The 111,018-nt window shown below is 64.1% G+C and carries 104 protein-coding genes and 2 pseudogenes (1 of these 106 running past the window's edge); 55 read left to right on the top strand and 51 right to left on the bottom strand.

Going from position 1 to position 111,018, the window contains the following annotated elements:
- The 3 genes in view from ACXAEH_RS13370 to ACXAEH_RS13360 are tightly spaced (each overlapping or abutting the next) and all read right to left on the bottom strand, a layout consistent with a single transcriptional unit that may run on beyond the window.
- Positions 1–10: the start of a DUF4159 domain-containing protein gene (locus tag ACXAEH_RS13370; RefSeq protein WP_475033419.1), read on the bottom strand. Its footprint begins 2,774 nt before the window's first position; 10 of the gene's 2,784 nt are visible here — the first part of the coding sequence; the start codon lies at positions 8–10; its stop codon lies beyond the left edge, outside the window.
- Positions 7–900 carry a DUF58 domain-containing protein gene (locus ACXAEH_RS13365; RefSeq protein ID WP_475033417.1) on the bottom strand — a complete coding sequence of 298 codons (894 nt, stop codon included), beginning with the start codon at positions 898–900 and terminating at the stop codon, positions 7–9. The genes ACXAEH_RS13370 and ACXAEH_RS13365 overlap by 4 nt, the downstream gene beginning before the upstream one ends.
- Positions 897–1,904, bottom strand: a complete 1,008-nt coding sequence (locus ACXAEH_RS13360) for an AAA family ATPase (RefSeq protein WP_475033415.1) — start codon at positions 1,902–1,904, stop codon at positions 897–899. Before ACXAEH_RS13360 ends, ACXAEH_RS13365 begins: the two co-directional genes overlap by 4 nt.
- 64 nt (positions 1,905–1,968) lie before the next feature.
- Between ACXAEH_RS13360 and ACXAEH_RS13355 the strand changes: the two genes are divergently transcribed.
- Complete coding sequence (locus tag ACXAEH_RS13355; protein ID WP_475033413.1) at positions 1,969–2,553, top strand: DUF1285 domain-containing protein; 585 nt, start codon at positions 1,969–1,971, stop codon at positions 2,551–2,553.
- A 131-nt stretch (positions 2,554–2,684) separates the two neighbouring features.
- On the opposite strand, the gene ACXAEH_RS13350 is transcribed toward ACXAEH_RS13355, so the two are convergent.
- Positions 2,685–3,644 carry a DMT family transporter gene (locus ACXAEH_RS13350; protein WP_475033411.1) on the bottom strand — a complete coding sequence of 320 codons (960 nt, stop codon included), beginning with the start codon at positions 3,642–3,644 and terminating at the stop codon, positions 2,685–2,687.
- 173 nt (positions 3,645–3,817) lie between these two features.
- Between ACXAEH_RS13350 and ACXAEH_RS13345 the strand changes: the two genes are divergently transcribed.
- A complete protein-coding gene (locus tag ACXAEH_RS13345) occupies positions 3,818–4,570 on the top strand; it encodes a hydroxypyruvate isomerase family protein (RefSeq protein ID WP_475033410.1) in 753 nt (250 codons plus the stop codon).
- A 90-nt stretch (positions 4,571–4,660) separates the two neighbouring features.
- Positions 4,661–4,897: a DUF2798 domain-containing protein gene (locus ACXAEH_RS13340; RefSeq protein ID WP_475033408.1), complete on the top strand. Its 237-nt coding sequence runs from the start codon at positions 4,661–4,663 to the stop codon at positions 4,895–4,897.
- Positions 4,898–5,237: 340 nt separating this feature from the next.
- Here ACXAEH_RS13340 and polA read toward each other — a convergent pair whose 3' ends face one another.
- Positions 5,238–8,042, bottom strand: coding sequence for a DNA polymerase I (gene polA, locus ACXAEH_RS13335; protein ID WP_475033407.1), 2,805 nt, complete (start codon positions 8,040–8,042; stop codon positions 5,238–5,240).
- Between the two features lie 187 nt (positions 8,043–8,229).
- Here polA and ACXAEH_RS13330 point away from each other — a divergent pair, with 187 nt between their 5' ends.
- On the top strand, positions 8,230–8,595 hold the full coding sequence (locus ACXAEH_RS13330; RefSeq protein ID WP_475033405.1) for a hypothetical protein: 366 nt from the start codon (positions 8,230–8,232) through the stop codon (positions 8,593–8,595).
- Positions 8,596–8,615: 20 nt separating this feature from the next.
- Here the strand turns inward: ACXAEH_RS13330 and ACXAEH_RS13325 are convergent, their stop codons facing one another.
- The gene (locus ACXAEH_RS13325; protein WP_475033404.1) at positions 8,616–9,101 is read right to left on the bottom strand and encodes a flavodoxin family protein; all 486 of its coding nucleotides are present in this window, start codon (positions 9,099–9,101) and stop codon (positions 8,616–8,618) included.
- 132 nt (positions 9,102–9,233) lie between these two features.
- Positions 9,234–9,416: a zinc-finger domain-containing protein gene (locus ACXAEH_RS13320; protein WP_475033403.1), complete on the bottom strand. Its 183-nt coding sequence runs from the start codon at positions 9,414–9,416 to the stop codon at positions 9,234–9,236.
- 71 nt (positions 9,417–9,487) lie between these two features.
- Between ACXAEH_RS13320 and ACXAEH_RS13315 the strand changes: the two genes are divergently transcribed.
- Positions 9,488–10,417: an ABC transporter ATP-binding protein gene (locus ACXAEH_RS13315; protein WP_475033401.1), complete on the top strand. Its 930-nt coding sequence runs from the start codon at positions 9,488–9,490 to the stop codon at positions 10,415–10,417.
- 210 nt (positions 10,418–10,627) lie between these two features.
- On the opposite strand, the gene ACXAEH_RS13310 is transcribed toward ACXAEH_RS13315, so the two are convergent.
- The 6 genes from ACXAEH_RS13310 to dctP form a co-directional block, all read right to left on the bottom strand.
- Positions 10,628–11,041, bottom strand: coding sequence for a universal stress protein (locus tag ACXAEH_RS13310; protein WP_475033399.1), 414 nt, complete (start codon positions 11,039–11,041; stop codon positions 10,628–10,630).
- 70 nt (positions 11,042–11,111) lie between these two features.
- Positions 11,112–12,626 carry a malonate--CoA ligase gene (locus tag ACXAEH_RS13305; protein WP_475033397.1) on the bottom strand — a complete coding sequence of 505 codons (1,515 nt, stop codon included), beginning with the start codon at positions 12,624–12,626 and terminating at the stop codon, positions 11,112–11,114.
- 15 nt (positions 12,627–12,641) lie between these two features.
- Positions 12,642–13,886, bottom strand: a complete 1,245-nt coding sequence (locus ACXAEH_RS13300) for a malonyl-CoA decarboxylase (RefSeq protein ID WP_475033396.1) — start codon at positions 13,884–13,886, stop codon at positions 12,642–12,644.
- Positions 13,883–15,199, bottom strand: coding sequence for a TRAP transporter large permease (locus tag ACXAEH_RS13295; protein ID WP_475033395.1), 1,317 nt, complete (start codon positions 15,197–15,199; stop codon positions 13,883–13,885). Before ACXAEH_RS13295 ends, ACXAEH_RS13300 begins: the two co-directional genes overlap by 4 nt.
- 5 nt (positions 15,200–15,204) lie before the next feature.
- Positions 15,205–15,747, bottom strand: coding sequence for a TRAP transporter small permease (locus ACXAEH_RS13290; protein ID WP_475033393.1), 543 nt, complete (start codon positions 15,745–15,747; stop codon positions 15,205–15,207).
- Between the two features lie 79 nt (positions 15,748–15,826).
- The gene (gene dctP / locus ACXAEH_RS13285; protein ID WP_475033391.1) at positions 15,827–16,813 is read right to left on the bottom strand and encodes a TRAP transporter substrate-binding protein DctP; all 987 of its coding nucleotides are present in this window, start codon (positions 16,811–16,813) and stop codon (positions 15,827–15,829) included.
- A gap of 137 nt (positions 16,814–16,950) precedes the next feature.
- Between dctP and ACXAEH_RS13280 the strand changes: the two genes are divergently transcribed.
- The 4 genes and pseudogenes from ACXAEH_RS13280 (at position 16,951) to ACXAEH_RS13265 (ending at position 20,555) form a co-directional block, all read left to right on the top strand.
- A complete protein-coding gene (locus ACXAEH_RS13280) occupies positions 16,951–17,607 on the top strand; it encodes a GntR family transcriptional regulator (RefSeq protein ID WP_475033389.1) in 657 nt (218 codons plus the stop codon).
- A gap of 201 nt (positions 17,608–17,808) precedes the next feature.
- Positions 17,809–18,459, top strand: a pseudogene (locus tag ACXAEH_RS13275) (tyrosine-type recombinase/integrase).
- Positions 18,460–18,488: 29 nt separating this feature from the next.
- The gene (locus ACXAEH_RS13270) at positions 18,489–18,761 is read left to right on the top strand and encodes a hypothetical protein (RefSeq protein WP_475033387.1); all 273 of its coding nucleotides are present in this window, start codon (positions 18,489–18,491) and stop codon (positions 18,759–18,761) included.
- Between the two features lie 222 nt (positions 18,762–18,983).
- Positions 18,984–20,555, top strand: a complete 1,572-nt coding sequence (locus ACXAEH_RS13265; RefSeq protein WP_475033385.1) for a calcium-binding protein — start codon at positions 18,984–18,986, stop codon at positions 20,553–20,555.
- Positions 20,556–20,887: 332 nt separating this feature from the next.
- Here the strand turns inward: ACXAEH_RS13265 and ACXAEH_RS13260 are convergent, their stop codons facing one another.
- Positions 20,888–21,352 (bottom strand): DUF1203 domain-containing protein, encoded by a 465-nt coding sequence (locus tag ACXAEH_RS13260; protein ID WP_475033383.1) that lies wholly within the window; start codon positions 21,350–21,352, stop codon positions 20,888–20,890.
- 225 nt (positions 21,353–21,577) lie between these two features.
- Here ACXAEH_RS13260 and ACXAEH_RS13255 point away from each other — a divergent pair, with 225 nt between their 5' ends.
- The 7 genes from ACXAEH_RS13255 (at position 21,578) to ACXAEH_RS13225 (ending at position 31,890) form a co-directional block, all read left to right on the top strand.
- Positions 21,578–24,505, top strand: a complete 2,928-nt coding sequence (locus ACXAEH_RS13255) for an error-prone DNA polymerase (protein ID WP_475035575.1) — start codon at positions 21,578–21,580, stop codon at positions 24,503–24,505.
- A 282-nt stretch (positions 24,506–24,787) separates the two neighbouring features.
- Complete coding sequence (gene gpmI, locus ACXAEH_RS13250) at positions 24,788–26,305, top strand: 2,3-bisphosphoglycerate-independent phosphoglycerate mutase (RefSeq protein ID WP_475033381.1); 1,518 nt, start codon at positions 24,788–24,790, stop codon at positions 26,303–26,305.
- Positions 26,302–27,435, top strand: a complete 1,134-nt coding sequence (locus tag ACXAEH_RS13245) for a murein hydrolase activator EnvC family protein (protein WP_475033379.1) — start codon at positions 26,302–26,304, stop codon at positions 27,433–27,435. The genes gpmI and ACXAEH_RS13245 overlap by 4 nt, the downstream gene beginning before the upstream one ends.
- A gap of 7 nt (positions 27,436–27,442) precedes the next feature.
- Positions 27,443–28,774, top strand: a complete 1,332-nt coding sequence (locus ACXAEH_RS13240) for a S41 family peptidase (RefSeq protein ID WP_475033378.1) — start codon at positions 27,443–27,445, stop codon at positions 28,772–28,774.
- 587 nt (positions 28,775–29,361) lie between these two features.
- On the top strand, positions 29,362–30,003 hold the full coding sequence (locus ACXAEH_RS13235; RefSeq protein ID WP_475033376.1) for a LysE family translocator: 642 nt from the start codon (positions 29,362–29,364) through the stop codon (positions 30,001–30,003).
- Between the two features lie 82 nt (positions 30,004–30,085).
- Complete coding sequence (locus tag ACXAEH_RS13230; RefSeq protein ID WP_475033375.1) at positions 30,086–31,150, top strand: bifunctional transcriptional activator/DNA repair enzyme AdaA; 1,065 nt, start codon at positions 30,086–30,088, stop codon at positions 31,148–31,150.
- A complete protein-coding gene (locus ACXAEH_RS13225; RefSeq protein WP_475033374.1) occupies positions 31,147–31,890 on the top strand; it encodes an isocitrate lyase/PEP mutase family protein in 744 nt (247 codons plus the stop codon). The genes ACXAEH_RS13230 and ACXAEH_RS13225 overlap by 4 nt, the downstream gene beginning before the upstream one ends.
- Positions 31,891–31,908: 18 nt before the next feature.
- Here the strand turns inward: ACXAEH_RS13225 and ACXAEH_RS13220 are convergent, their stop codons facing one another.
- The 3 genes from ACXAEH_RS13220 to ACXAEH_RS13210 all read right to left on the bottom strand — a co-directional run bounded on the left by ACXAEH_RS13220 (position 31,909) and on the right by ACXAEH_RS13210 (position 34,006).
- A complete protein-coding gene (locus ACXAEH_RS13220; RefSeq protein ID WP_475033371.1) occupies positions 31,909–32,286 on the bottom strand; it encodes a hypothetical protein in 378 nt (125 codons plus the stop codon).
- Positions 32,287–32,327: 41 nt separating this feature from the next.
- Positions 32,328–33,089 carry a DUF6478 family protein gene (locus ACXAEH_RS13215; RefSeq protein ID WP_475033370.1) on the bottom strand — a complete coding sequence of 254 codons (762 nt, stop codon included), beginning with the start codon at positions 33,087–33,089 and terminating at the stop codon, positions 32,328–32,330.
- Positions 33,090–33,208: 119 nt separating this feature from the next.
- On the bottom strand, positions 33,209–34,006 hold the full coding sequence (locus tag ACXAEH_RS13210; protein WP_475033369.1) for a hypothetical protein: 798 nt from the start codon (positions 34,004–34,006) through the stop codon (positions 33,209–33,211).
- Positions 34,007–34,162: 156 nt separating this feature from the next.
- On the opposite strand from ACXAEH_RS13210, the gene ACXAEH_RS13205 reads away from it, so the two are divergent.
- From ACXAEH_RS13205 to ACXAEH_RS13195, 3 genes are all read left to right on the top strand, one after another.
- On the top strand, positions 34,163–35,053 hold the full coding sequence (locus tag ACXAEH_RS13205) for a lysostaphin resistance A-like protein (RefSeq protein ID WP_475033368.1): 891 nt from the start codon (positions 34,163–34,165) through the stop codon (positions 35,051–35,053).
- A gap of 63 nt (positions 35,054–35,116) precedes the next feature.
- The gene (gene accD, locus ACXAEH_RS13200) at positions 35,117–36,064 is read left to right on the top strand and encodes an acetyl-CoA carboxylase, carboxyltransferase subunit beta (RefSeq protein ID WP_475033366.1); all 948 of its coding nucleotides are present in this window, start codon (positions 35,117–35,119) and stop codon (positions 36,062–36,064) included.
- 116 nt (positions 36,065–36,180) lie between these two features.
- Positions 36,181–37,449 carry a bifunctional folylpolyglutamate synthase/dihydrofolate synthase gene (locus ACXAEH_RS13195; RefSeq protein ID WP_475033364.1) on the top strand — a complete coding sequence of 423 codons (1,269 nt, stop codon included), beginning with the start codon at positions 36,181–36,183 and terminating at the stop codon, positions 37,447–37,449.
- A 164-nt stretch (positions 37,450–37,613) separates the two neighbouring features.
- Here the strand turns inward: ACXAEH_RS13195 and ACXAEH_RS13190 are convergent, their stop codons facing one another.
- Together ACXAEH_RS13190 and zapE are read right to left on the bottom strand one after the other, a co-directional pair.
- On the bottom strand, positions 37,614–38,519 hold the full coding sequence (locus tag ACXAEH_RS13190) for a bestrophin family protein (RefSeq protein ID WP_475033363.1): 906 nt from the start codon (positions 38,517–38,519) through the stop codon (positions 37,614–37,616).
- Positions 38,516–39,589 (bottom strand): cell division protein ZapE, encoded by a 1,074-nt coding sequence (zapE, locus tag ACXAEH_RS13185; protein WP_475033362.1) that lies wholly within the window; start codon positions 39,587–39,589, stop codon positions 38,516–38,518. The genes ACXAEH_RS13190 and zapE overlap by 4 nt, the downstream gene beginning before the upstream one ends.
- A 145-nt stretch (positions 39,590–39,734) precedes the next feature.
- On the opposite strand from zapE, the gene ACXAEH_RS13180 reads away from it, so the two are divergent.
- Positions 39,735–40,694 carry a DUF6161 domain-containing protein gene (locus ACXAEH_RS13180; RefSeq protein WP_475033360.1) on the top strand — a complete coding sequence of 320 codons (960 nt, stop codon included), beginning with the start codon at positions 39,735–39,737 and terminating at the stop codon, positions 40,692–40,694.
- Positions 40,695–40,808: 114 nt separating this feature from the next.
- A complete protein-coding gene (locus ACXAEH_RS13175) occupies positions 40,809–42,050 on the top strand; it encodes an MFS transporter (RefSeq protein ID WP_475033359.1) in 1,242 nt (413 codons plus the stop codon).
- Positions 42,051–42,154: 104 nt separating this feature from the next.
- Here the strand turns inward: ACXAEH_RS13175 and ACXAEH_RS13170 are convergent, their stop codons facing one another.
- The 4 genes from ACXAEH_RS13170 to ACXAEH_RS13155 are packed head-to-tail and all read right to left on the bottom strand — an operon-like array spanning position 42,155 to position 45,660.
- Positions 42,155–43,090 (bottom strand): alpha/beta fold hydrolase, encoded by a 936-nt coding sequence (locus ACXAEH_RS13170; protein ID WP_475033357.1) that lies wholly within the window; start codon positions 43,088–43,090, stop codon positions 42,155–42,157.
- Positions 43,087–44,004, bottom strand: coding sequence for an ornithine cyclodeaminase family protein (locus tag ACXAEH_RS13165; RefSeq protein WP_475033356.1), 918 nt, complete (start codon positions 44,002–44,004; stop codon positions 43,087–43,089). Before ACXAEH_RS13165 ends, ACXAEH_RS13170 begins: the two co-directional genes overlap by 4 nt.
- Before the next feature lie 53 nt (positions 44,005–44,057).
- Positions 44,058–44,678 (bottom strand): HAD family hydrolase, encoded by a 621-nt coding sequence (locus ACXAEH_RS13160; RefSeq protein ID WP_475033354.1) that lies wholly within the window; start codon positions 44,676–44,678, stop codon positions 44,058–44,060.
- Positions 44,679–44,697: 19 nt separating this feature from the next.
- Complete coding sequence (locus ACXAEH_RS13155; protein ID WP_475033352.1) at positions 44,698–45,660, bottom strand: DMT family transporter; 963 nt, start codon at positions 45,658–45,660, stop codon at positions 44,698–44,700.
- Positions 45,661–46,076: 416 nt separating this feature from the next.
- Between ACXAEH_RS13155 and ACXAEH_RS13150 the strand changes: the two genes are divergently transcribed.
- The gene (locus ACXAEH_RS13150) at positions 46,077–46,415 is read left to right on the top strand and encodes an NIPSNAP family protein (protein ID WP_475033350.1); all 339 of its coding nucleotides are present in this window, start codon (positions 46,077–46,079) and stop codon (positions 46,413–46,415) included.
- 9 nt (positions 46,416–46,424) lie between these two features.
- Here ACXAEH_RS13150 and ACXAEH_RS13145 read toward each other — a convergent pair whose 3' ends face one another.
- From ACXAEH_RS13145 to mbfA, 5 genes are all read right to left on the bottom strand, one after another.
- Positions 46,425–46,883: a YaiI/YqxD family protein gene (locus ACXAEH_RS13145; RefSeq protein WP_475033348.1), complete on the bottom strand. Its 459-nt coding sequence runs from the start codon at positions 46,881–46,883 to the stop codon at positions 46,425–46,427.
- Positions 46,880–48,376 carry a Si-specific NAD(P)(+) transhydrogenase gene (gene sthA / locus ACXAEH_RS13140; protein ID WP_475033346.1) on the bottom strand — a complete coding sequence of 499 codons (1,497 nt, stop codon included), beginning with the start codon at positions 48,374–48,376 and terminating at the stop codon, positions 46,880–46,882. The genes ACXAEH_RS13145 and sthA overlap by 4 nt, the downstream gene beginning before the upstream one ends.
- Positions 48,377–48,394: 18 nt before the next feature.
- On the bottom strand, positions 48,395–49,228 hold the full coding sequence (gene fghA / locus ACXAEH_RS13135) for an S-formylglutathione hydrolase (RefSeq protein WP_475033344.1): 834 nt from the start codon (positions 49,226–49,228) through the stop codon (positions 48,395–48,397).
- Positions 49,229–49,526: 298 nt separating this feature from the next.
- Positions 49,527–50,450, bottom strand: a complete 924-nt coding sequence (locus ACXAEH_RS13130; protein WP_475033342.1) for an AEC family transporter — start codon at positions 50,448–50,450, stop codon at positions 49,527–49,529.
- A 348-nt stretch (positions 50,451–50,798) separates the two neighbouring features.
- Positions 50,799–51,773 (bottom strand): iron exporter MbfA, encoded by a 975-nt coding sequence (mbfA, locus tag ACXAEH_RS13125; RefSeq protein WP_475033341.1) that lies wholly within the window; start codon positions 51,771–51,773, stop codon positions 50,799–50,801.
- A 152-nt stretch (positions 51,774–51,925) separates the two neighbouring features.
- On the opposite strand from mbfA, the gene ACXAEH_RS13120 reads away from it, so the two are divergent.
- On the top strand, positions 51,926–52,543 hold the full coding sequence (locus ACXAEH_RS13120) for a TetR/AcrR family transcriptional regulator (protein ID WP_475033339.1): 618 nt from the start codon (positions 51,926–51,928) through the stop codon (positions 52,541–52,543).
- Positions 52,544–52,615: 72 nt separating this feature from the next.
- Here the strand turns inward: ACXAEH_RS13120 and ACXAEH_RS13115 are convergent, their stop codons facing one another.
- Complete coding sequence (locus ACXAEH_RS13115; protein ID WP_475033338.1) at positions 52,616–53,092, bottom strand: c-type cytochrome; 477 nt, start codon at positions 53,090–53,092, stop codon at positions 52,616–52,618.
- Between the two features lie 135 nt (positions 53,093–53,227).
- Here ACXAEH_RS13115 and ACXAEH_RS13110 point away from each other — a divergent pair, with 135 nt between their 5' ends.
- The 3 genes from ACXAEH_RS13110 (at position 53,228) to ACXAEH_RS13100 (ending at position 56,145) form a co-directional block, all read left to right on the top strand.
- Complete coding sequence (locus ACXAEH_RS13110) at positions 53,228–54,922, top strand: Y-family DNA polymerase (RefSeq protein WP_475033336.1); 1,695 nt, start codon at positions 53,228–53,230, stop codon at positions 54,920–54,922.
- 74 nt (positions 54,923–54,996) lie between these two features.
- On the top strand, positions 54,997–55,686 hold the full coding sequence (locus ACXAEH_RS13105; protein WP_475033335.1) for an ArsR/SmtB family transcription factor: 690 nt from the start codon (positions 54,997–54,999) through the stop codon (positions 55,684–55,686).
- Positions 55,687–55,800: 114 nt separating this feature from the next.
- Positions 55,801–56,145, top strand: a complete 345-nt coding sequence (locus ACXAEH_RS13100) for a DUF2794 domain-containing protein (RefSeq protein ID WP_039162322.1) — start codon at positions 55,801–55,803, stop codon at positions 56,143–56,145.
- A gap of 96 nt (positions 56,146–56,241) precedes the next feature.
- On the opposite strand, the gene ACXAEH_RS13095 is transcribed toward ACXAEH_RS13100, so the two are convergent.
- The 4 genes from ACXAEH_RS13095 to ACXAEH_RS13080 all read right to left on the bottom strand — a co-directional run bounded on the left by ACXAEH_RS13095 (position 56,242) and on the right by ACXAEH_RS13080 (position 60,428).
- A complete protein-coding gene (locus ACXAEH_RS13095; protein WP_475033334.1) occupies positions 56,242–57,066 on the bottom strand; it encodes a C40 family peptidase in 825 nt (274 codons plus the stop codon).
- A 5-nt stretch (positions 57,067–57,071) separates the two neighbouring features.
- Complete coding sequence (locus ACXAEH_RS13090; RefSeq protein WP_475033332.1) at positions 57,072–58,454, bottom strand: leucyl aminopeptidase family protein; 1,383 nt, start codon at positions 58,452–58,454, stop codon at positions 57,072–57,074.
- Between the two features lie 86 nt (positions 58,455–58,540).
- Complete coding sequence (locus ACXAEH_RS13085; protein ID WP_475035573.1) at positions 58,541–58,900, bottom strand: hypothetical protein; 360 nt, start codon at positions 58,898–58,900, stop codon at positions 58,541–58,543.
- Positions 58,901–59,264: 364 nt separating this feature from the next.
- Complete coding sequence (locus ACXAEH_RS13080; RefSeq protein WP_475033330.1) at positions 59,265–60,428, bottom strand: DUF3095 domain-containing protein; 1,164 nt, start codon at positions 60,426–60,428, stop codon at positions 59,265–59,267.
- A gap of 115 nt (positions 60,429–60,543) precedes the next feature.
- Here ACXAEH_RS13080 and ACXAEH_RS13075 point away from each other — a divergent pair, with 115 nt between their 5' ends.
- The 4 genes from ACXAEH_RS13075 to ACXAEH_RS13060 all read left to right on the top strand — a co-directional run bounded on the left by ACXAEH_RS13075 (position 60,544) and on the right by ACXAEH_RS13060 (position 65,028).
- On the top strand, positions 60,544–61,716 hold the full coding sequence (locus ACXAEH_RS13075; RefSeq protein ID WP_475033329.1) for an MFS transporter: 1,173 nt from the start codon (positions 60,544–60,546) through the stop codon (positions 61,714–61,716).
- An 82-nt stretch (positions 61,717–61,798) separates the two neighbouring features.
- The gene (locus ACXAEH_RS13070) at positions 61,799–62,821 is read left to right on the top strand and encodes an aspartate-semialdehyde dehydrogenase (protein WP_475033328.1); all 1,023 of its coding nucleotides are present in this window, start codon (positions 61,799–61,801) and stop codon (positions 62,819–62,821) included.
- A gap of 124 nt (positions 62,822–62,945) precedes the next feature.
- A complete protein-coding gene (locus tag ACXAEH_RS13065; RefSeq protein ID WP_475033326.1) occupies positions 62,946–63,269 on the top strand; it encodes a hypothetical protein in 324 nt (107 codons plus the stop codon).
- A 109-nt stretch (positions 63,270–63,378) separates the two neighbouring features.
- Positions 63,379–65,028, top strand: a complete 1,650-nt coding sequence (locus ACXAEH_RS13060; RefSeq protein ID WP_475033324.1) for a DUF4139 domain-containing protein — start codon at positions 63,379–63,381, stop codon at positions 65,026–65,028.
- 189 nt (positions 65,029–65,217) lie between these two features.
- Here ACXAEH_RS13060 and ACXAEH_RS13055 read toward each other — a convergent pair whose 3' ends face one another.
- The 7 genes from ACXAEH_RS13055 to ACXAEH_RS13025 form a co-directional block, all read right to left on the bottom strand.
- On the bottom strand, positions 65,218–65,988 hold the full coding sequence (locus ACXAEH_RS13055) for an aldolase/citrate lyase family protein (protein ID WP_475033322.1): 771 nt from the start codon (positions 65,986–65,988) through the stop codon (positions 65,218–65,220).
- A 15-nt stretch (positions 65,989–66,003) separates the two neighbouring features.
- Positions 66,004–66,804: a 2-oxo-hept-4-ene-1,7-dioate hydratase gene (hpaH, locus tag ACXAEH_RS13050; protein ID WP_475033320.1), complete on the bottom strand. Its 801-nt coding sequence runs from the start codon at positions 66,802–66,804 to the stop codon at positions 66,004–66,006.
- A complete protein-coding gene (locus ACXAEH_RS13045; RefSeq protein ID WP_475033318.1) occupies positions 66,801–67,655 on the bottom strand; it encodes a fumarylacetoacetate hydrolase family protein in 855 nt (284 codons plus the stop codon). The genes hpaH and ACXAEH_RS13045 overlap by 4 nt, the downstream gene beginning before the upstream one ends.
- Complete coding sequence (locus tag ACXAEH_RS13040; protein WP_475033317.1) at positions 67,652–69,064, bottom strand: pyridoxal phosphate-dependent decarboxylase family protein; 1,413 nt, start codon at positions 69,062–69,064, stop codon at positions 67,652–67,654. The genes ACXAEH_RS13045 and ACXAEH_RS13040 overlap by 4 nt, the downstream gene beginning before the upstream one ends.
- 108 nt (positions 69,065–69,172) lie before the next feature.
- The gene (hpaD, locus tag ACXAEH_RS13035) at positions 69,173–70,153 is read right to left on the bottom strand and encodes a 3,4-dihydroxyphenylacetate 2,3-dioxygenase (protein ID WP_475033315.1); all 981 of its coding nucleotides are present in this window, start codon (positions 70,151–70,153) and stop codon (positions 69,173–69,175) included.
- Positions 70,154–70,244: 91 nt separating this feature from the next.
- Positions 70,245–71,756 (bottom strand): 5-carboxymethyl-2-hydroxymuconate semialdehyde dehydrogenase, encoded by a 1,512-nt coding sequence (gene hpaE / locus ACXAEH_RS13030; RefSeq protein ID WP_475033314.1) that lies wholly within the window; start codon positions 71,754–71,756, stop codon positions 70,245–70,247.
- Positions 71,756–72,148 carry a 5-carboxymethyl-2-hydroxymuconate Delta-isomerase gene (locus ACXAEH_RS13025; RefSeq protein ID WP_475033312.1) on the bottom strand — a complete coding sequence of 131 codons (393 nt, stop codon included), beginning with the start codon at positions 72,146–72,148 and terminating at the stop codon, positions 71,756–71,758. The genes hpaE and ACXAEH_RS13025 overlap by 1 nt, the downstream gene beginning before the upstream one ends.
- A 114-nt stretch (positions 72,149–72,262) precedes the next feature.
- Between ACXAEH_RS13025 and hpaR the strand changes: the two genes are divergently transcribed.
- The 5 genes from hpaR to ACXAEH_RS13000 all read left to right on the top strand — a co-directional run bounded on the left by hpaR (position 72,263) and on the right by ACXAEH_RS13000 (position 78,139).
- Positions 72,263–72,703 (top strand): homoprotocatechuate degradation operon regulator HpaR, encoded by a 441-nt coding sequence (hpaR, locus tag ACXAEH_RS13020; RefSeq protein ID WP_475033311.1) that lies wholly within the window; start codon positions 72,263–72,265, stop codon positions 72,701–72,703.
- Positions 72,704–72,975: 272 nt separating this feature from the next.
- The gene (locus tag ACXAEH_RS13015; RefSeq protein WP_475033309.1) at positions 72,976–74,226 is read left to right on the top strand and encodes a sarcosine oxidase subunit beta family protein; all 1,251 of its coding nucleotides are present in this window, start codon (positions 72,976–72,978) and stop codon (positions 74,224–74,226) included.
- A gap of 16 nt (positions 74,227–74,242) precedes the next feature.
- The gene (locus tag ACXAEH_RS13010; protein WP_475033307.1) at positions 74,243–74,530 is read left to right on the top strand and encodes a sarcosine oxidase subunit delta; all 288 of its coding nucleotides are present in this window, start codon (positions 74,243–74,245) and stop codon (positions 74,528–74,530) included.
- A 23-nt stretch (positions 74,531–74,553) separates the two neighbouring features.
- Positions 74,554–77,565, top strand: a complete 3,012-nt coding sequence (locus ACXAEH_RS13005; protein ID WP_475035572.1) for a sarcosine oxidase subunit alpha family protein — start codon at positions 74,554–74,556, stop codon at positions 77,563–77,565.
- Positions 77,558–78,139: a sarcosine oxidase subunit gamma gene (locus ACXAEH_RS13000; RefSeq protein WP_475033305.1), complete on the top strand. Its 582-nt coding sequence runs from the start codon at positions 77,558–77,560 to the stop codon at positions 78,137–78,139. Before ACXAEH_RS13005 ends, ACXAEH_RS13000 begins: the two co-directional genes overlap by 8 nt.
- 202 nt (positions 78,140–78,341) lie before the next feature.
- On the opposite strand, the gene ACXAEH_RS12995 is transcribed toward ACXAEH_RS13000, so the two are convergent.
- A complete protein-coding gene (locus tag ACXAEH_RS12995; protein WP_475033303.1) occupies positions 78,342–79,346 on the bottom strand; it encodes a GlxA family transcriptional regulator in 1,005 nt (334 codons plus the stop codon).
- Between the two features lie 90 nt (positions 79,347–79,436).
- Positions 79,437–80,783, bottom strand: a complete 1,347-nt coding sequence (locus tag ACXAEH_RS12990; protein WP_475033301.1) for an NAD(P)-binding domain-containing protein — start codon at positions 80,781–80,783, stop codon at positions 79,437–79,439.
- A gap of 162 nt (positions 80,784–80,945) precedes the next feature.
- On the opposite strand from ACXAEH_RS12990, the gene ACXAEH_RS12985 reads away from it, so the two are divergent.
- Positions 80,946–82,247: an ABC transporter substrate-binding protein gene (locus ACXAEH_RS12985; protein WP_475033300.1), complete on the top strand. Its 1,302-nt coding sequence runs from the start codon at positions 80,946–80,948 to the stop codon at positions 82,245–82,247.
- Here the strand turns inward: ACXAEH_RS12985 and ACXAEH_RS12980 are convergent, their stop codons facing one another.
- Positions 82,248–82,973 (bottom strand): FadR/GntR family transcriptional regulator, encoded by a 726-nt coding sequence (locus ACXAEH_RS12980; RefSeq protein ID WP_475033298.1) that lies wholly within the window; start codon positions 82,971–82,973, stop codon positions 82,248–82,250.
- 480 nt (positions 82,974–83,453) lie between these two features.
- Between ACXAEH_RS12980 and ACXAEH_RS12975 the strand changes: the two genes are divergently transcribed.
- The 7 genes from ACXAEH_RS12975 (at position 83,454) to ACXAEH_RS12945 (ending at position 89,575) form a co-directional block, all read left to right on the top strand.
- On the top strand, positions 83,454–84,743 hold the full coding sequence (locus ACXAEH_RS12975) for an ABC transporter substrate-binding protein (protein ID WP_475033296.1): 1,290 nt from the start codon (positions 83,454–83,456) through the stop codon (positions 84,741–84,743).
- Positions 84,744–84,818: 75 nt separating this feature from the next.
- Positions 84,819–85,688, top strand: a complete 870-nt coding sequence (locus tag ACXAEH_RS12970) for a branched-chain amino acid ABC transporter permease (protein ID WP_475033294.1) — start codon at positions 84,819–84,821, stop codon at positions 85,686–85,688.
- Positions 85,681–86,661 (top strand): branched-chain amino acid ABC transporter permease, encoded by a 981-nt coding sequence (locus ACXAEH_RS12965; protein ID WP_475033293.1) that lies wholly within the window; start codon positions 85,681–85,683, stop codon positions 86,659–86,661. Before ACXAEH_RS12970 ends, ACXAEH_RS12965 begins: the two co-directional genes overlap by 8 nt.
- Positions 86,658–87,425: an ABC transporter ATP-binding protein gene (locus ACXAEH_RS12960; RefSeq protein WP_475033292.1), complete on the top strand. Its 768-nt coding sequence runs from the start codon at positions 86,658–86,660 to the stop codon at positions 87,423–87,425. Before ACXAEH_RS12965 ends, ACXAEH_RS12960 begins: the two co-directional genes overlap by 4 nt.
- Positions 87,415–88,122, top strand: coding sequence for an ABC transporter ATP-binding protein (locus ACXAEH_RS12955; RefSeq protein WP_475033291.1), 708 nt, complete (start codon positions 87,415–87,417; stop codon positions 88,120–88,122). Before ACXAEH_RS12960 ends, ACXAEH_RS12955 begins: the two co-directional genes overlap by 11 nt.
- Entirely contained in the window at positions 88,073–88,678 is a 606-nt protein-coding gene (locus tag ACXAEH_RS12950; protein WP_475033289.1) for a tetratricopeptide repeat protein, read from the top strand. Before ACXAEH_RS12955 ends, ACXAEH_RS12950 begins: the two co-directional genes overlap by 50 nt.
- A gap of 240 nt (positions 88,679–88,918) precedes the next feature.
- A complete protein-coding gene (locus ACXAEH_RS12945) occupies positions 88,919–89,575 on the top strand; it encodes a helix-turn-helix domain-containing protein (RefSeq protein WP_475033287.1) in 657 nt (218 codons plus the stop codon).
- A 310-nt stretch (positions 89,576–89,885) separates the two neighbouring features.
- On the opposite strand, the gene ACXAEH_RS12940 is transcribed toward ACXAEH_RS12945, so the two are convergent.
- From ACXAEH_RS12940 to ACXAEH_RS12925, 4 genes are all read right to left on the bottom strand, one after another.
- A complete protein-coding gene (locus ACXAEH_RS12940; RefSeq protein ID WP_475033286.1) occupies positions 89,886–90,929 on the bottom strand; it encodes a heme-dependent oxidative N-demethylase family protein in 1,044 nt (347 codons plus the stop codon).
- A gap of 11 nt (positions 90,930–90,940) precedes the next feature.
- Positions 90,941–91,906, bottom strand: coding sequence for a PDR/VanB family oxidoreductase (locus ACXAEH_RS12935; protein WP_475033284.1), 966 nt, complete (start codon positions 91,904–91,906; stop codon positions 90,941–90,943).
- Positions 91,903–92,514, bottom strand: coding sequence for a dimethylamine monooxygenase subunit DmmA family protein (locus tag ACXAEH_RS12930; protein ID WP_475033283.1), 612 nt, complete (start codon positions 92,512–92,514; stop codon positions 91,903–91,905). Before ACXAEH_RS12930 ends, ACXAEH_RS12935 begins: the two co-directional genes overlap by 4 nt.
- Positions 92,515–92,586: 72 nt before the next feature.
- A complete protein-coding gene (locus ACXAEH_RS12925) occupies positions 92,587–93,732 on the bottom strand; it encodes an aminomethyl transferase family protein (protein WP_475033282.1) in 1,146 nt (381 codons plus the stop codon).
- Positions 93,733–93,884: 152 nt separating this feature from the next.
- Between ACXAEH_RS12925 and ACXAEH_RS12920 the strand changes: the two genes are divergently transcribed.
- The 10 genes from ACXAEH_RS12920 (at position 93,885) to folD (ending at position 103,735) form a co-directional block, all read left to right on the top strand.
- Positions 93,885–94,088, top strand: a complete 204-nt coding sequence (locus ACXAEH_RS12920; RefSeq protein WP_475033280.1) for a hypothetical protein — start codon at positions 93,885–93,887, stop codon at positions 94,086–94,088.
- Positions 94,089–94,286: 198 nt separating this feature from the next.
- Positions 94,287–95,660, top strand: coding sequence for an ammonium transporter (locus ACXAEH_RS12915; RefSeq protein WP_475033278.1), 1,374 nt, complete (start codon positions 94,287–94,289; stop codon positions 95,658–95,660).
- A gap of 11 nt (positions 95,661–95,671) precedes the next feature.
- Positions 95,672–95,887, top strand: a complete 216-nt coding sequence (locus ACXAEH_RS12910; RefSeq protein WP_475033277.1) for a hypothetical protein — start codon at positions 95,672–95,674, stop codon at positions 95,885–95,887.
- A gap of 133 nt (positions 95,888–96,020) precedes the next feature.
- Positions 96,021–96,917 carry a class II glutamine amidotransferase gene (locus ACXAEH_RS12905; RefSeq protein ID WP_475033275.1) on the top strand — a complete coding sequence of 299 codons (897 nt, stop codon included), beginning with the start codon at positions 96,021–96,023 and terminating at the stop codon, positions 96,915–96,917.
- A gap of 1 nt (position 96,918) precedes the next feature.
- Complete coding sequence (locus ACXAEH_RS12900) at positions 96,919–97,602, top strand: protein GlxC (RefSeq protein WP_475033274.1); 684 nt, start codon at positions 96,919–96,921, stop codon at positions 97,600–97,602.
- A 17-nt stretch (positions 97,603–97,619) separates the two neighbouring features.
- Positions 97,620–98,951, top strand: coding sequence for an FMN-binding glutamate synthase family protein (locus ACXAEH_RS12895; protein ID WP_475033273.1), 1,332 nt, complete (start codon positions 97,620–97,622; stop codon positions 98,949–98,951).
- Between the two features lie 76 nt (positions 98,952–99,027).
- Positions 99,028–100,359, top strand: a complete 1,332-nt coding sequence (gene glnT / locus ACXAEH_RS12890) for a type III glutamate--ammonia ligase (RefSeq protein WP_475033271.1) — start codon at positions 99,028–99,030, stop codon at positions 100,357–100,359.
- A gap of 302 nt (positions 100,360–100,661) precedes the next feature.
- Positions 100,662–102,338, top strand: a complete 1,677-nt coding sequence (locus tag ACXAEH_RS12885; protein ID WP_475033269.1) for a formate--tetrahydrofolate ligase — start codon at positions 100,662–100,664, stop codon at positions 102,336–102,338.
- A gap of 163 nt (positions 102,339–102,501) precedes the next feature.
- Entirely contained in the window at positions 102,502–102,807 is a 306-nt protein-coding gene (locus ACXAEH_RS12880) for a chorismate mutase (RefSeq protein ID WP_475033267.1), read from the top strand.
- Positions 102,808–102,844: 37 nt separating this feature from the next.
- Complete coding sequence (gene folD, locus ACXAEH_RS12875) at positions 102,845–103,735, top strand: bifunctional methylenetetrahydrofolate dehydrogenase/methenyltetrahydrofolate cyclohydrolase FolD (RefSeq protein ID WP_475033265.1); 891 nt, start codon at positions 102,845–102,847, stop codon at positions 103,733–103,735.
- A gap of 120 nt (positions 103,736–103,855) precedes the next feature.
- Here folD and ACXAEH_RS12870 read toward each other — a convergent pair whose 3' ends face one another.
- On the bottom strand, positions 103,856–104,698 hold the full coding sequence (locus ACXAEH_RS12870) for an EamA family transporter (RefSeq protein WP_475033264.1): 843 nt from the start codon (positions 104,696–104,698) through the stop codon (positions 103,856–103,858).
- 181 nt (positions 104,699–104,879) lie between these two features.
- On the opposite strand from ACXAEH_RS12870, the pseudogene tdm reads away from it, so the two are divergent.
- A pseudogene (gene tdm / locus ACXAEH_RS12865) lies at positions 104,880–107,250 on the top strand (trimethylamine-oxide aldolase Tdm).
- 33 nt (positions 107,251–107,283) lie between these two features.
- On the top strand, positions 107,284–107,706 hold the full coding sequence (locus ACXAEH_RS12860; RefSeq protein WP_475033263.1) for a group II truncated hemoglobin: 423 nt from the start codon (positions 107,284–107,286) through the stop codon (positions 107,704–107,706).
- 86 nt (positions 107,707–107,792) lie between these two features.
- Here ACXAEH_RS12860 and ACXAEH_RS12855 read toward each other — a convergent pair whose 3' ends face one another.
- The 3 genes from ACXAEH_RS12855 to ACXAEH_RS12845 all read right to left on the bottom strand — a co-directional run bounded on the left by ACXAEH_RS12855 (position 107,793) and on the right by ACXAEH_RS12845 (position 110,915).
- A complete protein-coding gene (locus ACXAEH_RS12855) occupies positions 107,793–109,055 on the bottom strand; it encodes a glycerate kinase type-2 family protein (RefSeq protein ID WP_475033261.1) in 1,263 nt (420 codons plus the stop codon).
- Between the two features lie 80 nt (positions 109,056–109,135).
- The gene (locus tag ACXAEH_RS12850) at positions 109,136–110,113 is read right to left on the bottom strand and encodes an HpcH/HpaI aldolase/citrate lyase family protein (RefSeq protein WP_259957545.1); all 978 of its coding nucleotides are present in this window, start codon (positions 110,111–110,113) and stop codon (positions 109,136–109,138) included.
- Between the two features lie 187 nt (positions 110,114–110,300).
- Positions 110,301–110,915, bottom strand: a complete 615-nt coding sequence (locus tag ACXAEH_RS12845; RefSeq protein WP_083194229.1) for a response regulator transcription factor — start codon at positions 110,913–110,915, stop codon at positions 110,301–110,303.
- Between the last annotated feature and the right edge of the window lie 103 nt (positions 110,916–111,018).

Raw genomic sequence — 111,018 nt, 5'->3', positions numbered from 1 at the left:
GCACCGTCATGGCGCGGTCCTTTCCAAAGCGTGGTAAAGCCACATCAGCGCCGCCTGGGCCGGCTCTCCGGTGTGATGCTGGCCAAACCGCCAGCCGGCCTCATGGCACAGGTGCTCCAGCGCCGCGCGCCGTTCCGCCAGCCGCTCCAGATAGCGCTCCTGCAGCGCCGAGGCCTTCAATGTTTCATGTGTAACGCCGCCGCCCATGCTCTGAAACAGCGTGCGGCCCGCGAACGGAAAGGCCTCCTCCGACGGGTCCAGCACCTGCAGCAGCACCCCGCGCACCCCGCGTGCCGCGGCCTTGGACAGCGCCTGCTCCATCGGCTCGTAAGGCCCCAGGAAATCCGAGATGAACAGCGCCCGCGCATGCGGGATCAGCGCCCGGTCATTGGGCGGGGCATAATCCTCCTCGCCGTCATCCGACAGCGCCTCGGCCAGCCGCAATATCTGCACGTTGCCGCGCCGGGGCGGCAGGCTGCCGCCGGTCAGGCCGACCCGCTCGCCGCCATGCACCATCAGCACCGAGGCCGCCAGCCCCAAGAGCCGCGCCTGGTCAATCTTCTGCGGCAGCTTGGGCGCGGAGGCAAACCGCATCGAGGCGCCGGTATCCACCCACAGATGCACCGTCTGCGAGATATGCCATTCCCGCTCGCGCACATATTGCACATCCCCCATGGCGGATCGCCTGTGGTCGATCATCTGGCGGCTGTCGCCGGGCTGCGCCGGGCGGTACTGCCAGAAGTCATCGCCGGGGCCGGCCCGGCGGCGGCCATGCTCGCCCATCAGCACCGAGCCCGCCAGATGCCGCGCTTGCACCAGCAAGGGCGGAAAGGCGCTGGCCTCCGCCTCGGCGCGGTGCCGCAATCCGCTTGCAGCCTGAGAGGCGGCGGGTCGGGTCACGCGGCGGCCCCGGTCCGGGCCAGCTCAGCCGCGGTGTCCTCAATCAGCGCGCTCAGGCTGTCGCCCCGCGCCCTTGCGGCAAAGTTCAGCTGCATCCGGTGGCTCAGCACCGGCTTGGCCATGTCCAGCACATCTTCGGCACTGGGCGCCAGCCGCCCGTGCAGAAGGGCGCGCGCCCGCACCGCCAGCATCAAGGCCTGCGCCGCCCGCGGACCCGGCCCCCAGGCAACGGTCTGTGCCACGCGTTCGGAAACGCCCGCTTCCTCGGGCCGGAACGCGCGCACCAGGTCGAGGATCATTTCGACCACCGAGTCGCCCACCGGCATCCGCCGCAGCAAGGTCTGCGCCGCGATCAGCTCAGCCGCTGTAAACACCTGATAGGCCTCCGCTTCCTCAGCCCCCGTTGTGGCCAGCAGGATATCGCGCTCGGTCTTGCGGTCCGGGTAATTCACGTCGATCTGCAAAAGGAACCGGTCCAGCTGCGCCTCCGGCAGCGGATAGGTGCCCTCCTGCTCGATCGGGTTCTGGGTCGCCAGCACATGGAACGGCGCACCCAAGGGGCGGTCCTCACCCGCCACCGTCACCTGCCGCTCCTGCATCGCCTGCAGCAGCGCCGATTGCGTCCTGGGGCTGGCCCGGTTGATCTCATCCGCCATCAGCAATTGGCAGAACACCGGCCCCGGCACAAAACGGAACGAGCGGTGCCCGTCCTCTGCGGTGTCCAGAACTTCCGAGCCCAGAATATCCGCAGGCATCAGGTCCGGCGTGAACTGGATGCGGCTGCCATCCAGCCCCATTACGGTGCTCAAGGTCTCCACCAGCCGGGTCTTGCCCAGACCCGGCAGGCCGATCAGCAGCCCGTGGCCGCCGCACAACAGCACCGACAGCGTCAGGTCCACCACCCGCTCCTGGCCGATGAATCGCTTGGTAATCAACTCGCGGGCCTGTTTCAGCTTGGCTTCCAGCGCCTCGATGCCGGCCAGCAGATCGTCGGTTTCAGGCATGTCATTCCTCGTTTCCAGGATATATGCTGTTACTCTATCGTGCTGACAGGAAATGGCAAAAGCAATGAGCGGACAAAAAGCTGTGACACCCGGTGCCGACGGCATCGCCGCGTCGGTGAAAGCGGCCGGAAAAGGCAAGGGTCTGCCGCCCGTCCACCTGTGGAACCCGCCGTTCTGCGGCGACCTCGATATCCGCATCGCCCGGGATGGCGCCTGGTACTACCTCGGCACGCCGTTCAACCGGTTTGAGCTGGTCAAACTGTTCGCCTCGATCCTGAAGCTGGAGGAGGGCAAGTACTTCCTGGTGACACCGGTCGAGAAAGTCGGCATCACGGTTGAGGACGCGCCCTTTGTGGCGGTGGATTTCGATGCTGAAGGCGTGGGCCGCGATCAGGTCATCACCTTCACCACCAATGTCGAGGACACCGCCGCAGCAGGCCCGGACACCCCGATCCGGGTGGAGCGTGACACAGCGAGCGGTGAACCGTCTCCCTATGTCATGGTGCGCGCGGGTCTGGAGGCCCGCATCGACCGCAAGAGCTTCTACCGGCTGGTGGAGCTTGGCGCCCATCACAACGACTGGTTCGGCGTCTGGTCCGGCGGCACCTTCTTCCCGCTGATCCCGTCGGCAGAGCTGGAAGCGGATTAACATCTGAGGAACGTCCCGCCCGGCCGATAGGCCGGGCAGCGCCCGACCCGCCCCCACCGGGGCGGGCGCTACGCTTCCCACCCCGGCGTGCCGGGCGCTGCCCTAAGCGAATTGTGACAAGTAGCTGCGCCTCACGCCCTGCTGCCGCCTACCGGCTCCGCCAGCTTGGGCCGCTTGTCCTGGGCCACGATCACCCCCAGCCCCACAACTGCTGCGCCGATCGCCTGCGGCCACTCCCAGCTCTCCCCCAGGAACAGCATCAGGATCATCACGTAGAACGGCGCCAGATTGGTATGGAAAGAGGCCAGCGCCACCCCCAGCCGGTCCACCGACGACAGCCACAGAAGCTGGCTCAGCATCACCGACACCAGGCCGAAAATCAGCAGCATCTGCAATTGGTAGCCATCCACCGGCGCGCTCGGCAGCCATTGCCCGCCAAGCACTGCCGTGCCCGCTGTCAAAACACTGGCCAGCACCAGCCCGCCGCAAATGGTCAGCGCGCTGCGCCCCGAGGGCGACAGGTCCGGCAGCTCGCGCACCGCAGCGGAACTCGCCCAAGTATAAAGAGTAATTGCGCCGGCTGCCGCAGCCGCCCCCAGCCCCAGCTCGGCACCGTTCAGCGAACTGGTGGCAATCACCCCGCCAATCACCGTCGCCACCGCGCCAAGTGCAAACCGCACCCCCAGCCGCCGCTGGCCCTGCAGCATCTCGATCACCCCGCCGATCACCGGTGCCGCCGAACAGATCAGCGCGGCTGTCACCGCATTGGTCAGCACCTGCGCCTGGATGATCAGATAGGCACTGGCGCCAAAGCCGAAAATCCCGATCATCAGCCCCTTGCGCCAGGGCGCCCGCAGCACGGTCTGCACCCCTTCGCGCCAGACCCACAGCAGCAGGATGCCGCTGGCCGCCAGAACCAGCCTTGCTGCCAGCAGCATCACCGGCGGCCAGGTCTGCAGCAGCACCTCGGCTGCGGGGAAACCGGCCGACCAGGTGATCATCGCTGCCGCCGCCAGGGCGTTGCCGCCAAGCGCCTGGGCGCGCGGCGAAGCAGAAGGGCCTGCGGGCAGGCGCTCGGGGCTCATCGTCATCACTGCTATCCTTCGGGAATCCAGCGGAAATACGCCGGTTTCCTGCAGTTGCATCCGAATCCCGCAGCCAAGTCTTGCGGGAAAGCGACAATGCGTCGTTTTCTATCTCTTGGCCTCACGGTTTTGCGCGGGATAAACCACCGTTAAACCAGAAGAAGCCCTGGAGGAGCCAGATGCCCAGATTCGCAGCCAACATCTCGATGCTGTTTGCCGAGCTGCCCTATCTCGACCGGTTCCAGGCCGCAGCGGCGGCGGGGTTCCAGGCGGTGGAGATCCTCTACCCCTATGAGCTGGCCGCCAAGGAAACCCAGCGCGCGCTGCTGGCCAACGGGCTGGAGCTGCTGCTGATCAACGCGCCGCCGCCGAATTACACCGGCGGCATGCCCGGCTATGCGGCGGTGCCGGACGGGGTGGACCGCTTCCAGCGCGACATCCGCCGGGTGCTGCGCTACGCCGAGGCGCTGCGGGCGGGCAAGATCCACGTGATGGCGGGCTACGCCAAGGGGGCAAAGGCGCAGAAGACCTTTGTCGAAAACCTGAGGTGGGCCGCCGACCGCGCCCCGGCCCAGCAGTTCACCATCGAACCTTTGAACAGCGGCGACCAGCCCGGTTACTTCCTCGATGACTACAACCTGGCGATGGAGGTGCTGGCAGCGGTGGACCGGCCCAATGTGGGCCTCCAGTACGACGCCTACCACGCCCAGCTGATCCACGGCGATGCCGCCAAGGTCTGGGAAGAGTTCGGCCGCCACGCCGTGCATGTGCAGATCGGCGCCGCGCCGGGGCGTTGCGAGCCCGGCACCGGGCCGGTGGATTTCCAGCAGCTGTTTGCCGCCATCGACGCCAGCGGTTATGAAGGCTGGGTCAGCGCCGAATACACGCCGTCCAGCAGGCGCACCGAAGACAGCCTCGGCTGGATGCGCTGAGCCGCCGCAGGCCGGCTGTCACATTCGTGAATTGAAATGTGACTTCCCGGCAGGCATAAGGCGGAGGCGTTCAAAGTAAGGAAGCCGCCCATGCTGCCCGCCCGTTTTGCCCCTGTTCTGTTCAGCCTGATCCTGTCCGGGATGATGTCCTGCCTGGTGACCTGCGTGGCAACCCTGCGGACGCTTGGGCCGGCCGAAGGGTTCACCAGCGCCTGGATGAACGCCTGGAGCCTGAGCTGGCCGGTGGCCTTTGCTGTCGCCTTCACCGCAGCGCCTCTGGTGCGCAAGCTGGTGGCCAAGCTGGTCAAACAGCCCGCAGGAAGCTGAAACCGGGCTTCGGGAGGGCAGGCGGGGTGCTCCCGCCCGCTGCAAGCTGCATCTGCGATGCATCAGCAGCCGTTGGGCCAGGCGCCGCTGGCGCGGCGCAAGGGGTTTGCTGAGAAGCCCCTAAGGGCAGGTCTGCCCCTAGGGGCGTTTTCGATTGTTTTTACGCCAGGCCGCGTCAAGGGCACGCCGCGCTGCCGCGCGGAGCCTGCCGGCTCCCTTGACCCGGTGAGGCGGGGTCCGGGCACAGCCTGCGCCGCGTCAGCGGCGCCACGCCCAACGGGATGAGACCGTCAGGTCGAAGCCGGGCGGGAGCACCCCTGCCTGCCTGGGTGCGCCTGCCTTAATGCGCCTCGGCCCAGTTCAAACCGCGGCCTGCGTCCACCACCAGCTTCACATCCAGATGCACCGCCGGATCGGCGGCGTTCTCCATCACCTTGCGGGCTGTGTCGATGGTCTCCTCCACCGCCGCCTCCGGCACTTCGAACAGCAGTTCATCGTGCACCTGCAACAGCATCCGCGCAGGCAGGTGGGCGATCGCCTCCGGCATCCGGATCATCGCCCGGCGGATCACATCCGCCGCGGTGCCCTGGATCGGTGCGTTGATCGCCGCGCGTTTGGCAAAGCCCGCCTTCGGCCCCTTGGCGTTGATCTCCGCGGTATGGATCTTGCGCCCGAACAGGGTCTGCACATAGCCGTGCTCCTTGGCGAACTCGACAGTCGAATCCATGTACTTGCGGATCCCCGGGAAGCGTTCGAAATAGCGGTCGATGAAGCCTTGCGCGTCCTTGCGCGGTATGCGCAGGTTGCGCGCCAGTCCAAAGCCGGAAATGCCGTAGATCACACCAAAGTTGATCGCCTTGGCCTGGCGGCGGATCTCCGGCGTCATCTCCTCCAGCGGCACCTCGAACATCTCGGACGCGGTCATCGCATGAATGTCGACACCTTCCGCAAAGGCCTGTTTCAGCGCTTCAATTCCGGCCATATGGGCCAGAATGCGCAGCTCAATCTGGCTGTAGTCGAGCGACAAGAGGACGTTGCCCTCTTCCGCCACAAAGGCCTCGCGGATACGGCGGCCTTCTTCGGTGCGCACCGGAATGTTCTGCAGATTCGGGTCGGTCGAGGCCATGCGGCCGGTGCTGGCGCCGGTCTGGGCATAAGACGTATGCACCCGGCCCGTTTCCGCATTGATGTGATCCTGCAATGCGTCCGTATAGGTCGACTTCAGCTTGCTCAGCTGCCGCCAGTCCAGCACCCGCGCGGGCAGGTTGTGTTCCGTCGCCAGATCCTCGAGAATGTCCGCGCCGGTGGCATAGGCGCCGGTTTTGCCCTTCTTGCCGCCGGGCAGCGCCATCTTGTCAAACAGGATCTCGCCCAGCTGCTTGGGCGAGCCGACGTTGAACGTCTCGCCCGCCAGTTCATGGATTTCCGCCTCCAGCCCGGCCATCTTCTGGGCAAAGGCATTGGACATGCGCGAGAGCGTATCGCGGTCCACCTTGATGCCGTTGCGCTCCATATCCGCCAGCACCGGCACCAGCGGCCGCTCCAACGTCTCGTAAACCGTGGTGACCCGCTCTTGATGCAGCTGCGGCTTGAAGACCTGCCACAGGCGCAGGGTGATGTCGGCATCCTCGGCGGCATAGGGCACCGCATCCTCAATCGGCACACGGTCAAAGGTGATCGCCGACTTGCCGGTGCCCAGCAGCGGTTTGATCGGGATCGGCGTGTGATCGAGATAGCGTTCGGACAACGCATCCATGCCATGCCCATGCATGCCTGCATGCAGCGCGTAGGACATCAGCATGGTGTCGTCGATGGGCGCCACATCCACCCCGTAGCGGTGGAATATCTTGGCATCGTATTTCATGTTCTGGCCGATCTTGATGATCGCCGGATCCTCCAGAACGTCTTTGAGCATCGCAACCGCCTCTTCCAGCGGCATCTGCCCTTCGGACAGCCCCTCGCCGCCGAACAGATCATCGCCGCCCGCCTTATGCGCCAAGGGGATATAGCAGGCCTCGCCCGGCTCAACGCACAGCGAGATGCCGACCAGATCGACGACCATCTCGTCCAGCCCGGTGGTCTCGGTATCCACCGCCACCCAGCCGCGTTCGCGGATGCGGTCGACCCAGACCTGCAAGCCAGCCGCATCGCGGACGCATTCGTATTTGTCCTTGTCGAACGGCACTGCTTCCGGTGCCGCCGCCGGGGAAGCCGCCGCCGCAGGCGCCTCCGGGATCGCAGGCGCCTCCATGCCCAGCTGATCCGCCATGCGCTTGGACAGGGTGCGGAACTCCATGCTGCTCAGGAATTCCAGCAGCACCTCCGCATCCGGCTCCTTCACCTCCAGATCATCCAGGGTGAAATCCAGCTCCATATTGCAGTCGAGCTGCACCAGCTTCTTGCTGAGCTCGATCTGATCCCGCTTCTCGATCAGCGTCTGACGGCGCTTGGGCTGCTTGATCTCCTCAGCCCGGTCCAACAGCTCCTCCAAAGAGCCGTATTCGTTGATCAGCAAAGCGGCGGTCTTGATCCCGATTCCCGGCGCCCCCGGCACGTTGTCGACCGAGTTGCCCGCCAGTGCCTGCACATCCACCACCCGGTCGGGGCCAACACCGAATTTCTCCACCACGCCATCGCTGTCGATACGCTTGTTCTTCATCGCGTCCAGCATCTCGACACCGCCGCCGACCAGCTGCATCAGGTCCTTGTCCGAGGAGATGATGGTGACCCGCCCGCCGGCATCGCGCGCCTGATGCGCCAGGGTTGCGATGATGTCATCGGCCTCGAAGCCCTCGATCTCCTTGCAGGCGATGTTGAAGGCGCGGGTGGCGTCGCGGGTCAGCGGGAACTGCGGCACCAGATCCTCCGGCGCGGGCGGCCGGTTGGCCTTGTAGAGATCGTACATCTCGTTGCGGAAGGACTTTCCGGAATAGTCGAAAATCACCGCCACATGGGTCGGCGCATCCGGGCCCTTGTTGTCCTCCACCTGCTTGAACAGCATGTTGCAGAAGCCCGCCACGGCGCCGATCGGCAGCCCGTCGGACTTGCGGGTGAGGGGCGGCAGCGCGTGATAGGCGCGGAAGATGAAGGCCGAGCCGTCGATCAGATGCAGATGGCAGCCCTTGCCGAATTGTGTCCCGCTCATTGTGCTGCTCCCCGGTTCATTCGCGCATAGTGGTTTGGTCAGTGTTATTCAGTATCCAGCCGCCATCCGCAATCGCCCTGTTGCCCGCTGCTGCCACCGGCATGGGCACAATCCGGCGCACAGGGATGTGATCCGCCGCCGCGGCCCGGCAGTTGCCCCCGCGCAGCCCCCGTGCCTATCTGATCCCATGCGATGGATTTTTCTCATGGGCTTGCTTGCGGCGCTGTCCGGCTGCCGCGGCGACGTCCGGATGCTCACGGCTGAGGAAATGCGGGCGTTCTTCACCCATGACCGCAAGATCGCCTTCACCCGGCTGGCGTTTGCCGGCTCAGCCGTTCTGCGGACAAACGGCACGTTTGAAGTCATAGTGCCGCGTCTGGGTGAGGACACTGGGCACTGGTGGCTGGACGGCAACCGTATCTGCAGCCGCTGGGCAGAGTTCCGCCGCGGCCAGGAGCTGTGCGCCCTTGCCGGAGAGTTGCCGGATGGCACCTACCGTGCGATGTATGCCGCCTCCGGCACCCGGCTCGGGGATTTCTGGTTCGTCGATTGAGCGTTAAGCCCGGATGGGACTCAAAATACACCCATCGCCAGCCCCGCGCCCAGGGCTAGCCCCAGCTCGCGGCAGGCCTCCAGCTGATCCTCCGGGATCGCCTTTTCCGCCAAAATGGCCTCCGGCGTCTGCGCATGGGTGCAGATAATCAGCGGCTTCTGCACCTCTTTCAGGCGCCAGCCGGTGGCAATCCGGGCGCATTGGCGGGCGGCGTTCTCCCCGTCGGAGCCGGCACAGACCATCTGCGCATAAGGCCGCCCCTCAATCCTTCCCAGCACCGGGTAATAGCAGCGGTCAAAGAATTCCTTCATCATGCCGGACAGGGCCGCCAGGTTCTCCGGAGCGCAGAAGAGATAGCCATCCGCCGCCAGCAAATCCTCCGGCCCGGCAACTTCTGCCCGCTTCAGCACGGTTTCAATCTCGCTGCGCGCCGCCGCAAACGCCGCCTCCGCCATCTGCCGGCTGCCGCCGGTGCGCGAGTGATACACGATCAGAAGCTGTGCCATATCCGCGATCCGTTTGTATTGTCCCTGCGGGACCCTACCGGGCGCAGGCAAATTTCTTGCAAAGAAATTTAGCCGGAAAATTTGAATTTTCCGGCTCCCGGACGCCGCCGTTGCAGCCCTGCGCGGCCCGGATCACTCCGCCGCCTTGGCCGCGTCCTCATAGATGAACTTGCAGTCGCAATAGGGGCATTCGACCCAGCCCTGCTCCTCCGGGATCTGCAGATAGACCCGCGGATGCCCCAGCGCGCCTTCGCTGCCGTCGCAGGCCACCTTGCGGCTGTTCACGATCCTGGTTTCCGGCGCGTCTGTGCTCATGGCTGGCAGTCCTTTCACTTTTCGGCTAGGCGCATTTATGAGCCATGGAAAAACCGGGGGCAAGGGCCGCGATGTCTGCTGACGCAATCCGTATCGAAGCTTTGCGTAAAACCTACGGCGGGCGCAAAGGCCAGCCGGAGAAACAGGCGCTGAAAGGCGTCGATCTGACGGTGCCGCGCGGCTCTGTCTTCGGCCTGCTGGGGCCCAATGGCGCGGGCAAGTCGACGATGATCAACATCCTGGCCGGCCTGGTGCGCAAGACCTCGGGCAAGGTGACGATCTGGGGTTTTGACCAGGACGCAAACCCGCGCCAGAGCCGGGCTGCCATCGGGGTGATGCCGCAGGAGCTGAACCTGGACCCGTTCTTCACCCCGCGCGGCGCGCTGGAGGTGCAGGCGGGTCTCTACGGCGTGCCCAAAACCGAACGCCACAGCGACGAAATCCTGTCGATGATCGGCCTCCAGGACAAGGCTGAGGCCTATGCCCGCACGCTGTCGGGCGGCATGCGGCGGCGCCTGCTGCTGGGCAAGGCGCTGGTCCACCGTCCTTCTGTGCTGGTGCTGGACGAGCCGACGGCGGGCGTCGACATCGAGCTGCGCCAGATGCTGTGGGAGAACATCCGCAAACTGAACGCGCAAGGCATGACCATCATCCTCACCACCCATTACCTGGAGGAAGCCGAGGAGATGTGCGACGAGATCGCCATCATCAACCAGGGCGAAGTGGTCGCGCGTGATTCCACTGCCAGCCTGCTGGGCCGGCTGGACGCCAAGACCATGGTGATACAGCCTGCGGTGCCGGTCACGGAACTGCCGCAGGGCGACGGCATTGAGGCCGGCCTGCGCCCCGACGGCACGGTTGCCTTACGCTACCGCAGCCGCATGACCAGCGCCGAGGACGTGCTGGGCGCGGTCCACGCCGCGGGCATTTCGATCCGCGACGTGAAGACGGAAGAGGCGGATCTGGAGGATGTCTTCCTGTCGCTGACCAAGGCGGGGTGAGGGGCCGCCTCAGCCCAGTGATCAGGTTGCCGGACCTTGCTGACATTCGCTGCGTGCGCAACATCGTTTCATTGGAGCGTCAGCTTTGAACACGAAAGCAACCATTGCAAACGCGCGTTCACCGGTCCGGGCAAAAGGGTTCGGCCTTCCCGGCACCGTCCGGCGGCCGAAATGACGCATCACGATGCGGCTTCCCCGAAAGGCAAGCCTTCACCGGACTACGTGAACTGAGCACCGTGCCTGGCGCACGACGCGTGCAGCTGTGGAACCAAGGAAAAGATCCTGCATTCCTGGCCGATGGCTGGCCAGGACGATGCAATCCTTCGCGTTCTCCCCGGCGTAATCGAGGATGCTGCGGGCGCTGTGGCCTTCCACCACCACGATCTCCGCATCCGGCAGGTCTCTTGCGAGGGGGGCAAGTTTTCCGGTGACGGTTGAGCGCGCGGTTTCCAGGTGGTCCGCCGGCAGCTGGTCGCTGGCATACTGCGGCAGCTGCTCCAGCACGTGCAGCACGGTGATCCGCCCGCCGCTGGCGCGGAGGGCGTTGGCAATTTCCAAGGCCTGGGCGGCATTCCGGCCGGCTTCAAAGAAAACCGGGACCAGGATGTTGTTGTATTTCGGCATAGTATCTTTCTCCGGCAAAAGGGCGGCAGGCGCTCCACCGGGCGGAGGCGCCTGCCCAGGGAGAGGAGGGTCAGGACGCGAACATGCTCTTGTAAGCGTCGCGCAGGATGTTTTTCTGCACCTTGCCCATGGTGTTGCGGGGCAGCTCATCCAGCAGGATCAGCTGGCGCGGGTGCTTGAAACGGGCCAGTGCCTGGCGCACCGCCTCCATCATGGCGTCCAGATCGGGGGACTGGCCCGGTTCAGCGATGACAATTCCCAGCACGGTTTCGCCGAAATCCGGGTGCGGCACACCGATCACCGCGCTTTCCAGCACGCCGGGCTGGTCGTCCAGCACCAGCTCAATCTCCTTGGGATAGATGTTGTAGCCGCCCGAGATGATGAGGTCCTTGTTGCGGCCGACGATATGGACATAGCCGTCTTTGTCGATCTTGCCGAGGTCGCCGGTGATGAAGAACCCGTCTTCGCGCAGTTCGGCAGCGGTTTTCTCCGGCATCTGCCAATAGCCTTTGAACACATTGGGGCCGCGCACCTCGATCTGGCCGACCTCGCCCTGCGGCAGGGCTTCGCCGCTGGCCGGATCGGTGATTTTCAGCTCCACCCCCGGCAGCGGAAAGCCGACAGTGCCGGCGCGGCGGTGGCCTTCAAAGGGGTTGGAGGTGTTCATGTTGGTTTCGGTCATGCCGTAGCGTTCGAGGATGCGGTGGCCGGTGCGTTCTTCGAACTGGACATGGGTTTCCGCCAGCAGCGGCGCCGAGCCGGAGACGAACAGCCGCATATGGCCGGTCAGCTCGCGTGTAAAACGGTCATCGCCCAGGAGGCGGGTGTAGAAGGTCGGTACCCCCATCAGGCTGGTCGCCTGCGGCATGTGCAGCAGCACCGCGTCGAGGTCGAATTTCGGCATGAATATCAGGCTGCCGCCCGCCGCCAGCGTGACATTGGTGGCGACGAACAGCCCGTGGGTGTGGAAGATCGGCAACGCGTGCAGCAGCACGTCGTCCGCCGTAAAGCGCCACTCCTGCGCCAGGGTCTCGGCGTTTGACAGCAGATTGTTCTGGGTCAGCATCGCCCCCTTGGAACGGCCGGTGGTGCCGGAGGTGTAGAGAAAGGCGGCGAGGTCATCGCCGTCGCGCTCAACTGTGGCAAAGGAGACCGGCATGGCGGCGGCCTGGTCCATCAGGGTGCCGGAGCCGTCGGCGTTCAGCGTCTCGATCCCGGCGCCAAGCTGTTTGGCGATGGGGGCCAGGGTGGCCTCGCTGCGGGCATCGCAGATCACCACCGAGGCGCCGCTGTTTTCGATGAAGTAGGTGAGTTCGTCGGCGGTGTAAGCTGTGTTCAAGGGCAGGAAGATCAGCCCGGCCTGGGCGCAGGCAGCATAAAGCGCCAGAGCTTCAGGGGATTTCTCCACCTGCGCCGCGACCCGGTCACCCGGTTTCAGCCCGGTCTGGGCCAGGACATTGGCGATCTGGGCGGCCATGCCGAGGAAGTCCTGATGGGTGATCACCTCGCCGTTCAGCAGATGCAGGAAGGGCGTGGCCTTGCCGGCGTGGATGCCGAAAAGCCGGTCAAACAATGGATTTGCCATGGGGTTTTGCCTTTCTTAAGCCTGTGGGCTGGCGGATGCCGCAAGGGTTTGCACTTCAGGAGAGGCCACCACCTCCCGGGTGGCGGCGAAGTGCTCGTGGTTCTGGGCGGTTTTCTTGAGGTCGTAGAGATAGTTGACCATGGCGCCGCCGGACTGGGCGCGGCCTTTGTCCGAGGTGTCGGCATCGGCATGGACTGCATGCACAATGGCGCCGTTGCCCAGGTGGAAGCGGGCGACCGGGTCGTAGGGCAGCCCGCCCTTGCCCTTTGCCGTCAGCAGGTAGCGGGCGGCGGTGGCGCGCATGTCTTCCGGGTTTTCCTCGTCCCAGGCGAGGCCCTCCTGTTTCAGCCATTTGGTCAGTCCGGGGATGGGCGAGAGGGTGACGAAAGTATCAAGCCCCGACAGTTCCGCAGCCAGATCGCTGGCCACCTGCTTGATCAGCGAGTTGCCGAAAGAGATGCTGGCCAGCCCGGCCTGGCAGTTGGAAATCGAATAGAATACTGCGGTGGTGGAGTCTTCGGCGGGCATCGCCTCGCGGTCCTCGGCCAGCAGCGCTTGGACCGAGCCGGGAATGCCCTTGGTCAGGGCCACTTCGACAAAGATCAGCGGCTCGTCCGGCATTGACGGGTGGAAGAAGGCAAAGCAGCGCCGGTCCGAGGGCTCCAGCCGGCGGCGCAGGTCGTCCCAGCTGCCGATGGCGTGCACCGCCTCGTAGGCGATGATTTTTTCCAGGATATGGGCCGGGCTTTCCCAGCTGATCGGGCGCAGCACCAGGAAGCCGCGGTTGAACCAGCTGGCAAAAAGGTGGCGGAAATCGAGGTCCAGCGCCTCCAGTTCCGGCTCGCCCCGGCCCAGCCGCAGCAGGTCCGCCCGCATCCGCACCAGAGCGCCGGTGGCATTGGGCACCCGGTTCAGGCGGCGGATCAGCTCCTGCCGGCGCGGCTCGGAAGCCTCCATAAAGGCGCGGTATGTGGCCTTGGAAGGGTTCTTCTCGTAGGCCTCCAGCGTTTGGCGGACGGTTTCGGGGGCGATGTTCATGCCGGTGGCAAGCTGGCGGAAGAAGGCGGATTTGCCCTCGTCCTCCAGCGCGGCAAAGCGGGTCAGGATTTGCTCTGCCAAAGCCAGCCCCGAGGTTTCCCCGGTGGAGCCGACCAGCGCGCCGGCCAGCTCCTCCAGCGGGCGGCCGTCCGGTTCCGCGGCGGCCTCGCGGCGCTGGCGCCGCTCGAACACCGTGGACAGGAGATCAGCCAAGAGGGTCATAGCGCCGCTCCCATCACCAGATCCGGCAGCCAGGTGGCCAGGCCCGGGAACAGGCAGAGGAGGACAATCGCCACCACCATGCAGGCCACGAAGGGCAGCGAGCCGGTAAGGATGGTCTTCAGCGAGATGTCCGGGGCAATGCCGTTGATCACATAGAGGTTGAGGCCGACTGGTGGAGAGATCAGGCCGATTTCCATGTTGATGGTCAGCACCACGGCAAACCAGATCGGATCAAAGCCCGCGGTGGTGATGATCGGCAAGAGGATCGGCGCCGCCATCAGGATCACCGCAACCGGCGGCAGGAAGAAGCCGGCAATCAGCAGGAACACATTGACCGCCCCCATCAGCACCCAGCGGTTCACATCCAGCGTGCCGATCCATTCGGCAATCGCCTGGGTGATGAACAGCGAGGACAGCATGTAGGAGAACACACCGGCGGCAGCGATGATGAACAGAATCATCACGCTTTCCTTGGTGCTGTCGCGCAGCACCACCCACAGATCGCGCGGGTTCCACAGTTTGTAGATGATCATCGCGATCATCAGGCACAGCAGCGCGCCGACCGCAGCGGTCTCGGACGGTGTGGCGATGCCGCCGTACATGGCGTAGAGCACGCCGAGGATGATCGCCAGGAAGGGCAGAACGCGGGGCAGGATCTCGAACCGCTGGCTCCAGGTGTAGCTGCCCGAGCCAAGGCGGGTGGCATCGCCCGAACGCCAGGTCGAGTAGAGCGACCAGGCCATGAACAGGCCGACCAGCATCAGCCCCGGGATCACGCCGGCCAGGAACAGGCGGCCGATCGAAGTCTCAGTTGCGATGCCGTAGACGATCATGGTGACCGAGGGCGGGATCAGGATACCCAGCGTGCCGCCCGCAGCGATGGAGCCGGCCGCGACGCCGTCCGGATAGCCGCGCTTGCGCATCTCGGGGATGCCCATCTTGCCGATGGCAGCGCAGGTTGCGGGCGAGGAACCGGACATGGCGGCAAACAGCGCGCAGGCGCCGAGGTTGGAGACCACCAGCCCGCCGGGAATGCGGGTCAGCCAGCGCTCCAGCGCCTCATAAAGGTCGGCGCCGGCCCGGGTCGAGGCAATCGAGGCCCCCATGATGATGAACATCGGGATCGACAGCAGGGCAAAGTTGTCGAGCTTGCCGAACAGGATTTCCGGCATCAGCTCCAGCGAGCGGGGGCCGTCAAAGATGATCAGGAAACCGGCGGAGACAATCAGCAGGCCAATGGCCACGGAGACGCCGGAGAACAGTACGAGAATGGTGGCCAGCGCCACAATGCCGCCAAGCAGAAGCGGGTCCATCGGCTTTACTCCAGTCCAAAGGGTTTATCGATACCGGTCAGCACGGCCACCAGATCTGCAACCAGTTGCAGCAGCAGCAGGCCGAACCCGACAGGGATCGCAAGATAGGGGATCCACAGACGCACGCCCCAGACGGTGTCCGACCGCCAGCCGCGCTCCCAGGCGAAATGCCAGTATTCAAAGCCGTACCACAGCATGATTGCGACGATGACGATCGACAGCACCGCGGTCAGCACTGCCAGAGCGAAACGCCCGCGGGGCGCCAGCGACAGCGGGATCAGGTCGACATTCACATGGCCGCGTAGGCGCTGCACATAAGGCAGACCCACCAGGGTGGCGGCGATGATCAAATAGATTACGGCCTCGGTCTGCCAGATAGTGGAGCCGTTCAGCACAAAACGCACCACGATCATCTGGCAGGTGATGGCGACCGCGGCGACGATCATGCCGGCCGAGCACCAGCCCGCAAGGGTCGAAAGCGCCGCGACCAGGCGGAGAAAGGGATTGTTGCCGGCATGGGCAATGGCTGCATTGCTATGGCTGGCCATCATCGCCTCCCGTTGTTGAAGAAGTTGTGGGGGAGCGGAGCGGCGCAAGGGCCGCTCCGGCGGCAGTCAGGCGAGGGGGTCACTCAACTGCCAGCGCCAGGTCGAGCAGTGTCTGCCCGTCCGGAACCTCATCGACGAACTTCTGGTAGGAGGTCTCCATCGCCAGCTTGCGCCAGGCTTCGAAATCCTCGGCCGACATCTCCGCGATCTCGACACCGGCATCGGCAAAGATCTTGGCGGAGGCGGCGTCCTGTTTCTTGGCCTCTTCCAGATAGAAGGCCTGCGCCTTTTCAGAGGCCGCCAGCAGGGCGTTCTGCTGCTCTTCGCTGAGGCCGTCAAAGGTGCGCTTGTTCATCAAGAGCGGCTGATACATGAACCACAGCGCCACATCGCCTGCGGGGGTGTAGCAGCTGACCTGCTCGTAGATCCGGTAGGAAACGAAGGACGAGGAGGACGTATTCGCGGCCTGCAGAACGCCGGTCTGCATGGCGTTGTAGATCTCGGAAGACGCCATCGATGCAATTGATGCACTTGCACCGGCCAGCATCTGTTCAAACGATTTGCCGGCCGCGCGGGTTTGCAATCCTTTCACGTCCTCGGGCTTGGTGATGCACTTGTCCTTGCCGGCAAAACCGCCTGCCAGGTAGCCATGCACCAGCACCATCACGTCGTCTTCAGCCATCTTGGCCTCCAACGCTTCCATGAAAGGCGAGTCGCTGAGGCGCGCAGCGTGGTCGTGGTTCTTCACCAGTCCCGGCATCAGGGTAAGGTTATAGGCAGGCTGCTGGCCGCCGGCATAGGAAAGCGGCAGCACCGTCATGTCCAGCTGGCCGCGGCTCAGCGGCTTATATTGCTCGCGCGGTTTGAACAGCGATTTCGAGCCGAAGATCTTGATGTTCAGATCCACATCCGCAGCAGCCACCTCGTCGGCGACGATCTGGGCGACCTGATGGCGGATGTCCTTATTGGACCATTGATGCGACAGGCGCAGCTCGGTTGCGTTTGCCAGGCTGCCCGCGGCAGCAAGCGCCAGTCCGGCCACGGCGGCCTTCAAAACAGATTTCATTTTTTCCTCCCTAAAAATTCTCCTGGCGGACCAGGGGATGGCAAAAGGGTAAACGCTCTTTGTTTTTCAAGTCAATGTTTTTGTATACAAGAATGCCAAGGTTGAATTTTCACCGCGCCGTGAGTAAACCTGAAAGCATGGAACAACGCCGCGCCGACAACATCGCCGAGCAGCTGGAAGAGCTGATTTTCAACGGGACTTTTGCCGATGGCGACCGGCTGGACGAAGTCCGGCTGGCCCAGCAGTTCGGCGTCTCGCGCACACCGCTTCGCGAAGCCTTTCAACGGCTTGCCCTGTCCGGCCTGGTCGAGCTGATCCCCCGCCGCGGCGCCTTTGTGCGCCAGCCCGGACCGGTGGAGCTGATGGAGATGTTCGAAGTGATGGCGGAACTGGAGGCGGTTTGCGGCAGGCTTGCTGCGCTGCGGATTTCCGAGGAGGCGCTTGAGGAGCTGCGGGACGCCAATTCAAACTGCCAGGCCGCAGTCGATGCCCGCGACTCGGACGCCTACTATGCCGAGAACGAGCGCTTCCATAAAATCATCTATCAGCAATCCGGTAACGGCTTCCTGGCACAGGAAGCCGCCAAGCTGCACAAGCGGCTGAAGCCGTTCCGCCGCCAGCAGCTGCGCTTCCGCGGCCGGATGGCACAGTCGATGGCCGAACACGAGCATATTGTTCGAGCACTGGAAATGGGCACATCAGATCTTGCTGCTGATACGCTCCGGGAACACGTGGCTGTCCAAGGTGAGAAGTTCCATCAGTTGATGGCCACTTTAAAGAATGCCGCTGAATAGAATGCCACCAAGCTTCCACCCCAGGGCAACGTCTGCTTGACGCAGTTCACGTAGTGCTGCGCGTGCAAAGATTGGCGCTAACGTTATCGTCTGGTTTGGGCTGATCTGTAACCATTTAAAGATCGGCCTTCATCGTGTTGCTCTGAATTGCCAATGACGGATTGGCGATGCGGCGGAACGTGGCGGATCGGAGGAGCCGCCATGACTATTGCAAACCTGCCAGCCATGCGTACCTGCCGGCCCGCCTGGAACAAGGGGCGGGTCTTGGGCAAAAGCGTCCTTTGATGCCGAAACATGTTTGGGCCATCCGTGAACGATTGGAAATCGCGGAGAACCATCGCGAACTGGCTCTCTTCAATCTGGCCGTAAACAGCAAATTGCGCGGTTGCGGCCCCGTGAATCTGAAGGTCGCAGATGTGTTCGCCTCTGGTCAGGTCAAAGAACGCGCCTCGATCATTCAGAGCAAAACGCAGCGGCCGGTCAGATATGAGATCACTGACGGAACGCGCAACTCGATTATGCGGCGGATGAAGGAACCTCTTTTGATCGGGTCCGAATACCTCTGGCCGGGGCGGTTTCACGAGCGGCTGCATATTTCGACGCGCCAATACGCACGCCTGGTCCGCGAATGGGTCAAGTCATCGGCCTGGATCCGGCTTCCTGCGGAACACATTCGATGAAGCGGACCTAAGTTGCCTGCATCTACCGGAAAACCGGCAATCTGCGGCGGTCCAGCTTCTTCTTGGGCACACCAGGATGGACAGCACAGTCAGGTATCTCGGGGGTGAGCTCGAGGATGCCCTAGCAATCTCTGAAGCCATTGAGGTCCAGCTGCAAAGGGCCGCCGGCTGAGGCGGCCCTTTGCAGCCTTCCACCGGTGCGTGCCGATGCTGCGCGGTGCGGCCTGTCAGAGGAGGTGCATGGTTCGGGATCAGGCGAACTCTCACACCCGGGACTTTCCGGCCATTCGCCGCATGTGCAACTTTATAGCCGCCGAGCCGCAGCAAGCCGTTCTGTCCAAAGTCCGCTTCCCTTGCTGCAAAACCGCTATGGCCAGCCGCACGCTTCAGCAGCTTTTCAATGTCCATTTCGGACAACGCACCGTGGCCGCGCAGGTGGCAGAGATCGGGATGGTGATCCGCAGCATTCTCTAAGAATTCTGCTTTCATGGTTCAAACCAGAGCCCTGTTCGGCTCAGCGGCGGAGGGGTGCTGAGTTTCGAACGCCTGCGACGGGTGATAAGTGGAGAGAAAGGAAGTATTGCAAACTTTTGGCGAATACCACTAGATTGCGCCAAAATCTGTTGTTTCGGCTTTAGGGTGTGCCTGCAAGGGCTTCTCAACGGACCGGGAGCATTTTAAAGCAAGGAAATTGTAGTGACGCATTTGATTTCCCCCCTGGCACAGGCGGCTGGTCTGGTTGTGAATGGAACCGCCGGCGATGACAGCTTTCTCGAAGGCAACTCCGAAAACGATACAATCAACGGGTTTGGTGGAAACGACAATCTTTTCGGCTGGGCGGGGAACGACAGTCTTCTCGGGGGCAACGGCAACGATTATCTGTCCGGCGGAGATGGTGATGATTATCTCAATCCCGGTGACAATGTTATCGGCGGCTGGGATCATGTAAACACAGGTCGTGGGAACGACACCGTTGATCTTTCGGATATGACCTCCGGCACTGCCTGGCTGACATTGTCGCTGACCTCTCACAACGGCACGCCGGAGACGCAGGGTGTAACCGCCACAATTGATGGCGCCACCAACTATGGCTATATCGACAAGGGGCCCGGGCACGGTTCAACGACCATATTGAGTGTCAATAACGCCTTGATCCCCAGCGAGCTGGATGGAGGTATCGGACTGAGTGGAACAGCATTCTCCGATACCTTCAATATCAACGCCGGAAATAGCGGCTGGATCTCCGTCAGAGGCGGCGAAGGACAGGATATTTACAACCTGACCGTCAGCGGCGGAAACATTAGGCTGGAATTCAACGCCGCAACAAATGCCATTGAAGTTGACCTGAAAACCGGTGTCATTGCCGATGACGGATATGGCAACCGGGAAGTCATCAACACCGTTGAGGCCGTTTCGGAAATCCGGGGCTCGGATCATTCGGACAGCATCATCGGCAGTGGCCGCGATGAACGGTTCATCCTGCAACAAGGCGCCGATACCCTGGATGGCGGCGGCGGCTCTGACACTGTGCGCTATGACCGTAACGGTGTGGACGCTGTTACCGTGGATTTGCAGCAAGGCACCGCCACAGGGGTCTGGCAGGAGGCTGCATTCTCACATGAGCTGACCCGCATTGAGAATGTGATTGGATCGCGTTTCTCGGACGACCGTATCAGCGGCACAGGCGGGCGCAATACCCTGCAAGGCCGCAGCGGTGACGACACGCTGATTGGCCGCGGCGGCAGCGACGAGCTGATCGGAGGCAATGGCAACGACCTGCTGAAAGGCGGCAATGGGAAGGATGTCCTGACCGGAGACGGCCCGGTCAGTTACTTTATTGCCGATGGAACACCGTTAAAGAACACCGGCAGGGACACCCTGGATGGCGGCGGCGGCAATGACCTTCTCCTGGGCGGCGCCGGTGCGGATGTCCTGAAGGGCGGCGGCGGGCGCGACCGCCTGAAAGGCGGCTCCGGCAAGGACAAGCTGGCCGGGGGCGCAGGCAACGACCGGCTGGAAGGCGGCGGCGGCAGCGACACCTTCGCGTTCAGCCGGGGGAACGACACAATCAGCGATTTCAACACGGTCAATAACCGCGAAGACATAGATCTGAGCAAGGTTGCCAGCATCACCGGTTTCCAGGATCTGATGAACAACCATGTGACCGAAGAAAATGGCAGCGTGATCATTTCAGATGATTCCGGCAACACCCTGACGCTGGCCGGGGTTGACCTTGCTGACTTGGATCGGGGCGATTTCATTTTTTGATCCGGAAGAACCTTTACAAGCGGTAATCCATCAGAAAATTGCCCATGCGCACCTCCGGAGACCTGCCGGCCAGCTGGTCTTCTTTGCCAATGCTCCTCCACACCAGTCAACTCTCCTTCTGTAGTTCCTGGCCAAGATGCTTGCATTGGTAATTCGGGCCGGCCGAACGGCAGTCCCGGGAAAGGTTCGTCAGCTACAGGAAAGTCCCCAGTTTAACGGGGCAGGACCAATGAAGCCCAGGCATGAAGCCAGCGAGCGGCAATGGCAGGTATGGGCTCAGTGCTGCCATTGGCTGACGGAGTGAGACACCGCCGCCGCCCCCCGCTCTTCGGTCACCCCCGGTCAATCCGCGCCTGGTAGCAGTTGTTGCGCGAGGAGCGGATGTGGATGTAGTCCACGCGCCCGTCCGCAAAGATCTCCTCTGCCCGGGCCATCATCTCCGCCTGCGCAATGACAATGCCGGTGCCATAGACGATGCGGTCCTCCGCGCTGTAGCCCTTGATCAGGTAGTCGGGAGAGCCGGTCAGCATCTCCGGCAGCGCCTCCCCGTCATGCCGCGCGCAGTGATCTGCACACAGGAAGATCGGCCCGGTTTCGGCATAGGGCTGCGCCTCGGGGAAGGGGCGGTGGGCCAGGACCAGCATTTCCGCGCCTTCGGGAATGTATGTCAGGCAATGGCGGCAGGGGTTGCCGCCGCCATCCGAGACGGCGCGCTCCGGGGGGCGGCCATAGGCATCGGTGCCGCCCGCTTGCAGGGCGCGGACCTCTTCGGTTGGCAGGGCGGTGATCTTGGTCATGCTGAAACTCCTTTGCTGCTTGGACCATGCCTCAACGGGCTGGAGCTGATCGACCCGTTTCTTGCGCATCCGGCAGGGGGGCTCTCCCGCCCGCCGCGCAGGCATTGAAATGCTTTTCGGCGGTTGGGCGTGGCGCCGCGCAGGCGCGCGGCGCGGCACCGCATTCCGGCAGAGGCCGTTCAGGGTGACTCCACATGGGAACAAAACGGGAATATCATGCAATTCATGTTTGCCGAATTCGCCTGTCTTTCCAACTTCACCTTCCTCACCGGCGCCTCCCATCCGGAGGAATATGCGGTGCGGGCGCTGGAGCTGGGGCTGGGGGCGGTGGCGATTGCCGATGAGAACTCGGTGGCGGGCATCGTGCGGGCCCATGCGGAATGCGCGGATATTGCCCGGCGGGCGGCTGAGCGGCAGGCCTGGGACCGGCAGAACACTCCCATCGGGCCGCCGTGCCCGGAAGGCATCGCGCCGCCGCGCTCCTTTCCCGTGTATGGCACCCTGCGGCTGATCCCGGCAGCGCGGCTGGTCTTTACCGATGCGCCGGAAGTGATCGCGCTGCCGCGGACCCGTGCCGGCTGGGGCAGCCTGACGCGGCTGTTGTCCACCGGGCGGCTGAGGGCGGAAAAGGGCAGCTGTACCCTGCATCTCTCCGACCTTCTGGAGTTTGCGGAGGGCCTCCACCTGCTGCTGTTGCCGCAGGCGCAGCATCAGCCCGGCGGCGCGGGCGGGTGGGGGCCGCATATGGACGGGCTGACGCGCCGCTTTGGCGGGCGGATGCACCTCATGATGGCGCCTGCCTATGACGGCGGCGACCGGCTGCGCTTTGCCGGGCTCTCCGCCTTGGCCGAACGTTTCAACTTGCCGCCGCTGGCCAGCGCCGCGCCGCGCATGCACCACGGCCGCCGCCGCCGCCTCGGTGATGTGCTCAGCGCCATCCGCCTGCGCTGCAAGGTCGAGGCCTTGGGCCGCGCCGCCATGGCCAACGGCGAGCAGCGGCTGCGCTCTGAGGCCGAAATGCGCCGCCTGTTCCGCGGCTATGAGCAGGCGGTGGACAACGCCGCCCGGCTGGCAGAGCAGCTCACCTTCTCGCTGGATGAGCTGCGCTATGACTACCCGGATGAGGGCAGCGCTGAGGAAACCCCGCCGCAGCGGCTCAGGCGCCTCGCCGAAGAAGGTCTGCAATGGCGCTACCCGGGCGGCGCGCCGGACAAGGTGCACGCGCTTCTGGAGCATGAGCTGGCGCTGATCGCCAAGCTGAAATACGACCCCTATTTCCTCACCGTGCGCGACATCGTCGCCTTTGCCCGCTCCCGCGGGATCCTGTGCCAGGGGCGGGGATCGGCGGCGAACTCGGTGGTCTGCTACTGCCTGGGCGTCACCTCGGTCAGCCCGGAGCTGGGCACCATGGTGTTCGAACGCTTCGTCTCTGAAGCCCGCGACGAGCCGCCCGACATCGACGTCGACTTCGAGCACGAGCGGCGCGAGGAGGTGATCCAATGGATCTATGAGCGCTACGGCCGCCACCGGGCCGGCCTCTGTGCGACGGTGATCCACTACCGCGGCAAGCGCGCCATCCGCGAGGTCGGCCGCGCCATGGGGCTCACGGAGGACACCATCTCCGCCATGTCCTCGCAGCTCTGGGGCTTCTTCAGCGCCAAGGGCGTGGAGGCCGAGCGGATGCGCGAGATCGGCCTCGACCCAAACAGCCGCCGCCTGCAGCTGACCCTGCAGCTGGTGGAGGAGATCATCGGCTTTCCCCGGCATCTATCCCAGCATGTGGGCGGTTTCATCATCACCCAAGGCAGGCTCGATGAGCTGGTGCCCATTGAAAACGCCACCATGGAGGGGCGCACGGTGATCTGCTGGGACAAGGACGACATCGACACGCTGGGCATCCTCAAGGTCGATGTGCTGTCCCTGGGCATGCTCACCTGCATCCGCAAGGCGTTTGATCTGATGCAGCAGCACCACCAGCTGGACTACAGCCTGGCCACCCTGCCGCCCGAGGATCCGGCGGTCTACACCATGCTGTGCCGGGCCGACAGCATCGGGGTCTTCCAAGTGGAGAGCCGGGCGCAGATGAACTTCCTGCCCAGGATGAAGCCGCGCCAGTTTTATGACCTGGTGATCGAGGTCGCCATCGTCCGCCCCGGCCCGATCCAGGGCGACATGGTGCACCCCTATATCCGCCGCCGCAATGGCGAGGAGCCGGTGCATTTCCCCTCTGACGCGCTGGGCGAGGTGCTGGGCAAGACCCTCGGCGTGCCGCTGTTTCAGGAGCAGGCGATGCAGATCGCCATTGTCGGTGCAGGTTTCACGCCCGAGCAGGCCGACCGCCTGCGCCGCTCGCTTGCGACCTTCAAGAAACACGGCAATGTCAGCGAATTCCGCAGCCTGTTCCTGCGCGGCATGGCAAAGAATGGCTATGACGCCGAGTTCTCCGAACGCTGCTTTTCCCAGATCGAGGGCTTCGGCTCCTACGGCTTCCCGGAAAGCCACGCCGCCAGTTTTGCTCTGCTGGTTTATGCCTCCGCCTGGATCAAGTGCCACCACCCGGGCATCTTTGCCTGCGCGCTCCTGAACGCCCAGCCGATGGGGTTCTACGCGCCCGCGCAGATCGTCCGCGACGCCCGCGCCCATGGCGTCGAGGTGCGCCCGGTCTGCATCAACAACTCCTACTGGGACAACGCGATGGAGCCTGACGGCCACGGCGGGCTGGCGCTGCGGCTGGGGTTCCGGCAGGTGAAGGGCCTGCGCGACGAGGACGCCGCCTGGCTGACCGCGGCGCGCGGCAACGGCTACACGGAGGTCGAGGACGTCTGGCGCAAGGCGGGTCTGGCGCCGCCGGTGATCGAGCGGCTGGCCGAGGCCGATGCCTTTGCCGCCCTTGGCCTCAACCGGCGCGCGGCCTTGTGGGCCGCCAAGGCCATCACCGCCCGCAAACCCCTGCCGCTGTTTGCCCGCGAGCTGGAGGGCGAAGCGATCTATGAGCCGGACGCCGACCTGCCGCAGATGGGCCTGGGCGAGGAGGTGGTGGAGGATTACGTCGCCATGCGCCTGTCCCTGCGGGCGCATCCGGTGGCGCTGATCCGGCATCTGCTGACGCCGCAGAACCCGGGCGGCGGTGCCGGGGGCGGAGCGGGGGATTGAGTATTTGGGGAAAGATGAAAGGAGCGGTTGCGGCATTGCCGGGCCGGGGGGGCTTGGCGGCCCGGCAGCGAAGGCAGCGATGCCGCAGAACGCCGGCGGGGCGGGAACGGGGCAGGGCGGCATTTGAGGATTTGGGCAAAGAAGAAGCAGGCAGGGGGATTTTGCCCTGCTCCGGGGCCTGATAACGCCAACTGTGGCAGGAATGCCGGTTCACCCCGGCGCGGCGAGGCGTTAGAAGGCTTGCGAAGATTGCCCAACAATGCCCTGCCCCGGAGCCTCAACATGACCGCACCCAAACCCGTTGTCCTGTGCATCCTTGATGGCTGGGGCAGTGGCGCGCCGGGCAAGGCAAACGCGCCTTACCTTGCCGAAACGCCTGCCTTTGATGCGATCATGGCCAAGGGGCCGGCCGCCAGGCTGATCACCCACGGGCCGGACGTGGGGCTGCCGACCGGGCAGATGGGCAACTCGGAAGTGGGCCACACCAACATTGGCGCGGGCCGGGTGGTGGCGATGGATCTGGGCCAGATCGACCTGGCGATCGAGGACGGGTCGTTCTTTGACAACGCAGCCCTGCAGGGTTTTATCAGGCAGCTGAAGGAAAGCGGCGGTGCGGCGCATCTGATGGGGCTGGTTTCCGACGGCGGCGTGCATGGCCATATCAGCCATATCCTGGCCGCGGTGAAGGCGGTGACCGATGCCGGCGTGCCGGTCTGGCTGCACGCCATCACCGATGGCCGCGACGTGGCGCCGAAATCGGCCTTTACCCATTTCCGCAGGCTGGAAGAAAGGCTGCCCGAAGGCGCCCGCATCGCCACTGTCACCGGGCGCTATTTTGCGATGGACCGCGACAACCGCTGGGAGCGGGTCAGCGAGGCCTATGACGCGATGATCCACGCCAAGGGGCGCAGCGCATCCAGCGCGCATGGGGCGGTGGACCATGCCTATAACCAGTCCGAGACCGATGAGTTCATCGCCGCCACCGTGCTGGCGGGCTATGAAGGCGTGCAGGATGGCGACGGGTTATTCTGCCTGAATTTCCGTGCCGACCGGGCGCGTGAGATCCTGCGGGCCATTGGCGAGCCGGGGTTTGCGGAGTTTGAGCTGGGCGCGCGCCCCAGGCTGGCGGGCCTGCTGGGCATGGTGGAATATTCCGACGGCCACAACGGCTATATGACCACCTGCTACCCCAAGGCCGAGATCGTCAACACGCTGGGCGCCTGGGTCGCCAAGCAGGGCAAGCGCCAGTTCCGCCTGGCCGAGACCGAGAAATACCCGCATGTGACCTTCTTCCTGAACGGCGGCAAGGAAGCGCCGGAAGAGGGCGAGGACCGGTTCATGCCGAAGTCGCCCAAGGTGGCGACCTATGATCTGCAGCCGGAGATGTCGGCGCCGGAAGTGACGGAGAAATTCGTCGAGGCGATCGAGGCGGGGTATGACCTGATTGTCACCAATTACGCCAACCCGGACATGGTCGGCCATACCGGCGACATCAAGGCGGCGGTGCTGGCTTGCGAGGCGGTGGACCGGGGGCTGGCGCAGGTTGTTGAAGCGCTGGAAAAGGCGGGCGGCGCGATGATCGTCACTGCCGACCATGGCAATTGCGAGGTGATGGTGGATCCCGAAACCGGCGGCGCCCATACCGCCCATACACTCAATCTGGTGCCGGTGGCGCTGGTCGGCGGGCCGGAAGGCGCGCGCTTGCGCGACGGGCGGCTGGCGGATCTGGCGCCGACCATCCTGGAGTTGATGGGCCTTGAGAAACCGGCGGAGATGACCGGGGAGAGCCTGCTGTCATGATCCTGCGGGCGGGCCTCCTGTTGCTGGCACTGCTGGCCGCGCCGCTGCAATCCGCAGCGGATCCGGCCGGGGCCGCGCGGGAGGCGGCAGCGCAGCTTGAGGCGGCCTCGGTGCAGTTGCAGCAGGCGGACAGCTCCCGCGACCGGGTGAAGGCGCTGACCTCCACCGTGCAGGCGTTCGAGGCCGGGCTGGCGGCGATGCGCGACGGTTTGCGGCGGGTGGCGCGGCGGGAGGCGCAGCTGAGTGCGCAGCTGGCGGCGCGGCAGGAGGAGGTCTCGGGCCTGCTGGGCATCATCCAGACCATTGAAACCTCGCCGCCGCCGGTCTTGATGGTGCATCCTTCGGGGCCCCTGGGGGCGGCGCGCTCGGCGATGATGCTGGCGGAGGTGACGCCGGCGCTGCAGGCCAAGGCGCAATCGCTGAAGGTGGATCTGGACGAGGTGCAGAGCTTGCGCCTGTTGCAGCAGAACGCGGCGCAGACCCTGGAAAAGGGGCTGGCGGGGGTGCAGAGCGCGCGGGTGCAGCTGTCAACCGCCATTGCCGACCGCACGACTTTGCCGAAGCGCTTTACCGCTGATCCGGTGCGCACCGCGATCCTGATTTCCTCGACCGAGACGCTGTCGGGCTTTGCTGACGGGCTGGCCGAGATTGCCGGCGGCGAGATTGCCGAAACCAGCGCCGACATCAGCGATCTGCGCGGCTCCCTGCCGCTGCCGGTCGAAGGCTTGGTGCTGCGTGGCTATGGCGAACGCGATGCCGCGGGCATTGCCCGCCCGGGCCTGCTGGTGGCCGCGCGGCCGCGGGCGCTGGTCACCGCGCCGACGGCGGCCACCATCCGCTACCGCGGGCCGCTCTTGGACCTTGGCAATGTGGTGATTCTGGAGCCGCAGCCGGAAACCCTGTTTGTGCTGTCGGGCCTGGCCGAGGTGTTCGGCGAGGCGGGGCAGGTGATCCCCGAGGGCACCCCCGTTGGCCTGATGAGCGGAGAAAATCCGGAACCGGACGCAATTCTGTCACTTAGCGGTGAAGGGGGTGGAACTGACCGGACAGAAACGCTCTATATAGAAGTGAGAATGGACAACAGCCCGGTGGACCCGGAAACATGGTTCCGCACTGGAAAAGGTGGATGAAGGCTTGATGAAAAAATTTGCGATGGCCGCCCTGGGCGGCACGCTGGCAGGGATCGTTGCAACAACCTATGTCGCAGGCCCCTTGCTGGCCCAGGAAGGCGCGCGCGAGGCCAATGTCTATGAGCAGCTGGACCTGTTCGGCGATATCTTCGAGCGCATCCGCGCGCAATATGTCGAGGAGGTCGACGAGAAAGAGCTGATCGAGGCGGCCATTGGCGGCATGCTGACCTCGCTGGACCCGCATTCCAGCTATCTCTCGCCGGATGATGCCAGCCGGATGCGGGTGCAGACCCGCGGCGAGTTCGGCGGCTTGGGCATCGAAGTCACCCAGGAAGAGGGCTTTGTCAAAGTTGTCTCGCCGATCGACGGCACCCCGGCGGATGAGGCCGGCATGGAAGCCGGCGATTTCATCACCCATGTGGACGGTGAAAGCGTGCTGGGCCTGTCGCTGGACGAGGCGGTCAACCTGATGCGCGGGCCGGTCGGCTCGGAGATCGTGATCACCGTGGTGCGCGAGGGCGAGGATGAGCCGTTCGACGTCTCCATCATCCGCGACACCATCAAGCTGACCGCGGTGCGCGGCCGCACCGAGGGCGACACCGTGGTGATGCGGATCACCACCTTCAACGACCAGACCACGCCGAACCTGGAATCGGGGCTGAAAAAGCAGATCGAGGAAGCCGGCGGCATGGATAACGTCAACGGCATCGTATTGGACCTGCGCAACAACCCGGGCGGGCTCTTGACCCAGGCGATCAGGGTGGCCGACAGCTTCCTGGAGTCGGGTGAAATCGTCTCGACCCGCGGCCGCAACCCGGAAGACGGCGAGCGCTTCAACGCCACCCCGGGCGATCTGGCCGATGGCAAGCCGATTGTGGTGCTGATCAACGGCGGCTCGGCTTCGGCCTCCGAGATTGTGGCCGGTGCGCTGCAGGACCACCGCCGTGCCATCGTGGTGGGCACCAAATCGTTCGGCAAGGGTTCGGTCCAGACCGTGATGCCGCTGAAGGGCGAGGGCGCCATGCGTCTGACCACCGCGCGCTATTACACGCCGTCGGGCCGATCGATCCAGGCGCTGGGCGTCAGCCCCGACATCGTGGTGGAACAGCCCCGCCGCACCGCCTCGGCCGAGGAGGAGGAAAACGCCACCCGCCGCTCGCGGTCCGAAGCCGACCTGCGCGGCAGCCTGAACAATGACAGTTTGAGCGAGGATGAGATCCGCCAGATCGAAGCCGACCGCGAGAAGGCCGAGAAAGCCGCCGAGCTGCGCGAGCAGGATTACCAGCTGGCCTATGCCATCGACATCCTGAAGGGGCTGGTGGCGCTGGGGCCGAAGTAAGCGCGCGCCTGGATGCCGCATGAAAGGGGCCGCCCGCGGGGGCGGCCTTTTTTGTTTGCGGTCCGCGGGCCGGGGGCAGAATGGCGGCGGCGCTGGAAGGGGGCGTTGCCCCCTCAGGCCTGGCGGCCTTCACCCCCAGAGTATTTGGGACCAGAAAGAAGCGGCGGGGGCTGGGCCTGCTGCGCGCAGCAGCAAGAGCCGCCGGGGCGCGGGCCCGGGCGGTTGTGCCAATGTCTGCTGCCGTCTGTTTGGCGCGGATCCAAAGAGGATGGCGGCGCCGCCGGGGGAGGTGGACAGACCCCGCGGGGCCTGCTCGGACAAGCATGCTTGCACAACCCCCTTTTTATCGGGGCCGGTCTCCGGGTGTTGCGCAGCCAGCCACACAGATGGCTGCGCCTTGTATCATGGCCTATGCGCGGGGCCATGGCGGGGGATCGCGATCAGGAGCAGTCTGGCAGAGAGCCATGAGGATCGCGTGAAAGGGGCGTACGCTGGCTGCGCAACACCTGCGTGCCTGCCCCGCTATCCGCTTGCCCGCAGCGGGCAGGCTGCTAGGGTCGCCGCGATTCGGAATTCAGGATAGCCCCATGGACCTGCTTGCCCCGCTGATTGCCTATTCCATCGCCTTGTCGCTTGCCGCAGTCATTCCCGGACCGGGGGTGGCGGGGCTGGTCGGGCAATCGCTGGGCAGCGGGCTGAAGGTCTCGCTGGTGTTCCTGGCGGGCATCGCGCTGGGCGATGTGGTTTATCTGACTGTTGCCATCGCCGGCCTGGCCGCGGTTGCGCAGCTGTTCTCCGGCGCGCTGCTGGCGGTCAAGCTGCTGGGCGGGGCCTATCTGGTCTATCTGGCCTATAAGTTCTGGCGCAGCGAGGCGGGGCTGACGGCGGTTGCGGGGGCTGCGCAGCGCAGGCCGGCCAAGACCTTTCTGTCCGGCTTTGCGCTGACGCTGGGCAATCCCAAGACGATCATCTTCTACCTGGCGCTGCTGCCGGCCGTCATCGACCTGGAGGCGGTTGGCCTTGGCCAATGGGCGGCGCTGAGCGTTCTGACGGTGCTGGTGCTGTTTGCAACGCTGAGCCCCTATGCGCTGCTGGCTTCGGGGGCGCGGCAGCTGATGGCGCGGGGGGATGCGCTGCAGACCCTGAACCGTTTTGCGGCCGCAATCATCGGCAGCACCGGTGTCTTCATCCTGGGCCAGGCGGCAACGGCGGTTGTCCGGCGGGCATGAGGCCGGGGCCGATCAACGGGTTTTGAACATCAACGCCCGATCTTCGGCGCCTAAGCGGGACTTGCTGGGCTAAGCTTGCCGCATGATGTTTGACCTGCCTGATTCCCGGACCCTGTACCAAGCGCTGATCACCCGTGATGCGGCTTATGAGGGGCGCGCCTATGTGGGCGTCACCTCCACCGGCATTTTCTGCCGGCTGACCTGCCCGGCGCGCAATCCCAAGTTTGAGAACTGCCGGTTCTATGCCACGCCGGGCGAGTGCATTGAGGCGGGGTTCCGTGCCTGCAAGCGCTGCAAGCCGCTGGCGGCGGCGGCCGGGGATGATCCGGTGGTGCAGGACCTGCTGGCGCGGCTGGAGGACCGGCCCGCCTACCGCTGGGGCGAGGGGGATCTGGTGCGGCTGGGGCTGGATGCGTCGACCGTGCGGCGGGCCTTCAAGCGGCATTTCGGCATGACCTTTCTGGAGATGGCGCGGCAGCGGCGGCTGCGCGAGGGGTTCACCGCGCTGAAGGCCGGCGAGCCGGTGATTGCGGCGCAGATCGATGCCGGGTTTGAAAGCGCCAGCGCTTTCCGCGCGGCCTTTGCGAAACTGGTGGGGATTGCGCCCGGTGCCTTCCGCAAGGATGCGCTGCTGCTGGCGGATTGGATCGACACGCCGCTGGGCGCGATGATTGCGATCAGCTGTGCCCATCAGCTGCATCTCTTGGAGTTTGCCGACCGCAAGGCGCTGCCGCGCGAAGTGGCGAAGCTGCAAAAGGCGCAGCCCGGGGGGCTGGGCTTTGGCCGTCCGGCGCCGACGGAGCAGATCGCCGAAGAGCTGCGCCGGTTTTTTGCCGGCGAGGGCGCGGCGTTTGAGACCCCGCTGGCGCTGCACGGCACCGGATTTGAACGTGAGGTCTGGCGCTATCTGCTGACGATCCCGGCGGGGGAGACCCGCAGCTATTCGCAGATCGCGCGGGAGCTGGGGCGGGCCTCGGCCACGCGGGCGGTGGCCCGCGCCAATGGCAGCAACCAATTGGCCCTGGTAGTGCCCTGCCACCGGGTGCTGTCGGCGGATGGATCGCTGACGGGGTATGGCGGCGGCTTGTGGCGCAAGCAGCGGCTGATTGAGATTGAAACAGGCTACAGACAGAGGATTTCTGCATGACATATTCCGACCGCGCCCGCGCCTTTGCGGCGCTGCATCAGCCCGGCAACCCGGTGGTTTTGTATAACATCTGGGATGCGGGCAGCGCCAAGGCAATTGCCGGGGCGGGCGCCCGGGCGCTGGCCACCGGCAGCTATCCGGTGGCGGCGGCGCAGGGGTTTCCAGACGGCGAGCAGATCCCGCTGGAGTTTGTCTTGGGCAATGCCGAACGGATCATCGCGGCCACCGATCTGCCGGTGACGATTGACTTCGAGGGCGGCTATGCCCGCGCGCCGGAGCAGCTGAGTGCCAATGTGAAGCGGCTGGCGGAGACCGGTGCGGTGGGGCTCAACTTCGAGGACCAGGTGGTCGGCGGTGAGAGGTTTTACAGCATCGAGGAGCAGGCAGGCCGTGTGGCTGCGGTGCGGGCGGGGCATGCGGAGATTTTTGTGAACGCGCGGACCGATCTGTTTTTGAAGGAAAAGGACGGATCAAAACACGCCGGTCTGATCGGCGAGGCGCTGGAGCGCGGGGCGGCTTATGCCGAGGCCGGAGGCAATGGCTTCTTTGTGCCCGGCCTGACGGATCCGGACCTGATTGCCAAGGTCTGCGAGGGCTGTGCGCTGCCGGTCAACACGATGATGCGCGGCATCACGCTGGAGGCGGCGCGGCAGGCCGGTGTGGCGCGCTGCAGCTATGGCCCGATCCCGCACGCGAAACTGATGCAGGTGCTGGCGGAGCATTTCCAGGCGCTGGAATAGGCGCTTGGGGGGCTGACCCTACATCGTTTCCAGGCAGTGGCGGCGGAAGGCGCGTTTGAGCATGTCCAGCTCGGCACGCAGCAGCTCCACCTCGGCGCGCAGGTCATCCGCCACGGCCTCGCCCGCGATCAGGGTGAAATCGCCCAGGCGGGTGCTGTCAGCCCCATCAAAGATCACAAAGGTCTGCACCCCGTCGGCCAGCGCCTCTGCCGGCACCGGCACCGAGATGGTCCAGTTGCCGCCGGACTGGCCCTCTTCCAGCTGCACGTCCTTGACCGGCTGGTCCTGGAACATCACCGTGATGTCCGGCCGGGCGCCGCTGGCGGGGGCGTTGCTGATCTGGCCCTCCCAGATGCCGTTGCGGAAGCGGATTTTGGTCAGTGTCAGGTCGCTCATGTCAAATCGCTCATGTCAGGCTGCGCATGGGGGCTGTCTCCTCAGATCGCCGCGCGGCGGTGGCGCGAGAAGGTCAGGTCGCGCAGGATGATCTGGTTCAGGTCCGGCGCCTCGAAGATCAGGTCGAGCCAGATCTTCTCGATCCGTTTCTCGTTCAGCTTGGAATAGGCCAGGTCGAATTCCACCACGATGTTCTTTCCCTCCATCGGCAGCTCGCGCACGATCTGTTCGGTGTTGGGGCCGTGCTGGATGTTGAGGCGGGCGAAGATCTCGATCGGTTTTTCGGATTCGATGATGCTGTCGATGCGCAACAGGTGCTGGCGCGTCATGCCCTCGGCCGCGGCTGGCGGCAGGTCGATGACCACCGACAGGAAGGAGCCGTCGAATTTGAACACATCCATGCGCAGGCCGAAGGGGGCGAGGTCCTCTTCGCGGGTGTTTCTGAGCTGGCGCAGGGTGAGTTCGGAGAATTCGCAATCGTGGAACAGCTGCACTTCTTCGCCCAGCCTGGCCTTGGCCGGGACTGAGGACAGGCCGCGTTCGGGCAAGGGGCCGCGCCACAGCTCCGGGCGCCAGGACCAGTCGGTGCCATGCGGGCGCGGAAAGAAGGAAGAGCCGATCTGCGGCAGCGCCAGGCGGCCGTCGGCGGTGTGGATCAGCCGGTCCAGATGGGTGCGCAGCTGGCGCGCCTGATTGCGCTGGCGGCGCAGCTCGGACAGGGGCGCGCGGGCCGAGTCTTCGGCCGCAGCACGCCAGCGGCGCAGGCTGCGCAGGTGCATCAGCCGGTCCATGATCCTGCCCATCGTGCGCCCTCTTGCCTTGTTCTTGTTCCGTTGCCTGTCTTGCCCTTTGCGTTCTGCAGCGGGCGCTGGCGGCAGTTTAGCCGCTGGCGGCCATTGAAATAAACCGGCAATCCACCGGTTCAGCCGGTGATTTTGGCCGGCGCGGATGCTTGTGCCGCGGTTTCGGGCGCCGCGGGCCGGGCCTGCGGGCGCAGCGACCGTGCCGGGCCTTTGGGCAGGATCGCGCCTGCGGCCTCCAGGTCCGGCAGGGTCGAGGCCTCCAGCGAGCGGTGGGTGACCTCATTCAAAAGCGCCGCCCCCTGGCTGCCAAGCGCGCGGCTGCCCTCGGGTGCGTAGAGCGCCAGGGCGATCAGGTGGCGGTCCAGCACAAAGGCGCCGCGCCAATGGACCGGGCTGGCGCCTTCAGCCACGGCACCGGCGGCCTCCAGCTTGATCATCGGCAAGAGCTGGTCCTCGCGGGTTTCCAGCAGCTTGGCCTTGGGGAACATTGCCGCGATATCCTTGGCCTGCGGGGCGGCGGCATCCTGGGCGGCGGGCCCGATCGAGGCGGTCAGCACCGCCGCCTTGCGGGCGCCGAACCAGTTGCGCCGGTCCAGCCGGCTGCACATGGCGATCAGGGCAAAGCCGCCGTCGCTGCCGGCCTTGCTGCTGCGGCGGTCGAAGCAATAGCTTTCGGGTGCGGCCAGCAGCACATCGCCGCCGGCAAAGGACATCACCTGGCCGCTGAGCCTGGGGGCGGGACCCGGGTCGCGGGCCGCAAAAGTGAGGCCCTTGACCTGCCCGGGCGCCTGGCTGCAGGCGGCCAGCGCCAGTGCTGCCAATGCGGCGGCGGCTGTCTTGATGAGGCGCCCAAGCCCGGGCGCATGTTCGCCGGCTGGCGGAAAAAGCGCGGGTTTCCCGTCGTTTGTCCTGGTCACTGCTGGCCCTGCCTGTGTTTTTGTTTTGCAAAATCATTAGGAGGCGGCCGTTCCGGCGGCAAGTGTGAACAGAAGCTGCCGGCGCATGGCTTGCCATGGCGTTGCAGCAATGCATAACGTGGCCGGGATTTGGCGGCCAAACACCGGGAGAGCAGCATGCAGCACGGGCACGGTTATAGGGCGCATGAGGCCCTGGTGCGTTTTGCCCGGGCGCGGCCCGAGCTGTGGCGGCTGCTGCTGGGGCTGCTGCTGGTGGCCTCGGTCAGCTTTGCGATGACGGCGGCGCTGCAGGTGACGGTGGCCGGGCTGTTTCCCGGCGCCTGGCTGCAAGGCCTCGCCGATGGCAGCAATCCGGGCGCGATGCTGGTGCTTTTGGGCAGTTTTGCCTTTCTGGCGCTGGGCGTGGCCATGGCCGCCCGCCTGTTCCACCAGCGCAGCTTTGCCACTGTCACCGGCCATCTGAAGCCGCTGGTGTGGCAGTTCGGCCAGGTCAGCGTCTACCTGCTGGGCCTGATGCTGCTGCTGATGGCGCTGCCGCCCTACAGCATGGGGCCGCCGATGACCCCGAATCTGCCGTTCTGGACCTGGCTGGGCATCCTGCCCCTGGCGGTGGCCGGAGTGCTGGTGCAGACCGGCTCGGAAGAGATCCTGTTCCGCGGCTACATCCAGCAGGCGCTGGCGGCGCGGTTCCGGCACCCGGCGGTGTGGCTGCTGGCGCCCTCGGCGCTGTTCGCACTGGGCCATTACCTGCCGTCCGAGGCCGGCGGCAATGCGCTGGCGATTGCCATCTGGGCGGGGACCTTCGGCTTGCTGATGGCGGACCTGACAGCGCGGGCCGGCACCCTGGGCCCGGCGATGGCGGTGCATTTCTTCAACAACGTCACCGCGCTTTTGCTGTTCGCCTCGCCCACCAGCCTGAACGGGCTGGCGCTGTACCTCATTCCCTTTGACATGGCGGACGTTCAGGCCCTGCGGCCATGGATGGCGGTGGATTTTCTTCTGATGCTGGTCAGCTGGCTCTGTGCACGGCTTGCCATACGCCGCTGATTGCAATTGCGGCAAATGCGCCTTATCTGGGGGGCAAACCGCGCCCCCGGAGAGGCAAGCAATATGAACTGGATCACCAACTACGTCCGGCCCAAGATCAATTCGATCTTTTCGCGCCGCGAAGTGCCCGAGAACCTTTGGCAGAAATGCGATGAATGCGGCACCATGCTTTTTCACCGCGAGCTGAGCGACAATCAGAACGTCTGCACCAGCTGCGGCCATCACATGCATATCACGCCGCGCGACCGCTTTACCGCGCTGTTTGATGGCGGTGTGTTCACCGAGGTCGCGGTGCCGGAGCCGCTGGCCGATCCGCTGAAGTTCAAAGACCAGAAGAAATACCCCGAGCGGATCAAGGCGGCGCAGAAGAAGACCGGCGAGAAAGACGCGATGCTGGTGGCTGCGGGCGAAATCGGCCGCACGCCCATCATCGCGGCGGCGCAGGACTTTTCCTATATGGGCGGCTCGATGGGCATGTTCGTGGGCAATGCCATCATCGCCGCGGCTGAGGAAGCGGTGAAGCTGGGCCGCCCGCTGGTGCTGTTCTCCGCAGCCGGCGGCGCCCGCATGCAGGAAGGTATCCTGTCGCTGATGCAGATGCCGCGCACCACCGTGGCGGTGCAGATGCTGAAAGAGGCGGGCCTTCCTTACATCGTCGTGCTGACCCATCCGACCACCGGCGGGGTGACCGCCTCCTATGCGATGCTGGGCGATGTGCATATCTCCGAGCCGAATGCGCTGATCTGCTTTGCCGGGCCGCGGGTGATCGAACAGACCATCCGCGAGAAGCTGCCCGAAGGCTTCCAGCGCGCCGAGTACCTCTTGGACCACGGCATGCTCGACCGGGTGACCCCGCGCACCGAGATGCGCCAAGAGCTGGTCACCATCATCCGCATGCTGATGGGCCTGCCGCCGCAGGTGGTGGGCGATCTGCCTTCTCCTGAGGAAGAGGCCGCCAAAGCCGCAAATGCGCCGGCCGATGGCGTTCCTAGCGAAGAAGCCGCCGAATAAACCGGTTTAGATAGACCCGCCCGTCCGTCAGGCCGGGCAGTGCCCGTCCCGCCTTCCCACAGGGCGGGACGTTTGCATATTGAAGACCCTGAGACCCTGTTGCCAGAGAGCCTGCCATGACACAGACCTCCGACGCGATCCTCGCCCGCATGATGGCGCTGCACCCCAAGATCATCGACCTGACGCTGGACCGGGTCTGGCGGCTGCTGGCGGCCTTGGACAACCCGCAGGACAAGCTGCCGCCGGTGATCCACCTGGCCGGCACCAACGGCAAGGGCTCGACCCAGGCGATGATCCGGGCGGGGCTCGAGGGCATGGGCAAGAGCGTGCACGCCTATACCTCGCCGCATCTGGCGCGGTTCCACGAGCGGATCCGGCTGGCGGGGGAGCTGATTTCGGAGGCGCATCTGTCTGAGGTGCTGGACGAGTGCTATGCCAAGAACGGCGGCGAGAACATCACCTATTTCGAGATCACCACGGTGGCCGGCCTGCTGGCCTTTGCCCGCACGCCTGCGGACTGCACGCTGCTGGAGGTGGGCCTGGGCGGGCGCCTGGATGCAACCAACGTCATCACCCCGGAACTCAGCGTGATCACCCCGGTCTCGATCGACCATGAGCAGTTCCTGGGTGATACGCTGGCCAAGATCGCAGGCGAAAAGGCCGGTATCATCAAACGCGGCGTGCCGGTTGTCGTCGGCCCCCAGCCCGAAGAGGCGATGGACGTGATCGAAGCCACCGCCGCCCGCCTTGGCGCGCCGGTGATGGCCTATGGCCAGCACTGGCATGTGCACGAGGAGCACGGGCGTTTGGTGTTCCAGGACGAAAACGGTCTCTTGGACCTGCCGCTGCCCGCGCTTCTGGGCGCGCATCAGATCCAGAACGCCGGTGCGGCGCTGGCAGCACTGCGCCACCTGGGCGCCGATGAAGCCGCCTGCGAAGCCGCAATGCAGAACGCCGAATGGCCCGCGCGGATGCAGCGCCTGAAAAACGGTCCGCTGGTCGCGGCAGCACCGCAGGCTGAGCTGTGGCTGGACGGCGGCCACAACGCCGCCGCGGGCATCGCGCTGGCGGATGTGCTGGCGAAACTGCCGGCACGCCCCACGCACCTCATCTGCGGTATGCTGAACACCAAGGACGTGACCGGCTATATGCGCCCGCTGGCGCCGCATGCTGCAAGCCTGACCGCGATCTCGATCCCGGATGAGGTCAACACCCTGAGCGCCGAAGACACTGAAGCGGCGGCCAAGGCCGTGGGCATGGAAGCAACCACGGCGCAAAACACTCAGGCCGCCCTGGAGGCGATCCTCGCCAAGGACCCGCAGGCGCGCGTCCTGATCTGCGGCTCGCTTTACCTTGCGGGCCATATCCTGCGGGAAAACGGCTGAGGCGCCCCGGCGGGGGGAGCACTCCCGCCCGCTTGGGACCTTGCGGTCCACGCGATTGGGCCCGGCGCCGCTGGCGCGGCGCGGCCCGCTGCCTCTTTCTGGTCAAAAATACTCCGGGGGTGAGGCCGTCAGGCCGAGGGGGCAGCGCCCCCTTCCCGCCGCCCCTAGTCCAGAACGTAATCCACCGGCTCAAGCCTGGGCGGCGCTTCGCGGCCCAAGGCGTTGCAGACGGAGATTTCCATCACCCGGCACAGGGCGCTGAGCGGCACCGAATTGGCCTGTTTGCGGAACGGGTGCTCCAGCTCATGGGTGACCTCGGCCAGGCCGAAGAACACATAGGCCACCACCGCCGCCACCAGCGGCTCGAACCAGCCCGCACTGTCCAAAAGCGCAAAGGGCAGGAGCAGGCAGTAAAGATACGTCGTGCGCCAGACCAGCAATGAGTAGACGAAGGGCAAGGGCGTGGTCAGCAGCCGCTCGTTGCCGGCCTGGGCGGCGGGGAAGGCCGCCAGCCGTTCGGCCAGGGCACGCTGGCCGAAACCGTCGATGCGGCCGTCCTCTGCCATTTCGCGCAGCCGGGCGGCGATGCCGCGCAGGGCGGCGTTGGGGCTGTTTTCCGCCTGCATCAGCTGGTCTGCCGCCTGGGGCCCGACCCAATGCTGCACCGTGTCCCGTACCTCGTCGCCGCGCAGCTGGGCGCGGTGCAGGTGGTGAAAGGCAAGGATGCGGGTCAGGATGAAGTCTTCGTCCGGCCCCTTGCCCGCAAAGATCCGCAACTCCTGCGCCAGGCTGCGCACATCGGAGACCATGCGGCCCCAGATCCGCCGCGCCTCCCACCAGCGGTCATAGGCGGCGTTGTTGCGGAAGCTGAGAAACAGCGACAGCGACAGGCCGAAAACCCCCATTGCAGCAATGGAAATCTGGGGCATTGCAACAACGTAGCGATCAAGCACCAGCACCAGGAGCGCCCAGAGCGCGGCGCCGATGATGTTGGGCAGGATGCGCGGCACCACGGATCCGTTCAGGATCAGGAAGATCTCCCAGCGGCTGGGCGTGTCGCGGACGATCATAGGTCCGCGGCTCCCCAGTCCTTGTCCTGCATTTCCCGCAGCCGCGAAGCGGTGCGTTCGAATTCAAAGGTGCCTTCGCCCTCGACATAAAGCATCTCGGGCTGCGCCGCGGCCGAGCAGATCAGCCGTACCTTTGCCTCGTAAAGCGCGTCGATCAGGGTGACGAAGCGCTTGGCCTCGTTGAAGTTGTTGCGCGAAAGCCGGGGGATGTCCTCCAGCACCAGCACCTTCACCTCCCCGGCGATGGCGAGGTAATCGCCCGGCCCCAGCATCTTGCCGCACAGGTCGTAGAAGCTGGCCCGTGCCACCCCGTTGCGGAAGGCGGGCAGGGTGACTTCGCGGCCCTTCACCTCCAGCGTCAGCGGCTGTGCCGGCCCGCCGGACAGATCGGTCCAGATGGCCCGGATCTGCGCCCGGGCCTCGGCATCCACCGGCGCGAAATAGACCTGCGCGCCGGTCAGCCGGTGCTGGCGGTAGTCGATCGGGCTGACCATCTCATGCACATCCATCTGCGCCTTGATCAGATCGATGAAGGGCAGGAACAGCTGCCGGTTCAGCCCGTTTTTATAAAGGTCGTCCGGCACCCGGTTGGAGGTGGTGATCACGGTGACACCGGCGGCAAACAGCGCTTCGAACAGACGTCCGACGATCATCGCGTCGGTGATGTCGGTGATCTGCATTTCGTCAAACGCCAGGAGCCGCACCGACTCCGCCACCGCCTGGGCCACGGGCGCCAGCGCGTCCTCGACCCCGTTCTGGCGCGCTTCGTGCATCTGGGTGTGGATTTCCTGCATGAAGGCGTGGAAATGCACCCGGCGCGAGGGGATGCCGGTAAGGCTGTCGACAAACAGGTCCATCAGCATCGACTTGCCGCGCCCGACCCCGCCCCAGAGGTAGAGCCCCTTGACCTGTTCAAACTCTGCCTTGCGGAAGAAACCGCGCTTCACCGGCGGCGCCTTGAGGCCTTCGGCGATGCGGTCGAAATGAGGAAGGACGGCCTCCTGGGCCGGATCGGGCTTCAATTCGCCCGCGTCGATCTTCTGCCGGTAAAGCGTGCTCAAATGGGTCATGGGAAAGGCTTATCTCGCAAGCAAGTCGATGAAAAGCATGTCCTTCATGATTGTCTGGTGACAGGCAGCGGGCAGCGCTCTAGAGTTGAAAAAGAACCAGCGGCAAGACCCCAGGATAGTTTAAAAGTCAAAGATTGAGTTCCAGGTGGATAACGACTCCAAAAACAGTAAGCCAAGTTCAGCTCCTCAAGAAAACTACCTTGAAGAAAAATCGCAGGCTCATGGGAGAAGCCAAAACGCGTTGGCTTCCGGAAGCCCGTTTAAACCTATTGAAAACGCGCTTGCAAAAGCACCATTCAATACTGCCTCTGAGGTTGAATTGCTGCGAGCAGAGGTCTCGAATGCTCGCAAAGAATGGTCAAAGCTTCGTGCAGAGTTTTCGGATCTTCAGCAAGATCTCAAGATCGCATTGAATAGTCAGCAGACCCTTCAAGAAAAGCTTAGCAAAGGTGACGCAGACCTATCCTCTAGGCTATCGTATTTTGTGACAAGTACCGAAGAGCGCAAACAACTACTTTTGACGGAGTTTTCTGATGGGTTGGAGGCCGCGCAAGCGGCGTTTTCCGAACAACAGGCCATCCGCCGTCCCGTCGAACTCTGGAAGGATAAGCAAGCAGAGCACGAGAAGGCCAGAGATGAGAGCTTCAAATGGTTTCAAAAGGGCATAGTAGCTTTGGCCTTACTTGTAGGAGTGTTCGTGTTTTCGATCATAACGTTTGCTTCGGAAATTGAACTGTTGTTGGTTCCATTCGGATGTGATCCTAGCGTTGAGGGAGCTAACTGTTCAGGGGTCAGCCTCAAGGGAATGTTGCTGGTTGCTTTGGTCTTGATATTGTTCACCATTTTGCTTTGGTTTGTTCGACTTCAAATGAAACTGTTCCTTGCCGAACGGCATCTGGCATTGGACGCAAGGGAACGATTGGCATTTGTTCAATCCTACATTGGTTTGATTCGTGAAGGGGATGTCTCGGAAGAAGCGAAGGAACAACGAGCCTTGGTCTACGCAGCGCTTTTCCGCCCCGCCAGTGATGGCACGGTCAAAGAAGAAGGTGGATTGGATCCTTCAGTCGCCGCGGCGCTGTCCAAGTTTCTGATAACGAAGTGAACTCTTAGGGGGCAAACCCTCACATCAATTCTCCTTAACCCTGCATCCAAAATTCCTGATTTGACGCCTGCCGCATAATCCCTGAAAGTTTCGCAGCTTGTCAGGAGAGAGCCCATGGACCGTTCCGCGCCGCTGTTTACCCCCGTTCTGATTGTCGGCTGCATCATCATCATGGTGAGCTTTGCGGTGCGCGCCTCCTTTGGCGTCTTTCAGATCCCGATTGCGGAGGAGTTCGGCTGGCTGCGGTCGGAGTTTTCCTTGGCGATTGCCATCCAGAACCTGGCCTGGGGCATCGGGCAGCCGATCTTTGGCGCCATTGCCGAGAAGATCGGCGACCGCAAGGCGATCATCATGGGGGCGGTTGTCTATGCTGCGGGGCTGGTGCTGAGTGCGGCGTCCACGACGCCGTTTGAGATGCAGTCTTATGAGTGGCTGGTGGGATTTGGCATTGCGGGCACCGGCTTTGGCGTGGTGCTGGCCGTGGTCGGGCGGGCCAGTTCCGACGAGAACCGGTCGATGTCTTTGGCGATTGTCACCGCGGCCGGGTCCGCCGGGCAGATCTTTGGCGCGCCGACGGCGGAGTGGATGCTGGGCTTTTTGCCCTGGCAGACGATTTTCCTGGTGTTTGCGGGCGTGGTGCTGGCGCTGATTGCGCTGTTGCCGCTGATGCGCGCGCCGGAGGCGGCCGGCAAGGCGGAGCTGGAGGAGAGCATGGGCGCGATCCTGATGAAGGCCTTCAAGGATCCGTCTTATACGCTGATCTTCCTGGGCTTTTTCAGCTGCGGCTATCAGCTGGCCTTTGTCACCGCGCATTTCCCGGCCTTTGTGACAGAGATGTGCGGGCCGATCCTGCCGGGCGGGGCGCTGCATTCGATCGGCATCACCACCACCTCGGCGCTGGGCGCCGCGGCGATTTCGCTGATTGGCGCCGCCAACGTGGGCGGCACCCTGCTGGCGGGCTACCTGGGCAAGCGGTATTCCAAGAAATACCTGCTGGCAGCGATCTATACCGGGCGGACGATTGCGGCGGCGGCCTTCATCATGTTCCCGATCACACCGCTGAGCGTCATCATCTTCTCGGTTGCCATGGGGTCGCTGTGGCTGGCGACGGTGCCGCTGACCTCGGGGCTGGTCGCGCATATCTATGGCCTGCGCTACATGGGCACGCTGTATGGCATCGTGTTCTTCAGCCATCAGCTGGGCAGTTTCCTGGGCGTCTGGCTGGGCGGGCGGATGTATGACGCTTACGGCGATTACACCTTTGTGTGGTGGATCGGCGTGGCGGTGGGGGCGTTCAGCGCCATTGTGCACCTGCCGGTGAAGGAGCGGCCGCTGCGGGCGGCGGCAGCGGCGTAACGCAGGCGGCAGCGATTGCGGCGGTCCGGGAAGCCGGGGCGCTGCCCCGGACCCCGAGGTATTTAGGACCAGAAAGAAGCAGAAGCTGTGCCTTGATCAGAGGCTCAGTTCAGGCCGCGGCGGTGATTTCTGGAGATGATCTCCAGCACCTGATCGGTGTGGGTATAGGGCAGGCCGTGGCCTGCGCCGGGGATTTCCTCCTGGCGGATGGAGCGGCCGTGTTCGGCAACCCGGCCGGCCGTGTTCGGCGGGATCACCGTGTCTTGCTGGCCCCAGACCGCCAGCACCGGTACCCCGGCCTGGTGCAGGCGGCGGTGATCGGCGGTGAAGTCCTCGTTCAGGATGCCGCGCAGCGAGGACAGCACCGCCGGGATGAAGCCGCGGTAGCTCAGTTCCTGCTGCTGCAGGTCGACGATGCCGGGCACCGAGCTGGGCAGCTTGCGTTCGGCATTGGTGCCGCGGATGTGCAGCGCGGGGTAGATTGCCTGCATCAGCCAGTCGCCCACGGCCGGCAATTGCCGCACCGCCCAGGTCAGCCGGCCCGGGCTGCTGCCGAAGCCCGCGGGCGCCAGCAGGATGATCTCGCGCACCCGGCCCGGGTGGGCCGAGGCAAAGGCGGTGGCGATGGCGCCGCCCATGGAATAGCCGATCAGGGTGAAATCCTCGCCCACTTGCTGATCCTCCAGCAGCTCTTCCAGCTGGGCGAGGAAGAAGGCCCGGTCCTGGCGGCCTGCGGGGCGGTCCGAGTAGCCGCGCCCGTAGAGGTCGTAGCTGAGCACCCGGTAGCCCATGGCGGCCAGGCCCTTGGCCACCCCGTCCCAGACAAAGGAGGGCGTGGTCAGCCCGTGCACGCAGACCGCCACGGGGCCGCGCAGGGGGCCGCTCCAGCGGTAGTGGGTGAGGCCGCCGGAGAGCTGTGCAAACGCGCCGGGAGCGCTTTGCCGGGCCTTGGCATTCATCGGCTTGCGCAGCTTTTCGCGCAGCAGCGGCACAATGATCAGGATCAGGACAAGGGCACTTAAAACCAGCGGCCAGCTCATGCGTGTTCCTTCCATTTCTGCAGGATGTGGTGGCTTGCCATCAGGTCGAGATGGGCGCCGCCGCCGTTCTTGAACAGGGTGATCCGGCCCGGGTCAAAGGCGGGGAAGCTGTCGAGGCTGTAGAAATCCGCCAGCACATCGCTGCGCTGGATGGTGCCCTCAGCCAGCGGGATCTTGAACTCGCCGATATGGTCCAGGGTGGTGTCGAAACTGTCGCAATAGATCTGCGCGCGTGTGAGCGCTTCGCCGTCGGCCTCGCGCATGTCGGGGCGGTAGGCGCCGATCAGGTTGAGATGCTGGCCGGGGCGCAGCCATGCGCCCTGGATCACCGGGGCGGAGGACATGGTGCAGGTGACGATGATGTCCGCGGCCCGAACCGCGCGTTCCAGGTCCGGCGCGGGTTTGGTGCCGGGGTACTGGGCGCAGAGGTCCTGGGCCTTGGCGCCGGTGCGGTTCCAGACCCGGATCTGCGCCTGCAGGAAGCCGGCAGAGAAGGCTTCGATCAGCGAGGCGCCGACGGTGCCGGCACCCACGATCAGCACCTCGCGGGCTGTGGGATTGGCCAGCCGCAGTGCGCCGAGCAGGCTGTCGCCCGCGGTCTTCCACTTGGTGACCAGGTGGAAATCCACCAGCGCCTCGGGCGTGCCGTTCAGATCGGAGTAGAGGCAGACCGCGCCGTTGATCATCGGCTTGCCGGCATCCCGGTTGCGCGGGAAGATGGTGGCGGTTTTTACCGCGATCCCCATCCCGTCGATCCAGGCCGAGCGGCTGAGCAGGGTATCGGGACCGCGGTAGAGAAAGGTATCGCCGATTTCCGCCTTGGGCAGGCTGTGGCCCCGGGCCAGGGCCTGGGTGAAGCTGATCCAGTCCAGAACCGCCTCGCCCTGGCTGAAGCTGATGAAGGGGATGCTCATGTCTTCTGTCTCTTGCCTCCGGTGCGGGCCGCCTTGCGCCCTCTGGTGCCGCTTCAGGCGGCCTCTTGTTCTGTCAGCAGCCGCTCCTGCACCAGCCGCGCCGCAAAGGGGGCGGGGGTGGTGAACAGATGGGTCTGCCAGCCGCGCGCCTGCGCAGCCGCGGTGTTTTCGGGGCGGTCGTCTGTGAACAGGAGGTTCTGCGGCGCCACTCCGGTTTTGCGTTCCAGAATGGCATAGATTTCCGGATCTGGCTTGATGCATTTCAGATGTGCGGAGATAAATGTGTGGTCGAAGCCACGTAAGAACGGGTAGGTGCCGCAGGCCAGGTCAAAGGTTTCGGCGCCGAAGTTGCTGAGGGCGCAGACCGGCACGCCCCTGGCCTGCAGCGCCCGCATCAGGCGGACGGAGTGCGGGATTTCCCGCGGCACCATCTGCAGCCAGCAATCGTGCCACCAGAGGATTTCCGCGTGCCACTGCGGGTGCTGTTCTGCCAGCCCGCGGATGGAGGCGCGGAACGGCGCGCCGCGGTCGATCTCCAGGTTCACGGCATGCAGCGGCACCTCGGCAAACAGCTGCCGGCGGCGGGTTTTGCCGATGCGGCTGTCGTAGAAGCGTTCCGGCTCCCATTCGATCAGCACGCGGCCGATGTCGAAGACGACGGCATCGATGGGCATGTGCAGGGGTCCTTCTGCGCTAGCCGTCGGCGCGCGGCCGGGGCCGTGCCGGCGGGCGGTTGCGGCGGGTTTCGCGCCAGACCGAGACCAGGCCGGAGGCGATGATCAGGCTGCTGCCGGCCCAGACGGCCGGGTCCGGCCATTCGTTGAAGATCAGCACGCCCCAGAAAACCGACATCGGCATGGCGATATATTCGAACGGCGCGGCCAGGGCGGCTTCGTTCAGGCGGTAGGCCTGGCTGACCAGGTAGCCGCCGATGGACCCCGCGAGGCCCGCGCCGATCAGATAAGGCCAGTCCTGGGGGGCAGGCCAGATCCAGGCGCGCAGGATGAAGTCGAAGGCGGGGCTGGAGCCGGTGGCAAAGCGGCCGTCGCCAAAGGCGAGGCCGGCCAGGGCGCTGACGGCCAGGAAGCCGAGCATCGGGTAGAAGGCGAGGGTGGCGCCGGCTTCCGAACTGCCGGCGCGGCGGGTCAGCACGTGCAGGGTGGCATAGCCGCAGGCGCCGAGGAGGGGCAGCAGCGCAGCGGGCTGGAAGGTGCCGGGGCCGGGGCGCATGATGATCAGCACGCCCAGGAAACCGGCACAGACCGCGCCCCAGCGCCAGGGGCCGGGACGCTCTCCCAGGAACAGGGCCGAGAGGGTGGTGACGATCAGCGGGGTGGCAAAGGCGATGGCGACGGCCTCGGCCAGCGGCAGGATGGCGAGGCCGGTGAAGAAACTGATATTGGCGAAGATCACCGCGCAGCAGCGCAGCAGATGCAGTTTCGGCTGATGGGTGCGCAAGAGATGGTAGCCGCCCTCCAGCGGGACGATCACCGCAAGCATGACAATCATCGCCACGATCGAGCGGAACAGCACCACCTCATAAAGCGGATAGCTGCCGGACAGGGATTTGACGATCATGTCGATGACGGAAAAGGCAACGCCAGCCCCGGCCGCAGCCAGCAGCCCCCAGGCATTGACCTGTGCCTGAGCGTTCATCGGGGATTCCGCCGGGGGAAAGTCGCGGGTTGCATGAAGGATCAGTGGCGCAAATGGCAGGGGCTGGCAATGGGGCGGAGGCCGGAAAAATGCAATTTTTCCGGGCAAAATTCTTGGCAAGAATTTTCCACCGCAGAACATGGAAGGGCTGTGAGCGGGGCAGGCGGCAAGGTTTATGCTGAGAAGCGGTTCAGGGGCAGCTGTGCCCCTGAACGCGCCTGTCCGAGCGTTTGACGGCCTGATCCCGCGTCAAGGCCAAGCCGTGCTGCGCACGGTCCGCTGGCGCGGAGCCTTGACCCGGGAGCAGGCCTGATGGCGCGCCTATTTACGTTTGCGAACAGGGGGATCACGCAATGTCATTGGGCAAGGCGGGCGCGTGGCTCTAGGTTGGCTGTGACCCGGAATATGAGGCGGCCATGATCACTTGCTACATCAGTTACGAAATTCACCCGGACAAGGTTGAGGCCTTTGAGGTCTACGCCAAGGCCTGGATCCCGCTGGTGGCGCGGTTCGGAGGAACGCATCACGGTTATTTCCTGCCGCATGAAAGCGCCAATGATCTGGCGGTGGCGCTGTTTTCCTTCCCCTCTCTGGCGGCTTATGAAGACTACCGCGCCAGGAGCTTTGAGGATGCCGATTGTCTGGCGGCGTTCCAATACGCCAAGGACAACGGCATTGTCCGGCGTTATGACCGGACATTCCTGCGCCCCGTTCTGGAGGGAGATCTGGCGCCGCTGAAAGCCGCGATGGCTTAGCGGCCCGTATTAACGTCCGGCCTTGGCGGCGCGCAGCTCGCGTTCCAGCGCGTCGAGGAAGCGGGAGCGGTCTGCCTTGGTGAAACCCTTGCCGCCGCCCTGCATGCCCAAGGGGTTGGCGGCGCGGAGATCCGCCATCAGGTCGCGCATTGCCAGCTGCTGGCCGATGTTGGCCTGGGTAAAGCGCTCGCCGTTGTGGCGCAGCACCCGGGCGCCGGCTTCGATGCATTTGGCGGCCAGCGGGATGTCGCCCGTGACCACCACATCGCCGGGGCCGCAGCGTTCGGCGATCCACATGTCGGCCACATCGGCGCCCTCAGACACGATCACGTTTTCCACCAGCGGGTTCTGCGAGGGCCGCAACCCGCCGTTGGAGACTACGAACATCCGGAGGCCGTGGCGGGTCGCGACCCGCTCGGCCTCCTGCTTGACCGGGCAGGCGTCGGCGTCGATGTAGAGCGCGGTCACTCGGCAGCCTTCTTGTCCGCCTCGGGGGGCTTCTCGGCCTTCGGGGCGGGTTTGGCCTTGGGTTTGCGGGCGGGTTTCTTCACCTTGAACTCTTCCGGGATCGGCATCCGGTTGAAGGCGTCGAGCCCTGCGACCTTATAAGCCTCGGCCAGGGTCGGGTAGTTGAAGGTGTTCTGCACGAAGTAGTCCACCGTGCCTTGCAGGTTCATCACCGCCTGGCCGATGTGGATCAGCTCGGTGGCGCCTTCGCCGACGATCTGCACCCCCAGCACCCGGCGGGTCTTGAGGCTGAGCAGCATCTTCAGCATGCCGTGCTCCAGCCCCATGATGTGGCCGCGCGAGGTCTCGCGGAAGCGTGCCTCGCCGACTTCGTAAGGGATGCCGCGTTCCTTCAGCTCTTCCTCGGACATGCCGCAGGTGGACATTTCCGGCACCGAGTAGATGCCATAGGGGTACCAGGGGCTTTCCGGCATGGTGGGGGTGTCGAGCGCGTGGCAGGCGGCAACCCGGCCCTGTTGCAGCGAGGTGGAAGCCAGCGACGGGTGGCCGATCACATCGCCGGTGGCATAGATGTGCGGCACCTCGGTCTGATAGGTCTTGCGGTTGACACTGAGGCGGCCGCGGTGGTCGGTCTTGAGCCCGGTGGCCTCGAGGTTCAGTGCACCGGTGGCTCCCATGCGCCCCGCAGCAAACAGCAGCATCTCGGCGCGCACGTGGCGGCCGTTTTCCAGGGTGACCTCGACGTGCTCGCCCGCGTCTTCGATGGTTTCCACGGCGGAGCCCAGCCGCAGGTCGACGCCGTTTTCGCGGATCTGGTGGGTGAATTCCTGGATCAGGGTCTTGTCGATGAAGTCGAGGAAGGTCTCGCGCGGTTCAATCAGGGTGACGCGGACATCGAGGGCTGAGAACATGGTGGCGTATTCCACGCCGATGACGCCAGCGCCGATGACCACCAGCGAACGCGGGATTTCCGCCATCTCCAGGAACTCATCGCCGTCCAGGATGGTGGTGCCGTTGAAGGGCACGTAATCCGGGCGATAGGTCTTGGTGCCGGTGGAGATCAGGAATTTCTCCGCCGTCAGCCGGGTGGTTTCGCCAGCCTCGGTGGCGACCTCAACCTCGTTCGGGCCGGTGAATTTGGCCAGGCCCAAGAGGGTGTCCACGTGGTTGCGGTTGAACTGATGCTCCAGCACGTCGACCTCGTGGTCCAGGGTCTTGTGCAGGCGCGCCTTCAGGTCTTCGGCGAGGATGTCGTCCTTGACCCGGTAGGAGCGGCCATAGAAGGACCGTTCGCGCCAGCCGGAAAGGTTCAGCACGGTCTCGCGCAGGGTCTTCGAGGGGATGGTGCCGGTGTGCACCGACACGCCGCCCAGCCGGTCCTTGCGGTCGATCACCAGCACCCGGCGGTGCAGCTTGCCCGCCTGGATGGCAGCGGCGCGGCCCGAGGGGCCGGAACCGATGATGATCAGGTCATAATCAAATTCGTCACTCATGGCCGCGTCCTTTGTTTCTTAGTTCTGGTACAGTGCGTCGGCGTGGAAGGAGACATGCTCCTCCATGAAGGTCGACACGAAGAAATAGCTGTGGTCATAGCCCGGCTGCATCCGCAGGGTGGCCTGCTGGCGGCGCTCGGCCACCGCATGGGCCAGGGCTTCGGGTTTCAAGAGGTCGATGAATTGGTCAGCGGTGCCGGTGTCGATCAGGACCGGGCCGTCGAAGCCCTTTTCCCGCATCATGAGGGTGGCGTTGTGTTTGGCCCAGGCCGCCTCATCATCGCCCAGATAGGCGCTGAGCTGCTTGCGGCCCCAGTCCGATGCAGTGGGGTTGGAGATCGGTGCGAAGGCGGAGACCGACTTGTAGCGGCCGGGCAGGTTCATCGCCAGCGTCAGCGCGCCATGGCCGCCCATGGAATGGCCGGTGATCGCCTGGCGGTCCAGGTCGATGGCGAATTTTTCACCCAGCAGTGCGGGCAGTTCCTCGGCCACGTAGTCCCACATGCGGAAATGCGGCGCCCAGGGGTCTTGGGTGGCGTTCACGTAGAACCCGGCGCCCTGGCCCAGGTCGTAAGCCTCATCATCAGCCACGCCTTCGCCGCGGGGGCTGGTGTCGGGGAAGACAATGGCGATGCCCTGCTCGGCGCACCAGGCTTGGGCGCCTGCCTTGGTCATGGCGTTTTCATGAGTGCAGGTCAGGCCCGAGAGATACCACAGCACCGGCACCGGGCCGTCCTTGGCTTCCTCCGGCAGGAACAGGCCAAAAGTCATGTCGCCGCCGGTGGCGCTGCTGGCGTGCTTGTAGACGCCTTGGGTGCCGCCAAAGGCGCGGTTCTCGGAAACGGTTTCCATGCGTGTGGCTCCTTAAATCTGTTAGCCCTATCGCTATCTGCTGACGGCGGCAGCGTCCAGCGGGTGGGCGGCGGCAATTCCGGTTTTTGCGGCAGAAGGCTTGCGAAATCGCAAACAATTGCAATGCGAGGCAGGCAAAGGCTCCCGCCCGTCGCCTGAGCATGGGGCATGCTCCGCTCCCGTTGGGCCCGGCCCGGCGCTGTGCGCCGGGCCGGGCCCAAGGCCGCCAAGGGCGCTCTGACGCCAGTCAGGGCGTGCTGCGGGCGCGGGAGCGCTCCCGGGCTGTGCGGATGGCGGGTCAGGAGACCCAGGCGATCACCGCGGGCAGGGTGGCGATCGACAGCATGGTGGAGATCAGGATGGCGGCGGAGGCCCGTTGCGGCGCCACGCCGTAGTGCTGCGCCAGCATATAGACATTGCCCGCAACCGGCAGCGCGGCGGCGGCAATGGCCACGGAGGCGGAAAACGGCGCGGCAGGGATCAGCCACAGCACCGCCACGGCGACGCAGGCCGGATGCAGCACCAGTTTGGCAAAGCTGAGCCAGCCTGCCACCTGCACCCGCTCGGCGGATTTCGAGGCCAGCGAGGCGCCGATGGCGAACAGCGCGCCGGGGGTGGCGGCGGCGCCAAGCAAGGTGAGGAAGCTGTTTGCGGTTTCCGGGATCGGCAGCGCCGAGGCAGACCAGGCAAGGCCTGCAACGATGGATAGGATCATCGGGTTTTTCAGCAGACCCAGCCCCACCAGTTTCAGGGTCGCCAAACCCAAGCCCTGGCCGCGCCCGGCGTTGATGAGAATGACGATCAGCGAGGAGAACACCACCAGATCGACGCTGAGCACCACCATCATCGGCGCCACAGACGCGGGCCCGAACAGGACCGCCATCATCGGCAGGCCGAGGAAACCAACGTTGCCGATTGCGGCGCATTGCGCCTCGACCGCCGCCGTTTGCATGTCCAGTCCGCGGATCATGGCAACGGCGGTTACCAGCAGGTAGACCGCCAGCGTGCCCGCCAGGTAGCCGAGGATCAGCGCCGGGTCGAAGACTTCGGCAGAGGACAGGTTGGCGGCAAAGCGGAAGATCATTGCCGAAAGCGGGAAGAAGAAGACGAATTTGGTGAGATAGGCGGTAGCGTCTTCGCTGAAGAACCGGCTGCGCCCTGCGCCGTAGCCGAGGGCGATGATTGCAAAGAAGGGCAGGGTGCGGAAGAAGATCTCGGCCATTGGCGGATTGGTAACCTGAATTGACCAATTGGCAAAGGGTGTTTCTTGGCAGGACCGGGAGCGCTCCCGCCTGTTCACGGGCATTCTGGCGAATGCCCTTCACAGTTGGGCGTGGCCCCGTGCGTTGCACGGGGCGGGGATTTCTGCTGAGAGCGCCGGTTCAATTGTGGGACCGGCCTTCAGCGCCTCAAGGGTAAACCGCGCCTGCGCGCGGCGGTTTTGCCGCCCTTGACCCGCTGAAGGCCTGAGCTGCGCGCGCCCGCAGCGCGCCAGCGCTGCCGGGCCCAACCGGGGAGGGGCAGCCTATGGCTGCTCCGGAGCGGGCGGGAGTGCCACCGGCGGCGGGCGCTAACCGCTGCCGATCAGGGCGCCGGCGCCCAGCACCAGGGCGCCGCCCAGCACGACTTGCATCGTGGCGCGCCAGAACGGGGTCTGCATGAAGCGGTTCTGGATCCAGGCGATGGCCCACAGCTCTACGAAGACGATCAGGAAGGCGAGGGTGGTGGCGGTCCAGAACTCCGGGATCAGGTAGGGCAGCGCGTGGCCGAGGCCGCCCACGGTGGTCATCACGCCGGAGGCAAGCCCGCGCTTGACTGGCGAGCCGCGGCCCGACAGCGCGCCGTCGTCCGAGGCGGCTTCGGTAAAGCCCATCGAGATGCCCGCCCCGACCGAGGCGGCCACGCCGACCAGGAAGGTGGTCCAGGTGTCCTGGGTGGCAAAGGCGGTGGCGAAGATCGGCGCCAGGGTGGAGACCGAGCCGTCCATCAGCCCGGCCAGCCCCGGCTGCACCCAGGTCAGCACAAACTGGCGGTGGGCGGCGGCGTCCTCGTCTGCGCGTGCGGCGTTGTCCAGATGCGCGTCTTCCAGCGCGCCCGCCCGGGCCTGATGGCCTGCCTCAGCTGCGGCCAGATCGCCCAGCAGCTTGCGGGTGGCGGCGTCCCGGGTGCGGGCGGCGGCAGCGGAGTAAAAGCGCTCGGCATCGCGCTCCATCGCCCGGGCCTCGGTGCGGATGCGGCCGAGGCTCAGGGTCTCCATCAGCCAGATGGGGCGGCGGGCATAGTAGCCCGCCACATGCTCGCGCCGGATCAGCGGGATTGCCGGGCCGAACCGGGCCTCATGCAGGGCAATCAGCTGGGCGCGGTGATCGTCCTCCTCCGCCGCCATGCCATCGAACATCGCGGCAGATGCTGGGTAGTCGGCCCGCAGCCGCTCCGCGTAGCCGCGGTAGATGCGCGCATCATCCTCTTCCGAAGAAATCGCCAGGGCCAGAACCTCCTGCCCGCTCAAGTCCGCAAAGCGCTTGCGCTGTGTGAAAAACCGCATTTTCCGCCCTCAATTTAGAATGATTCTAAACATAACGCTTCCGCGAGCGGCCGCAAGACGGCGCGTGCCCCTGTTGCAAAGCGGCGGTACGGATTACATTAGGGGCAGAGCCAGCTGCCCCAGCCCCCTGTCCCGAGCCCCGAGGAGCCCGCATGAACCAGCAAGCCAGCGTCCTGCGCACCGGCCGGAAATTCGACCAGGTCCTGGAGGGCGCGCGCGAGGTGTTCCTGGCCGACGGGTTCGAAGGGGCCAGCGTCGACAAGATTGCCAAGGCGGCAGGTGTGTCCAAGGCGACGCTCTACAGTTATTTCCCCGACAAGCGGGTGCTGTTCATGGAGGTGGTGCGCTCGGTCTGCGTGCAGCAGGCGGAGAACCCGCTGGATCTGGCGGCGGGCAGCTGCGGGCCGCAGGAGGTGCTGCGGGTGGCGGCGGAACATGTGCATGCGGTGCTGATGGGCGGCATCAGCCTGCAGCTGTTCCGGATCTTCGTGGCCGAGGCGGACCGGTTTCCCGAGCTGGGGCCGATGTTCTATGAAAGCGGGCCGATGGTGCTGCACGGGCAGATCCGCGGTTACCTGGCGGTGGCCGCAGAGCGCGGCGAGCTGGCGATTGCGGATGTGGATCTGGCTGCCGCCCAGTTCATCGAGCTGTGCAAGGCCGATGTTTTCCTGCGCTTCCTGTTCAATATAGACGAGGCCTTCACCGAGGCCGAGCGCGAGCGGGTGATCGAGGGGGCAATCGGCACCTTTCTGGCGCGCTACGGCGCCTGAGAGGAGCAGGCTGCCTGCCCCGCCTGCCTGTCCCGGGGGCCGCTCCGGACGCGGGCCTGGAGCGGGCCTGTCTCAATGGGTGATGAAACTGTTCGGCGTGCGGCGGTAGGTCTCGTGACAGCCGAGACAGCTTTGCATCAGGCTGGGCAGGGTCCGGCGCAGTGCGGGCAGGGAACGGGTGTTGAGCGATTTGGCGGCGGCCTGTGCCATCCCGGCGCGGTTTTCGAAATCTTTCCAGCTGTGCCAGATCAGCGGCCGCGCATTGGAACGCGGATCCAGCCGCGGTTTCTTGAAATGCTTGCGGATCGACTTGGTGGATTTGACCAGCAGCCGCCGGGCCGCGCGAGCCCTGCCCTGGTCGAAGGTGCTGCGCCCGGCCATCATGCTGGTCAGCTCGTCCAGCGCTGCCTTTTGCGTGGTCATCAGGGCAATCCGGCGGGTGACATGTTTGTCATAGCCGCTGCCGGCCGTGCCGGGGGCAGAGCTGCCGATGGCCAGCGCGGCAATCACCGTCAGCAAGACCGCGGCTTTGTGCAGGCGGAAGCTCATCGCGGGGCTCCCGGGCAGGCTGAGCGAATCAAATGACAAGAACAAAATAAGAACATATAGTGTGGCACTCCCATAACCTGGCTGGCTCCGGGCTTGTCTTGCCCGTTGCCGCCCCCGTTTGCGTGCCTGCTGCCCATGTCCCACCGCCGCATTCTTTCGCTTTGGTTTCCGCGCCTTGGGGCGGAGCGCATCCTGCGCGCTGAACGCGGCGGCATCACCGGGCCGCTGGCCGTTGCCTGCGAAGTGTCCAACACCCAGGTTATTTCTGCGTTAAACGCCGCCGCTTTGGCGGAAGGGCTGCAGGCGGGCCAGCCGCTGCGCGATGCTTATGCGATGTGCGCAGGCCTGGTGGTGCGGCCGCGCAACCAGGCCGCTGAGGCGGCGTTTCTGGCTGCACTGCGGCGCTGGGCGGGCAAGTTCAGCCCCTGGGTGGCAGAGGCGGAAGAGGACGGGCTGGTGCTGGACATCAGCGGCTGCGCGCATCTGTTCGGCGGCGAGGCGGCGCTGATGGAGACGGCGGGGAAGGATTGCGCGGAGATGGGGCTCAGCGTGCAGATGGGGCTGGCCGATACTCTGGGCGCGGCCTGGGCGCTGGCGCGCTACGCCGGGCAGGAGGCTGCGCCGGACCGCTCTGGCGATGCCATCGACCAGGAGGCGCCCGCGACCCGCGCCCGGGCGCAGAAGCGCACGCCCCGGCACAGCGCCAAGCGCCGCCACTGGACCCGCGGCGGCGCGGCGCCGCAGGTGCAGGCGGTGCTGCCGCAGGCGGGGCGGATTGCACAGCCGGGGCAGGCCTATGCCGCGCTTGGCCCCCTGCCGGTGGCGGCGCTGCGGCTGGATGGCGCCACGGTGGCGCAGCTGAACCGGCTGGGGCTGCGGCGGATCGGCGATCTCTTGGGGCAGCCGCGGGCCGGTTTGGCGCGCCGGTTCGGGCGCGGGCTGGTGTTGCGGCTGGACCAGGCGATGGGCAGCGCGCCGGAGCCGGTCTCGCCTGCCCGCAGCCCGGACCATTTTGCGGTGCGGCTGACCCTGCCGGAGCCGATCGGGCTGATGGAGGACCTGCTGGCGGGCATCGACCGGATGCTGCCGCGGCTGTGTGCCCGGCTGGAGGCGCGCGGGCGGGGCCTGCGCAGCCTGCGGCTGGAGGCGCACCGCTGCGATCAGGCGATGGAGGCGGTGGTGGCGGGGCTGGCGCGGGCGAGCCGCGACCCGGCCCGCATCCGGCCCTTGCTGGAGATGAAGCTGGAGCAGATCGACGCGGGCTACGGCATCGACATGCTGCGGCTGGAGGCGGTGCAGACCGAAGCCATCCACGACCGCACGCCCGCGGGCCATGCCGAGGCAGGCGCCGCGGCGCGGGCCAGGCAGGAGGCCCGGCAGGAGGATGAGGCGGCGCTGGAGGATCTGATCACCCGCCTTGGCGCCCGGCTGGGGCTGGAGGCGGTCACCCGCTATCACCCGGCCGACAGCCATATCCCGGAAAAGACTTTCACCGTGCAGGCGGCGGCCTGGTCGGAGCCTGCGGCCGGAGACTGGCCGCGCCCCTCCCGTCCGCGGCCGTTGCTGATCTGGCGGCCTGAGCTGGTCCATGCGCCGGAGGTGCCGCAGCTGCCGGAGCGGTTCCGCTGGCGCGGGTGCGATTGGCAGCTGGCCCATGCCGAAGGCCCCGAGCGGATTGCGCCGGAATGGTGGCTGGAAGACCCCGAGTGGCGCAGCGGCGTGCGCGACTACTGGGTGGTGGTGACCGCCTGCGGCGCCCGGTTGTGGCTGTTCTTTGCCCATGGCGGCGCGCTGTCGGGGGGCTGGTTCTGCCATGGCTCCTTTGCCTGAAGGGCGCGGACAGTTCGGCGGCGGACGAAGGGTTTTCCTTGGGTTCCAGCGCTGCAAGGGCGTAGGATGAGGCCATGATCACACCGCGTTTCGATATTCTGGGCCAGGCCATCAGCGACGCCAGCCGCACCCGGATGCTGTGCGAGCTGCTGGAGGGGCGCGCCTATACCAACAAGGAACTGGCGGCGGCAGCCGGGGTGACGCCGCAGACCGCCTCGGCGCATCTGCGGATGCTGCAGGATGCAGGCCTGGTGGCGGCGGAAAAGCGCGGCCGCTGCGTCTATCACCGGCTGGCCAGCGCCGAGGTGGCCCATGCGCTGGAGCAATTGGCGGCAATTGCGCCGGCCGACAGCCTGCACCGCGCCCAGCAGCGCAAGGCGGGCGGGCTGGCGCAGCTGCGCAGCTGCTACGACCACCTGGCCGGGCCCTTGGCGGTGGCGATGACCCGGGCCTTTCTGGACCGCGGCATGCTGGTGGAGGCGGATGGCGCCTTTCGTGCGCAGCCGGCCGGGGAATGGCTGAAACTGGGGGTGGTGCTGCCGGAACGGCAAGGCCGCCAGCCCTTTGCGCGGCCCTGTCTGGACTGGACCGAGCGCAAGCTGCATGTGGCGGGTCCGATGGGGCGGCAGATCCTGGATCACGCGCTGGACAGCGGCTGGGTCAAGCGGCACCGGCACAAGCGCGGCCTGATGCTGACGGCGCCGGGGCGGGTGGCGCTGGAGCAGATTCTGGGCCTGCAATGCGGCGGATTGGTTGCCGCCTGAGGCCGTCAAAGCAAGGTAAAACCGGGGCGCGGCGGATGTGCGCATCCTGCACCACACGCAAATTCGAACGTCATAAACCTTGATTTGCCGGGCAAATGAGGCAAGCTTTATCTTATGAGCTTTGATCAGGTGCAGCCTTTTCCCGGATCTCCCATTCCTCAGCAAGTCGCATTTGACCGGCGGGAACTGTCGGTCATTCTTTCGCTTTACGGGCGGATGGTGGCGGCGGGCGAGTGGCGTGACTACGGGATTTCTTCCTTGCGCGATCTGGCAGTGTTCTCGGTCTTCCGGCGCACGGCGGAGCATCCGCTTTACCGTATCGAAAAGCGCCCCAAGCTGCGGCAGCGGCAGGGGCAGTATTCGGTGGTCGGCATGGACGGGCACATTCTCAAGCGCGGTGCGGATCTGAAAACCGTGCTGCGGGTGCTGGAGCGCAAGCTGATCCGTTCCGTGGAGTAGCCGCAGGGCTTGCGGCGGAGCGGGAACCGGAATTTTCTGAAAATTCCGGCCAAAAATCTTTGTAAGATTTTTGCCGCCTGCGGCAGGTGCTGCGCCCTATGCCAGCCGTTTGTGCGCGGTGACCGGGCCGTCGCCCTGGGCTGCGATCCGTGCGATTGCCGCAGCGATGGGTTCAATGGCCACGGCCATGTCGTGGGCGTTGGCGTGGATCAGGGTCTCCGCGTCCCGCACCAAGGCAACATGGCCCTTCCAGAACAAAAGGTCGCCGCGCTGGTAGTCTGCGGCGGGGGCGTCTTCTCCCAGTTCCGCCTCCTGCATGTCGCTGTCACCTGGGCAGGCGATGCCGCAGGCCAAGAGCGCCGCCTGCACCAGGCCGGAGCAGTCGATGCCAAAGCGGCTGTTGCCGCCCCACAGGTACGGCGTGCCGAGGAACAGCTCTGCCACAGCCACCGGATCCTCCGCATGGGCGCCAAGGGGCGACAGGTGGCGGGCGGGGATGAAGCCGAGGTTGGTTTCCAGGAACCGGCCCGCGCCGCCCAGCACCTGCACCCGGCTGCCGTGGCTGAGGGCGTGGGACTCAGGCGATTTGAAATCATCCGCGGTATAGGCGTGGGTGGCAGGAGCGCTGACCCAATGGGTGGCCTCAAACGGCGGCACCAGCGACGGGCTGGGCACATAGCCCGCGTAGGAATCCTTGGCCGCTTGCAGGAAGGACCAGCCGCCGCGGTCTTCAAAAACCGTGACCGGCTCGCCGTGGACCAGCTGGCGGTCGCGGGCGCCGTCGGGGGCGCGCAGCAGGTCAGCAACCGGCACCCCGATGCGGGCGGCGGTGCCGTCCACCCGCGCGATACCCTCTGGCACATCCTCCAGATGCGCGGCGGCGACACGGGTGTTCATAGGCAGGCGGCGGCGGTCGGGCATGGGGTTCAAAGCTCCAGCAGGCCGGGCAGGGCGGCAAAGAGCGCGCGGGCGCCCTGCAGGGCGCCGCCCTTGGGGCGGCCGGGCGCGGCAGCCGGGGTCCAGCCGTAGATGTCGAAATGCATGTAGCGGGCGTCGCCGGCAAAGCGGCGCAGGAACAGGGCGGCGGTGATGGAGCCGGCAAAACCACCCGAGGGCGCATTGTCGAGGTCGGCGATGCCGGGTTCGATCATCTTCTCGTAAGGGTCATGGAAGGGCATCCGCCAGACCGGATCTGCATTGGCAGCGGCGCTTGCGGCCAGTGCAGCGGCATCAGCGTCGTGGTCGGTGTAGAAGGGCGAGAGATCCGGCCCCACCGCCACCCGCGCGGCACCGGTGAGGGTCGCCATGGAGACCAGCAGGTCCGGTTCCTCCTCGGCGGCCAGGGTCAGGGCGTCGGCCAGCACCAGGCGGCCCTCGGCGTCGGTATTGTTGATCTCCACCGTCAACCCCTTGCGGGAGGTGAGCACATCGCCGGGGCGGAAGGCGGGACCGGAGACGGCGTTTTCCACCGCGGGAATCAGTACCCGCAGCTGCAGCGGCAGGTTTGCGGCCATGATCATCCGCGCCAGCCCCAGCACATTGGCGGCACCGCCCATGTCCTTTTTCATCAAGGCCATGCTGTTGCCGGGCTTCAAATTCAGCCCGCCGGTGTCAAAGCAGACGCCCTTGCCCACCAGGGTGAGTTTCGGCCCGGCGCTGCCCCAGCGCAGGTCGATCAGCCGCGGCGCGCGGTCCGAGGCGCGGCCAACAGTGTGGATCAGCGGGAAATTCTGCTCCAGCAGCTCTGCACCGGTGATGACGGAGGCCTGGGCGCCGAACTCCTCTTCCAGGCCCAGAGCGGCGGCCTGCAGCTCGTCCGGGCCCATGTCGGAGGCGGGGGTGTTGATCAGGTCGCGGGTCAGGCATTCGGCGGCAGCGAGCGATTCGACGGCGCCGGCATCAATGCCTTCGGGGGCCACCAGCGTTGCAGCTTCGCCCTTGCCCTCCTTGTAGCGGTTGAAACGGTAGGCGCTCAGCAGCCAGCCCAGCGATTCCGTGGCCGCACAGCTGTCCGGCAGGCCGGAGGCGATCCGGTAGCTGCCGCCGGGCAGCTTCTGGGCGGCTTCGGCCAGCACGAAACGGCGGCGCGCGCGCTGGGCGGGGCTGCCGTAGCCGGCCAGGGCCATCTCGAGGGTTCCATCTTCTGCGGGCACCGCCAGCGCCTGGCCGCAGGCGCCGGTGAACCCCTGCGCCCTGGCCCAGGCCTGAACGCGCTGCGGCTGGCCCGAGAGCCAGCTTTCGCAGGTGTCAGAAGAGAGGATGTGCAGCGGACAGGCGTCCGGGCTGGGGGCGGCAAAGACGGGCGGCATGAGGATACTCCGGATTGCGGATCACGTTTGATGCGCCAGAGTAGCCGCCGCAGCGCGGCCTGCAAGCCCCGCAGGGCAGGGAAGGCTCAGATCGTCATGTCCTGTTCGTCCCAGACCGCTGTAAGCGAGCGCTCACCCACCCGCATCAGCCGGAACAGGATGGCTGCAATGGCCGGGGGGTCATCGGAATCAATGGCTTGGGTCACGTCGTTGGCAATCGTTGCCAGTGCGGACATGCCGATCTGATCGGCGATGGCAATCAGCGAGCGGGCGCTTTTGCGCAAGGCCATCATGTCGTTCTGCCGCCACAGACGCTCGCAATGCGTCAGACGGACCGCCATTTCCTCTACTGCGCGGCACACCACATCCTCGGCGCCGGTCTCGCCGAGCTGCTCATAGAGCGCGGTGAGTTTGTCAGGATCAAGGCGCACTGTCTCCGAGTGCATCACTGTTAGTATATTGGCCACCACATTCACCCAGTTTCTTAGTGCCCCCACGGCACGTCTGCCAATTTGCGCCGGACAGGTTTTCAAAAGGTTTCTGCGGCGGGCTCAAATCTTTCGAATTTACTGACAATGCGGGGAATTATCCCCAGCCTGGCGCGGCTGAGAGGGGATTCGGGGCTGAAAAATGCGGTGCGTCCGCCTGGGAGGCCGGTGCGGGCGTCAGGCCGCTGCTGGACCGCGGCAAAGCTTGGGGGCGTTCCCGCCTGATTGAGCGGCGGCGGGCGCGCGCCGCCCCTGCACCGTATGGCGCAGGCGGGCCGCAATGTCCGTTTCCCAACCGGAATGCCCCTGCGCCGCGTGGGGGTCAGAGGCCCTTTTCCCTGTTTTCAAACGCGGCTGCCAGATTGGCGGCTGCCTGGGTATAACCCCCTGCTGCACCGTCGACAAAATGCACATGATCGTCTTCGACCGGCGAAGGCACGATGCAGGTGACCATGGCGGCGTCCTGCTCGTGCAGGCCGTAGCGCACCAGGCCCCTGGCGGCGGCCTGCTCCAGATGCCGGCGGATTTTGTCGCGGATCCCGGGGGTGCAATCCAGCGTCATCTTGAGCCCGTCGTCGAACTTGCGGAAGTCGGAATTGGCTTTGAGCACGGAGAGGTAATGCACCGGGTCGAAAGCGCCCGCGCGGCGTTTGGTGATAAAGAGCAGCGCGGCAAAGGCACTGTGGGCCAGAAGGTAGAGCTTTCTTAAAATCAGCGGGGATTTACCGCGCGACGAATGGGCTTCAAGTGCGAATCCGGCGGGTGGGAACTGCAGTTTCGGCCCGGTGACCGGCACCGGGTGGCCGTTGCTCTCCAATTCCCCGGCCATGTCCAGCAATTCGGCCGAAAGCCGGGCAAAGTCCTGCGCCGCAGCGCCGGGGGCGGGCTGGGCGACCACCGACAGGATGATGCCGTTGCGCGCGGGCGTGTTGCTCCAGCGGCAGGAAAGGCCTGCAAGGTCGGGCGGTTCGGCCTGCGGGGCGGCGGCCACTTCGAAGGCGCCGGCCTTCATCTGGGTTTCGGCCCAGGCCAGGCCGCCGCCGCTGAACATGGCGAAATCGGCGTATTCCGAGACTGCGTAGCGGGCGACCCGCACGTCCAGCCCCTCGGCCCGGATCCAGGAGAGCGGCAGCATCGCGGCGCGCAGGGTGATGCCGAATTCCGCCTCGGTCCAGCTGCGCAGGGATGCCAGAACCTGTTCCGCGGTGTCCCGGTGGCGGGGCGGCACCGCAAAGGAGGCGCCGTCGCCGCCGAAGATATAGGGGAAGGCCTCGCCCCGCAGCGCGTTGCGCATGGCGGCAATCACCGAGGCGCCGATCATGTTGACGGTCTTGTAACGGCCTGCGGCGACCAGCCCGGTGGAGTTCACGATGTCGGTGCAGCAAAGGTGCCAGTCCGGCGGCAGCGGCGCAAAGCCTTCCGGGCCGGACAGGCTGGCGAAGTCCGGGGCCTTGGGGAGGCTGGCGTAGAATGTGTCCGATGTCATGTGTCCCGCCCCGGTGCCGCGTGCCTGTGACCTGCCGTTCCTGCCTAAACGAATTGTGCCGCGGGGCCAAACATGCAAGCTGTGCGGCGAAAGAAAAGATCACGGGGGGCGGAACATGCAGGCGGGATTGATTTTGTTGTGCCTGGCCTATGTGCTGAGCCAGTTTTTCCGTGCCTTCCTGGCGGTGCTGTCCGGCGTGCTGGGGCAGGACATTGGTGCTGCGCCGGATGATCTCGCCTTTGCCTCGGGCATGTGGTTTCTGTCCTTTGCCGCGATGCAGCTGCCGGTGGGCTGGGCACTGGACCATGTGGGGCCGCGGCGCACGGCGGCCTTGCTGCTGCTCTTGGGCGGCGGCGGCGGGGCGGCGCTGTTTGCGGTTGCCACGGCGCCCTTGCATGTGAGCCTGGCGATGTTCCTGATCGGCATTGGCTGTTCGCCCGTCTTGATGGCGTCTTACTATATCTTTGCGCGGCAGTACCCGCCCGCGCGCTTTGCCACTTTGGCGGCTGTGATGCTGGGGGTGGGGTCGGCCGGCAATCTGGTGGCCTCTTACCCGACGGCGCTGGCGGTGGATTTGTTCGGCTGGCGCGGCACGCTGGCGGGGCTGGCGGCGGTCTCGGCTGTGGTGGCGGCGGGGATATTCCTGACGGTTTCAGACCCGGACAAACCGGACGGCGAGCACAAGGGATCGGTCTTTGATCTGCTGAAGATGCCGGTGATGTGGGCGATCTTTCCGCTGATGCTGGTGGCCTATGCGCCGTCGGGGGCGCTCAGGGGGCTGTGGATCGGGCCCTATCTGAATGATGTCTACGGGCTCAGCACCCAGGACGTGGGGCTGGCGACGCTGGTGATGGGGGCGGCGATGATTGCCGGCACGTTTGCCTATGGGCCGCTGGACCGGGTGCTGGGCACCCGCAAATGGCTGATCCTGGGCGGCAACGTTCTGGGCTGTGCGAGCTTGGGCGGGCTGATCCTGGCCACTGGCGCGCCGGTCTGGATGCCGGTGGCGATGATGGCTGCGGTCGGCTTTTTCGGCGCGTCCTTCCCGGTGATCATGGCGCATGGCCGCGCCTTTGTGCCGCCGCATCTGGCGGGGCGGGGGGTGACGCTGCTCAATCTCTTTGGCATCGGCGGGGTGGGAATCATGCAGTTTGCCACCGGGCGCATTCACGCAGAAATGACCGGTGCGGACCTAACCTTGCCCTATACGGGGATTTTCACTTTCTTTTTGGTGTGCCTGGGGCTGGGATGCGCAATTTATCTGCTCAGCCGCGACAGCATGGACTGACAGGGGACTTTAAACTTGTCTCCGATGGCAGTAATACTCCGCCGCCGGCCATGAGGCCGGGTGATACTGGAGAAACAGACAAATGGGTTACCGCATCGTCGTCGTTGGCGCCACTGGCAACGTGGGCCGCGAAATGCTGAACATCCTGGCCGAGCGCCAGTTCCCTGTGGATGAGATCGCTGTGCTGGCAAGCCGCCGTTCTCTCGGCACTGAAGTCAGCTTTGGCGATAAGACACTCACTACCAAGGATCTGGACACCTTCGATTTCACCGGCTGGGACATGGCGCTGTTTGCCGTCGGCTCTGCCGCGACCAAGGATTACGCGCCCAAGGCGGCCGCCGCGGGCTGTGTGGTGATCGATAACTCCTCGCTCTACCGTTACGACCCGGAAATCCCGCTGATCGTGCCGGAGTGCAACCCGGAAGCGATCCACGATTACAAGAACAAGAACATCATCGCCAACCCCAACTGCTCCACCGCGCAGATGGTGGTGGCGCTGAAGCCGCTGCATGACCGCGCCAAGATCAAGCGCGTCGTCGTCTCCACCTACCAGTCGGTGTCGGGTGCCGGTAAAGACGGCATGGACGAGCTGTGGGATCAGACCAAGGCGATTTACAACCCGACCACCGAGGTTGCGCCGAACAAATTCCAGAAGCAGATCGCCTTTAACGTCATTCCGCAGATCGACGTCTTCATGGAAGACGGCTCGACCAAGGAAGAGTGGAAAATGGTGGTGGAGACCAAGAAGATCGTCGACCCGTCGATCAAGGTCACGGCCACTTGCGTCCGGGTGCCGGTGTTTGTCGGCCATTCCGAGGCCGTGAACATCGAGTTCGAGGAATTCCTGGACGAGGACGAAGCCCGCGACATCCTGCGCGAGGCGCCGGGCATCATGGTGATCGACAAGCGCGAGCCCGGCGGCTACGTCTCGCCGATCGAATGCGCGGGCGATTTCGCGACTTTCATCAGCCGGATCCGCCAGGACTCGACCATCGAGAACGGCATCAACCTGTGGTGCGTTTCCGACAACCTGCGCAAGGGTGCCGCACTGAACGCAGTGCAGATTGCCGAACTGCTGGGCCGTGAGGTTCTGAAGAAAGGCTAAGCCTTATATCCTTTAGGTGAGGGGGCTGCTTCGCAAGAGGCGGCCCCTTTTCTTTTGCACGGCTGCCCTGCTGCCGGCCTTGCGGGTACCTTGAGGAGGACAGCAGACAAAGAGGAAGCAAGCCATGATCGCACTGCAGGATTTCAGCAACGCCGTCCCCGCCGCCGCCGCCCAGCCGCAAGGCGCTTTGGCAGAAATTCTGTCCCGCCCGAAACTGAACTGCGTTTCGGCCGCCGGGCTGCGGCAGCAGCTGGAGGCGGATATTGCCGCGGCAGGCGACTGGTTCACCCTGTGCCGCGGCCTGCGCCGCAAGGGCATTTGCCTGAAACGGCGCGAGGATGATCTGTGGGTCTGCGACGCGCAGAGCCAGGCGGTGATTACCTGCTTCGAAGATCTGGGGATCGACGCCGATGAACTGGAGCTGCGGTTCGGTCCGTCGCAGCCCTGAGCGGCGGTTTGCCGGCATGGCAAGAGCGCTGGTCAGCGGCACAGGCGGCGGCTAGGCTTGGCATCAGGCGGGCGGTTCCGGCCCGTCTTGATTTGTTTGAGAGATGCCAATGCGATTTTCCTTGATGGCCTTTGCCCTGGCTGCCGCCTCAGCCGCTTCCGCAGACACCATTCCCGTCAGCAGCCAGGTGTCGGAGGTGACGCTGTATCCGGGGCTGGCGGAAGTCACCCGCAGCGCCGCGCTGACACTGCCGCAGGGCCGCCACCGGCTGATCCTGCAGAATGTGCCCAGAACGGCCGCACTGGAGACCTTGCAGGTCGAGATCTCCGGCGCCCGCCGGATTGCCACCCTGCTGCGCGAGGATTATGTGCCGCCGCGCGATGCCGATGATCCCGAGGTGGAGGCGGCGCAGGCGCGGGTGCGTGATGTAGAGGCGCAGATCGCGGCTGTCCGCGACGCGGCCGAGCGGGCGCGCTCTGGCGTGCGGGCGGCGGAGGCCTCGATCGGTTTTCTGCAGCAGCTGGGCACCAATGAGGGGCTGGCGCAGGCCGATGCCGCTGCGCTGAGTGCGATTGCCCGGATGATCGCCGAGGAGGCCGCGGGCGCCAGCCAGGCGGCGGTGGCGGCTGAGGCTGAAGCGCGGCGGATCGAGCTGCAGCTGGAAGATCTGGAGGAGGCACTGGCAGAGGCCCGGGCGGCGCTGGCTGCGATCGCGCTGGAGGATGAGGCGCGGCTGTTTATCACCGTGGACATCGAGGCAGAGGAGGCAGGCGAGGGTGCCCTCGAGGTCCGCTACTACACCGCGGGCGCGGGCAATACCGGCTGGCAGCCATCTTATGAAATGCACCTCAGCACGGAGGATACGCCGGAGATCACTTTGAAACGGGCGGTCACGCTGGTGCAGGACACTGGCGAAAACTGGCAGGACGTGGCGCTGACGCTGTCGACGGCGGTGCCCGGCGGGCAGGGCAGCCCGTCCGTGCTGTATTCCCGGCTGCGCCGGATCGAGGAGCCGCAGCCGCCGCGGGTGCTGAAATCCTATGGTCAGGATGCAGCGGAACTGTCTGCGCTGGCGGAACCCATGGTGGAGGAACCTGTCCTGCTTGAAGAAGCCCAAGGCGGCTGGGGCGCTGATCTGGAGGGCGCGGCGGCCACCTACCGCTTCGGCCTGCCGGTCTCGGCCGCATCCGGTGCGGATCTGCTGCGGCTGGAGATGGACAGCCTGACCGCGGAGGCAAAGGTGCAGGCAGTGGCAGTGCCGATGCAGGATGAAACCGCCTACCGCGTCGCCACGTTCACCAATACCTTCGGGGAGCAGCTGCTGGCCTCAGGCGAAGTGCCGCGGTTTGTTGATGGCAAACTGGTCACGGTGGAGGATTTCGCCGGGCTGGCGCCGGGGGCGGAAATGGAGGCGGGCTTTGGTCCCATCGAAGGGCTGCAGCTCAGCCGCGACGTTCTGGGGCAGAGTGAGGGCGGGCAGGGGCTGATTTCGCGCAGCAATGCGCAGCTGCAGAAGGTGGAGATCACTGTGGAGAACCTGACGGCGCAGGACTGGGTGCTGCGGCTGCTGGACCGGGTGCCCTATTCGCAGCAGGATGATCTGGAGATCGAATGGAGCGCCAATCCGCGGCCTGCTGAGGAAAACGTGGAGAAGCAGCGCGGTATTCTGGCCTGGGATCTGGAGCTTTCTGAGGGCGATAGCCGGACCATCCGCCTGGATACCACGCTGAGCTGGCCGGAAGGCATGGTACTGCGCTGACCACCCGCAGGTCCCGGTTGCAACGGGGGCGCTCCCGCCCGTCGTCAGGTATTGAAAATACCTTCCTCCCGTTGGGCGTGGCACCGCGCATGGCGCGGTGCCACGCCCAAGGCCGCTGCCGCTGCGCTGGCTTTGCCAGGGCTGCGGGCGGGCGCGGGAGTGCCGCCCCTTTTGCCGGGCGCTGCGTGGTCAGTCTGCTTTCCAGCGGGCGGCCAAATCGCGGGCGTTCTTGGCCAGCACCATGACGTCGATGCCGACCGCCAGGAACTGCGCGCCCATGTCCGCATAGGCCTGGGTGGCCTCATCGGTGGTGCCGAGGATACCAGGCGCGATGCCTGCGGCTTTAATGCGGGTGATGGCATCAGCAATTGCAGCGCGCACTTCGGGGTGGGCGGAGTTGCCCTGGTGGCCCATGTCGGTGGACAGATCCGCCGGGCCGATGAAGACGCCGTCGATGCCCTCGACCTGCAGGATCTCATCAAGCGCTTCCATCCCGGCGCGGTTTTCCACTTGCACCAGCAGGCAGACCTCCTGATCGGCGGTCTGGATGTACTCAGCGACCGTGCCGAACATAGTGGCCCGTGCGGCCGTGGCCCCAACGCCCCGCACACCTTTGGGCGGATAGTGGCAGGCGCGGACCAGCTCGCGGGCCTGTTCGGCGCTTTCGACGATCGGCACCAGCACCGTTTGCGCGCCGGCATCCAGCACCTGTTTGATCATCCAGGTCTCGCCCACCGGCACCCGCACCACCGGGTGGCTGGGGGAGGCCGCCAGCGCCATCAGCTGGTCGCGGATCGAGCGGATGTCGTTGGGCGCGTGCTCGCCGTCGATCACCAGCCAATCAAAGCCGCAGGTGCCCATGATCTCGGCAATCTGGCCGTCGGCAAAGCTCATCCAGCAGCCGATCTGGCGTTTGCCCTGTGTTAGAGCCTGTTTGAAGGGGTTCTTGGGCGCGGGCATTGGCGGGGTCTCCTGTCAGGCGAAGGTGATGGATACGGAACCGAAGGGGCCGAAATCTGCGGCGATTTCCGTGCCCGGCGGGCATTCGATGGGGCGGATGAACGAACCCGAGAGCACGATATCCCCGGCCTTGATCTGTTGTCCATATTCCGCCATCCGCCGCGCCAGCCACAGGACCGAGGTGACAGGATCATTCAGAACGCCGGCGCCTAGGCCGGTTTCCTCCACCGTGCCGTCCCGGGCCACGATGGCCCCCACCCAGCGCAGGTCATGAGCATCCACGGCGTGGCGCTCCGCCCCAAGCACGACGCCGGCATTTGCGGCGTTGTCGCTGATGGTGTCGGTGATGATGCGGGCCTGGCCGGTATCCGGGTCGGCGCGCAGGATGCGGGTGTCGAGGATCTCCAGCGAGGGCGCCACATAATCCGTCGCGGCTAGCACGTCTGCACGGGTGCAGTGGGTGCCTGCGAGGGGGGATTTCATCACAAAGGCGATCTCTGCTTCCACCCGCGGCTGGATGAAGCGGCCGACGGGGATGGTGCTGCCGTTTTTGAACGCCATGTCGTCCAGCAGCACGCCGCTGTCGGGCGTGGTGATGTTCAGCGCCTGCTGCATGGCGCGGCTGGTGAGGCCGATCTTCCAGCCGATCTTCCTACGCCCGGAGGCCAGCTTTTGCCTGATTAGAGCCTGCTGCACTGCATAGGCATCGTCCAGCATCATGCCAGGAAAGGCCAAGGAGAGCAGGCCGCATTGCTGGCCGGTTTGCTCGGCTTTGAACAGCCGGTCAGCGGCTTCCTGGTGCTGCTCCGGGGTCATGCCTCGTCCTCAACCGTATTGCGCAGGACGCCGATGCCCTCCACTTCAACTTCAACCACATCGCCGGGGACCAGGTATTTCGGCGGGTCGAAGCGGGCGCCTGCGCCGGTGGGCGTGCCGGTGATAATCACATCGCCCGGCTGCAGGGTGGTGAAGGTCGAGATATAAGCGATCTCCTCGCGGATCGGGAACATCATCCGGTTGAGGGTGTCGTCCTGGCGGACCTCGCCGTTCACACGGGTCACGATGCGGGCGTCGTCCAGTTGCGCGGCGTCGGTGAAGGGCACCAGCCAGGGGCCGATGGAACCGGAATTGTCCCAGTTCTTACCCTGCGTGACGTTGAATTTCGCGTGGCGGACCCAGTCGCGGATAGTGCCCTCATTTGCCAGTGTTAAAGCCGCGATGTGATCGTAAGCGTCCTCCGGCTTGATGCGGCGGCCCGGTTTGCCGATCACCACGGCAACTTCGCCTTCGTAATCCAGCGTGTGGTTTTCCGGCGGGCGGATCAGCGGGCGTTCGGCGCCGGTGAAGGAGCGCGGGAAGCGGGGGAACAGGGACATGTGCTTGGGCTGGGCAGAGCCGTCCTTGTACTCGGCGTTGCGGTCCGGGAAGTTGACGCCGACGCAGATGATCTTTTCCGGGTTGGGGATTGGGATCTCATAAGCGAAATCTGTGTGGGTGACGGGCTTGCCCTCGGCGGCCTGGGCCAATGCGGGCAGGCCCTGGGCCGCGATCACATCGCGCAGGGTGGGCCAGTCGGGGAACTGCGGCGACAAGGCGGTCATGCCCGCATCCGTCACCGCGCCATAGAAGGTCTCTCCATTGGCGGAGCAGGTGGCAAAGCGCGTCATGGCAGGCTCCTTGCGATTTCGGTGATGACGTCGAAGGCCATCATCACGTCTGCTTCGGTGGTCTCGAACTGGCCCGCCTGGAAGCGGATCACCAGTTGGCTGTCGACACGCGTTTGGGTTAGGTAGATGCGGCCGTCGTTGTTTATGGCATTGACCAGCCGCAAATTCAGGTCGTCGAGGTCCGCAGCCCCATCGGGGGTGTAGCGGAAGGACCAGAGCGACCACATCGGCGCGGATGTGATCTCGAAATCAGGCTCTAACTTGAGTTTTTCGTGCAGCTGGTTCGACCAGTTGATGTGATTGCGCAGGCGTGCGCGCAGGCCCTCCAGCCCGTAGGTGCGGATCAGGAACCAGATCTTGAGCGCGCGGAAGCGGCGCCCCAGCGGCACCGACCATTCGGAATAGTTGATGATGCCGTCATGGCCGTGAGTCTTGAGGTATTCCGGGCTGATGGCGAGGGTCTGCACCAGATCATCCGGGTTCTTCAGGAAATGCGCGGAGCAGTCGAACTGCACGCCAAGCCATTTGTGCGGATTGAAGACGATGCTGTCGGCGCGTTCGACGCCGGGCCAGTAGTGGCGGTATTCCGGGCAGATCATTGCGGAGCCGGCCCAGGCGGCGTCCACATGGCTGTAGAGACCGTATTTTTCAGCGACGTCCAGCACCTTGTCCACAGGGTCAGTGGCGCCGACGCCGGTGCCGCCGACGCAGAGGATCACGCCGGCGGGCTGATGGCCTGCTGCAAGGTCGGCCTGGATTGCGGCCTCAAGCGCGTCCGGGTCCATGCCGCGCCAATCGCCTTTGATCGGCACGCGGATCAGGTTCTGCTGGCCGATGCCGGCAACCCAGATGGCGCGGTCGATGGAGGTGTGGACCTCGGAGGAACAGTAGATGCGCAGCGGTTTCTGCGCGAACAAACCTTGGCTGTTGCCCTGCCAGTTCAGCGCTTTTTCCCGCATGGTCAGCACCGCGGCGAGGGTGGCGGAGGAGGCGGAGTCCTGGATCACACCCTGAAACTGGTCCGGCAGGTCCAGCGCCTGGCGCAGCCAGTCCATCATCCGGGTTTCCATCTCGGTCGCCGCCGGTGAAGTCTGCCACAGCATGCATTGCGGCGCGATGGCGGAGGCAAGGAATTCCGCAAGCACCGAAGGCGCCGCGGCGTTGGAGGTGAAATAGGCAAAGAAGCGCGGGTGCTGCCAATGGGTGATGCCGGGCATCACGATGTCCTCGAAATCGCGGAAGATTGCCTCCATCCCCTCGCCGTCCTCGGGCGGGGTTTGGGGCAGGGCGTGCAGCACCGCGCCGGGTTCGGTTTTGGCCCGCACCGGGCGGTCGCCGACGGTCAGGTGGTAGTCCTGCGTCCAATCCGCGATCCGGCGGCCCCATTCGGAGAATTCATCCCATTTCATCTCGTATTCCTTAAGTCTGTGCCGGAGGCACGGACAGCGCCCGGACCGACCCCACGGGGAGGGCGCTTCACGCCCACCCCTCGGTCCGGGCGCCGTCCTTATGTTTCGCTAGGGTGCAATAATCGGCTGCGCGTTCAAGGCGCTGGGTTTCGGGGTAGCGCCATTGAAGACGGAGCCCTCCTCGAACCAGCTGCGCGGCGCCGGGGCGCCCCAGAGGGTTTGGCGCTGCGGGTCGGTGAGCGACCATTTGATCGGCTCCAGATCCGGGTCGACGGTCTGGTAGTCGGAGCAGTAGATCTCGATCCGGTGGCCGTCGGGGTCGCGCACATAGAGGAAGAAGGCGTTGGAGATGCCGTGCCGGCCGGGGCCGCGCTCGATATTATCGACGTAGCCGGTGGTCGACATCAGGTCGAGGAGGTCGATGATGTTCAAGGGGTTCGGAACCCAGAAGGCGGTGTGATGCAGGCGGGGGCCGAGCCCGTTGGTGAAGGCCACGTCATGCACGCCGCCCTTGCGGTGCATCCAGGCCGCCCAGACCTTGCCGCTCTCGTCATCCTCGGTGAACTCAGTGACGCGGAAGCCCATCTCGCCATAGAAGGCGACGGAGGCATCCACATCCGCTGAGAACATGTTGAAATGGTCGATGCGCAGCGGTTTTACCCCGTTATAGAGCCTGTAATTCTGGTGGATCGGTTCCAGCCGGTCCATTTTGACATAGAACTCCAGCGGGATGCCCCAGGGGTCGCGGGTGCGCAGGGTGCGGCCCATGTGAGGGCGGTCGATCCATTCGGCGGGCAGGCCTTTGGAGGCGAAGAACTCTGCTGTTTTGTCCAGGTCCGGCTCATCATAAAGTTTGAAACCCAGAACGCCTACGGAGGCCTCATCCGCCTGAACCAGCACGATGCAGTGGTGGCCGCGTTCCTCCATCGCCCGCAAGTAAATGCGTTCGCTATCTTCGTGGGTCACCTGCAGGCCGAGGGTGTCCACGTAAAACGCGCGGGAGGCGGTGAGGTCGGTGACGGCGTATTCCACATGGCTGAGCCGCACGATGTTGAAGGGCGGGTAGAGGTTCGGGGCGGGGACGGGCATGGTTTGAACCTTTCACTTGGGGCTAGGGGCGGGAGCGAGGGGCCGGCCCCTCGCGCTCCCCGGAGTATTTTCAACCAGAAAGAAACAGGGGTCAGGCGCCGAGGCGCGGGATTTTGTGGGCGCCGGTGGCAAAGCCGATGTGTTTTTGCTCCATATAGAAGTCGAACGACCAGTCGCCGCCGTCGCGGCCGATGCCGCTGGATTTGACGCCGCCAAAGGGGGTGGGCAGGTGGCGGACGTTTTCCGAATTTACCCAGATCATTCCGGCTTCGAGATGATTGGTGAAACGCAGGGCGCGGGTCAGGTCATTGGTCCAGACATAGCCGGTGAGGCCGTATTGGGTGTCATTGGCCAATGTCAGAGCCTCATCTTCGTCCTTGAAGCGGATTGCAGTGAGGACCGGGCCGAAGATTTCCTCTTGCGCGATGGTCATGTCGTTGGTGGCATTGGTGAACAGGGTGGGGCGGACGAACCAGCCCCGATCGCCTGCGCGGGTTCCGCCGGCGGCGATGGTGGCGCCGTCCTGTTTGGCAGTCCTGAAATAGGATGTGACCTTGTCGAAATGCACCTTGTGGATCAGCGGGCCGACCTCAGTGGCCGGGTCCAGCGGATGGCCGACGCGGATGTTGTTGACGCGCTCAATCAGCTTGGCTTCGAAGCCATCGGCAATGCTCTCCTGCACCAGCAGACGTGAGGAGGAGGTGCAGCGTTCGCCATTGAGCGAGTAAATCATGAAGATCGCGGCATCCAGCGCGCGGTCAAGGTCGGCGTCGTCGAAGACCACCACCGGGTTCTTGCCGCCCAGTTCGAAATGCACCCGTTTCAGGGTGTCGGCGCCCTGTTTCATGATCATCGAGCCGGTTTTGGACTCGCCGACAAAGGCGATGGCCTTGATATCGGCGTGTTCGGTGAGGGCGCGGCCGGCCTCTTCGCCAAAGCCGTTGACCAGGTTCCAGACGCCCGGCGGCAGCCCGGCCTCATGGGCGATTTCGGCCAGGATGCGGGCGGTGAGGGGGGAGAATTCGGCCGGTTTGTGGACCACGGTGCAGCCGGCCGCCAGCGCCGGGGCAATCTTCCAAGTCGACAGCATGAAGGGCGTGTTCCAGGGGGTGATGATGCCAACCGGGCCGATCGGCACCCGGGTGGTGACGTTCATCAGGGTAGGCGACTGCAGCTGCTGGCCGTCGCGGGCGGCGGTGGCCTTGTCAGCGAAGAAGCGGAAGTTTTCGGCGCCGCGCAGCGCGGCCTTGGACATGAAGCGCAGGGCCTGGCCGGTGTCCCAGCATTCGCAGAGCGCAATCTCTTCGGCGCGTTCGACGATCAGGTCGGCAATGCGGTGCAGGATCTTCTTACGCTCCAGCGCAGGCATGTCGCGCCAGGCGGGGAAGGCGGCTTTGGCGGCGGCAGCCGCGGCGTCGATGTCGTCGCTGCCGCCCTTGGCAACTGGGCAGATCACGCTTTCATCCACCGGTGACGATGTTTCAAAGGTGGCACCGGAGGCGGCTGGGCGGCTTTCACCGCCGATGAGGTTCAGGATGCCGTCGGTGCGAAAGCGGGCCAGGTGGCTGTTCAGCGTTTCGATGTTGGTATTCAGGTCGCTCATCACTGGTCCGCCTTTTGCATGTGGTCGCGGATGGTGCCGCATTTCGGGGAAAGTTCAGGGTCGATGTCGCGCATCTCCAGCGACAGGGCGATAGAATGCTGCTGCATGGCCGGTTCAAGGAAGGTTTGCGCCGCGTCGAACACCGCCTGCGCGGCGCGTTTGCGGGTGTCGAGGTCACGGCCCGCGCGCAGCCGGATGGAGATGTCGATATAGCCGTGCCGGTCATCGCCGTCGGCTATGGAGGCGTGATTGGCGGCAAAGGCGCGCACCCGGATGCCCGCCAGCGGGAATACGCCGGTGGCCGCAGCGGCCTGCCGCAAATGGTTGCATAAACCGCGGATATTGGTGTGCTCCTCCATGTTGGCTGAGTAGTCCAGCGTGATGTGCGGCATCTGCGTTACCTCTCGTGAATTACTTAACATGTGTACCAATTGAGATGCCGTGAGTCAAGCAGAAGAAATCCAAGCGGCAATTGCGTTTACCCGGAAGGGGGGTGATAATCGGATATGACCAAGATGATGCCGGCCACAGACCGTTCCCTTCCCATCGCGCTGCTTCGGGCGCGCGAGCGTGTGATGGGGCCGATCCGCGCCCTCTTGAGCGGCGCTGATCTGACTGAACAGCAGTGGCGGGTGCTGCGGGTGGTGCAGGAGGACGGGCCGATCGATCCGACCCAGATTGCCGACAAGGCCTGCCTGCTGCTGCCGAGCCTGACGCGGATCCTGCAGAAGCTGGAAGAGAAGCAGCTGATCAGCCGCGAGCGCGACACCGAGGACCGCCGCCGCCAGGTGGTGCGGATTGCGCCTGCCGGCGAGAAGATCATCGCTGACAACATTGACGCGAGTCTCGAGCTGATGAACCGCACCCGGGCCAAGATGGGGGCGGAGCGATATGAGGCGCTGCTGGATCTCTTGAACGAGCTGGATGAGATCGACCTGTCCGAGTGAGTCGTTTTTGCCGCATTTGGCGCGGATACCGGACCGGGTGACGCAAACCGGGTGAGGGCAGTGTTTTTTCTGAACTTGTGATGCGTCATGATTTTAACGTGTTAAAACAATTCATTACGTTGAGAATCATGTTGTGGTTGCGCCAAATCCCATGCTGCATCTGCATTGGTGATTTGCGCAATATGACGCAAATGGCGTGTCCGGCGTCCGATATCGCTCTGTGAAACACGGCGTTTCTCAACAACTCTTGCGGGGACAGTTGAGAGGACATCATGCGGTATTCCGGCCTGAAAGTGATCAAGGAGGCCCTGACGGGCCACAAGGGATGGCGCCCGGCGTGGCGCGATCCGGAACCCAAGAAAAGCTACGATGTGGTGATCATCGGCGGTGGCGGCCACGGGCTGGCGACGGCCTATTACCTGGCCAAGAACCATGGCATCACCAATGTCGCGGTGATCGAGAAGGGCTGGATCGGCGGCGGCAACGTGGGCCGTAACACCACCATCATCCGCTCCAACTACCTGCTGGACGGCAATGAGCCGTTTTATGAACTGTCGCTGAAACTGTGGGAAGGGCTGGAGCAGGACTTCAACTATAACGCCATGGTCAGCCAGCGCGGCATTCTGAACCTGGTGCACACCGATGCGCAGCGTGACGCGGCGCGGCGCCGGGGCAATGCGATGATCCTGAACGGATCCGACGCGGAGCTGCTGGATGTGGACGGCGTCCGCGCGATGTATCCGTTCCTGAACTTCAATAACGCGCGCTTCCCGATCAAGGGCGGGCTGCTGCACCGCCGCGGCGGCACCGTGCGCCATGACGCGGTGGCCTGGGGTTATGCGCGGGGTGCTGACCTGCGCGGGGTGGATATCATCCAGAACTGCGAAGTCACCGGCTTCAAGATCGAGAACGGCAAGTGCCTGGGGGTGGAAACCACCAAGGGCTTCATTGGTGCGAACAAGGTGGCGAGCTGTGTGGCCGGTTCCTCCAGCCGGGTGATGGAGAAGGCGGGCATGCGCCTGCCGATCGAAAGCCATGTGCTGCAGGCCTTTGTCTCGGAAGGGCTGAAGCCGGTGCTGGACGGGGTCATCACCTTTGGTGCCGGCCACTTCTACTGCAGCCAGTCGGACAAAGGCGGCCTGGTCTTTGGCGGCGATCTGGACATGTACAATTCCTATGCGCAGCGCGGCAATCTGCCGGTTGTCGAGGACGTGATCGAGGGCGGCATGGCGCTGATCCCGGCGCTGGGCCGGGTGCGGATGCTGCGCAGCTGGGGCGGCATCATGGATATGTCGATGGACGGCTCCCCCTTCATCGACAAGACCCATGTGGACGGCCTCTATTTCAACGGCGGCTGGTGCTACGGCGGGTTCAAGGCGACCCCGGCCTCGGGCTGGTGCTATGCGCATCTGCTGGCGACCGACACACCGCATAAGGTGGCCACGGAATACCGGCTCGACCGGTTCCGCCGCGGCTGCATGATCGACGAAAAGGGCCAGGGCGCCCAGCCGAACCTGCACTGAGGAAAGGAAAACAGCGATGATTATCAACCATCCGATCCTCGGGCCGCGGGACAGTCAGGAGTTCACCTATCTGGGTGATGCGACCCTGATCGACCGGCCGGACTGGGAAGCGGACAATGCCGCGGATCAGTTCCACGACTACCTGTACTTGCGCGACAACCCGGCGGGCGAACACCGCGAGCTGTGGTTCCACGAGCAGGGCGACCGGTCCTGGCTGGTGGTGACCCGCAACACCGTGACCCATGAAATCCTGAATGTCGAACTGGCCCGTGATGTGGCCCGGGCAAGGGGGCGCAGCAAATGAGCGATGCAGTAATGAATGCTGGGATGAATGCCGGAACGGTTGCGTTCCAGGCCGACGGCAGCACCGGCACCCGCAAGGGTGTGCAGGTGAACCGCCTGGATGGCGGGCTGATCAAGGGCAGCAAGGCGCTGAGCTTCACCTTCGACGGCAAGCGCTACAAGGGGTTTGAGGGCGATACGCTGGCCTCGGCGCTCTTGGCGAACGGCGTGCGGCTGATGGGCCGGTCGTTCAAGTACCACCGTCCGCGCGGTGTGCTGACCTCCGGGTCCGAAGAGCCCAATGCGCTGGTTGAGCTGCGCAGCGGCGGGCGGCAGGAGCCGAACACCCGCGCCACCGTGGCCGAGCTCTATGACGGGCTGGAGGCGAACTCGCAGAACCGCTGGCCGTCCTTGAAGCATGACTTCATGGCGGTGAACGACCGGTTCTCGAACTTCCTGACGGCTGGTTTCTACTACAAGACCTTCATGTGGCCGGCGGCGTTCTGGGAGAAATTCTACGAGCCGATCATCCGCAAGGCGGCCGGCCTCGGCAGCATCAGCTTTGAGGATGATCCGGATGCCTATGACAAGGGCTTCCTGCATTGCGACCTCTTGGTGATCGGGGCTGGCCCGACTGGCCTGATGGCGGCGCTGACCGCGGGCCGGGCCGGGGCGCAGGTGATCATCGCGGATGAGGACTTCCTGCTGGGCGGGCGTCTGAATGCCGAGACTTTTGGCATCGGCGATCTGACCGGCGCGGCTTGGGTCGAGCAGGCGCAGGCCGAGCTGGCGTCGATGCCGAATGTGCGGGTGATGCCGCGCACCTCGATCATTGGGGCCTATGATCATGGCATCTATGGCGCGGTGGAGCGGACTGCCGACCATGTGCGGGCCCCCGAAGCGGGCAAGCCGCGGCAGATCCTGTGGCGGATCTATTCCAAGCGGGCGATGCTGGCGGCGGGTGCGACTGAGCGTCCCATCGCGTTTGAGAACAACGACCGGCCCGGCGTGATGCTGGCCGGTGCGGTGCGCGCCTATGCCAACCGCTGGGCGGTGACGCCGGATCAGACCGTTGCGGTTTTCACCAACAACGACGACGGCCACCGCACTGCCGCCGACCTGATCGCCAAAGGTGTGAAAGTGACCGCGGTCATTGATACCCGCGCAGATGCGCCGAAAGTGGACGGTGCTGAGCTGTTTGCCGGTGCGCAGGTGATCGACACCAAGGGCCGGCTGGGTCTGGAAGTGGCGCGGCTGCGGCTGGCCAATGGCACCACCCGCGACGTGCCTTGCGGCGCGCTGGCGGTCTCCGGCGGCTGGAACCCGAACGTGCATCTGACCTGTCACCAGCGCGGCCGTCCGGCCTGGCGCGAGGATATTGCCGCTTTTGTCCCCGCGGGGACATTGCCGCAAAACATGTCGGTGGCAGGTGCCGCCAATGGCGATTTTTCCACTGCCGCCGCATTGCGGGCCGGGGCCGAGGGCGCCGTGGCCGCGCTGTCGGAGCTGGGGATTGAAGCCAAGGCTGGCGACCTGCCTGAGGCCGAGGATGCGCCGGTCAACGTCACCCCCTTCTGGTACGTCAAAGAAGGCAAGGGCCGCGCCTGGCTGGATCAGCAGAACGACGTCACTGTCAAGGACGTGAAGCTGGCGCATCAGGAGAACTTCCGTTCGGTCGAGCATCTGAAGCGCTACACCACACTGGGCATGGCGACCGATCAGGGCAAGACCTCCAACATGGGCGGCCTGGCGATCATGGCCGAACTGGCGGGCAAGCAGATCCCCGAGGTCGGCACCACCATGTTCCGCCCGCCTTATACGCCGGTGTCTTTTGGTGTGATGGCAGGCCGTTCGGTCGGCGAGGAATTCCGCCCCACCCGCAAGACCCCCAGCCACAAATGGGCTGAGGAGCAGGGGGCCGAGTTCGTCGAGGTTGGCCAGTGGCTGCGGGCGCAGTGGTTCCCAAAGGCAGGTGAAACCCATTGGCGCCAGTCGGTGGACCGCGAGGTGCTGCAGACCCGCAATTCAGTCGGCATCTGCGATGTGACCACGCTGGGCAAGATCGACGTGCAGGGCAAGGACGCAGCTGCCTTCCTGAACAAGATGTATGCCAACGCATTTGCCAAGCTGCCGGTGGGCAAGGTCCGCTACGGGCTGATGCTGCGCGAGGATGGCATTGCCTATGACGACGGCACCGCCGCACGCTTTGCTGAGGATCATTTCGTGGTGACCACCACCACCGCCAACGCAGTTCTGGTCTACCGCAACATGGAATTTGCGCGCCAGTGTCTGTTCCCGGATATGGATGTGCAGCTGATCTCGACCACCGAGGCCTGGGCGCAGTTCGCGGTGGCGGGTCCGAATGCCCGCAAGCTGCTGCAAAAGGTCGTGGACCCGGAGTTCGACATCTCGAACGAGGCGTTTCCCTTCATGGCCTGCGGTGAAGTGACCGTGGCGGGCGGCTGCCGGGCGCGGCTGTTCCGGATCTCCTTTTCGGGCGAGCTGGCCTATGAGATCGCGGTTCCGACCCGGTACGGCGATGCGATGATCCGCAAGCTGATGGAAGCGGGCGAGGAGTTCGATGCGGTTCCCTACGGCACCGAGGCGCTGGGCGTCATGCGGATCGAGAAGGGCCATGCCGCCGGTAACGAGCTGAACGGCACCACTTCGGCGCTGAACCTCGGCATGGGCCGGATGGTCAGCAAGAAGAAGGACTGCATTGGCAACACGCTGAGCGAGCGTGAGGGCATGAACCGGGACGACGCGCTGAAGCTGGTGGGCTTCAAGCCGGTGAATGCATCCGATCCGGTGCAGGCCGGGGCGCATCTGATGAATGCCGATGGCGAGGTCAGCGCGGCCACCGATCAGGGCTATATCACCTCGGCGGCCTATTCGCCGGTGCTGGGCTGCTCGATCGGGATCGGCTTCCTGAAAAGCGGTGACAGCCGCAAGGGCGAGGTGATCCGTGCGGTCAACCCGCTGGAGGGCAAGGAAGTCCAGGTCGAAGTTGTCAGCGCGCATTTTGTGGATCCGGAAGGGGAGCGTCTCCGTGGGTAAGTTCGATAATCATGGTCTGAAAGCGGTCTCTCCCCTGGGCGGGTATGAGCCGCAGGTGGATGCCTTTGCCGGTCTGTTGATCCGCGAGGTGACGGACCGGGCGCTGGCCTCGCTGGGCGCGCGCCAGGGCAGTGAAGATGCGGTGAAATCTGCGGCGGCGTCATACTTGGGTGGTGTGTTGCCGGAGCCGGCAAGCTGGAATGCAAGCGGTGAGTTTGCTGCCTGGTGGATGGGGCCGGACCTGTGGATGGTCTCAGCCCCGCATGACAGCCACGAGCTGCTGGCAGGCGAGCTGAAGGAAGCTGTCGGCGAGGCCGGCTCCGTGGTGGAGCAGACCGACGGCTGGTGCCGCTTCGACATGGAAGGCCCGCGCAGCTGTGATGTGCTGGAGCGGCTGTGCAACGCCAATATCCGTGCGGGCAAACCGGGCGATGCCACCCGCACCTCGATGGAGCATCTGGGGGTCTTCCTGCTGTGCCATGAGCCGGGGCAGAAGTACTCGGTTCTCGGCCTGCGGTCCTCGGCTGCATCGCTGCATCACGCGCTGGTGGCGGCGGCAAAATCGGCGATCTGAGAGGCACGCGCGTAAGTTGAAAGCGCCCGGCCGGAAGGCCGGGCGTTTTGATTTTTCCGGATTGCGGTCAGCGGAAGCAGCTGGATTGTGCGGAGAGGGCGGATGCCTCCGGCGGGAGTATTTTCGGCAAGATGAAAAGCAGGCAGAAAAGCAGCCGCGGACTATCCTGCGGCTGCCATGGTCTGCTGGGAAGGGCTGCGGATCAGACCGACGGGATCGGGCGGTTGTCCTGGACCCGGAACAGGTTCACCTTGCGGCGTTCCTCCTGCGGGGTGACACCGAAGCTTTCGCGGTAATGCTGCGACAGGGTGGAGGAGGTGGCGTAGCCCACCGCATTGGCGATCGAGGTGATCGAGTCGCGGGAGTACATCACCAGCTGCCGCGCCGCGTTCATCCGCAGGGTGCGGTAGTAGATTGCCGGGCTTTGGCCGGTCGCGGATTTGAAGCTGCGCTCCAGCTGGCGCGGCGAGACGCCAATGGTGCTGGCGGCATCGCGGATTGAGACCGGGTGTTCCAGGTTGTCGGCAAAAAGCTCGACCGCCTTGGCCACCGGCGGCGGCAGGCTGTCGGCGGTGCTGTCGGTCTTGAAGGCGGGGATTTTCTGGCGCACGCCCTCGGCGCGGACCATCGGATGCTGGAACCAGCAGGCAACCTCGGTCATCACCGCGTCGCCCAGGGCCTGTTCGATCAGTTTCAATGACAGGTCGAACATCGCCGCGGCGCCGCTGGCGGTATAGCGGCGGCGGTCGAGCACGATCACGTCGTCAACGGTGGCAAGCGAGGGGAATTCTGCGCTGAAGGCGGCCTTGTAGCACCAGTGCACCGAGCAGCTGTGGCCGTCCAGCAGGCCGGAGCGGGCCAGCGGGAACACCCCGCCTGATACGGCGCCCATTTTGGTGCCGTGGCGGGCCAGGTGGCGCAGCTTGCCGTTGGAGGCCTTGGGGTCGTCGAACTTGCCTTGCGGGCTGGACAGCAGGAACAGGGTGTCGATCTCTTCGGCCTGATCCAGAGAACAGTCCGGCTGGAAGGCCACATTGGCGGAGGCGTTCACGCTGGCGCCCGCCTCGGACACGAGTTTCCATCGGAAGGTTTCGGTGCCGGCAATTTCATTTGCCGCGCGCAGGGGTTCGATGGCCGAGGTCAGGCAGGCCATTGGAAAGCCGGGGAAAATCAGGAAGCCGAGAGTCATGTTATTGCCACGCTGCATGGGGTTGATCTTAGCTTGCGAAAGAGGATTCGCACAGCAGCGAAGGGGTGCCTGCGCCGTACAGGAAGGAAAACGGCGCAGGCGATCTGCTTAGTTTTGCAGATAGACTTCGAGGGTGTCGTCCAGGGCGTCCTTCCACGGGGTGTGGTGCACGGGCGCCATGGTGCCGGTGATGACCGATTTGTAGGAGTTGTTGCGGAAGGCCATGATGTCCTCGGCCTTGTGCCCCTTCCATTCATAGAAGGCCTGGCAGGCGCCGGCCACGTCGAAGGTCGGGTAGTCGGTCTCTTCGATCAGCTCCAGCACATAGTCGCCCTGGTATTTGATCGCGTATTTGACGTCCGGCGAGGCTTCCTCGCGCTCTTCACGCTCCTTGACGTCGGCCAGCAGGGCGGCCTTGTCCGAGGGGATTTCGATCTTGCCCATGATCGCGTCGCGGACCCACCAGGCCTGCGCGTCGAACATGTTGAAGGTGAACCACTGATCCTGCATGCCCAGATAGAACATCTTGGGGTTATGGGCATAGACCACGCCTTTGTAGAGGTCGGCGGTGGCCAGGCGGTTGGCGGTTTTCAGGCGCAGATCGTCCGGCAGGAAGTTGAAATAGTGCTTGTAGCCGGTGCAGAGGATGATCGCGTCGACTTCCTTCTGGGTGCCGTCGGCAAAGGTGGCGGTGTTGCCGCTGACCGATTCCAGCGCCGGGACCTCATCCCAGTTTTCCGGCCATTTGAAGCCCATCGGCTCGCTCCGGTAGGAGGTGGTGATCGACTTGGCGCCGTATTTCCAGCACTGCGAGCCGATGTCTTCGGCGGAGTAGGAGGCGCCGAGGATCAGGATGTCCTTGCCTGCGAATTCGCGGGCGTCGCGGAAGTCATGGGCATGCAGCACGCGGCCGTTGAACGTGTCGAAGCCGGGGTAGAACGGCACATTCGGGGTCGAAAAGTGGCCCGAGGCGCAGATCACGTGGTCGAAATCTTCCTTGTAAGTGCTATCCTTGGCGTGGTCGTGGACGGTGACGGTGAAATTGCCCGCGTCCTCGTTGTATTCCACCCAGCGGATCGGCGAGTTGAAGCGGATCCACTTGCGCACATCGGCTTTTTTCACCCGGCCTTCGATATAGTCGAACAGCACCGCGCGCGGCGGGTAGGATGCGATCTGCTTGCCGAAATGCTCCTCAAAGGAATAGTCGGCAAATTCCAGGCCTTCCTTGGGGCCATTGGACCACAGGTAGCGGTACATCGAGCAGTGCACCGGTTCGCCGTTTTCATCCAGGCCGGTGCGCCAGGTGTAATTCCAAAGGCCGCCCCAGTTGTCCTGCTTTTCGAAGCAGACGATCTCAGGGATCTCTTCGCCCTTGTTGGCGGCGGATTGGAATGCACGCAGCTGCGCCAGGCCCGAGGGGCCGGCGCCGATGATGGCAATGCGTTTCTTGGTCATGTGGCTCTCCCATTGGTTCAGACCAATGTCTTTATTTGGTTCATTTGGTCTGGTCCAAATAGGTCCAAATTTGCGCCGGTAAGTCAACCAATTTTCACTGCAGGAATAAGATTCTTCGCAATTGGACTGGAAGCGCGCAAATTTATTGTTAGGATTCAAAGCATGAAGACGACCAGCTTTGCACACCAGCTGACGGCCCGCGCGGCGCTGCCGCGGCTGTCGGTGGGGATGACAGAATCAGTGAATATCGGCTTTCTGGGCCCGCTTTCGGGCCGGGTGGAGAGCTGGGGGCTGCCCGGATTGAACGGCTGCCGGATCTGGGAAGACGGGTTGAACAAGGCCGGCGGGGTGCTGGTTGGCGGCCGCCGCTATCCGATTCGAATCCACTCCTACGACTGCGGCTACAACCCGGACCGGGCGCTGGAGGGCGCGGTGGAACTGGTGCAAAAGCACAATGTCAAGCTGATGCTGATGCTGGGCGGCGACACGTTTGCACCGGTGCAGGACCTGCTGATGCGCAACAAGGTGCTGACCTCGACACTGCTGCCCACCGATCTGTCGCCGGACACGCCCTATCTGATTGCGCCGAGCGAGGCGCATCCGATCCAGAATGTGACTGGTGTCGCCTGGCTGGCGGAGAACCGGCCGGAGCTGAAAACCGTGGCCTTGTGCAGCCAGATGGACCTGCTGGGGCTGCCGACGCAGGCGGTTTACCGGGCGGCGTTCAAGGCAGCGGGCAAGAAGATCCTGCGGGAAGTGCAGTATGATGCACGCTCAATGGACCCAGGGCCGGTGGTGGATCCGATGCTGGAAAGCGGCGCCGATATCCTGTGCTGGTGCTCATCCTACACCCCGATGGTGCATGCGATGACCGAATACGCCTATGCCAAGGGGTTCAAGGGGCAGATCATCAGCTGCACCATGGACGGATATGACAAGCTGGTGGCGAAGACGTCTGAAGACTTCATGGAAGGGGTATTGTTCCAGTTCCCGGACTTCGATGATCCGCTGCTGCGGGAGAAGGCGTTTTTCTTCAATCAGCCGCACACGTTTTATGAGGAATACAACCGCCGCTTCCCGGGCACTTGGTCAGCGGTGAGCTGGGAATATGTCGCGATTCTGGATATTTGGCACAGTGCGGTAGAGAAGGCCGGGTCGGTGGAGTCCCCGTCAGTGCTGGCGGCGATGAAGCAGCTGGGGCATGTCACTCATGCCTTTGGCCATGCCGAATGGTGGGGTGAGGAAATCTTTGGTATTTCCAACGCCTTGGTGGGGGATTGGCCGGTGGTCACCATCCGGGAAGGCAAGGCGCGGATTGCCGGGTTCGGCTCAATCCCGGGCTGGCTGGCGCAGCATTCCAACCTTTTGAAGGCGGAAATGGCCGCACTGGGGCAGCTGTGGCACCAGCGTCTGGAAAGCGCGGTGCCCGGCAATGAAGCCAGTGCGCGCGCGGTTCTGGGGTAGTCAGACTTCCTGCAGCAGCAGCTTCTGTTCGTCGATCAGGTGCAGCTTGATGAATTCCACCGCCAATTCCACATCGCGCGAGGCGATGGCGTTGAACAGGGTGTTATAGCGCTTCTGGTAGTCCTGCATCCGCTGCGGTGTCAGGTGGCGGCGGCGCAGGGCGGTGCGGTAGGATAGGCGGCAGGCCTCGATCGTCAGCTCGTAGCAGGAGTGCAGCAGCGGGTTGCCGGAGCCCTCGGCGATCTTGCGGTAGAGATCTTCCTCCGCCTCGATAAAGGCATCCGTGTCGGTGCGTACGGCTTCGACGCGGGAGAGGATCTCGTCCAGCTCTTCGATCTGGCGAGGGGTCATGTTGATCACGGCAAGGCGGATCAGCTCCGGCTCCAGGATGCCGCGCACCACCAGATGGTCCAGCGGCGAGACTTCCTTGGCCAGCGAGGAATACGACGTCTCGGGCTTGGGGTCGGAGCGGAATTTCACAAAGCTGCCGGAGCCGGGGCGGCGGTGAATGACGTTCTGCGCGGCCAGCACATCCAGCGCTTCGCGCACCGTATTGCGGGCAACGCCCAGTTCCGAGGCCAGGGTGCGTTCGGATGGCAGTCTTGTGTCGACCGGATAGGTGCCGGATTTGATGCGGGCAAACAAAGTGTCTATCACCACCTGCACGGTGGCGCCCACCGAATGAGTGGTCAGAATCTGCGACGTGGTTTCTTCCGCTGAGCTCATAAATCTGGTTTTCCCGGCCGGCTGAGCGGGAGAATCCCCTGCTCCTGGTCACTGCAACAGAGGTGCCAATACCGGCTTTGGAGGCCATTTTGCAACCATCTGACGCAGCTGTGATTGGCTTTCAGCCTACCGGTTTCTGCGCCAGACGGCAAGAAAGTTGAAGAAATTGGTCCAAAAATTGGTTTTCTGCTTGCCTTGTTAAGGTGAGTGGTAAGGTTATGTTTTGGTGACGTTTTTAGGTCTTCATTTGCCGCATTTTTGCAGATCTGGTCTGGTTTTGGTGCCTTTTCGGTCCGGAAAGTGAAAGAAAATTTCTTGACGGTGAACCATGCGGCTGCCAGCCTTGATCCAGGATGGGTCCAATTTGGATCAACTGGTTCAGTGACGTTGGGCTGAACCCGCCGGTCCCGCATGAGGGCGTCATCCCGCAGAACACACCGCCGCAAAAACAAACTGGCGGGTCCAACATGGGAGAAGAAGATGATTTCCAAGATCGTGAAATCGGGGCTGACCCGGCGGACGTTCCTTCATTCGACGGCGGCTGCGGCGATGAGCGCCGGGCTGCCGGGTGCGTCGCTGGCGGCGGGCAGTACCATCAAGATCGGCTTTCTGGCGCCTTTGACCGGCGCGGTGGCGGCCTGGGGCAAGCCCGGGCTGGACGGTTGTCAGATCTGGGCCGAGCGGGTCAATGCCGCGGGCGGCATCAAGCTGGGCGATGGCAGCCATAATGTCGAGTTTGTGGCCTACGACAACGAATACGACCCGGCCAAGGCGCGCACCGGCGCCACCAAGCTGATCCGCGAGGATGGTGTGAGTTTCATCATGATGCTGGGCGGCGATACCTGGCCCGGGGTGCAGCCGGTGGCGGAAAAGACCGGCATGCTGTTTTCGACCCTGCTGCCGTCGGACCTGTCGCCCGATACCAATACGCTGATCGCACCGGCCGAGGTGCATCCGATCTACAATGTGACCGGTGTCGAATGGCTGGCCGAGAACAAGCCGGAGCTGAAGACCGCGGTGATGTGCGCGCAGGACGATGCGCTGGGGCTGCCTTCGGTCGCGACCTATCTGGCGGCCTTTGAGGCGGCGGGCATCGAGATGCTGGACGCGCCGCTGCTGTTTGACCCGGCGACCACCGATTTTGCGCCGGTTGTGACCCGGCTGATCAGCAAGAACCCGGATATCGTCTGCCTCGACACCTGCTATTCCGACTATGTGCATCCGATTGCCGAGCAGCTGTTCCAGCAGGGGTTCAAGGGGCAGATCATCTCCTGCACCGCGGATTTCTATGATCAGATGATCGCCAAGACCTCGGAAGAGTTCATGGAAGGGTTTGTGTTCCAGTTCCCGGATTTCGATGACCCGGCACTGAATGGCGATAATATCAACTTCACCGATCCCAATGGCTTCTATGCCGAGTTCAACAAGCGGCATCCGGGCCAGTGGGGCGCGGTGAGCTGGGAATATGCCTCGATCATGGATCTGTGGAAGGCAGCGGCCGAGAAGGCCGGGTCTGCCAGCCCGGAAGCGGTGGCTGCGACGATGAAAGAGGGCAAGGGCAAGCACGCCTTTGGCGATGCCGACTGGTGGGGCACCGAGCTGTTTGGCATCGACAATGCGCTGGTCGGCGATTGGCCGGTGGTGGCGATTGAGGGCGGCAAGGCCCGGATCAAGGAGTTCCGCTCGATTCCCGACTGGTACGCCAAGCATGGCGATCTGCTGGTCAAGCACATGCAGGCCTATGACCAGATGTGGGATCAGCGCAGCTGACCTTTCAGGCAGGCAACCAGGCGGTGCGGGATCAAGCCCCCGCATCGCGGACCGACTGAAAAAAGAGACAATCCGATGCTGGACCTATTGGCGCAGACCGGCCTCAACGCCGTGTATGCTGCGAGTTATATTTCCCTTGTTGCTGTGGGGCTAGTGCTCATCTTTGGTGTCATGGGCGTGATCAACTTTGCCCATGGCGAGCTGTTCATGGCGGGCGCCTATGCGATTGTGGCGCTGTATGCCGGGCTGAACGTGCCATTCTTTCTGGCTGTGGCAGCCGGGCTTCTGTTTGTGGGCTGTCTGGGCCTGTTGATGGAGCGGGCACTGTTCCGGCCGTTGAAGGATAACCCTCTGGGCGGGCTGGTGGCCTCGATCGGTTTTTTGATGATCCTGCAGGCGCTGGCGGTGATGGGGTTCGGCGTGCGGATGGTACATATCCCGCCGGTGACGCAAGAGGTGATTGCGTTTTCAGATAAGGTGCGGCTGCCGGTGGCGCGGCTCTATGTGATCATCGCCGCCATCGTGCTGCTGTCGGCGCTTTGGTACTTTTTGAAACGGACCAAATTCGGCTGGGCCTTGCGCGCCTCGGCGCAGGATCCCGAGGCGGCGGCGCTGCAGGGGATTTCGATCACCCAGACCGCCAGGATCGCCATGTTCATTGGCGCAGGCCTGGCGGGGATTGCCGGGGCGCTGACCGCACCGCTGGTCTCGGTCAACCCGCATATGGGGCATTCGGTGATTGTTACCGCTTTCATTGTCATCATCGTCGGCGGGGTCGGCTCGCTGGAGGGCGCCATCGTCGCCTCGGTCGCCTATGCGCTGGTGCATACGTTTGTGACCACATTCTGGGACGGCGTGCTGGCTGACATCGTGGGGCTGTCGCTGATGCTGCTGGTGCTGATCGTGAAGCCGACCGGATTGTTTGGGAGTGCGGACCGTGCCTAAGTTCCTGATATGGATCGCGGTGCTGGCCGCGCTGATTGCCCTACCGCATGGGCTGAGCTTCTCGCAGCAGGAAATCCTGGTGTTCCTGACTATTAATGTGCTGCTGGTATCCAGCTACCGGCTGCTGACCCTGACCGGCGAGTGGTCGCTGGCGCATGTGGTGATCATGGGGGTGGGGGCCTATAGCTCTGCCTTGCTGACCAAGAAGCTGGGCGTCTATGTGCCGGTTTCGATGCTACTGGGCGGGGTCTTTGCAGCTCTGATTGCGGTTCTCTTGTCCTTCCCGCTGTTCCGGATGAAGGGGTTTTACTTCCTGATCGGGTCGTTTGCCGCCGGTGAAATCATCCGCCTGCTGTGGAAGCGGTTCCGGGATCCCTTTGGCGGTGCCAAGGGGATCAAGGGGATCGACCCGATGCCGGATTTCTCGGTTGGCTTCTACCAGTTCGATTTCTTTGAGCCGACGTCCTACTACTACTTTGCAGGCGTTGTTGTGGCGGTTTGCCTGTGGATCCTGTGGCGGATCGAGAAGTCGCCGGTTGGCCTCACCTTCCATGCGGTGCATTGGCAGGACAAGCTGGCGCAGGCCTCAGGCGTGAATGTGCGGGCCTACCGGACGCTGGCCTTTGCCATTGCCTCGGGCTTCGCCGGCATCTCCGGCGCGTTGCTGGCGCATTATGTGGGCACCATCAATCCCAACGCTTTTGACATCGACCTGATGGTCTATGTGCTGACCTGGGCGATTGTCGGCGGTACCGCCACTTTCTATGGGCCGATCCTGGGCTGCGTGGTGCTCACTGTCATCAACGAAGTTGTGCTGCGGGAGCTGGGGCTCGAGCAGATGCGGCCGCTGATCTACGGCGCCATCATGATCCTGTCGATCCTGTTCCTGCCCAACGGGTTGGAAAGCATCGTGCAGAAACTCAGCAAAAGACGTGCCGCAGATGGCGCGCCGGAACGGAGCCCGGCAGAATGACTGATTTTCTCGAAGTCAAAGACCTGACCATGCGGTTTGGCGGCCTGGTCGCAGTGGACAGCCTGTCGTTCAAGGTGGCACATGGCTCGATCCATGGTCTGATCGGCCCGAACGGGGCGGGAAAGACCACGACGTTCAACATGATCTCGGGGTTCTACACGCCGACGTCGGGGCAGGTTCTGTTGCGGGGCGAGGATATCTCTGGCCTGCAGATGCATGAGGTGGCCCGGCGCGGAGTGGTTAGGACCTTCCAGCATTCAACGCTGTTTGCTGAGCTCACCGTGCTGGAGAACGCGCTGGTCGGGACGCACATGCCGTTCCGCCCCAATATCTTTGCCGCCATCATCGGCTGGGACAGGGAGGACCGCAGCGGCGCTGAGGCGCGCGCCAAGGAGGCGCTGGAGTTCTTTGGCCTGGATCATGTGATGCAGGAGCGCGCGGGCGATCTGAGCCACGGGCATCAGCGGGCGCTGGGCATGGCGGTTGCTTATGCCAGTCATCCGGATGTGATCCTGCTGGATGAGCCGTTCACCGGCATGAACCCGGAAGAGACACGGCAGATGATGGATCTGATGGAGCGCCTGAAGGCGGACGGTATCACCATCCTGATCGTCGAGCATGACATGCAGGCGATCATGGGGCTCTGCGATAGCATCACCTGCATGAGTTTTGGCAAGTTCCTGGCCGAAGGCAGCCCGCAGGAGATCCGCAACCATCCAGCAGTGATCGAGGCTTACCTGGGAGGCGCGCGCCATGTTGCTTGAGATGAAGAACATCGCCGTCAACTACGGCAAGATCAACGCGATCCGGAACATCTCGGTTTCGGTACCGGAAGGCAAGGTCATCACCATCATCGGCGGCAACGGCGCGGGCAAGACCACCACGCTGCGGGCGATGTCGGGAATGCTGCCGGTCACTGCGGGTGAGATTCTGTTTGAGGGCAAGCGAATCGACCATCTGCCCGCGCATAAGGTGGTGGCGAACGGCATCGCCCATGTGCCCGAGGGGCGCCGGGTGTTTCCGGACATGACGGTGGAGGAAAACCTGCGCACCGGGGCGTTCCTGCGCAAGGATGCGGAGGTGGTGGAGGCGGACCTGGAGGATGTCTTCAAGCGTTTCCCGCGCCTGCGCGAGCGGCGCACCCAGATGGCCAAGACCATGTCTGGCGGCGAGCAGCAGATGCTGGCCATTGGCCGGGCGCTGATGTCCAAGCCGCGGTTGTTACTGATGGATGAGCCCTCGATGGGGCTGGCGCCGGTGATTGTCGAGGAAATTGCGCAGATTATTGAAGAGATCAACGCCAACGGGCTGTCGGTGGTGCTGGTTGAGCAGAATGCCGAACTGGCGCTGGAACTGGCCGATTACGCCTATGTTCTGGAAACCGGAAATGCAGCAATGGAGGGTCCTGCAGATGAGCTTCACGGAAACGAACACGTCCGCGCCGCGTATCTGGGGCTTTAAGCGGGACGCGGAAATGCGGGTGGCGCGCACGGCTGGGTGGTCCCGCGCCGACCTGATCTGGGAGCGGCTGATGGAGCGGGCTTTGGCCACGGCCGGTGCGCACAGGCGCAAGGCAATGCGGCTGTTCCGGCTGGCTGATGTGCTGGCGCGGGGTGCTTTTCCGGCCGCCGATCTGCGCCGCGCGGCTGCGCCTGCGAACCTGGCTGTGCTGCAATTCCGGGCGGGCGCGCTGGAGGAGGCGGAGGCACTGCAGGCTCGCGCCTTGCTGGTCTGGGCCGGAGCGGAGGCGCAGGTTGCTGCAATGCAGATCGCCCCGCGCAGCCGGTCTTCGCTGTTCCATCTGCGGATGGAGGCGCTGCACCGGGAGACCTATCACGGCAACCTCAAAACCCGGGTCGGGCGGATTGCGTCGGAAACCGGTGAAACGCTGCGCAATCTGACCTCGGGCCGGGCGGCCCTGCACCGCCACGCCAGCCGCTGGCGCGGCGAGAAACCAGTGGTGTTTGACGGCAGCCGCAAGGTGTTGGGGGCTTGCCTGCTGCTTTTGGATCGCTGACATGCACGGACATCAACGGTTGAAGGCGAAGGCCCGGGCCAGGTGGTCCGGGTTTCTTTGTCCGCGTCTTTGAGGGGCGGGGCTGCTGCGCAACAATTTTCTTTCCTGTGACGGTGAGGGCTTGGGAAAAACTGGTAATGGCAGTAAAATAATTTTCGCGTGGTTTCTTGCGGCCGTAAAAGTTTTTGCGTAATCCCCGCTGCGCGCTTGTCAGAGGCTGTCCATAAGGAAGATAACACAGTGGCAAAACCCAAAGACGATACCGACGCAGTGGCCAACAATCTTTCGCAAGATCCGCATCGAGTCCGCGACGGCTCGGAAAAAGTCCTGGAAGTGGCGATCGGCCGCGAAGTCCGGTCGTTCCGGCGCCAGCAGGGGATCACGGTGGCGGATCTGGCCAATCTGACGGGGTTGTCGATCGGGATGCTGTCGAAGATCGAGAACGGCAATACTTCGCCGTCGCTGACCACTCTGCAGCTGCTGGCGCACGCGCTGAGCGTGCCGATCACATCGTTTTTCCGCCGCTTTGAGGAGACCCGCGAGGCGGTGCATACGCGCTCGGGCGAGGGTGTGGAAACCGAGCGCGCGGGCACCAGGGCCGGGCATCAGTACCAGCTGCTGGGGCATCTCGGGGCCAATGCGTCGGGCGTTGTGGTTGAGCCCTACATGATTACCCTTACCGAAGAATCGGATGTCTTTCCGACCTTCCAGCACGACGGCATCGAGATGCTTTATATGCTGGAGGGCGAGGTGGAGTACCGCCATGGCGACAAGGTGTTTTCCTTGAAGGCCGGGGATACGCTGTTTTTTGATGCCGATGCGCCGCACGGCCCGGAAGGGCTGGTGGAGCTTCCCGCGCGCTACCTGTCGATCATTTCTTATCCGCAGTCGAGCTGAGCCGGGGCGGGGCGCTCCCGCCCGCTTCAGGACCATCTGAAGATGTCCCTGCGCCGTTGGGCGTGGCGCCGCGCGATGCGCGGCGCGGCTGCGTTTTTTTCGCAAGCTTGCCGTCTGCCGCCCGCAGCGCGCAAAGCGCGCTGCCCGGCCCAACCCTGCGCAGGGAGCAGGCGCAGCCTGCGGTCTGACGCAGGGGCGGGAGTGTCGCCGTTTGCCCCAAAAAGAAACTGCCGGAGCCAAGGGCAACGGCAGTCAGTGAGGCGGGCCTAAGTGACAGGGGGTAGGGACGGCCCGCCAGGTCCGCTCGGGATCAGTCGTCGGGCCAGATACCGTCCGAGGTCGGGCTGCCGTCGTCATATTGCGAGAGCCACTCCACCATCAGCGGGCGGTTGTCGATGAAGCCCTTGTAGGTCGCCAGTTCTTCCGGCAGGTCGCGGATCACCCGGTGCAGGCGGCGGCCCCATTTCGGTACTGTCACCAGATCGTTGAAGCTGATCAGGTAGCAGCGGATCGGGAACACCAGCGCATTGGAGCGCGGCAGGCGGAAGAAGGTCTGCAGTTCGACCCGCAGGTGCTGCTTTTCGCCGATGTTCTCCATCGTGAGGCCCTGCTTCATGGTGCCCCATTTGTGGTAGTTCTCAGGCGAGGTGTCGAGCAATGGATTGACCGTCATGGTCCAGTTCAGGCGGCGGGCGGGCTGGCCCTGCTGGATATTCAGCAGGAACTTCAGCGCCCGCACGAAGATGCCCATTTCATGCGCCTTGGGCACCGGCGCGTGCCATTCAAAGAAGTTCATGCCGATGTCGAAGTCCAGCGACCAGTCGGCCTGGGTGGTGACCATGCCGGCATCCATCCACAGGTTGTCGTCGCGCTGGTCGAGCACTGCAAAGTCGCCCTGGGTCTGGCGGGTGATGTATTCCATCGGCCCGTAGGGCAGGGTGCTTTCATCGAGGAAGGTGAAGGTGTCGTCGATGCCCAGCGGCTTGTTGATCCAGCGCCAGCGGTTGCCGTCCTTGTGCAGCTCAAACAGGTCCGGGTATTCGGCTGCCTTGGCCTCCATAATCAGTTCGACCAGGTCCCAGCCCGCCAGCGTCATATGCGGCAGCGACTGGCAGCGCAGCGGGTCATTGGCCAGCACCCGGGCGCGGTCCTTCATCTCAGAGACATAGTGCTCGTCCACGTCAAAGGTGCGTTCGAACACCGAGCCGGGGCGGTAGGATTTATGCGGCTCCATGTTGACTGAGTACATGTAGCTGTCTTCGTGGAACGGGAAGGGGAAGCGTTTGATCGCCCAGTCCGAGTTCTTGAAGGTGAAGTCGCCGTAGAAGGTTTCGTCGTTGAATTGGATGGTCATGTCTGTCTCCCTCAGCGGTCCAGGACCAGGGTTTTGCCTTCAAAGCGCGACACGCAGGGCATGATGTGCTTGCCGCCTGCCTTTTGCTCGTCAGTCAGCCAATGGTCGTAGTGCAGGAACTTGCCGTCGTAGCCGATGACATTGGTCTCGCACTGGCCGCAGGCGCCGCCGCGGCAGAGGTAGGGGGCGTCGATGCCGGCCGCTTCCAGCGCTTCCAGCAGCGACTGATGCTCGCCGACCTGAACGATCTTGTTGGAGACCGCGCATTTTACCTCAAACGGCTTACCCGACGCAGGCGCCAGGAATTCTTCGGAATGCACGGCTTCGCGCGGCCAGCCCATGTCCTCTGCGGTGCCATGCACCCAGTTGATCATGCCCTTGGGGCCGCAGACATAGACATGGGTGCCAAGCGGCTGGGTGGCGAGCAGGGTGCTGAGGTCGATCGCCTCTTCCTGGTCGTCATGATAGATGTGCACCTTGCCCGGGTACTGCGCTGCCAGCTCCTCGGCATAGGTGCCGAGCGAGGCGGTGCGCACCGAATAGTGCAGTTCGAAATTCCCGCCCATCATCGACAGCTGATGCATCTGTGCCATGAATGGCGTGATGCCGATGCCGCCGGCTAGCATCAGGTGCTTGCCGGCCCGCAGGTCCAGCGAGAACAGGTTCACCGGGTTGGAGATCACCATCTCCATGCCCTCTTTCACCTGGGAGTGCATGAATTTGGAGCCGCCGCGGCCCTCGTCGTCGCGGCGCACAGAGATTGTATAGGCGCCCCGGTCGGCCGGGTTGGACATCAGCGAATAGGCGTTGAGCCGGGTGATATCGCCGTCCTGCATCTCGACCACGGTGTGGGCGCCGCCCGAGAAAGTGGGCAGGTCGCCGCCGCCGGTGCGGACAAATTTGAAACGGGTTACGAGGTCGTTGATCACTTTGACCTCGGCCACGGTGACATTCAGTTTTGCGGTGCCAGCACTCATTTGAACAGCTCCACTTTCTCGGGGATGTTGCCCGGGTCTTCGGCATCCACCCGCACGCCCTGGAAGGCGGCGAGGCGGCGCGAATAGTGATCGCGCACGAACAGGCTGAGGCCGCAGTGGCTGCATTCAAACGGGTCGGTGGTGACGTCCTCGGTGATGCCCTTGCAGTGCACGCATTGCATGCGCCGCGCGGTGGAGCCGCGGTGCTCGGTCTGGATCGCGGTATGCGGGATGCCGGCGGCGGTGGCCTCGGCCATGGCCTGGCCCATCAGGCTTTCGGTGCCGGTCAGGTAGACCTGGGTGCCCATGTGGCAGTCCTGCAGGGCGCGGCGGATGCGGCTTTGCGCCGCCTCGTAAGAGGGGCCTGCGTAATACTGGCCAGCGCCGAGCTGTTCCAGCTGGCTGCTGTATTTGGTGCCGGTGTCCTTGGGGATGTAGATGATATGGGCCTTGGCCCAGAAATCTGCGCCGGTGGATTTGGCCAGATCGAGGATCGCCTCGGCGCCTGTCGCATCGGCAATCATCAGGTGGCCGCTGCCTGCGCGGGCTTCAAGCTCGCCGTAGACGGGGCGGCTTTTGATGGAAGGGGGGAATACGGTCTTAGACATGTGGGTCGCTTTTCCTGCAGTCCGGGTGAACGAAAGCGGGCGCCTCCGGGATGGAGACGCCCGGGATCCGGATCAGCCCTTTGCGGTGCGGATCGATTTGTCCTTGTCGTAGAAGGGCATCTCGGCGGCGGTGGCGGCGATCTCGGTGCCGTCGCCGTTGCGCACGGTGAGCTCAGTGCCCGGCTTGGCGCAGGCCACCGGCATCCGCGCAATGCCCACGTTGTGCTTGTTCACGTCGGAATACATGCCGTAGGTGACCACACCGACCTTTTCACCGTTCTGCAGCAGGTCCGCGCCTTCATCCGCCGGGGTGGTGCCCTCCAGCTGGACGCCGTAGATCTTGAACCGTTCCTTGCCTTCGGCGGCATAGTGGTTCTCGGCGCCGATGAAGCCGGTCTTGCCCGGGGAGACGGTGAATTCGAGGCCCAGCTCCCACAGGGTGTCGCCGCAAGTCTCGTTGTCGAACGGATAAGTCTCGGAGTTGTCGCCCGGATAGAACAGCAGGTAGCTTTCGGTGCGCAAGAGGTCGAGGGTGGAGAACTGCACCGGCACAATGCCGAGCCCCGCGCCCTTGTCCAGGATGCTGTCCCAGAGATGCACCGCGTCCTTGGCCTGGCAGAAAATCTCATAGCCGCGCTCGCCGGTGTAGCCGGTGCGCGAGATCATCACCGGGCAGCCGAACAGTTTGGTCTGGATGATGCCGAAATAGGCCAGATCGCGGATGCCGGGCACGTATTCGGCCAGGAAGTCCACTGCAACGGGGCCCTGCAGCGACATGTCGTGCATGTTGTCGTCGAAGATCACCGAGCAGTTCTTGCCGGCCGCAACCGTGTTCAGCTGCTCCATGCCGGTGCCGGTGCCATGCACCACCAGCCAGCTGTTCACCGACAGGCGGTAGATGATGCAGTCGTCCACGAATTTGCCCTGGTCGTTCAGGATCGAGGCATAGGTGGAGCGGCCCGGCATGATCTTTTCGACGTTGCGGGTGGTGACCCGGTCGATGACCTGAGCGGCGTGCTCGCCCACGACGTGGACTTTCTTCAGGCCGGACACGTCCATCAGGCCGGCCTTGGTGCGGATTGCCTCGTAGTCGGCTTTGGCGCGCTCGGGGCTGTGGTCATAGAACCAGGCGGTTCCCATGCCGTTCCAATCTTCCAGCTCGCCGCCGATTTCCTTGTGGCGCTGCGCCAGTGCTGAAGTCCGCCAGATGATGGCCATTTTGCGTTTCTCCCTATTGGTGCGGACCAAAATTCTTGATTTGGTTCCATTGGTCTGGTCCAGTTAGCCAAGGGAGGGGGCTTCATGTCAATGATTATTCCTAACAGGAAAAAGATTTTGCCAAAAATGCCGGTTTCGAATGGGTTTGCGGCATGAATTGGCCTGAAATGGTCTTTTTCGACATAGGGCTTACGGTTGCAGCGGGCTTTGCGCGACCCGTTTCGGGGGAGAATCAGATGGAGAAGATGCCGGAGATTCGCGTGATTCCGTCGCAAAAGCGCAGGTGCGGCATAGGTTTGGCAGTTGCTGCAACATGGCGGCGCGGTATGGAGCCAGTACAGGCCAGTTGGCGCTAAGTCTTTGGATGTCCGGGACTTAACTGGTCTGAAAAGCGTCAGGAAACAGGCGCTAAAAGCGGCATCATGTTCCCTGGCGGTGAACAAATTTTCACATGAAGATTGACAGGTCTGCCCGCCGGGACCCAATAATAAGGGAAAATAATATTCCCAAGAGGCAAAAATGCCCGGGAGCACTGCCAACAGGAGGGCAAAACATTGGATGGTAATCTGAACGCGTTAACAACGGTGTTCACCGAGTTCTATTACTGGGTGACCGTTGTCTTCATGTTCCTCATTCACGTGGGGTTCTGCATGTATGAGGTCGGCGCCAGCCGCCACCGCAACCACATGCATACATTGATGAAGAACATCATGATCATTCCGCTGGTCACGGTGACCTTCTTCTTCTTCGGCTGGTGGATCTATTGGGCCTTCCCCAGCTTCCCGTTCTTCGGCGGGTTGAACCATGACGCAGGTGCCGCGAACCTGCCGTGGTCGCAGAACATGGGCACCAACCTCTCAGACCGGATCACCGGTGTGTTCTGGGCGGCGTTCTTGCTGTTTTCCTGGACCGCGGCCTCGATCGTGTCCGGCGCGGTGATTGAGCGGATCCGCTCGTCTGCCTTGTGGGTGCACGCGGTAATGATCGGTTCGGTGTTCTGGATCATCGACGCGGCCTGGGGCTGGCATGCCGAAGGCTGGATGGTCAAATACCTAGGCTATCACGATGCCTATGCGTCGGGTGTTATCCACGCAATTGCCGGCGGTTATGCGCTGGGTGTGATCATGGTGCTGGGTCCGCGCCTGGGCAAGTTTGCCGCTGACGGCACCCCTCGCGATATTCCGCCGCATAACCCCTGGATGCTGACCATCGGCATCTTCCTGATCTACTCGGGTTTCTGGGGCTTTTATGCTGCCTGTAACATCCCGGCGATTTCGCCCGAGGGCATCGGCGGTCTGATCACCGGCGAGACTTGGACGGCCACCAACATCTATCTGGCCCCGACCTCGCTGTCCGCGATCACCTTCAACTTCCTGATGTCGCTGTCCGGCGGTCTGATGGCAGCCTATGTGGTGTCCAAGGGGGACGCGTTCTGGACCTTCTCCGGCGGATTGGCAGGCATCATCACCGCCTCTGCGGGCAACGACCTGTATCACCCGATTCAGGCGATGCTGGTGGGCGCGGTTGGTGTCGTGATCGTCTACAAACTGCACTACTGGGTCGAGCGCACCTTCAAGATTGACGATGCGGTGGGTGCGGTTGCCGTGCACGGCTACTCCGGCATTGTGGGCCTGATCATCGCAGGCTTCCTGCTGTGGGGCGCGCCGAGCTCGCCGTATGAAGGCTATGCTGCCGTCAACCCGGTTGGCCAGACCATCGGCGCAGTGATCATGTTCTTCGTGCTCGGCTTCCTGCCTGCCTTTGTGATCTCCAAGATGCAGGCCGCTGCCGGCGTGCTGCGGATTCCGGAAGAGGTGGAGCTGCAGGGTCTCGATTACGCTGAACACCATGCTTACGAAGACGCCAAGGCAGAAATCATTGCTGCCGACAAGGCTGCTGTGAATGGCAACAGTGTCCCAGCTGAATAAGGAGAATTGGAATGTCTACGATCGGATACGACAGCTGGGCGGTGGACCTGGCAGAAGTTGGGGCGGTCTACCCCTTCCAAGGATCAGAAGGGCTGATGGTTGTCCTGGGTGTGGTCTTTTGGATCGGCTGGCACCGGATCCAGTTTGTCCGCGAGGGCAAGCATTTGGAGAAAGCTAAGCAGATGGGAGACAAGGAGAAAATACATTCCTTGTTGGAGAAATACTGATCCGGACCTAACCAGAGGCGCGCCAGATGGCGCGCCTTTTCTTTCCTTGAGGGGAAAATAAGTTTCATAAGAGTTGAACGATGGTTCGCAAACTGCTAGCGTTGATTCGAGATGAAAAGCAGGAGGCACACCCATGTGCGGGATTGTCGGTCTTTTTCTGAAAGACAAATCACTAGAGCCGAAACTGGGCGATATGCTCACCGATATGCTCATCACCATGACGGACCGCGGTCCCGACAGTGCGGGCATTGCAATTTACGGATCCGAAGCGGACGGGCGCAGTAAGCTGACCGTTCAGTCGGACGCGCCGGAGGAGGCCTTTGACGGGCTGGACGGCGCCCTGGCGGAAGCGCTGAGCACCGATGTGTCGATCCGGGTGATTGATACCCATGCGGTGCTGGACGTGCCCGCGGGCAAAGCAGAGGAAGCGCGCAGCGCACTGGCAGAGCTGCGCCCCGGCATGCGCATCATGAGTGCGGGCGACACCATCGAGATCTACAAGGAAGTGGGCCTGCCGGAGAAAGTCGCCGAGCGTTTCGACGTGCGCGGCATGGGCGGCACCCATGGCATCGGCCACACCCGGATGGCCACCGAGTCCGCCGTGACCACCGAGGGCGCACACCCGTTCTCGACTGGCTCGGACCAGTGCCTGGTGCACAACGGCTCGCTGTCCAACCACAATTCGCTGCGCCGCAAGCTGCGCCGCGACGGGGTCCGGATCGAAAGCCAGAACGACACCGAAGTGGGCGCGGCCTATCTGACCTGGAAAATGCAGAACGGCGCCACCCTGGGGGAAGCGCTGGAGGGCACGCTGGAAGACCTGGACGGGTTCTTCAACTTTGTGGTGGGCACCAAGGACGGCTTTGGCGTGGTCCGCGATCCGATCGCCTGCAAGCCGGCCGTGATGGCGGAAACCGACCAGTATGTGGCCTTCGGCTCCGAATACCGCGCGCTGGTGAACCTGCCGGGCATCGAAGACGCCCGCGTCTGGGAGCCCGAACCTGCAACCGTTTACTTCTGGAACCACTAAGATGCAGACATATGATCTTGAAGCAAATGGCCTGCGCGGTCTGAATTCGACCCTGCAGGAACTGAACGGCAGCACCAACAAAACGGCTTGGGAAATCGTTAACCCCAAGGGCAGCCATGCAATTGCCGTGGGTCTGGACTCGCCGATTGACGTGACCGTCAAGGGCTCCACCGGTTACTACTGCGCGGGCATGAACCAGCAGGCGACCGTCCGCGTCGAAGGATCTGTTGGCCCCGGCGTGGCAGAGAACATGATGTCCGGCCAGGTGATCGTCGAAGGCGACGCCAGCCAGTATGCTGGTGCCACCGGCCACGGCGGCCTGCTGGTCATCAAGGGCAATGCGTCCTCGCGCTGCGGCATCTCGATGAAGGGCATCGACATCGTCGTGCATGGCAACATCGGCCACATGTGCGCCTTCATGGCGCAGGCGGGCAACCTGGTTGTCTGCGGAGATGCGGGCGATGCGCTGGGTGACAGCTGCTATGAGGCGCGCCTGTTCGTACGCGGCTCGGTCAAGAGCCTGGGCGCTGACTGCATCGAGAAAGAGATGCGGCCTGAGCACATCGAGATCCTCAAGGATCTGCTGGAACGCGCAGGCTCCGACGCCAAGCCGGAAGAGTTCAAGCGCTACGGCTCGGCCCGCCAGCTTTACAACTTCGACGTCGACAACGCGCAAGCGTACTAAGCACAGGATCAAAAGGCATGGATAACAAGAACATCCCCCGTACCGAGCCGATCCAGTCGGCGACTTTCACGAACCCGATCAACGCGGAAATCCGCCGTGCGGCTGCTACCGGGATCTATGACATCCGCGGCGGCGGCGCCAAACGCCGGGTCCCGCATTTTGATGACCTTCTGTTCCTCGGTGCCTCGGTCTCGCGCTACCCGCTGGAAGGCTACCGCGAGAAATGTGAAACCAAGGTGACTCTTGGCACCCGTTTCGCCAAGAAGCCGATTGAACTGGATATCCCGGTCACCATCGCCGGCATGAGCTTTGGCGCGCTGTCCGGTCCAGCAAAAGAGGCCTTGGGCCGCGGTGCCTCCGCTGCCGGCACCTCGACCACCACCGGCGACGGCGGCATGACCCCGGAAGAGCGCGGCCATTCCTCGAAACTGGTCTATCAGTACCTGCCGTCGCGTTACGGCATGAACCCGGATGATCTGCGCAAAGCGGACGCTATTGAGGTTGTGGTCGGCCAGGGCGCCAAGCCCGGCGGCGGCGGCATGCTGCTGGGTCAGAAGATCTCGGACCGCGTTGCGGACATGCGCTGCCTGCCCAAGGGCATCGACCAGCGCTCGGCGTGCCGCCACCCGGACTGGACCGGCCCGGATGACCTGGAAATCAAGATCCTGGAACTGCGGGAAATCACCGATTGGCAGGTGCCGATCTATGTGAAAGCCGGCGGCACCCGTCCGTACTATGACACCGCACTGGCGGTGAAAGCCGGCGCAGACGTTGTTGTGCTGGACGGCATGCAGGGCGGCACCGCTGCAACCCAGGACGTGTTCATCGAGCATGTCGGCCTGCCGACCCTGGCCTGTATCCGCCCTGCCGTGCAGGCGCTGCAGGACCTGGGCGTGCACCGCGAAGTGCAGCTGATCGTCTCCGGCGGCATCCGCACCGGTGCCGACGTGGCCAAGGCGATGGCGCTGGGTGCTGACGCGGTGGCCATCGGCACCGCGGCGCTGATCGCGCTGGGCGACAATGACCCGAAATGGGAAAGCGAGTACCAGAAGCTGGGCACCACAACCGGCGCCTATGACGACTGGCACGAGGGCCAGGACCCGGCGGGTATCACCACCCAGGATCCCGAGCTGATGAAGCGTGTAGACCCTGTCGATGCCGGCCGCCGGTTGCGCAACTACCTCAAGGTGATGACGCTGGAGGCGCAGACCATTGCCCGCGCCTGCGGCCACAACCACCTGCACAACCTCGAGCCCGAGGACCTGTGCGCCCTGACCATGGAGGCCGCCGCCATGGCGCGCGTGCCGCTGGCCGGCACCGATTGGTACCCGGGCAAGGCAGGGTTCTGAAGTTAAGCGGGGCGCGGCCGGGAACGGTTCGCGCCCCATTTTCGAAATACGTTCAACAGGGAAAGGAAGTAGGACCATGACGACAGATCTGGCTGCTTTCGCAAAAGAAAAAGGCGTTAAGTACTTCATGATCTCCTTCACCGACTTGTTCGGTGGCCAGCGCGCCAAACTGGTGCCAGCACAGGCGATCGCGGATATGCAGGAAGACGGGGCCGGTTTTGCCGGTTTTGCCACCTGGCTTGACCTCACCCCGGCGCACCCGGACATGCTGGCGGTGCCGGACCCGTCCTCGGTGATCCAGCTGCCGTGGAAGCCGGAGGTCGCCTGGGTGGCGGCTGACTGCGTCATGGAAGGCGAAGATGTGGCCCAGGCGCCGCGCAACGTGCTGCGCCGCCTGATCAAGGAGGCTGCGGACGAAGGCCTGCACGTGAAGACCGGCATCGAGGCCGAGTTCTTCCTGCTGACCCCGGATGGAGAGGAAATCTCCGACCCCTTCGATACGGCAGAAAAGCCCTGCTATGACCAGCAGGCGGTGATGCGCCGCTATGACGTGGTCCGCGAGATCTGCGACTACATGCTGGAACTGGGCTGGGGGCCGTATCAGAACGACCACGAGGACGCCAACGGCCAGTTCGAGATGAACTGGGAGTTTGACGATGCGCTGGCGACCGCCGACAAGCACAGCTTCTTCAAGTTCATGACCAAGTCGGTGGCGGAAAAGCACGGCTACCGCGCGACCTTCATGCCGAAACCGGTAGAGGGCCTCACCGGCAACGGCTGCCACGCCCATATCTCGGTCTGGGACGCGCCGGGTGCAGATGCCCGTAACAACGTCTTTGCGTCTGACAAGGGCGAAGGCCAGATCGCAGAACTGGGCCTGTCCGAGCAGGGCGGCTGGTTCCTGGGCGGCATCATGAAACACGCCTCGGCCCTGGCGGCGATCACCAACCCGACGGTGAACTCCTACAAGCGCATCAACGCGCCGCGCACCATGTCGGGTGCTACCTGGGCGCCGAACACCGTTACCTGGACCGGCAACAACCGCACCCATATGGTGCGCGTGCCCGGCCCCGGCCGGTTCGAGCTGCGCCTGCCCGATGGCGCGGTGAACCCCTACCTGCTGCAGGCGGTGATTATCGCGGCCGGTCTCTCCGGCGTGCGCTCCAAGGCCGATCCGGGCCCGCGCCACGACATCGACATGTACGCCGAAGGCCACACCATCACCGACGCACCGAAGCTGCCGCTCAACATGCTGGATGCGCTGCGCTTCTACGACAAGGATGACGGGCTGAAGGCGATGATGGGCGAGGAGTTCTCTGCCGCCTATCTGAAGATGAAGCAGCAGGAGTGGAATTCCTTCGTCAACCATTTCTCCCGCTGGGAAAAGGAGAACACGCTGGACATCTAAATCCGGCAACTGATTCCCCCTGTCCGGTCTTCGGACCGGACGACGCACGGCCCGGGCATCGCCCGGGCCTCTTTTGTTTGCGGCAGGCATTGACGCATATGCGCCGTCTTCACCCGGGGTGAAATTCCGCCTGTTTCCGATCCGCGGCAGAAACAGCAAAATCCCCCTGTTTTTCGGGGAAAACCGCGCAAGAATGTGTTGACGTGCAGGAAAATAATTTAATTAATAGGAATATATCTTGCCTCGCGGGGAACATCAGCGGCGGGGCGCGACGCGGAAGTTATGGCAACAGGGAGAGGGCCATGAGCTACAAGAGTGACATTGAGATTGCGCGTGAAGCGCAGAAGAAGCCGATCCAGGAGATTGGTGCGAAGATCGGGATTTCGAATGACGATCTGCTGCCCTACGGCCACGACAAGGCGAAGGTGAGCCAGGCGTTCATCAACTCCGTTCAGGACAAGGAAGACGGCAAGCTGATCCTGGTGACCGCGATCAACCCGACGCCGGCGGGCGAAGGCAAGACCACCACCACCGTGGGCCTGGGCGACGGTCTGAACCGGATCGGCAAGAACGCGATGATCTGTATCCGTGAGGCATCGCTCGGCCCGAACTTCGGCATGAAGGGCGGCGCTGCAGGCGGCGGCTATGCACAGGTCGTGCCGATGGAGGAGATGAACCTCCACTTCACCGGCGACTTCCACGCCATCACCTCGGCCCACTCGCTGCTGTCGGCAATGATCGACAACCACATCTACTGGGGCAATGAGTGCGACATCGACACCCGCCGCGTCGCCTGGCGCCGGGTTGTGGACATGAACGACCGCGCCCTGCGCACCATCACCGCCTCGCTGGGCGGCGTCTCCAACGGCTTCCCGCGCGAAGCCGGCTTTGACATCACCGTGGCCTCGGAAGTCATGGCGATCCTGTGCCTGGCGAACGACCTCAAGGACCTGGAAAAGCGCCTGGGCGACATCATCGTGGCCTACCGCCGCGACAAGACCCCGGTCTACTGCCGCGACATCAAGGCAGAAGGCGCCATGACCGTTCTGCTGAAGGACGCGATGCAGCCGAACCTGGTGCAGACCCTGGAAAACAACCCGGCCTTCGTGCACGGCGGCCCGTTCGCCAACATCGCGCACGGCTGCAACTCGGTGATCGCCACCAAGACCGCGCTGAAAGTGGCTGACTATGTCGTGACCGAAGCGGGCTTCGGCGCTGACCTCGGCGCCGAGAAGTTCATGAACATCAAATGCCGCAAGGCAGGCATCGCACCCTCCGCGGTTGTGCTGGTGGCCACCGTGCGCGCGATGAAGATGAACGGCGGCGTTGCCAAGGCGGATCTCGGTGCCGAGAACGTCGACGCGGTGAACTCGGGCTGTGCCAACCTCGGCCGCCACATCGAGAACGTCAAATCCTTCGGCGTGCCGGTTGTGGTTGCGATCAACCACTTCGTGACCGACACCGATGCCGAAGTGCAGGCGGTGAAGGACTATTGCGCCAGCCACGGTGTCGAAGCAGTGCTGTCGCGCCACTGGGAGCTGGGCTCGGAAGGCTCTGCGCCGCTGGCCGAGAAAGTTGTCGAGATCGTCGATGCGGGCCAGGCCAACTTCGCGCCGATCTACCCGGACGACATGCCGCTGTTCGAGAAGATCGAAACCATCGCCAAGCGCATCTACCGCGCCGACGAGGTGCTGGCGGACAACAAGATCCGCAACCAGCTGAAGGAATGGGAAGACGCGGGCTACGGCAACCTGCCGGTCTGCATGGCGAAGACCCAGTACTCCTTCTCGACCGACCCGTCCCTGCGCGGCGCGCCGACCGGCCACTCGGTGCCGGTGCGTGAGGTCCGCCTGTCTGCGGGCGCCGGCTTCATCGTTGCGGTCTGCGGCGAGATCATGACCATGCCGGGCCTGCCGCGCAAACCGGCGGCGGAAACCATCCGCCTGAACGAGGACGGCCAGATCGAAGGCTTGTTCTAAGACGCAAAATGCGCTTTTTGCGGCCCGGGGGAGCACCCCGGGCCGCAAGAGTTTCAAGCGCAATCCGAAAAGTGGGAACCGGTTTTCGGAATCAATTGCGCGCCCGCCAAAAATGGTCAGAACCTCACATGGCCCAAAGCAATGAAAGCCGAGGTTCTGACGCATGAGCACAGAAACACCGCCGCAGGACTGCCAGTCGATGGCAGAGGTGCGGGCCCAGATTGACCGGCTCGACCGGGACCTGATCGCCCTGCTGGCCGTTCGCGCCGGCTATATCGACCGGGCCACCGAACTGAAGCAGCTCAATGGCTGGCCGGCGCGGATCCCTAGCCGGGTTGAGGAAGTGGTCATGAATGCCCGCGCCGCCGCGGAAGGGGAGGGGCTGGACCCCGATCTGATCGAAGACTTGTGGCGGCAGCTGGTGGACTGGTCGATTGCCCGCGAGGCGCGGGTGATCCGCGAAGAATAGGCAGGCTTCCGGCCTGCGGCAAAAAGGAAGAGATCAAATGGCAGCAACTCTGATTGACGGCAAGGCCTTTGCGGCCAAGGTGCGCGGCCAGGTGGCCGAGCATGTGGCGCGGCTGAAAGAGGAAAACGGCATCACCCCCGGCCTGGCGGTGGTTCTGGTGGGCGAGGACCCGGCGTCGCAAGTGTACGTGCGCTCCAAGGGCAAGCAGACCGTCGAGGTCGGCATGAACTCCTATGAGCACAAGCTGGAGGCGGACACCTCGGAAGCCGACCTGCTGGCGCTGATCGACCAGCTGAACAACGACGCAAGCGTCCATGGCATCCTGGTGCAGCTGCCGCTGCCGAAACACCTGGACGAGGATCTGGTGATCAACTCGATCGCGCCGGAGAAGGACGTGGACGGCTTCCACATCTCCAACGTCGGCCTTCTGGGAACGGGGCAGAAATCAATGGTGCCCTGCACGCCGCTGGGCTGCCTGATGATGCTGCGCGACCACCACGGGAGCCTCTCCGGCATGGATGCGGTTGTGATCGGCCGCTCCAACATCGTCGGCAAGCCGATGGCGCAGCTCCTCTTGGGCGACAGCTGCACCGTGACCATCGCGCACAGCCGCACCAAGGACCTGCCCGAAGTGGTGCGCCGCGCCGACATCGTGGTGGCGGCGGTGGGCCGCCCGGAAATGGTGCCGGGCGACTGGATCAAGGAAGGCGCCACGGTGATTGACGTGGGCATCAACCGCATTGAGCGCGACGGCAAGAACGTGCTGGTCGGCGACGTCGACTTCGCTTCCGCGGCGGAACGCGCCGGCGCCATCACCCCGGTCCCCGGCGGGGTCGGCCCGATGACCATCGCCTGCCTGCTCGCGAACACCGTCACCGCCGCCTGCCGCGCCAACAACCTGGCCGAACCCGAAGGCCTCACCGCCTGAAGCGCAGAACGCTGAGCTTCGAACAGATTTGCTCCCGCCGGGCGGCCCCGGCGGGAGTATTTTTTTGGAAAGATGAAATGAGGGGGCTTGCCTGCTTGCGGGTACGGCAGCTTGCCGTGGTCAGTGCCCCAGATAGGCAATGCCGCCGAAGGTGACGGCGACGCTGATCCATTGGGCGCGGTTCATGCTTTCACGCAGAACGAGCCAAGCGAGCACAACAGTGACCAAGCCAAAAAGCGAAGCGCTGACCGCAGCGAATTCCGGCCGCGGCAGGGTGCCGGAATAGATCACCAGGCCAAGCGCTACGGCATCCAGCGTGCCCATGAGCGCCAGCAGAGGCAGCAGCTTGCGCGAGGGAAGCTGCACCATCCGGGCCAGCCATGCCAGGCCCAGCAAAAGCAGGACGGCAGCGAGCCGGGTGATGATCAGCACCGGCAGTTCGGCTCCGGCCTGTGTTGCGGCCTGGCCGGTAGCAAAGGTCAGCGCAAACCCGGTAGCGCCTGCCAGGCCCCAGACGGCTGCCTGCAAATTGACCGGGCTGCCGTCGTCTTCAGTGGAGAAGATGGCAATGCAGCCGACGCCGCCCACCACCGCGGCAACCGCCAGCCAATGGCCGGGGCCGACCGGCTGGCCTTGCAGCATCGCCATGCCCAGCGACAGCACCGGATAGGCGCCGACCAGCGGCGCCACCAGCTTGACCGGTCCCAGGGCAAAGGCGCGGTAGAGCGCATAGGAGCCAAGAGCAAAGAGGAGGCCGGAAAGGCCGGCCAGCCAGGCGGCCTGCAGGGTCATTGCCTGCCAGTCTCCCAGCGTGACGGCGGCCCCGGCAACCAGAATTGCTCCGGTGCTGAACACGATGAGCATGGCAGGCAAGATGCTGGTTTTCTGCGAGACAAACCGCACGCAAAGGTCATGGATACCCCAGGCCAGGGCCGCGATCAGACCAAGAAGCAGCGAGTGCATACCGGTTATCCTTTCGTTTGCGGCATTCACCCCCAGGAAAATGCCGCATCCCGGGCAATTGCCATTTTTCCGCAGAAAATCAACATGTTTGTTGATTATAGTGGAGGAGCGGAATATTCTTTTCAATAAATAAATATTCCGGAAGTGCAATTTTCGACCGGAGTCCAACAGGAGATGCGCGATGAATGACATGAGCTTCCCTGAGGTTGTCAAAGGGCCGCCGAAGCCCTCTGGACTGTATCAGCCGTCGGTGTTTTCGCTGCCCAAGGGAACCGAGCGCTATGTGGTCGAAGGCTGCGGTGCGATCCTGATCCGGGTGGAGACTGGCGACGCGGTCACGGTGGTCAACGACGAGGGCGGCCAGCCATGCGAGATCGTTGCCGCCGAGGACAAGGGACGTATTGATGCGGGCCTCATCGGCGCTGCCGCCAACAGTGATGCAAGCGGGCTGAAGGCGCTGCTGACCTCTTCGGACCAGTCCCTGCGCGGATTGCGCATGGGGATGGAGGCGCGCGGCATTGATCTGGCGCAGGGCGGTGCGGTGCGGTTCTTTGACAGCGGCAGCCCTGCCAAGACCGAAGAAAGTTTTACTGCGCAACGCGACGGGGTGATGATCATTGCCGCACCCGGCGGCATCATGGATTTTGAGAAGCAGGACACCGCGACCTCGCTGACTGTCATGGTCAAGCGGGCGGTGATCAAGCAAGTGGCGCGGTTTGAACTGCCGGATCCGCTGGCCGAGCCTGTGAGCGAAGTGCGGGTGCACAGTGCCACGGCTGAGAGCTATTTTGTGAAGGCGGGCGATTACATCCAGATCATTGATGTGGATGGGCGCCAGTGCACCGACTTTCAATGCTTTGCCGCGCGCAAATTGGACAAAGGCATTGAGCACGCGCTGGATGTGACCACCACCCGCACGCTGATGGGCCATGCCTATCCGATGCCGGGGCTGCATGCGAAATACTATGACCAGGACATGCTGCCGCTGGTCGAGGTGGTGCAGGACACCGTGGGGCGCCACGATGCTTTTGCGCTGGCCTGTGCCGCAAAATACTACGACGACATCGGCTATCCCGGCCATGTGAACTGCTCGGACAACTTCAATGGCGCGCTGGCGTGCCATGGGGTGACGCCGCGGGCCGGCTGGATGGCGATCAACTTCTTCTTCAACACCGGGCTCGACGATCACGGCGTGATGTATGCTGATGAGCCCTGGACCCGGCCCGGCGACTATGTGCTGTTGCGCGCTTTGACCGATCTGGTCTGTGTCAGCTCGGCCTGCCCGGATGACACCAGCGCCGCCAATGGCTGGAACCCCACCGACATTCACATCCGCACCTATAGCGGAACAGAGACTTTCAAGCGGGCGATTGCGTTCCGCGCGACCCCTGAATCGGAGCCCAAGATGACCAAGGAAACCGGTTTCCACGACCGCCTCAGCAAGCTGACCCGCAATTTCATCGAGTATAACGGGTTCTGGCTGGCCAATTGCTATGCCGAGTCCGGCCCGCTGGAGGAATACTGGGCCTGCCGCGAGAAATCGGTGGTGCTGGACCTCTCGGCCCTGCGCAAGTTCGAGATCACCGGGCCGGATGCCGAGGCGCTGTGCCAGTATATCTTTACCCGCAATATCAAAAAGCTGGCGGTGGGGCAGGTGGTCTATACCGCGATGTGCTACCCCCATGGCGGCATGATCGACGACGGCACCGTGTTCCGCCTGGGCAAGGACAATTTCCGCTGGATTGGCGGCTCGGATTACGGCGGGGAATGGATCCGCGAGCAGGCTGAGAAGCTAGGCTTGAACGTTCTGATCCGCTCTTCGACAGACATGCAGCACAACATTGCGGTGCAGGGGCCGGAAAGCCGTGATCTGCTGAAAAAGATCATTTGGACCATGCCGCATAATCCCAAGCTGGATGAGCTGGGCTGGTTCCGCTTCACGCCGGCGCGGATCGGCGGTGAAGACGGTGTGCCGGTGGTTGTGTCACGGACCGGTTACACCGGCGAGTTGGGCTATGAGATCTTCTGCCACCCGAAACACGCCAGCGAGGTCTTTGATGCGGTCTGGGAGGCCGGCCAGGACCACGGTATCCGCCCGATGGGGCTGGAGGCGCTGGATATGGTGCGGATCGAGGCCGGGCTGATCTTTGCCGGCTGACGATTTCTCGGATCAGACCGATCCGTTTGAGGCCGGCATCGGCTTTACCGTGCCGCTGAAGTCGAAAGAGGATGATTTCGTCGGTCGCGACGCGCTGATCCGGCGCAAGACCACGCCTGCGCGCAAGCTGGTGGGGCTGGACATCAACTCGGCGATCGACGTCGGCCATGGCGACTGTGTTCACATTGGGCGCGCGCAAATTGGCGAGGTGACCTCGTCCATGCGCTCGCCGTTGCTGGGCAAGAACATTGCTCTGGCGCGGGTGGATGTGTCCTGTTCGGAAGCCGGGACCGAGGTGGAAATCGGCAAACTTGACGGACATCAAAAACGCCTGCCCGCCAAGATTGTACCCTTTGCCCATTACGACCCCAAGAAGACGCGGCCTCAATCCTGAGGCTTGCGGCCCTCTGGGGGGCAGGGAGGACACATGGCAGAGAAGCTGATTGATCAGATCGGGGGCGAGGACGTGGTCCGCGCCCTCGTCGAAAGATTTTACGACATTGTCGAAGAGACTGAGGCTGGCGCGCAGATTGTGAAACTGCACAAGCGCGGCCACGGCATGGATCACGCCCGGATCGAGCAGTTCAATTTCCTGTCCGGTTTTCTGGGCGGACGGAAGTACTATCAGGAAAAACACGGCCATATGGACGTGAAGCTGATGCACGCGCATGTGCCGGTCACGGAAGAGGACGCCGAGAATTGGCTGAAATGCATGGATCAGGCGCTGGCGGACCTCAAGCTGGAAGGTCCGCATGTGGACCGGTTGCGGATGGTGTTCCGCCGGGTGGCGCTGGTGCTGGTCAATGATCTCGCTGAATGGGGCGAGAAGAAGGTTGCGGCCAGCGTGTAAAGCCGCAGGCCTATGCAGGGCGCCGGGAGCATGGAAGCCTCCGGCGGGAGTATTTTCGGAAAGATGAAAGCGGGAGCGGCCTGGCCTTAGCCCGGCATGCGCAGGAAGACCTGCACGTCGGCCACATTGGTGCCGGTGCCGCCGGTCATCAGCAGCACGTCTGCTGATTTGAGGGCGGCATAGCTGTCATTATTGGCCAGCATCGCGTCCGGGTCCTGGCCGGCAGCTTTGATCGCGCCCCAGGTGGCAGGGGTGGCAATGCCGCCTGCCGCATCGGTCGGGCCGTCACGCCCGTCAGTGCCGCCGGACAGGAACAGCCAGTTGCCGCTGAGGCGTTCTGCGCCCAGTTTGGCAACACGCAGGGCAAGTTCCTGATTGCGCCCGCCAAGGCCGCTGCCGCGGAGCTGGACGGTGGTTTCGCCGCCGAAAATCAGCGCAACAGGAGCGTCTTTGGGGGCATTTTCTGCTGCCGTAACAATGATTTCCGCAGCGTCCGCCACATCGCCGGTCAGCCGGTGGGAGATCAGTTTCGGGCTCCAATCATCTGCCGCAGCTGCCATCATTGCCTTGAGGCTGTGGCGGTTGGAGCCGATCAGGGTATTGGCGGCCGGAGGCGGGGCCTCTTGCGCCGTTTCAGTGGCGCTGAGAAGGGTTTTGACGGCCTCAGGCGCACTGTCCCAGATGGCTGCACTCTGCATGGTGCTTCGGGCTTCTGCTCGGCTGCCGATGGGTGCGACGGTAGGGCCGGAGGCAATGGCGCGCAGATCATCCCCGATCACGTCCGACAGGATGAAGGCCTGCACCTGGGCCGGCGCGGCATGGCGCAAGAGGCCGCCGCCCTTGGTGTCGGACAGCTGCTGACGGATCAGGTTCATGTCGTTGATTTCAAGGCCAGAAGCGAGCAACAGCTTGTTCACGGCGGCTTTGTCCGCCAGCGTCAGGCCGGGGGCGGGGGCGACCATCAGGGCGGAGCCGCCGCCGGAAATCAGTGCAATCAGCCGGTCTTTCGGGCCAAGGGAACAGGCCAGCTCAATGGCAGCCCGACCCGCGGCGGCGCTGCTTTCATCGGGCACCGGGTGGGCACCGCAGATCACCGTGGCGCCGGGAATTTCCGTGTAATTTTCGGGGTTTGTAATCACCAAAGCCTGAGTAGAGTCCGGTATCAGCACCAGAGCCTCCTGCATCATCGGGATGGCGGCCTTGCCCACTGCCAGCAGCACATTCCTGCCGCCTTCGGGGAGGGGGGAGAGCGGGGAAAATGCTAGCTGGGCGCGCAGCGCCTGCGCCGGGTCGGCGCGGTCGACAGCGGCTTGAAACAGGGCCTTGGCGGTGGTCAGCAACTCGGTCATCCGGATCTCCCTGGCATAGCGGCGTTCGGCCGCCCCAGTTAAAACCGGGACGGCGGAATGTTTTGAACAGGATCAGCGGCTTAGTTGCCGGCGATCTGCTTGGCTTTTTCCACCAGCACTTCTGCCTGACGGATCGAGGCGTAGTCAATCAGGCGGCCGTCCAGCGACACCGCGCCTTTGCCTGCGGCCTCAGCCTCAGCCATGGCTTCCAGGATGCGGTGCGCCTTAGTGATTTCCGCGTCCGACGGCGACATCACCTCGTTGGCCAGCTCGATCTGGCTGGGGTGAATGGCCCATTTGCCTTCGCAGCCCAGAACAGCGGCGCGTTTGGCGGCGGCTTTGTAGCCTTCCTTGTCCTGGAAGTCGCCGAACGGGCCGTCAATCGGGCGCAGGCCGTTGGCGCGGGCGGCAACCACCATGCGGGCCAGGGCATAGTGCCACATGTCGCCCCAGTGCACGTCGCGCGAGCCATCTGCGGCCGGGTCGGTCAGCACCGAGTAATCGGGGTTCACGCCGCCGATGATGGTGGTGCGGGCGCGGGTTGAGGCGGCATAGTCGGCAACACCGAAATGCAGCGATTCGTTGCGCTTGGAGGCTGCGGCAATTTCACTCACATTCTGCATGCCAAGCGCGGTTTCGATGATGTGCTCAAAGCCGATCCGCTTTTTCAGTCCCTTGGCGTCTTCGATCTGGGTGACCAGCATGTCGACGGCATAAACATCGGCGGCGGTACCGACCTTGGGGACCATGATCAGGTCCAGGCGTTCGCCTGCCTGTTCAACCACATCGACCACATCGCGGTACATGTAGTGGGTGTCCAGGCCGTTGATTCGCACCGACATGGATTTGTTGCCCCAGTCGATGTCGTTCAGGGCCTCGATGATGTTCTTGCGGGCCTGGTCTTTCTCGTCCGGTGCAACCGCGTCTTCGAGATCCAGGAAGATCACGTCTACGTCAGATTTTGCAGCTTTTTCAAACATTTGAGGCTGAGATCCGGGGATTGCCAGCTCGCTGCGGTTCAGGCGGCCAGGGGCCTGTTCGATGGTATGAAACGACATGGGTGCGCTCCTCATTCGCAATGGGGTTTCGTCCTCTCCTCCTTAGGCATTCCCTATCAGAGTGTTTCCTGTCAAGAAAAAAGTTTTCATTTAAATACATTCGCGCGGGAGCGCGCCCGCGCGTCGCGCCCTCGCGTGCGCCCGCGTATGCGTGCACGCGTGCGAGGCGCGGGGCGGCAAGCCGGGGTCATTCCTCCAGGCTGAAATCCCCCTTGGCGGCGCGGTTGGCGTAGTAGAACGCGATCGCTTGGGCGCGGTTTTTGACCGAGAGTTTTTCGTAGAGGTTCGACAGGTGGAACTTCACCGTGTTGGTCGAAATCTCCAGCTCCTTGCTGAGCTCCTTGTTGGTCAGCCCCTTGGACAGCGCCTCGAGCATCGTGCGCTCGCGGCGGGACAGCTGTTCGATCGGATCGGTCTGCAAGCCCCGGACGTCGAGGAAGGGGAAAACCATCTTGCCCGCGGCCACGGCCAGGCAGGTGTCCAGCAGCCCCTCGACGGCGCTGGAGCGCGGGGCAAAGCCGGCGGCGCCTGCGCTCATCGCCTTGCGCGGGACGTCGCCGCTGTCGTCGGCATAGACCACCAGCCGCGGCGCGTTGGCCTGGTCGCGCAGCACCTCGATCAGCTTGGCGCCGCCGAGCGCTGGCAGGTTCCAGTCGATGATCCCGACCTGGACCGGCACCCGCATCACCGTGCCGAGGAAGCCTTCGGCGGTTGCGGAGGTGGCGACCAGCGAGAATCGCGGGTCCTTGTCGAAGATTTCGGACATCGCAGACAGCACCAGCGGATTTGCGTCAGCGAGCATGACCGAAATCGGGGAAACTTTGTCGCTTATAGGAGCCATTCTGTGTCCTTTTGTAATAAACCACCCAAATGGGTAGGTTAGATTTCGGTATGCAACGGTATTT

It is taken from the genome of Leisingera sp. ABM4_060, assembly GCF_056158765.1.
This window is presented reverse-complemented; position numbering and strand designations above follow the sequence as displayed.

Excerpts from the sequence above, each read along its gene's own strand:
- ACXAEH_RS13170 (WP_475033357.1), bottom strand. The coding sequence starts at position 43,090 with ATGAGCTGGCCGCTGGTTTTAAGTGCCCTTGTCCTGATCCTGATCATT.
- ACXAEH_RS13245 (WP_475033379.1), top strand. The coding sequence starts at position 26,302 with ATGATCCTGCGGGCGGGCCTCCTGTTGCTGGCACTGCTGGCCGCGCCG.
- ACXAEH_RS13160 (WP_475033354.1), bottom strand. The coding sequence starts at position 44,678 with ATGCCCATCGATGCCGTCGTCTTCGACATCGGCCGCGTGCTGATCGAA.
- ACXAEH_RS13155 (WP_475033352.1), bottom strand. The coding sequence starts at position 45,660 with ATGAACGCTCAGGCACAGGTCAATGCCTGGGGGCTGCTGGCTGCGGCC.
- ACXAEH_RS13255 (WP_475035575.1), top strand. The coding sequence starts at position 21,578 with ATGTTTGCCGAATTCGCCTGTCTTTCCAACTTCACCTTCCTCACCGGC.
- ACXAEH_RS13070 (WP_475033328.1), top strand. The coding sequence starts at position 61,799 with ATGGGTTACCGCATCGTCGTCGTTGGCGCCACTGGCAACGTGGGCCGC.
- fghA (WP_475033344.1), bottom strand. The coding sequence starts at position 49,228 with ATGGAAACCGTTTCCGAGAACCGCGCCTTTGGCGGCACCCAAGGCGTC.
- ACXAEH_RS13195 (WP_475033364.1), top strand. The coding sequence starts at position 36,181 with ATGACACAGACCTCCGACGCGATCCTCGCCCGCATGATGGCGCTGCAC.
- ACXAEH_RS12950 (WP_475033289.1), top strand. The coding sequence starts at position 88,073 with ATGAGCTTCACGGAAACGAACACGTCCGCGCCGCGTATCTGGGGCTTT.
- ACXAEH_RS13310 (WP_475033399.1), bottom strand. The coding sequence starts at position 11,041 with ATGCCGAAATACAACAACATCCTGGTCCCGGTTTTCTTTGAAGCCGGC.
- ACXAEH_RS13345 (WP_475033410.1), top strand. The coding sequence starts at position 3,818 with ATGCCCAGATTCGCAGCCAACATCTCGATGCTGTTTGCCGAGCTGCCC.
- ACXAEH_RS13150 (WP_475033350.1), top strand. The coding sequence starts at position 46,077 with ATGATCACTTGCTACATCAGTTACGAAATTCACCCGGACAAGGTTGAG.
- hpaH (WP_475033320.1), bottom strand. The coding sequence starts at position 66,804 with ATGACCCCGGAGCAGCACCAGGAAGCCGCTGACCGGCTGTTCAAAGCC.
- ACXAEH_RS13010 (WP_475033307.1), top strand. The coding sequence starts at position 74,243 with ATGATTATCAACCATCCGATCCTCGGGCCGCGGGACAGTCAGGAGTTC.
- glnT (WP_475033271.1), top strand. The coding sequence starts at position 99,028 with ATGACGACAGATCTGGCTGCTTTCGCAAAAGAAAAAGGCGTTAAGTAC.
- ACXAEH_RS12940 (WP_475033286.1), bottom strand. The coding sequence starts at position 90,929 with ATGACCATCCAATTCAACGACGAAACCTTCTACGGCGACTTCACCTTC.
- hpaE (WP_475033314.1), bottom strand. The coding sequence starts at position 71,756 with ATGAGCGACCTGAATACCAACATCGAAACGCTGAACAGCCACCTGGCC.
- ACXAEH_RS13040 (WP_475033317.1), bottom strand. The coding sequence starts at position 69,064 with ATGAAATGGGATGAATTCTCCGAATGGGGCCGCCGGATCGCGGATTGG.
- ACXAEH_RS12905 (WP_475033275.1), top strand. The coding sequence starts at position 96,021 with ATGTGCGGGATTGTCGGTCTTTTTCTGAAAGACAAATCACTAGAGCCG.
- ACXAEH_RS13075 (WP_475033329.1), top strand. The coding sequence starts at position 60,544 with ATGCAGGCGGGATTGATTTTGTTGTGCCTGGCCTATGTGCTGAGCCAG.
- ACXAEH_RS13080 (WP_475033330.1), bottom strand. The coding sequence starts at position 60,428 with ATGACATCGGACACATTCTACGCCAGCCTCCCCAAGGCCCCGGACTTC.
- ACXAEH_RS13360 (WP_475033415.1), bottom strand. The coding sequence starts at position 1,904 with ATGCCTGAAACCGACGATCTGCTGGCCGGCATCGAGGCGCTGGAAGCC.
- ACXAEH_RS13325 (WP_475033404.1), bottom strand. The coding sequence starts at position 9,101 with ATGGCACAGCTTCTGATCGTGTATCACTCGCGCACCGGCGGCAGCCGG.
- ACXAEH_RS12975 (WP_475033296.1), top strand. The coding sequence starts at position 83,454 with ATGATTTCCAAGATCGTGAAATCGGGGCTGACCCGGCGGACGTTCCTT.
- ACXAEH_RS13235 (WP_475033376.1), top strand. The coding sequence starts at position 29,362 with ATGGACCTGCTTGCCCCGCTGATTGCCTATTCCATCGCCTTGTCGCTT.
- ACXAEH_RS13315 (WP_475033401.1), top strand. The coding sequence starts at position 9,488 with ATGTCTGCTGACGCAATCCGTATCGAAGCTTTGCGTAAAACCTACGGC.
- ACXAEH_RS13280 (WP_475033389.1), top strand. The coding sequence starts at position 16,951 with ATGGAACAACGCCGCGCCGACAACATCGCCGAGCAGCTGGAAGAGCTG.
- ACXAEH_RS13005 (WP_475035572.1), top strand. The coding sequence starts at position 74,554 with ATGAATGCCGGAACGGTTGCGTTCCAGGCCGACGGCAGCACCGGCACC.
- ACXAEH_RS13090 (WP_475033332.1), bottom strand. The coding sequence starts at position 58,454 with ATGCCGCCCGTCTTTGCCGCCCCCAGCCCGGACGCCTGTCCGCTGCAC.
- ACXAEH_RS12935 (WP_475033284.1), bottom strand. The coding sequence starts at position 91,906 with ATGAGTGCTGGCACCGCAAAACTGAATGTCACCGTGGCCGAGGTCAAA.
- ACXAEH_RS13175 (WP_475033359.1), top strand. The coding sequence starts at position 40,809 with ATGGACCGTTCCGCGCCGCTGTTTACCCCCGTTCTGATTGTCGGCTGC.
- ACXAEH_RS12900 (WP_475033274.1), top strand. The coding sequence starts at position 96,919 with ATGCAGACATATGATCTTGAAGCAAATGGCCTGCGCGGTCTGAATTCG.
- ACXAEH_RS12930 (WP_475033283.1), bottom strand. The coding sequence starts at position 92,514 with ATGTCTAAGACCGTATTCCCCCCTTCCATCAAAAGCCGCCCCGTCTAC.
- ACXAEH_RS13065 (WP_475033326.1), top strand. The coding sequence starts at position 62,946 with ATGATCGCACTGCAGGATTTCAGCAACGCCGTCCCCGCCGCCGCCGCC.
- ACXAEH_RS12850 (WP_259957545.1), bottom strand. The coding sequence starts at position 110,113 with ATGTCGTTTCATACCATCGAACAGGCCCCTGGCCGCCTGAACCGCAGC.
- ACXAEH_RS13230 (WP_475033375.1), top strand. The coding sequence starts at position 30,086 with ATGATGTTTGACCTGCCTGATTCCCGGACCCTGTACCAAGCGCTGATC.
- ACXAEH_RS13095 (WP_475033334.1), bottom strand. The coding sequence starts at position 57,066 with ATGCCCGACCGCCGCCGCCTGCCTATGAACACCCGTGTCGCCGCCGCG.
- ACXAEH_RS13355 (WP_475033413.1), top strand. The coding sequence starts at position 1,969 with ATGAGCGGACAAAAAGCTGTGACACCCGGTGCCGACGGCATCGCCGCG.
- ACXAEH_RS13295 (WP_475033395.1), bottom strand. The coding sequence starts at position 15,199 with ATGGACCCGCTTCTGCTTGGCGGCATTGTGGCGCTGGCCACCATTCTC.
- ACXAEH_RS12955 (WP_475033291.1), top strand. The coding sequence starts at position 87,415 with ATGTTGCTTGAGATGAAGAACATCGCCGTCAACTACGGCAAGATCAAC.
- ACXAEH_RS12990 (WP_475033301.1), bottom strand. The coding sequence starts at position 80,783 with ATGACCAAGAAACGCATTGCCATCATCGGCGCCGGCCCCTCGGGCCTG.
- ACXAEH_RS12980 (WP_475033298.1), bottom strand. The coding sequence starts at position 82,973 with ATGAGCTCAGCGGAAGAAACCACGTCGCAGATTCTGACCACTCATTCG.
- ACXAEH_RS13340 (WP_475033408.1), top strand. The coding sequence starts at position 4,661 with ATGCTGCCCGCCCGTTTTGCCCCTGTTCTGTTCAGCCTGATCCTGTCC.
- ACXAEH_RS13120 (WP_475033339.1), top strand. The coding sequence starts at position 51,926 with ATGAACCAGCAAGCCAGCGTCCTGCGCACCGGCCGGAAATTCGACCAG.
- hpaD (WP_475033315.1), bottom strand. The coding sequence starts at position 70,153 with ATGCCCGTCCCCGCCCCGAACCTCTACCCGCCCTTCAACATCGTGCGG.
- ACXAEH_RS13240 (WP_475033378.1), top strand. The coding sequence starts at position 27,443 with ATGAAAAAATTTGCGATGGCCGCCCTGGGCGGCACGCTGGCAGGGATC.
- ACXAEH_RS13190 (WP_475033363.1), bottom strand. The coding sequence starts at position 38,519 with ATGATCGTCCGCGACACGCCCAGCCGCTGGGAGATCTTCCTGATCCTG.
- zapE (WP_475033362.1), bottom strand. The coding sequence starts at position 39,589 with ATGACCCATTTGAGCACGCTTTACCGGCAGAAGATCGACGCGGGCGAA.
- ACXAEH_RS13085 (WP_475035573.1), bottom strand. The coding sequence starts at position 58,900 with ATGCACTCGGAGACAGTGCGCCTTGATCCTGACAAACTCACCGCGCTC.
- gpmI (WP_475033381.1), top strand. The coding sequence starts at position 24,788 with ATGACCGCACCCAAACCCGTTGTCCTGTGCATCCTTGATGGCTGGGGC.
- ACXAEH_RS13165 (WP_475033356.1), bottom strand. The coding sequence starts at position 44,004 with ATGAGCATCCCCTTCATCAGCTTCAGCCAGGGCGAGGCGGTTCTGGAC.
- ACXAEH_RS13015 (WP_475033309.1), top strand. The coding sequence starts at position 72,976 with ATGCGGTATTCCGGCCTGAAAGTGATCAAGGAGGCCCTGACGGGCCAC.
- ACXAEH_RS12970 (WP_475033294.1), top strand. The coding sequence starts at position 84,819 with ATGCTGGACCTATTGGCGCAGACCGGCCTCAACGCCGTGTATGCTGCG.
- ACXAEH_RS12895 (WP_475033273.1), top strand. The coding sequence starts at position 97,620 with ATGGATAACAAGAACATCCCCCGTACCGAGCCGATCCAGTCGGCGACT.
- ACXAEH_RS13105 (WP_475033335.1), top strand. The coding sequence starts at position 54,997 with ATGATCACACCGCGTTTCGATATTCTGGGCCAGGCCATCAGCGACGCC.
- hpaR (WP_475033311.1), top strand. The coding sequence starts at position 72,263 with ATGACCAAGATGATGCCGGCCACAGACCGTTCCCTTCCCATCGCGCTG.
- ACXAEH_RS13260 (WP_475033383.1), bottom strand. The coding sequence starts at position 21,352 with ATGACCAAGATCACCGCCCTGCCAACCGAAGAGGTCCGCGCCCTGCAA.
- ACXAEH_RS13055 (WP_475033322.1), bottom strand. The coding sequence starts at position 65,988 with ATGCCCGCGCCCAAGAACCCCTTCAAACAGGCTCTAACACAGGGCAAA.
- ACXAEH_RS12985 (WP_475033300.1), top strand. The coding sequence starts at position 80,946 with ATGAAGACGACCAGCTTTGCACACCAGCTGACGGCCCGCGCGGCGCTG.
- ACXAEH_RS13305 (WP_475033397.1), bottom strand. The coding sequence starts at position 12,626 with ATGGCAAATCCATTGTTTGACCGGCTTTTCGGCATCCACGCCGGCAAG.
- ACXAEH_RS12925 (WP_475033282.1), bottom strand. The coding sequence starts at position 93,732 with ATGGCCATCATCTGGCGGACTTCAGCACTGGCGCAGCGCCACAAGGAA.
- ACXAEH_RS13320 (WP_475033403.1), bottom strand. The coding sequence starts at position 9,416 with ATGAGCACAGACGCGCCGGAAACCAGGATCGTGAACAGCCGCAAGGTG.
- ACXAEH_RS12860 (WP_475033263.1), top strand. The coding sequence starts at position 107,284 with ATGGCAGAGAAGCTGATTGATCAGATCGGGGGCGAGGACGTGGTCCGC.
- ACXAEH_RS12995 (WP_475033303.1), bottom strand. The coding sequence starts at position 79,346 with ATGCAGCGTGGCAATAACATGACTCTCGGCTTCCTGATTTTCCCCGGC.
- polA (WP_475033407.1), bottom strand. The coding sequence starts at position 8,042 with ATGAGCGGGACACAATTCGGCAAGGGCTGCCATCTGCATCTGATCGAC.
- ACXAEH_RS12855 (WP_475033261.1), bottom strand. The coding sequence starts at position 109,055 with ATGACCGAGTTGCTGACCACCGCCAAGGCCCTGTTTCAAGCCGCTGTC.
- ACXAEH_RS12845 (WP_083194229.1), bottom strand. The coding sequence starts at position 110,915 with ATGCTCGCTGACGCAAATCCGCTGGTGCTGTCTGCGATGTCCGAAATC.
- ACXAEH_RS13045 (WP_475033318.1), bottom strand. The coding sequence starts at position 67,655 with ATGACGCGCTTTGCCACCTGCTCCGCCAATGGAGAGACCTTCTATGGC.
- ACXAEH_RS13100 (WP_039162322.1), top strand. The coding sequence starts at position 55,801 with ATGAGCTTTGATCAGGTGCAGCCTTTTCCCGGATCTCCCATTCCTCAG.
- ACXAEH_RS13205 (WP_475033368.1), top strand. The coding sequence starts at position 34,163 with ATGCAGCACGGGCACGGTTATAGGGCGCATGAGGCCCTGGTGCGTTTT.
- ACXAEH_RS13060 (WP_475033324.1), top strand. The coding sequence starts at position 63,379 with ATGCGATTTTCCTTGATGGCCTTTGCCCTGGCTGCCGCCTCAGCCGCT.
- ACXAEH_RS13220 (WP_475033371.1), bottom strand. The coding sequence starts at position 32,286 with ATGAGCGACCTGACACTGACCAAAATCCGCTTCCGCAACGGCATCTGG.
- sthA (WP_475033346.1), bottom strand. The coding sequence starts at position 48,376 with ATGAGTGACGAATTTGATTATGACCTGATCATCATCGGTTCCGGCCCC.
- ACXAEH_RS12870 (WP_475033264.1), bottom strand. The coding sequence starts at position 104,698 with ATGCACTCGCTGCTTCTTGGTCTGATCGCGGCCCTGGCCTGGGGTATC.
- ACXAEH_RS13300 (WP_475033396.1), bottom strand. The coding sequence starts at position 13,886 with ATGACCCTCTTGGCTGATCTCCTGTCCACGGTGTTCGAGCGGCGCCAG.
- ACXAEH_RS13225 (WP_475033374.1), top strand. The coding sequence starts at position 31,147 with ATGACATATTCCGACCGCGCCCGCGCCTTTGCGGCGCTGCATCAGCCC.
- ACXAEH_RS12885 (WP_475033269.1), top strand. The coding sequence starts at position 100,662 with ATGAGCTACAAGAGTGACATTGAGATTGCGCGTGAAGCGCAGAAGAAG.
- mbfA (WP_475033341.1), bottom strand. The coding sequence starts at position 51,773 with ATGCGGTTTTTCACACAGCGCAAGCGCTTTGCGGACTTGAGCGGGCAG.
- accD (WP_475033366.1), top strand. The coding sequence starts at position 35,117 with ATGAACTGGATCACCAACTACGTCCGGCCCAAGATCAATTCGATCTTT.
- dctP (WP_475033391.1), bottom strand. The coding sequence starts at position 16,813 with ATGAAATCTGTTTTGAAGGCCGCCGTGGCCGGACTGGCGCTTGCTGCC.
- ACXAEH_RS13115 (WP_475033338.1), bottom strand. The coding sequence starts at position 53,092 with ATGAGCTTCCGCCTGCACAAAGCCGCGGTCTTGCTGACGGTGATTGCC.
- ACXAEH_RS13290 (WP_475033393.1), bottom strand. The coding sequence starts at position 15,747 with ATGGCCAGCCATAGCAATGCAGCCATTGCCCATGCCGGCAACAATCCC.
- ACXAEH_RS13025 (WP_475033312.1), bottom strand. The coding sequence starts at position 72,148 with ATGCCGCACATCACGCTGGACTACTCAGCCAACATGGAGGAGCACACC.
- ACXAEH_RS12910 (WP_475033277.1), top strand. The coding sequence starts at position 95,672 with ATGTCTACGATCGGATACGACAGCTGGGCGGTGGACCTGGCAGAAGTT.
- ACXAEH_RS13350 (WP_475033411.1), bottom strand. The coding sequence starts at position 3,644 with ATGACGATGAGCCCCGAGCGCCTGCCCGCAGGCCCTTCTGCTTCGCCG.
- ACXAEH_RS12920 (WP_475033280.1), top strand. The coding sequence starts at position 93,885 with ATGAATTGGCCTGAAATGGTCTTTTTCGACATAGGGCTTACGGTTGCA.
- ACXAEH_RS12880 (WP_475033267.1), top strand. The coding sequence starts at position 102,502 with ATGAGCACAGAAACACCGCCGCAGGACTGCCAGTCGATGGCAGAGGTG.
- ACXAEH_RS12960 (WP_475033292.1), top strand. The coding sequence starts at position 86,658 with ATGACTGATTTTCTCGAAGTCAAAGACCTGACCATGCGGTTTGGCGGC.
- ACXAEH_RS13110 (WP_475033336.1), top strand. The coding sequence starts at position 53,228 with ATGTCCCACCGCCGCATTCTTTCGCTTTGGTTTCCGCGCCTTGGGGCG.
- ACXAEH_RS13330 (WP_475033405.1), top strand. The coding sequence starts at position 8,230 with ATGCGATGGATTTTTCTCATGGGCTTGCTTGCGGCGCTGTCCGGCTGC.
- ACXAEH_RS13215 (WP_475033370.1), bottom strand. The coding sequence starts at position 33,089 with ATGGGCAGGATCATGGACCGGCTGATGCACCTGCGCAGCCTGCGCCGC.
- folD (WP_475033265.1), top strand. The coding sequence starts at position 102,845 with ATGGCAGCAACTCTGATTGACGGCAAGGCCTTTGCGGCCAAGGTGCGC.
- ACXAEH_RS13130 (WP_475033342.1), bottom strand. The coding sequence starts at position 50,450 with ATGGCCGAGATCTTCTTCCGCACCCTGCCCTTCTTTGCAATCATCGCC.